Genomic DNA, 87,149 nt, shown 5'->3' with positions numbered 1-87,149 from the left:
AGACGGGCCGAGCACAGTTCAACCAGATTCAGCGCCTACTGGACAAGACAGTGAGGCTGTCGGTGTGATCGACTGAGACTCAGCGGTTGAACAGCCACCCGGTCAAGATGGCGACGCAGATGAATGCGGGGGGCAAATGAAGCACCATCAGTGAGACAGCTTCACTGTTCGTGACATCATCGACAAACAAAGCAAGCCCCAGGTCGGGGAGAAACGAAAGCACGAGCACAGCTACGGCAATCAACGTGAAGCTACGGTTCGGTGTATCTGAGCGCTTCGTCAGGAAGTAATATACTGCAGTTGCCCCGACAACCCCCAACGTCGTCCAGAGCGCGATTGGACCATACTGGAAAAACTCCGTCGAGCCTGGAATGTCGGCTGATAAAAAAGCCAACCGAGCGCGAGATTGACAGACAGTGCAAGCACCAGCGCAATTCCCCCACGCTTGGTGAGAACAGTCCGGTCGGGTGATTCACCAATACTGGCGTCCATCACTGAACCCGTATCCGTCGGGTGAAAACAAAAACCCCTTGTACTTTTGGCAGTCTCACAGCCGAGTTGCGTGATGGAGAGTAGGTCATCGTTTGAGTTTGCTGCCGCGGGCAAGACGCGACTTTTTATTGGGTGGTGGTCGTTTTTCAGTTCTACCGAGCGATCACTAATCCTCTCAGATTTTCTCGGTCCGTGTGACAGGCGCGCCTTCTATTCATCACTCGATTCGTGATGGTTTGCGTAGATGAGTTTAGGGACGGTGACCGATACAAAGCGTCTATCGAACAAATCGTTCGTCGGCTTGTTTTGATTGAATTGTTGACTTTGAGGCGGTGAGCCACCCGGTATCCGTGTCAGATGGAACGTCAAATTTGGGAACGAATGGCTTAATATCCAGCAATGGTGTCTGATCGACGACATCTATTCCGTTGACAGTCACGTTTCTATCTGTGACGGATTCTATCTCGACAACAGAGAGACCGATTGGATTCGGACGCTGAGGCGCTCGCGTCGCAAAGACACCGCGCGGTTCGTCATCGAGAAATGGTTCGACCTCCAGAGGAGCAGCATCGTCAGACGCATGGAAATGATACAACAAAATACAGTGCGTGAATCCATCGAGATCTTTCACTCCATCCGCGTAGGCTTCCTTGAGTTCGACAACCCCTTCCTCAGCAGCATTTCCGTCCGGTTGGATCGGCATTCCGTCTGGTGATTCGAAAGGCGTTCGGATTACCCCAATCGACTCATAGGTAAATTGATTTTCGGACACGACCTTAGTTCAGGCTTCGAGTGAGAAATCAGTTCGTGCAACACTCGCGCGTTATCTTGTACGGTGCTAAGAATCTCTCTCAGATTTGGTAGGACAACTGGCAGTCAGTACGCACATGCAGTGGGTGTGTGTTTCACCACTTTTGGAGTGAAACAAGCGAGGTCGTTGTGCTGCATCCACCCTCTATATTTAGCAGCCGGCTTTTGACACACTTCATATAGATCGATAGTCGCTTCGGTAACTGCTTGCACTCTACTGAGCGAGCGTGGGTTTCGTGTCCCATGCTGAATAAAGAAGCCGTGCTACTAACTACTGATAAGAGCGGGGCGACGCAGCTGCGGGTAAGCCGGAGTACGCGTGGCGAATGCATACCCGAGTGCGGTTCCGACGAACCGTATGGCTCGACTCCAGCGAACGCTCTCGAACGTCGCGGAGGAATCCGGCCGGGAGAACGGTCGGGTCGGCGTCGTCGGGGGAAGCACCGCGTACCCAAATCAGCCCGCGCTCGTCGGACGCGCGGCGTTTCGAACCGGCTCCGATCACGTTCGGGCGCTCGTGGCCGATCCGATCTACGAGATCGTCGCCGGCCAGTCGCCGAATCTGCTGGTAGATCGGTACGCCGGCGAGACGTTCGACAAACGCGCCGTCGCCCGCACCCACGAGATGAGCGAGTGGGCCGACGCCCTCGTGATCGGGCCGGGTCTCGTCGACGCCGAACCCGACGCGATCCGCTCGGTCGTCGACGCCGTCGCGATCGAACCCAGTCTCGAGGCCGACCTCTCGAATGCGGTTCTCACCCCTAGCGGAGCCGAAGACGACCCCATCTACGATGCCTACGGATCGCTCGAGGCGTTCTCGAGGGAGACGGACGCGGTCGTCACGCTGACCGGCGACGTCGACGAGATCGTCGCCGCCGGCGATCGGATCCAGAACGAAACGGGAACGTCGGCGCTGTCGGTCGCCGGGACGGGTGATACGCTCGTGGGTATCGTCGCGTCGTTGCTCGGACAGGGAATGGATCGAGCCGACGCGGCGGAGCTGGGCGCCTGGATTCTCGGCAAGACCGGCGAGCTAGCGACCGCGGAGTTCGGTCCCGGCGTCGTCGCGACGGACGTGATCGAGCGCATTCCGGATACGATCAGGTGAGTCGCTACTCTCCCTTCGCTCTGGCTTACGCCGACCACGATCGAAGCGGTCGCTCGAGTGCGCAAACGATTACCCGTCTGTCCGTTGTATCCATACGTATGTCCGAATCGACCGCCGAGCACGCGGGCGGGTGTGACCACGAAATTTCCCACCCCGTCTTCGCGGCGCTCTACGACCTGCTGCCCGAACCAGCACAGCTCCGGTCTCACCGGGAGTACCTGGTCCAGGATCTCTCCGGTCGCACCCTCGATCTCGGCTGTGGCAACGGCGAGTTGTTTCCCTACGCCGTCGACGCCAGCACGGGTGACCTCGAGTACCACGCGATCGAGCCCGATCCGCACATGCGCACGCGAGCCGAGAACAACGCACGGGAGACCGGCCTGCCGGTCGACCTCAGGGATGCCCGCGCCGAGTCGCTTCCGTACCCAGACGACGCGTTCGACGTCGTCGTCGCCGGCGTCGTCTTCTGTACGATCCAGGACCCCGACGCCGCCCTCGAGGAGGTCGCGCGGGTGCTGAAACCCGGCGGCGAGTTTCGCTTCCTCGAGCACGTCCGTGCCGACGACTGGCGGGCGAGCGGCCAGGACCTGCTGACACCGCTGTGGCGACGAGCCGCGGGAGGCTGTCACCTGAACCGGCACACGATCGACCGGTTCGTCTCCCACGACGCGTTCGGGCTCGAGGAGATCGAACGCACCGGCGTCGGAGTCTTTCCCGCGTCGCCTGTCGTCCGGGGCAGGTTGCGGCGAAACCGGGACGGCCTCTTCGGCGTCGGAACCGAGTAGGATGGACGGTCGGTGGATACCGACCGGCTCCAGCAACTGTACCGTATTCGGGATTTATCCCTCCGGGGGTCTCGAGTTGCTGTATGACCGACGATCGATTACGGATGACGCCCGGTCCAACCGAGGTCCCCGAGGAAGTGCGAAGCCGGATGGCGGAACCGACGGCGAACCCCGACGTCGAGCCCGAGTTCTTCGAGTGGTACCGAGGACTGCTGGACAAACTCGAGGCGATTTTCCGCGCGGATCCGAGCGCGAGCGCCCCCGTTGAGGACGGCGACGAGTCGAACGTGGATATGGTCGTCCTCGGCGGCGAAGGAATCCTTGGCCTCGAGGCTGCCGTCGCCTCGCTGGTCGACGACGGCGACCGCGTGCTCTGTCTCTCGAACGGCCTCTACGGCGACGGCTTCGCCGATTTCGTCGAGAGCTACGGGGGAGAGGCCGTCACGTGCGGCGTTTCAGATCGGGGGACGCTCGATGCCGACGTCGTCGCCGAAGCGATCGAAGACGCACGGGCCGACGGCGACGACTTCGAGGTCGCGACGATGGTCCACTGCGAGACGCCGACCGGGACGTTGAACGACCTCGAGCCGATCCTCGACGTCCTCGACGAACACGGGATCCGCTCGGTCGTCGACGCCGTCTCCTCGCTCGGTGGAACGCCGGTTCCGACCGACCGGATCGACGTCTGCATCGGCGGCAGTCAGAAGTGTTTCAGCTCGCCGCCAGGACTCACTATCTGTTCGGTAAGTGATCGTATCTGGGATCGGATCGAGTCCATCGAGAACCCGACGCTCTACGCGAACCTCGAGCCCTGGCGGACCGCCGTCGACGACGAGTGGTTCCCGTACACCCACCTCGCGTCGAACCTCTCCGGGCTCGACGCCGCCGCCGATCTGTTGCTCGAGGAGGGAATGGAGTCCGTCTTCGATCGCCACGAGTCGGTCGCCACGTACTGTCACGAGCGGGCCGGGGAACTCGGCCTCGAGACCTACCCTGCCGACGAAGGCGACTGTTCGCCGACGGTGACGGCACTCGACGTCGATGGTCGTGCCAGCGAGCTCCAACGACGGATGCTCGAGGACCACGAGATCGTGCTGGCAACAGGACTCGGCGACCACGAGGACGAGATACTTCGAATCGGCCACATGGGGCACAACGCCCGTCGTGACCGGGTTGAGCGAACGATGGACGCACTTGCCGACGTCCTCCAGTGAGACGACCGATTGACCGTCAGTGCCGGCACACTCGCGACCGGGCGGCGGTCGCACTGGAACAGCGGGACAGCAGTCCGTACGAGGATACACGAACGGGTCGGACGAACGGATACGTCCCCAGCCTGGCCGGAAGCTGCAGGTAGAACGGTTTCCCCTCTCGTCCGACTACCCGTCTCTATGTCCGAGCCCGACCGAGAACCGACCGAGACACCCACGACCGACAGGGAGGAGGCCGAACGCGAGGGGAAATGGATGGGGCGAAACTGGCTCGGAATCGCTGCCGTCTCGATATTCGGACTGGTGCTGATCGTAATCGCGCTGATGCAGGCAACCGGCCTGATGGACGTCTTCGCACCGGTCGTGGAAACCGAAATCCAGCAGTGGGCTATCTTCGGTGTTCTCGTTCTGATCTGGCTCGGAGCCGCCGGCTGGAGCTGGAACGCGATTACGGGATGACGACGGTCACCGACAGTACGACCAGTCTCGAGACGCACCCGACCCGTCGGATCGGTCGCTCGGACGAATCGTCGCCTCGTCTGGAAGACAGGGCTCGCTACAGTAGTGGCGTTCGACAGTCGTCTCCCTGGCCGTAACGACCCAGCTGAGCCGATACTCCTGTGGTTCGATCACGACGTCGCACGTCGAACACTGGACTCGTTCCGACGACGATCGCTCTCCCTCGAGACGGGCGACGTGTGACCGTTCGATCGGAATGTCGAGTTCAGGACGCACGTCGTCGGTGGTGACGTCGTCGACTCTCCGTACTCGAGACGTCGCTATCGTATCGGCGTTCGAATCGCCCATAGCGCAACATCAACAAATTATTATAAATAGGTCGGGACGACTGTCACCAACTGATGGATGTCTGCCCAAATAATAATTTATAGTATATATATGTGGAAGTGGTAGCTTTACTACAGCACTTCCGGCGCGGTCGGTCCCGAATCGGGGTTGTGACGTCCTCCGAGAGCCACCGGTGTACGACCCACTCGGGCGTGATACGGATTGGTGTAAGATGTCCCGGCGAACCCGCCCCACGGGTCACGGGTGTGTCAGCACTGACGGGCAGCAGCCCGTATGCCACGCTCTCCCGTAGCAATCCTGAATCGGAAGGAAACCCGTTTAGTCGGGCCGCACGAGGGACAGATAATGAGTACGGATTACCGGATCGGGCTCGTCGGCAAACCCTCCGTCGGCAAGTCCTCCTTTTTCAACGCGGCGACGATGAACGACGTCCCCGAAGGGGCCTATCCATTTACCACGATCGACCCCAGCGTCGGTGAAGCCTACGTACGCGTCGAGTGTGCGGCACCCGAGTTCGACGAAGAGTGTACGCCGTCGGTTGGCTACTGCGATCACGGCACCCGATTCGTCCCCACAAAACTCGTCGACGTCGCCGGGCTGATCCCCGGCGCACACGAGGGCAACGGCCTCGGCAACCAGTTTCTGACCGACCTGAACGAGACCGACGTCCTCGTCCACGTCGTCGACTTCTCCGGGGAGACGGACCTCGAGGGCGAACCGACCGAGGGTCACGATCCGCGCGAGGACATCGCGTTCTTAGAGGAGGAACTTGACCAGTGGTATCTCGACGTCTTAGAGAAGGGGATCGGTCGCTACGAATCGGGCTACACGACCGAGGACGACGCCATCGAGGAGGAACTGGCCGAACAGATGAGCGCGTTCAAGACGAACGAAGACGAGATCAAGCGCCTGATTCGCCGGATCGACGTCGGCTTCGATCCCGACGAGTGGGAGGAAGCGGACAAACTCGAGTTGGCCCGCGAGATCCGCACGGAGACCAAACCGATGGTGATCGCGGCGAACAAGATGGACACCCCCGAGGCCCAGGCGAACTACGCGGAGATCACGAGCGATCCCGACTACGAACACCTGACGATCGTTCCCTGCAGCGCCCACGCCGAGAAGGCGCTCAAGTCGGCTGACAAGGCCGGCGTCGTCGACTACCGACCCGGTGACGCCGACTTCGAGATTACGGGCGATATTTCGGGCGAACAGGAACAGGGTCTCGAGCAGATTCGAGAGTTTCTCTCCGAGTACGGCGCGACCGGGGTCCAGGCGGCCCTCGAGACGGCACTGTTCGACGTGCTGGGCGTGACACCGGTGTTTCCCGGCGGTGCGAACGGGCTCGGGAACGAACGCGGCGAAGTGCTCCCCGACTGTTATCTGATCCCGCCAGGGTCGACGGCCGAGGACTTCGCGTACAGCCTCCACTCGGACATCGGTGACGGCTTCCTCCACGCGATCGACTGTCGGTCGAACCGCCAGCTCGGCAAGGAGTACGAAGTCGAGGCACGTGACGTCCTCGAGGTCATTACGACCAACTGAGAGGGAGTATCGTCGCCACCCGACGGTTTCGGCCTCGTCTGTCGTGGCTGTCTCTCGATCCGTCACAGGAAACCGATGACCCCCGACGATAATCCCCCTGAGACGATCCGCCGTACAGACCGCGCTCGATCGCAGTCCGAACCACCGTGTGATGGTGGCGCACGGTTTAAGTGTGCCTGCCCGAAACCTTCGAGCCGACGAGATCGAATATGACGGGCCGACCAGCGAACGAGACGAACGGCGAACCGGACGGGGAGGGGCCCGAACGCGATGCTCGAGTGCACGGACCCGACGACGCGGAGTCTACCGTCGACGGGGACGAACCGGATGACGAGGGAGATACTCCGGCTGCCGACGGGATCGGATCGGATGTTGATGGGGCTGATTCGGTCGATGGAGACGCCGAACAGGACGAAGAACACAGCCTCCGGGCGGCCGAGGGTGTTCCCGACTGGGAAGACGAGTACGTCGACCGGGTCGCCGACCGACTGTTCGTCAACTACGATCTCGAGAAAGAGAGAGTCGTCGAGACCGAACGGTTCGACCTCTACGGCGAGTTGCGCATCGAGAGTTCGAAACACTTCCTCCACCCGTCGGTCACGTACGCGAACCACGAGGCGTACGAACACCTCTTCGTGACCCGCGAGTCGCGGGTGAGCGAATCGCGACTGGAGTCGCTGGTCGACCTCGGCCACGACCTCGCCGACGAGTGGATCGAGGCGAACGAGGACCACTTCAGTACGACGTTTACGTTCGTCGTCGTCGCTCCGGAGATATCCGACGAGGTCGAGACGTTCGTCGAGGAATTCTCGGAGCGGACGCTGTTGAAGTTCGGCTACAACGGCGAGTACAAGATTCGACTCGCCGTCGCCGCCCCGGAACACGAGGTGTTCGTCTCGAGTCCCGGTGCCGAGATCGAACCGGCGTTCGTCCACTGGGAGTCCCCAGACGATGGGACGTCAGGTGGCCCGTTCCGTCGACTAGTCGGCAAGCTCGGACTCTAATCAGCACCCGAAACGCGCCGGTCTATCCCGCTCGTTCCGTGTGGTGGTTACGCGCCGTAGGCGACTCGCCGGGCGAACGCGTCGAGGCGCGATTTGAGACGACCCAGCACGACGACGTGTGGGCTGACCCGACGCAGTTCCTCTTCCTCGAGTTCGATGCGCTCGCCCTCGAGGGGGTCTCGGCTTCGGTGTCCGTCTTCGGTCGCCATATCGACCACGGTACTCATGCTACAGCGGCCGCAGGCTTCCTTCTCGGACGAATCGGTCATACGTCGACCGACGAGTTCGAGATACCTAACTCTACCGACTGGTCGGGTTCGGTCGACGGAAAGAGGGCGTGGATGGCGGGAACCGGACGACGGGAATCGGTTCCGGAGCTCGGAGGAAACGGTATCGATGCTAGTCGTCGCTCGGTCCCGTTTCGGCGCCGACGATCGAGTCGCTATCGAGCCCGTCTCTGGCCTCTTTGATGCTCGTGTATCCCATCTTGAGTAACCCGAGTGTCAACCCGACGAGGACGAGCGCGATGATGCTCTGTAGCCCGAGTGATATCGACTCGATCGTCCCGGGTTCGCCGGAAAGGATCGTCAACGGGTTTCTGAGGAGTCCGATCCACAGGAGACCGACGAGCGTGACGCCGATCATGAACAGGAGCGGGACGCCGGTGCTGATCAGCTGTTTGGTGTCGCTCCAGTTTGCGAGCCAGATCGTCGCGACGAGCAACGCGAGCGCGGCGAGGGTCTGGTTCGCACCGCCAAAGAGCGGCCAGATATTCTCCCAGGTACCGGAGGCGACCAGGAGGTAGCCACCGATCGCGGCGACGCTCGCGTTCACGTAGCGGTTCATGAACGTCTCCTCGATCTGGGTCTCGGGCGTGCCGATGATCTCCTCTAACATGTATCGACCCAGTCGCATCGCCGTGTCGGTACTGGTGAGCAGGAAGCTCACGAACAGGAGGCCGATGAACGTCGTCGCGGTTGCGACTCCGAGGCCGTAGACGGTGAGCAACGCGCCACCACCGGCCGGGAACGTGACGAGCGCTGCAGCGAGGCTGTCACCGGCACCGGCGACGAGCGAGACGGCGAGGATCGCAGTCACCGCGAGCAGGCCCTCGCCGAGCATGCCGCCATACCCGATCAGTCGCGCGTCGGTTTCCTTGTCGAGCTGTTTGGCCGTCGTCCCCGAGGAAACCAGCGAGTGGAAGCCGCTGATCGTCCCGCAAGCGATCGTGATGAACAGGAACGGGAACAGCGGGCCGAGCGCCGGATGGACGAATCCGGTGAACGCCGGCAGGTTCGCAGTCAGCGCGTCGACGGTGACCGTCTCGACTCCCGGATCCCAGACGGCATCGATCGTGACTGGGCTGAAGCCGATTACGGTGGCGACGATGACGGCGAGCAACATCCCCCCGACACCGACGTACAGGATCGCGGAGGTCAGGAAGTCCCGCGGCTGGAGCAACACCCAGACCGGCAGGACGCTCGCGGCGAACGCATAGAGGACGACGACGATCGTCCACGCCGCGAAGTTTGCACCCATCGCGCCAGCGAGCGGGAGGAAGCTGAGTGCACCCTCACCGAAGATCGTGATCGTTCCCGCGGGCATCGTCTCCGTCGCGACGATCGCGAACGGGAACTCGAGGCCGACCCAGACACCGCCGAAGACGGCGAGGGTGAACGCGATCGCCCCCGGAATAAACGGGAGCCCGAACTGGTAGAGATAGACTCCGAAGAGAACGGCAAGCGCGAGGTAGACGATACTCGCGGTGGCCGCCGCCGGGAACGCGTTGAACACCGCGGCGATGAGGAACGCGAACGCCGCGATCACGAGGATGATCGTCAGGAACGCGAACCACAGTAACATGTTCTTGCCGCGTTTCCCGACGTACTGGCCGATGATGTATCCGATCGATTTCCCCTCGTGGCGAACGCTCGAGGAAAGCGACATGAAGTCGTGCACCGCGCCGAAAATCGGGTTGCCGATACCGACCCACAACAGCGCGGGGAGCCAGCCGAACGCGGCTGCGGCCGTGATCGGTCCAGCGATCGGTGCCCCGCCCGCAATACTCGAGTAGTGGTGCCCGAGCAAGACCGGTTTCTTGGATGGCACGTACTCCTGGCCATCCTGATACTTGTGTGCCGGTGTTGTCCGCTCGTCGTCAAGTTCGACGAACTGCGCAAGATATCTCGAGTAGCCGAGATATCCAACTGTGAACGTTATCAGTACGAACGCGACCATCCAAACTACCTGTACCATTGTTTCATACCCCAGGATACACCATGGATAAATACGACTTAAATCTCCCCCAAACAATCACCATGTTTTAGTATAATAAATTATATTTATCACAGATGATCGAAGTGAATCAACGGCCAGGAAGATCAACGAAGTTCTTTCTCAATAAAACATATGAAATGAATGTTCGGAAAGGCTGTAACAATTGGTGTGGAGTCGGCCGCAGCAATTTCCGTCTCTAGTGCGGTGTAACTGTTTGCCACTGGCTTCCAATCAATCACTATTTTCCACCACGTGGTCCTCTATTGCGTCGACTGCGTATCGCTCGCGTGTACTGGAACCGCCGGGGTCCAATGTTCTCCCACCTAAACATGACATATTTTTCATGGAATTTATTATGTACGAGTCTTCTCTATGAATATTAGAACGTATGACGAACGTGGTGGATTCGGTGCGCCAGACCGTTGAACAGCAGCCGCTCTCGGTAGCGCTCGTAGACGGTAACGACGAGCTGACGTATCGAGACCTCTGGATTCGGGCCAGTGAGTTCGCCGGAGGGCTTCGAGAGTACGACGTCAGAGCCGGCGATGCGGTACCGATTTGCCTCCCGAACAGCACCGCGTTCGTCGTTTCACTGCTCGGGACGCTCCGAAACGGGAGCATCGCTGTGCCGATCAATCCCCGGTTCGAAACCGAAGAGAAAGCCGTGATCACACGGCAGGTCGACGCGAACGTCGTCGTCGCGACGGACGATCAGGTGACGGGTATTCTCTCGAACGTCGACACGCTCGACGCGCTGGTACGGGTCGGCGACGGTGCGAATCTGGGAGTCGACTTCGAGGCGTTTACCGACACCGACGGGCTCTACGACTTCTGGGAAGTCATCGAGCGAGCGGACGAGGATCCCGCATTGCTCTCGTATACAGGTACGGAAACGCCGAGAAAGACGGGTGTGGTTCTCTCACACGAGGCGCTTCGGTCGAACGCCGAAGCCGTCGCAGAGATCGTTCCAGGTGGCCTCGGTCCGGAAGACGAACAACTCAGCGTGCTCCCAGCGACTCACCTCTTCAACATAACCCCCGTTCTCAACGCGACGCTCCTCACAGGTGGTCGGTACAACCTGATCGCGAATCCGTCGGCCGAAGCCACGGTCGATCGGCTCGACGCACACGACATCACCGTCTTCCACCTCTCTCCGTCGATGTACGCCAGGTTGGCCGCGGACGAACTGCTCGAGGGCGTCGACCTCTCGTCGCTGCGGGTCGCCGGTTCGGTAGGTGGTCCGTTTCCTCCCAGTGCTCGAGAGATGCTGTCGGATGCCGGCTGTGAGAAGCGGTACTACTTCTACGGCAGAACCGAGACGGGGCCGGTCGCGCTGGTGAACGTCGACGGCAGCAACCGGTCGCTCGGTCGCCCAGTACCCGGTGGCCAGGCCCGTATCGTCAACCTGGCGTTCGAAGAGTGTCCGGTCGTCGAGGGCGACGGGGCCGTTTCATCCGAGGCCTGTGGTGAACTCGTCGTCGCCGGCCGGAACGTCGCCGACGGCTACTACGACAACGACTCCCTCGAGGACGAACGGTTCACGCTCCGAGGGGGTGACAACTGGTATCACACCGGGTTGTCCGCGTACAAAGACGCCGACGGCTACGTCTATCGCGTCGAGGACTGATCGCGCTCCTCGGCGCGAATCACATCGAGTTCGTCCGCGACGTCGGCGAGCAACGGCCCCCTGATCTCCTCGACGCGGGCCTCGATCTCCGCGACAATCGGCGGCTCGAGGCGATCGTGGGCCGCTTCGATCCGATCTCGTTCTTTCGAACACCGTTCGCGAAGGTACGACGCGCCCCGTCCCTCCTCGTGAGACTCGGGTTCCGGTGTCACTCTGTTGATGACGATTCCGCCGACGTCGAGATCGTACTCATCGAGTGCGTCGATCGCGCGTTCGGTCTCGCGAAGCGAGAGGTCGTCCGGGTTCATCACCAGATAGAACGAGGCGTCCGTCCGAAGCGTCTCGTGGGCGAACTCGAACCGATCTCGTCGTTCCTCGAGTCTGGCGAGGATAGGATCGCCCTCGCGCATTCGCCTGGGCTCGCGCTTCCCGATCGCTGCTCGCTCGTAGAGTTCGACACTTTGCATCCGCTTGGCCCGCAGTTGTTCGACCCAGTCCCGAAGGAGCTCCGGGAGCGAGAGCAATCGAAGCGTTCCGCCGGTCGGCGAGGTGTCGAACACGACTCGATCGTACTCCTCGGCGTTGGCCATCACGTCGATGAACCGATCGAACAGGGCGGCTTCGTAGGCCCCCGGCGTCTGGTGGGCCATCTCGAGTTGGACGTCGACCTCGTTGATCATCGACGCGCTCAGCTGACTGTTGAGTTTCCGTTTGATCCCCTGGAGGTGGTCGGCGATCTCGCGTTCGGGATCGATCTCCATCGCCCAGAGGTTTTCATAGCTCTCGACGCGCTGTGGATCGTCGCCGAAGGACTGCTCGAAGACGTCGCCCGTGCTGTGGGCCGGATCGGTCGAGACGAGCAGGGTCCGATCGCCCGCCCGTGCACTGTCGAGTCCGAACGCACTCGAGACCGTCGTCTTTCCGACGCCACCTTTCCCGCCGAAGAAGACGAATCGTGTTCCACCCATCAGAAGTGAAGCTGCTTTCCTTTTCGCTCGAGGAGGCTCCCGCGGTCCCACATCCGCCGTTGCCACTGTTCGTATTCGTCCTCGAGATACGGCAGTAACTCGGCCGTATAGTATGAGACCGGGCTCGGAATGCCGAACGCGTCGGGAAAGCACGCGACCATGAACGCGTCCTCGATGTCCTCGGCCTCGAGTTCGATGATTTCGTACGCCGGATGTGAGAACAGCCCGTGGTACAGCCCACGCGCCCAGAGACCGGGTAGCGTGTCCTCGAACCGATCGCGCAACCATCCTTCGAGTGCGTTTTTGTATGCGACGATACGACGAACCAGACTCATGCCAGGACGTTTCGAACGTCGGGCCAAAAGCATATCGCCCGAGCCAGCGACCAGTTCTATTATACGAGTTGGGCGTTAATTCGACAGCTATGGATTCGGGGCGAATACCGGTGACGGTCGTCAGCGGGAACCTGGGTGCCGGGAAAACGACGCTACTCAACCACCTTCTCGAGCGCACCGATCGGCGCATCGCCGTCCTCGTCAACGACATGGGCGACGTCAACGTCGACGCGGCGTTGCTCGAGGACGAAACCGATCTCGCGCGAGATGGCATCGCCGAGTTGAGCAACGGCTGTATCTGCTGTGAGCTTCAGGACGACCTCGAGACCGAAGTTCGTCGGTTGGCTCGGGGCTACGACTTCGACCAGTTGGTCGTCGAATCCTCCGGGATCAGTGAACCCGCGCCGGTCGCACGGCTGTTCACGACCGGGTCGGCCGCTGCCGAGCGCTACGAGGTCGACTCGCTCGTCACAGTCGTCGACGCCAGTCTACTCCTCGACGCCGTCGAGGGCCAATCGCTCGAGCGGGAGACACCACCGGACGCCGAGGATCGGCCGCTCTCTGACCTGCTCGTCGAACAACTCGAGTTCAGCAACGTCGTCCTGTTGAACAAGGCGGATCTCCTCGACGCGGACGACCTCGACCGACTCGAGACGATCGTGGAAGCGCTCCAGCCCGACGCGGAGATCCACCGAACGACGTTCAGCGAGATCGATCCCAGCCGGCTTCTCGGTCGGGAACTGTTCGATCCCGACGAACTCGGTGACCTCCCCGGCTGGCAACGCGCGCTCGAGCACGCTCGAGAACACGGACATCTCGACGACCACGGTGATCACAGCCACGACGACCACGACGACCACGGCCATAGCGATCACGGCCACGACGAACACGACGAACACGGCCATAGCGATCACGGCCACGACGAACACGACGAACACGGCCACAACGACCACGAACACGATCACCGAACCCCTGACCAGATTTACGACGTCACGTCGATCACGGTCCGGCGAACCGAGCCGTTTCATCCGACCCGATTCGCCTCGTTTCTCGAGGAGTTGCCCGAGTCGGTCGTCAGAGCGAAAGGGAAGTGTTGGATCGCGGGTCGCCACGATCTCTTGATCCAGCTCAGTCAGGCCGGGCGCTCCGTGGTGGCCGAAGCACGGGGGAACTGGGTCGCGACGCGACCGGCCGCCCAGCAGCGTCTCTACCGCCGAAATCACCCAGACGAACCCTGGGACGACGAGCACGGCGACCGCCGGACCGAACTCGTCTTCATCGGCCAGTTCGACGAAGCCGCGCTTCGTGACTCCCTCCGGGATTGCGTCTGCACTCCCGGTGCCGTCGAGGACGGGTCGATCGAGAACCCGTTCCCCAGCGAGGTCGGCGGGAGGGTCGTCCTGCGCTAACTCGGGTTACTCAAGGTCTCGAGTCACGGCCTCGAGCATTCGGGAGAGTTCGCGACGCCGCTTCCATGTGGCGATCCGGTCACCGAAGGGAATCGGTGCGGCGAGTTCGACCGAGGAGTGGATCGTTACCCGTGTTCCCTCGTTTTCCCTGTCGAACTCGATCCGGGTCTCCATCCGGGCGAACGGGCCGTCCTCGCTCGCCTGCGTGTAGACGATTGCGTCGTCGCGGTTCTCGAACCGAAGTGGGAACTCGAGGCCAGGTCCCGACGCGACGACGATCGTTTCTTCCTCGCGCTCGTCGACGCTCGAGGGTGTGAACGACCCTTCGGCTTCGACCACGGTCGCGGGATCGAGGTGTCGGCGAAGCACGCCCGGCGTTTCCTGTATGAATCCGGAAATCGATACGTCTCGCATACCACACTCGTTTAGACCCCTGCCGGATAACGTTCGGTGATCGATCTTACGCAACGACGAAAACGACTAAGTACGCGACGGACGCCTCTACTGACATGAGCGACGACGAGCGGGAGGGGTTTCGCGACGGACTCGAGTCCTCGGAGGGCGATCCACGAGTGGCAGCGCTGTTCAACGTCGCCCTTTCCGTCCTGTTCGGATGGACGGTCGTCTGGGGGCTCTCGTTTATGGGTGCGACCGAGTTAACGCTCGTCAACGTCGCGTTCGTCGCGCTGGTCATCTTCGCGATCACGCAGTTCGTAATCAAACCGTAAGCAGTCGACGGACGAGCGTCTTCCTGACGGTGGAGTCGGTGTGTCGAAACAACAGGTACACAACCGACCGCGGTTTTGTCGTGGTATGGACCGACGGGCGCTCGCGTCGTACCGGCCCACCAAACCCGAGGTCGCGGTGTTCGTCTCGGGGGTCACCAGCATGGGCCTCGAGATTCTCGCCGTTCGAATCGTCGCGCCTCAGTTCGGGAGTCACATCTACACGGTCGGCGGGATCCTGACCGTCTTTCTGATCGCGTTGAGCCTCGGCTACTGGCAGGGCGGGAAACGGGCGTCACTGGCGACGAACCGGCAGATGAGCTGGATCATGCTCGCGACCGCAGTCTACGTCGGGATCGTGATCTACGCCGGCGATCTGTTGCTCGCGTATACGTCGACGCTGCCGCTGCCGCCTCGGTACGCCTCGTTGCCGGCAGTTATTGCGCTGTTCGGCCCGCCGACGTACTTGCTCGGATTCATCAGCCCGTACGCCGCCGAACTCTCGCAGAAACAGGGGGTCGGCGAGGCGTCGGGTCACGTTTACGCGCTCGGGACGATCGGGAGTATCGTCGGCTCGGCGGCGACGACGTTCGTGCTCATTCCCGCGATGACGATCGAGACGATCGGCCTGCTGTTCGGGTTCGTTCTGGTCGCGACGGCCGTCGGACTCACGCTTCCAGGGCTCCCCCGCAAGCCGACGATGGCGAGCGTCGCGATCGCAGTATTGCTCGTTGTCGCAGCCGGCGTGAGTCCGGTTGCACTCGACCACCGTGGTGACATCGTCTACGAGGAGCACACCGCACACCAGCACCTCGAGATCGTCGACAACGGTGACGAGCGGACGATGTATCTCGATGGCTCGCGCCACAGCGCCACGGATCTCTCCGATCCGGATCGCCACGTCTTCACGTATACGCGGTACTTTCACCTCTCGATGCTCGCGGTTGACGACCACCAGGACGTCGAGCGGGTGTTGTTCGTCGGTGGCGGCGGTTTCACCGGCCCCCAGGACTTCGAACAGCGGTACGACGCGACGGTCGATGTCGTCGAGATCGATCCGGCGGTGACCAACGCCGCAGAGGAGTCCTTCGGACTCGAGGAAAACGAGGATCTGAACGTCTACGCCCAGGACGGACGGCAGTTCCTCGAGAACACCGACGAGACGTACGACGTGATCGTCCTCGACGCCTACAAACAGGACCAGGTGCCGTTTCACCTCACCACGGTCGAGTTCATGGAACTCGCGTCGGATCGACTGAGCGACGACGGCGTTCTCTATGCCAACGTCATCTCCGCACCCAGTGGCTCCGGATCGGAGTTCTACCGAGCCCAGCATCGAACGATGGAGACGGTCTTTCCCGACGTCTACAGCTTCCGAACGTCGCCATCGAGTGCGATTCAGAACATTCAGGTCGTGGCGACGAACGCCGACAGCGATCTCAGCCAGGCCGACCTCGAACGACGAAACGCGGAGCGCGACCTCGGCGTCGACCTGGCGGACGCCGTCGACAACCGAATGGATTATCCGAACACCGACGACGCGCCGGTGTTGCGGGACGACCGCGGCGGCGTCGACGAGTTACTCGATCCGATGCTCGGTCAGCGATACGTCATCGAGGAGACCGACGGTAGCGGATCGAACGGGACACTCGAACCGGACGTCGAACCGGAGAGTCCGACAGAATCTGACGCAGCGACCACTCCGGGGCTTAGCGCGGTTCCGTCCGGCGTTCGATGATCCTTGGACCGTCTGACCCATCGTCGGTAGCCGTACTCGTCTCGGTTGCATCTGTCCTCGACTTCGTCGGCCGCCGGGGTGGTTATTCCGATCCTTGCGGCCGCGGTTGGTGACCTATCAACGTATTACACCGTCACGGATCCGGTCAATCGATTATTACTCGAGAACCGATGACTGGCTCCCAATTACGGTCCGATAATATACTATCTAATACATATATCATAAGGGATGGGTAGGGGACAAATCATAAATTAGTATATTACTTTTGGTGACCGGAAGATCCGTTTCATGCGTCGAAACCGCCACAACCATACACGCTCTATTTCAGGCGGTATACCGAACGATCGCATCGAACTATGTTTTCTGTGAGACTGTGTTTGCTTGTGGGGCTATCGGATCGGAGTCAGAAGCCTGGGAAATAGTCCGTAATGGGATTCATCAGTATTATATTATTTTTCAATACGTAATCGAAAATTGACATAGAGTACGAGCTGGTTACAGGAGAACTGTAGTCGCCTAATCACGAATTGTCCGCCCTGTCGTGGCTCTATTCTCTGGAACGCTGTCGGCGTTCTCTTCGGCGACGAGTCCGATCGACGAACCAGCCGGGGACGGATTCGAAAGCGGCATCCGTCACGGTTTCGAACCGGCCACCGGTAGGCACCGTCACTTTGTCGAGGCTGGCGACGACGTGTCGTCGAGTTCGTCGTCTGCGAGCGGCGAACTCGACCAGTACTCGTGCTCGTCGAGTTCGCGAAAGCAGGCGACTTCGTGATCGGATCCGACGTCGTACGCGCCGGGATCCTCCCGCAGACAGGCGTCTCGTGCCTCCGGACACCGGGTGTGGAACCGACAGCCCGACGGCGGGTTCTTCGGATCGGGGATGTCGATCTTTCGAACCGGCGGATCGCCGGAGTCGACCCCTGCCCGAAGGTCGGGCGTCGCCCACCGGAGAACCTTCGTGTAGGGATGTTTGGGGTTGGTGATGATCTCTTCGGCCGGCCCGATCTCGACGAGTCGGCCGAGGTACATTACGCCGATCCGTCCGTCGCCGTGGGAGGCGAAGTAGCGCGCGTTCGAGAGGTCGTGCGAGACGGCGATGAAGGAGGTATCGAACTGGGCTTGCAGATCGAGCATCAGGTCCATCATCTCGACGCGAAGCGAGACGTCGAGTGCGCTGATCGCCTCGTCGGCGAGGATGAGATCGGGGTCCATCAACAGCGCTCGCACGAGCGCGACGCGTTGTTTCTCCCCGCCCGAAAGCTGGTGGGGGTACCGCCCCGCGTAGTCGCCAGGCGGCGTCATCCCCACCCGCTCGAGCATCGAGAGCACCTCTCGGCGGCGATCGCCCGCGCTCATCTGTCCCTGCCAGCGTTTCAGCGGTGCCTCGAGGATCTTCATCACGCGGCGGTTCGGGTTGAGCGAACTCCCCGGATCCTGGTGGATGATCTGGAGCGAGCGGCGGATCTCGTCGTGAGGGATGTCGACGTCGCCACGATTGTCTTTCGCGTCCCAGATGTCCTGGCCGCGGTAGGAGACGCTCCCGCCGGTCGGCCGCTGGAGGCCGATCGCGGTCTTGCCGAGCGTGGTCTTTCCACAGCCCGACTCGCCGACCAGCGCGACGACGTCGTTCTCTTCGATGTCGAGCGAGACGCCGTCGACGGCCTGGACGACCTCCGGATCGCCGAAATCAAGCAGCCCCTGACTCTCCTCGAAGTGGACTTCCACGTTCTCGAGGGAGACGAGGTGGTCGCTCATCGCTGATTACCTCCGGTGGTCGCCTCGGCGGCGTCGACGTTGAACGGAATCTCCTCGGCGGCGTGTGCCCAGTGGTGGCAGGCAACGCCGTGGCTCTCGGAGACGCCGTGGTAGTCGGGGTCGGTGGCGACGCAGGTGTCGTCGGCGAGCGGACACCGTGGATGGTACGAACAGCCGGCTGGCACGTCGACCGGATCCGGTGCGGAGCCGTCGATCGGGCGCATCTCGGATAGCGGCGCATCGAGGTTCGGGGTCGCGTTCAACAGCGCCCGCGTGTAGGGATGTGCCGCGTGTTCGAGGATCTCCTCGGTCGGGCCGATCTCGACCAGTTGGAAGGCGTACATGACGGCCATCCGGTCTGCGAGTTCGGCCACCAGCGGCAGGTCGTGCGTGATGAACACGAGCGTCAGGTCGTACTTCTCTTTTAACTTCTCGAGCAACGAAAGGATCGATCGCTGCATCAGGAGGTCGAGTGCGGCCGTTGGCTCGTCCATGACGAGGACGTCCGGCTCGAGGACGACCGAGAGCGCGATGAGCGCCCGCTGTTTCATCCCGCCGGAGAGTTCGTGTGGGTAGGCCTCGAGCACCCGCTCGGGCTCGAGGTAGAGATCCGAGAGGAGTTCACGTGCCCTGTTCATGCCGGCCTCGACGTCGTAGTTGTGGGCGTCGAGGGTCTCGGTGAAGTGGCCGCCGACGTTCATCGTCGGGTTGAACGAACTCATCGCGCCCTGGAAGACCATCGAGATGTCCTCCCAGCGGAGTTTCTTGAGTTCGCGGTCGTCGAGTTCGAGGACGTCGACGGACTCCCTCTCGTCGGGATGGTAGGTAATCTGTCCGGAGAGAATTCCGGGTTCGACGACGGCGTCGAGCATGGCGGAGGCGAGCATCGATTTGCCGCTTCCGCTTTCGCCGACGATGCCGAGGATTTCGTTTCGTTCGATGTCGAGGTCGGCGCTCTCGAGCACTCGGGAGACGCCGCGGTCCATCTCGAAGACGACCTCCGCGTCCCGAATCTCGACGATCGGGTCGGCGGTCTGGTACAGGTCTCGGTCGGTCGTGGATTCGTGCATACTCATCGTCACACCCCCGTCATTGGGTCGGGTTCGTCGGTCTCATCGGTGTTCGATTTCCCTTCGTTTCTCGTCCGCACGCGGGGGCTAAATAGCCTGTCGGTTCCCTGTGCGAACAGCATCAATCCGAACGAAAGGACGACGATCGGAAGCATCGGGACGATCAGCATGTACGTCGCCTCCGGGTTCAACAGCGCACTCGCGTTGGCGTACGCGAGGTGCATCATGACGCCCCAGTTCTCGACGCCTCGGAACGAGAGAAAGCCGAGGAAGTAGAGCGCGACGCTGTCGTAGATCACGCGCCGGGAGGCGTAGACGAAGTTGACGAGAACGTACGGCATGAGATTCGGCAGGATGTCCTTCTGGATGATCGTCGGCGTACCGATGCCCATCGTGCGGGAGGCTTCGACGTAGGAGTTTTCGCGCAAGGACAGCACCTGCGAGTGGATCGTCCGGGCGATGCCGGCCCAGACGTTGATCGTGATGATGATGCCGATCAGCCACGGCGACTGCGGTTCGATGAGGACGACGAGGACGATCACGAGCGGCAATCCGGGGATGGTCATTGCGACGTCGCTCGCCGTCATGAGGACGGTTTCGGTCGTGCCGCCCTTGTAGCCCGCGACGGTGCCGACGATCACGGCGACGACGATGGCGAACACCGCGCCGGCGAGGATCATCTGGATCATCGTCGGCGTCGCGTGAACGACGCCCGAGATGAGATCTCGGCCGTTCATGTCCGTGCCGAGGGGATGGCTCATGTCCTCGAGTGGCTGGAGCCGAGGGGAGCCCTGGTTGGCGATCGGTGAATCGACGAGGACGATGCGCTCGAGGACGAACCAGGTCGACGAGGAGATCCAGGCGACCAGCCCCATGAGGAGAAAGCCGGCGATGATCAGGAGGCCGACTTTGGTTCGCCAGTCGCTCCAGGCGATTCGGAACGGTTCGGCGATGGACTCGGCGAACCACTCCTGGTACCGCTGCGTTCGGGTAACCTCCGTTATCTCCGCCTGGGAGAACATCTGCCCGCCGTCCGTGCGGGAGCCGTCTACTGACGACGACCCCCCGTCGGTAGGCTTCACTGCGTCGTCGTCAGTAGGCTTCACTGTCATCACCCGACTTGATCCGCGGATCCAGTTTGCCGTACGTGGCGTCGCCGATCCAGAGTGCGATGACGACGCCGAAGGTGATCACCAGGAACGTCCCCATCATCAGCGGCATATCCCGGTAGATGATCCCTTCGTTCATCTCGAAGCCGATGCCGCGGTACTGGAAGAGGATCTCGAGGATGATCGAGCCGCCGAACATGAAGCCGATGGAGATGAGGAGGCTGGTATAGAGCGGAAGGACGGCGTTTCGGCCGACGTAGCGGAGTGCGATCCGTCGGTCGGGAAGACCGCGGAGTCTGGCGACTCTGACGTAATCCTCACCGAGAACCTGAATGCTGTTGCCGCGCATGGTGAGCGCGAGCAGTCCGTAGCCGGTGACGATAAACGACAGTGCCGGGAGCATCGCGTGGTGGAACGCACCGCCGATGAACTCGACGGTAAAGCCGGGATCGACGCCGGATGGGTAGCGCCCGCGGACGGGAAACAGCGGCGTGCGATAACCCAGAAAGGCGATGAAGACGACGGCGGCGACGTAGTAGGGGATGGAACTGAGGAGGATGCCGACGCCGGTGTTCGCGAGGTCGAACGTCGATCCCTCCTTGTAGGCCATGATCGCGCCGAGCGAGAGGGCGATGGCGAACATGCCGAGCGTCGAAAGCGACATGAGAAACAGGGTCCAGGGAAGGGTATCGGCGATAATGGCGTTCACTTCCTGCCCACCGTACCGGATCGAGTTTCCGAAGTCGCCTTGCACGAGCGCGGACATGTACTGGTAGTAGGCCTCGTGTATCGGCGCGTCGGGGTCGACGTTGAGTTGGGAGGCGACCATCTCCCGGAGTTGCTCGCGCGGAATATTCGATCCCTGTGCTTGCTGTTGTAGCCGTGAGGCCATGATATCGGCCGCGCCACCGGGCATCAGTCGAATGAGCCCGAACGAGAGGGTTGCAACTGCCCAGAGGGTGAATATCGCCTGGCCGGTCCGTTTGATAAACCAGTTCATAGAAGAGTGTCGAAGTTAGTCTTCGGCTGCAGTCGTTGCCTTCAGTTCGTCCTGTTTGGCTAGCCAGTACAGCGGCCAGAACGCCTGGAAATGTTGGGACTCTTCCTGGGCGGGGAACTGCCACCCGTCGCGGCTCAGGAACGACTGCTCGAACTTCTCGTCGATGAGCAACATTGGGAGATCCTCGTTGAACAGCCGGGCGAGCCGTCCGACACTCTCGTGTAGCTCCGCGTCGTCGTTGGTGTTTGCGATCGCGGACAGTTCTTCACGCGGATTGACGCTGATTTCGCCACCATCCCCGTCGGGAACCGTAATCGCCTCGTCTTCGGGGAAGCTAAAGAAGTTCGCCGAGCCGTGATCCCGATTCTCGAGCTTCCAGGTGAACGAGAAGTAGGGATGGTTCATCGAGGCGTTTCCGCCCTCGGTATGTCCGTACGCGGCGACGGAGAAATTACCTGACGAGAGGTTCTCCTGCCAGACACCCTGATCCTGGGAGTTGAGTTCTGCGGCGAAGCCGGCCTGGGAGAGCTGGTCGACGATCGTACTGGTCGGTGTCACCCAGTCGCTCCAGCCGGCGGGAACGATGATATCGACCTCGAGTTCGGATCCGTCGCGTTCCCAGATGTCGTCGTCGTTTCGCTCGAATCCAGCCTCCTGGAGGAGTTCCTCGGTTCGGGAGACGTCTTGATCGTAGCTCTTGTACTCGTCAGTGTCGAGCCACTCGTGGGTCGCCGGAACCGTGAGTCCCCCTTGGACGGGGAACTCCATCTTGGAGTCCGCACCGACCGACAGAATCGCCGTCTCCGAGTCGATGGCGTAGGCAAACGCCTGCCGGACCTCGCGTTCGCCGAAGTGTTCGTGATCGTAGTTGAACACCATTCCCAGCCCGAAACCACCGGGAACCTGGACCTGCTCGAGCGTATCGGGGAACTGCTGGAGGGCACCGGGCCCGGCGAAGAGGCTGTGGACGCCGTCGAGTTCGCCGGTCGCAAACGACTGATGGAACGCTTCGTTGCCCGAGCGGTACCCCACCTGGTAACCGTTCCAGTTGACGTTGTCGGCGACCGGGCTGTCCTCTCTGACGTCGAACGTCGCCTGTTGTTCGCCCAGTTCCGTGAGGTCGACGAATCCCGAGGGGGTTGGCTCCTCGACTTCGTGACCGAACAGGTCGTCCGTGACGTCCTCGCCGTCCAGGTAGGCTTCGTGAAGGTCTCCCCAGTCGGCCGGCGGATGGTCGAGATCGCGGTCGAGGACGACGTGCTCGATGATCTCCTGGTTCGTCCCCTCCGGGTACGTGATTTCGATCGTGTAGTCGTCGACGACCTCGACCTCGTCGACGAAGTCGTACAACGAGTCGTCCATCGCTTCACCGAGCTCGAGTTGCATCATGAAGTCGTCGGCGGTGATGTCGTCACCGTTGCCCCACGTGAACTCGTCGCTGATGTGAAGTGTCATCGTGGTGTCGGTGACCTCCCAGTCCGCTACCGCGTGTGGGTAGTACTCTCCCTGGTCGATGATGTAGTTTGCCCACTCCGCGTAGAGGGCAAACGAAATGTGGGAGTATCCGCCCCACTGATGCGGGTTGAACTGGAAGTCGCTGACCTGGTGTTCGCCGTCGGCCGTCTGGAAGTAGACGTCGGCGTGATCCGGAACGTCCTCTCCTGGGTCCGTCGTACCGTCTCCGCCATTTCCACCGTTCCCTCCGCTTCCGGAAGCGTCGTCCGAACAACCTGCGAGCGCTGCTGCACCTGCTGCCCCCGTGACGGCAAGAATCTCTCGTCGAGACACTATCGTGTCATAATCTGCCATACAGTTCACTATGATTATTCGAATCATATAAACCTTCCTGTTATCACACCATATTTATCAGGAAGGTTCGCATCGCTCTCTGCCGGTGGGTCGTCTTGCACCTAATTAGCTGTTTTCGCCGAGCCAGTCGGCTGTATCCGCTGCCAGGTCCGCGATGTCGTCGTTCGAATCCGTCGACGCGATCTCCCGGAGCGGTTCGATCGCCGGCCCCGCCTCGGCGTACCCGAGTGCACGGATCGTCCGCGCACGAACGAACTCGACGTCGTCGAGCAACGCCAGCAGCGGATCGATCGCGTCCTCGACTGCGTCCGGATCGTCTTCGGCGACGTGTCGAATCATCTCGATTCCCGCGCCGCGGACGGCCGCATCGTCGTCCGAGAGCATCTCGAGGATGCGATCGAGACGCGATTCGATTTCCTCGGGGCCGACCCGGGCGACTTCGACGAGGACGTTCGCGACGACCTCTCGCGCCGCGTTCGAACGGGTCCGCGCCCGTTTCCACTCGTCCGAGCGACCCGCCAGAGTCGAGAGCGTACGCTGTTTTTCCTCGGCCGAGAGTTCGTCCGACATCGCGATCGCTCGTGGATCGTCGTCGAACGTCGGGCCATCGAGCAGCAACTCGAATAGGTGGTCGGTGTGTTCGACGAACGCGTCGGGGTGGTCGGCCGTCAGCGGCGCGAGCGCACCCGCGGCGCGAAACCGAAATAGCGGCGGTTCCTCCCCGAGAATATCGACGAGCGACGGAACGGCGGGGACGACCGTGTCCGGCCGATTTCGAGCGAGCGACGTCAGTGCCAGTGCCGCCGTGCTCCGAACGGAGAGGACGTCGTCGTCGAGGAGTTCGACGACGCGGTCGGTGTACTCGAGCACGCGATCGGGTTCTTCGGTCGCGATCACCGAGATCGCCTGTAGTGCAGTCGCTCGCCCGCTTGCGCCCTCGGCGTCGAGTAGTTCCTCGGCGAGTTCGAGGTCGATTGCCGTCGGATCGTCCTGTACCGCGTCCAGGAGTTCTTTCGTCCTTGCGTTCTGTTCGGCCATAGTTCGTCGTTTCTGCGTCGAACTGATAATACTGCCGGACAAACCGGGTCACAGGTCGTCGACCGAACGGGAGGTCGACAATCGTCACTGACCGTTGTCCGATAGTATAAGGTGTTCGCCCGGCCACGTGCGGCCTCCCGCGTTCGATCGGACTCGCGTCCGACCGGCACCGTCTCGGAACGGCGACCGTCTCAGGACCGGCCGTTCGTCATCGCTCCACATCGCCAGACGCAGTAGCTGATCGGGACGATCGTCGCGACGAGAACTGCGATCGTCACGATCGAGATGACGTAGGCGTCCGTCTGCTGATCGCCCATCGCCATCGCGGTCACCGTCAACACCAAAAGCACCGTCGTAAACAACAAAAGCAAGTGGAGAAACGGCCGGTACTCACAGAGGACGTCCCAGAACCGTTCTTTCGGCGACATACTCATCGAATCGCCGACCTCCGTCCCGTCCACGTCGTCTCGAGCATGTTCGTTCTGGGTCGCTATACTCGGATAAAGGTTTGTGACCAGGGAGATCGATGTCCAACCGAAAGCACTATTTCCGGCGTTAGGAAAGGATATCGAAGACGAATGAGCGAGCATACAGTAGCTATCATCGGTACGGGGCCGGATCCGTCGAGTCCGACGGTCGACGGCTTCGCGATGGGGTATCGCCACGCGGAAGCGTATCGAAATCACGATCGGTGCAGAGTCGTCGCGTGTGCCGACGTCGTTCCCGAGAACGGCGACGCGTTCGCCGACGCGTTCGACGTGCCCGCGGAGAACGTCTTCGAGGACTACGAGCGGATGCTCGAGGCGGTCGGTCCGGATATCGTCAGCATCGCCGTTCCGCCCGCGATCCACGAGGCGATCGTCGTCGGCTGTGCAAAACACGACGCAGTCCGGGCGATCAACTGCGAGAAACCGATGTCCCACACCTGGGCGAGCGCCCAGCGGATGGTCCAGGCCTGCTGGCGGTACGACACCCAACTAACGTTCAACCGACAGCGGCGGTTCGCGAAGCCGTTCACCGAAGCCAACCGTCTCCTGGAGGAAGGCGAGATTGGCGACCTCTCCCGGATCGAGATCGGCTGGGGTGACTTTTACGATACGGGCGCCCACTCGGTCGACCTCGCGGGCATGTTCGCTGGCGACCGCCCCGCCGAGTGGGTTATCGCACAACTCGACTATCGGGAAGAGGACGTGCGATTCGGCGCGCATCAGGAAAACCAGATGTGGGCACAGTGGGCGTACGACAACGGCGTCCACGCCGTCTCGAGTACCGGCAGGCGGACCGAACTGATCGACAGCGCGTTCGTCCTGCGCGGTACCGAAGGCACCGTTCGGATCGACGTCGACGGCGGACCGATGCTCGAACTGGAGCGCGGCGGCCAGCGCGAAGTGATCGACGTCGACGGCGAGAACATCCACAACGCGGGCTCGGAACCGGCCGATCGACTCGGATCGTTCTTCCACGACCGACTCGTCGAACATCTGGTAGACTCGCTCGATTCCGGCGACGAGCCGGCCCTCAGCGGTCGGATCGGATTGAACACGGCCGAAATCCTCTTTGCGGGATACGAGTCGGTCCGCCGGCGCGGCCGGGTCGACCTCCCACTCGAGATCGACGACAACCCCTTCGAGGAGATGATCGAATCGGGTGTGCTCTCACCCGAGCCCGCAGACGACTGATACGGATTGCTGTCCCTGTGTCCCGCCGCTCCCGCAAAGCGGGCCCGGACACGGCGGTACTGATGGACAGCAAACCGTATGACAGCCGTCGCCTCCCTACCGGCGAACCGACCGGCGACCGCGACCCTCGGTCCGCTTCGAACGTCTCTACTCTTCGCTCGCGGCTCGACTCACCTGAAAGAGTCGAGCGTCTCGGCGCCGTGGGCGAGTGACTCCCGGGGTGTGTCGGGCTCGTCGTGCTCGTAGACGTACCACTCGACGTCGGCACGGCGGACCGCCTCGAGTGCGGCCTCGACGTCGAGGTCGCCGTCTCCGAGTTCGACACAGGCCATCGTCTCGGCGTCGGCGTCAGCGAAGTGAGCGTAGGAGATCCGATCGGCGTGTTCGTCGACGACCTCGACGGGGTCGGCCCCGGCCGCACGCGCCCAGCCGAGGTCGATTTCGAAGCCGACAGTCGGCGCTCGCGCGAGTAGTTCGTCCATCGCAGTTCCCTCGCCGAGGCTGACGAACTCCTGGTCGTGGTTGTGATAGTGGAGGTCGAACCCGTCCTCGGCGAGATCGGTGGCGACCCGCTCGAGACGATCGGCCGTGTCCGCGACCGCATCTTCGGAGGCGAACTGTTTGGGATCGAGCCACGGCACGACGAGCGTCTCACAGCCCAGCGTCTCGTACAGTTCCGTCATCGCCTCGTACTCCTCCTCTAGGGCCTCGAGTCCGACGTGGGCCGCCGCCGACTCGAGCCCGTTGCGCTCGAGCGCCTCGAGGACGGCATCGACGTCGACGTCGTCGGATCCGACGCGGTGGGCGAACTCCACACCGTCGAAGCTGGTGTCACCGACGAGGTCGAGAACCTCGGGGAGCGAGGCGTCGATGTCACGAAGCGAGTACAACTGAATCGCGGTCTGAACCATACCTCGAAAACGGGTACCGGTGGTGATAAACCTGGTGAGTGTCGTCGGCCGCTCGGCAAACACCCGGAGGACGCCGTCGACTCTCCGTCTCGTTACAGCTCCCGCCAACTTCGCTCGGGCGTCCAGCCCAGTCGTTCCTCGGCTTTGTCGACGCTGATGAGGGTTTCGTGGCCCTCGAGGGGTGATTCGATCGACGCGTCGGGGAAGTACTCCTCGGCCAGTCGCTCGGAGGAAACGTCGGCCGAGGTGTCTGTGGCGACCGCCCAGAAGGTCTCGTGACCGTCGAACTCGGCCTCGGCGGCGAGTCGAGCGATCGACGCCGCGTCGTCGATGTGGAGATACGAGAAGACGACGTCGCGGGTCGTGTGGTGCCAGGCGTCCTCGAGTCCCGCGAGCGAGCGGTCCGCTTCGGCGAACTCCTCGCGGAGTTCGTCGTCGGTGGCGACCCACGGATACCGAAGCGACGAGATGGTCGGGGCGTCGGGAAGGCGGCCGAAGCCGTCGGCGGTGACCTCCATCGTGTGCTTGCTCGTCGCGTAGGGATCTCGCGGGGTCAGCGGGTGATCCTCGTCGACGGGGAGATACCGGACGTCGGTCGGAGCCCTCTGGTAGGCTGCGCCCATCGCGTTGATACTCGAGGGGAGAACGACCGACTCGAGACCGAGTTCGTGGCCAGCCTCGAGGACGTGGTAGGCCGACATCACGTTGCTCTCGTACGTTCGGAATCCGGGGTGGTTCGTCGGTCCCGGAATCGTTCCCATGTGAACGACTGCGTCGGCATCGCTGCGGGCGATCGAACCGTACGTCTCGCCCGCATCGAGCAGGTCCGTCGAGCGGAACTCGTCGGAGACCTCCTCCCGGCGTTTCCCTCGTGCGATGTTTACCGTCTCGTACCCGTGCTCGGCGAACTCCGCGAGGATCGCTTCGCCGATCTTCCCGTTTCCGCCGGTGACCGCGATGCGTTCGAGTGGCATGGCTCGAGGTTCGGCCGTTCGAAAGGAATAGCTATCGATCCTGCAGACGTGTGTTCAGCTTCGCGACGCAACGAAGAAAAGCATAAGAGACGACGGGGTGATTCTCGAGTCACAACGATGGACATCGCACTCGTACTCCCCCCCGAACCCGACGAACGGTGGAAACTCGCGAAACAGGCCGGCGTCGACCACGCCGTCTTTCACTCCCTCGAGATCGGTGACGGAAGCCGTCCCTCGAGTTACGACGAACTCATGCCGTTGATTTCCCGGTATCGCGACCACGGGATCGAACCCGCCGCGTTCGAAGGGAGCGTCCCGGTGACGGACAAGACGCGACTCGCACTCGAGGGCCGAGACGAGGAGATCGAGGAGTTCTGTACCTTGCTTCGAAATCTCGGCGAACTCGGCGTCGAGGTCGTCTGTTACGACTGGATGGCCGGACTCCGGTGGGCCCGGACGTCGACGACGACGCCCGCCCGCGGCGGCTCACTGACGACGTCCTACGACGACGATCTGATGCGGCGGGGTCCGACGCCGGCTGCGGCCGAGACGACGACCGCCGAGGATCTCTGGGAGAACCTCGAGTACTTCCTCGAACGCGTCGTTCCCGTCGCCGAGGAGGCGGGCGTCAAACTCGGTCTCCACCCGGACGACCCGCCGCGCGAGGAGGTTCGAGGCATGCCCAGGATCATCAACAGCGTGGAGGCGTACGACCGTGTGCTCGACATCGTCGACTCGCCGTACAACGGCCTGACGTTCTGTCAGGGGAACTTCGCGGCGATGGGCGTCGACGTGCCGGAGACGATCCGTCACTTCGGCGATCGGATCACCTTCGTTCACTTCCGCGACGTCGACGGCGACGGCGACGCCTTCGTCGAGACGTGGCACGACGAGGGGCCGACCGACATGCAGGCCGCCATCGACGCCTACCGCGAGATCGGCTTCGACGGCCCCATCCGACCCGACCACGTCCCCACGATGGAAGGCGAGGATAACTCGATCCCCGGCTACCACATCACCGGCAAGATCTTCGTCGTCGGATACATGAAGGGCCTGCTCGAGTAACGACCGGCCGGGACCGCCAACAGAAACGTTCTCCACAGTGGATCCGAGCCAGCGACCACCTCGTTTTGCCCGATCGATCTATAAATTTAGCAGCTCATATAACTGTTCTGCCATTGGTTGATATCTGACTGAGTGGTGTGAAAGGCCGGACAGAGGTCCCACAAAAATGTAGAATCGCTATTATGTACCAGTACAAAAGACACTTTACGTAGGTATTTCGATCCACCGTCGCACGCTTCTCGACCGATCAGTCATGTCACTCGTTTCGGCAGCGACCGCGATAGCCTCTCGAGGATGTCGTCCGAGTTTCTCGTTACCCCAGATCGGTGGCCTCGTCGCCACCGTTCGGTTCAATCGTACTCAGGTCGAGGTCGGTGCGTTCCGTAATCCGTCGTTGCCCACGTCCGAACGGAATCGCCGTTTCTCCGTGGGAGGCGTCGTCGATAGTTACAGGAAACGGTCGGACACGGCGTGGAGATAACCCACGCGATCCGTGCTCGCGCTCAGTACGTCGATTCGAGGCTTCGAACCGACACCGCCTCCTCGAGTTCGCTCTCGCTGGCCGCTCCCTGGGAGGAGAGTCGAACGGGCTCTCCGGGGGTGAGGTGGACGTAGTTATCAGAGAAGTGCCCCGAGAGCGGCGAGGCGTCGACGGCGACGAACAGCGCCGCGTCGGTGGTCTCGAGGACGACGTCGGTACCCTCGACGTCGACGGTGATATCGGGTTCTGGCAGTTCGAGGTGTTTGAACGACTCGACGAAGGCGAAGTCGGGGTAGCTCTCGGCGTCGTCGACCGGGTGGAACTCGGTTCTGACGAACACCCACTCGGGGGGGACGTCGCCGAACGCGTCGTCCGGAACCGCCGTCACGGCGGCGACTCGCCTGGGTATCGATCGAGATTAATTCTTTGCGGGAGAACACCCGTTCACCATCGAACGTGTAGGCGTCGATCGCTTCTTCGAAGAGAGTCGATGGGTGTTCGACGGTTTCCGCGCCGAACTGAGCTTCGAACTCTGTGCGGATAGTTGGGTCCGCGTCGGTACCGACCAGGTCGTGTCCCAGTTGCCTGAGCGCCTGCGTGTGATTCGTCCCGTGGGTCCCTAACCCGACGATCCCGATCGTCAGCTGATGACGATTTGCATTCATACTACTTATGTTTGCACAACGGAATAAACACCCACCCCCGACCGCCCTGAGCGGGAGGATTGGCTGTGGTCGACGATACACCGGTTGATTTACAACAGTACAGATTTAAATCACGCGAGTCTCGTCAAACGTCCTGGGTGGATGAGATGTCGACCGGTAGATTACGGACATACTTTTGTAAATTTGTGCTCGAGGAAACATTCGATGGTTGATTTGATCAATAGAAAATAGTATTTTAGAAGTATGATTGCTGGTGTCGCTTGTCGTGGTTATACTGGCTTATGACGTCTCGTATCTGCACTTTGTATCAATACTACCCTTTTATGGTACTGGTACAAACATATCTTTTTTAGGTTATTTTGGGGACTACATGATGGATAGACAATATTTATGGGTGCCTCGAGTCGGGTTTTTTCACATATTTCGTCCGTATATTATCTCCTATCAGCTTCACTATATAATATCCATTCATCCGGGTTCCGTCGAATACCGGGATTGACGAGCCGATCTCTCCCTTCGGCGTGGTCAAGACGGACGGCTACACCGAACACGAAATCCTGGCAACGGGTTGACCGCGGCCCGCAGAACGAAATCGATCGAACGAGATCGGGTTATTCAGTCAAGCGATGGGGGAGGGTGATGTTCTCGAGGGTGATCACCTTTGCAGCGAGGTCCTCGAACACCGCACCCCACCCGCCAATGGTGTACGTCCCGTCCGTAGTCGTGATGGCCATGGCTGCCTTGCCGCCGAGGCGTTCGTACGTCGGCAACTCGTTGCGGTACCGGCCCGGATAGACGACCTCGGTGATCGTCCCGGAAATCGTTCGGTCCTCGCCCGTCTCGGGGACGATTCCCTCGACGCTGATCTCGAGGCTCGCTCCCTCCAGAAAGAGCGGTCCGATGTCGCGGATGAACCCCTGAATGCTCACGTACGACGTCGGTGGATCGTGACGCGGGAGGATCGGCTCCCAGATCGCCCACTGGCAGATCTGGAAGAACCAGTGAAAGATAAACGAGAGGAGCGGATCGTCGAAGACGAGCCCGAACGGTTCGCTGGGCCGCATATTTGGCGTATAACACGTCTTCGTGTGATCGATAACGGCGACGAACGGCCCGGGGATGTAACACGCCCGCACCTCCGAGGCGTACGGCTCCAGATTCTCTTCGAGCAGCTCGCTGGGATCGTTCGGGCAGTAGACGACGATCTTGATAACAACTCCCCGTTCTTTAGCCGCCTTCAGGTTGGGTTTCAACCGCTCGAACTGTTCGATCTGGCACGCGACTTCGATGCCGATCTCGGCCTCGTCGATCTGTTCTTTGGCACGTCTCACGACCGTATCCTCGCTTTTGAACACGGTCATGTAGTGGTCGCTCATCTCCGGCCGTTGCCAGCGCTCTTCGATCTCGTCGGCCGCCTCGACCAGCAGCGATCCGCGCTCGCGCAGATCCTCCAGGACGTGTTCGGGATCGACCGGGCGTGCGTGGAGCGTATCCTGCTCGAGCGTCTCGATGTACCCCTTGTCCTCGAGGGCACGAAGCACGTCGTAGATCTGTGAGGACGGGATCGAGGAGTTGTTCGCGACTTCCGTCACGGAGGCCATACCACGATCCAACAGGGTCAGATAGGCGTCGGTCTGATAGGAGGTCAACCCCCCTTCCTCGAGCGCCGTGCGAAGCCTGCTTCGATCCATGGGCTACCATCTGTGGTGGCAGTTAGATAATGGTTCGCTTCGCCGGCGGAGTGTTATACGTCCTCGGGGTGTCGGCGGAGGCTTATGCGTCCTCGGGCAACTCGACGGTCTCGGAGTGGTCGTCGATGTCGATTCGGTACGGACCCGGCTCGAGGATAGTGCCGACGTTCGGGACGTGGTACTCGAAGGCGGCCATCGGTAGCTCGACGGTCGCCCTCACGGTCTCATCCGGCTCTACAGTCACGCGGTCGAAGCCGACGAGCGAGCGGTTCGGTCGAACGCGGGACGCCTGGAGCTGGCGCGCGTAGATCTGGACGGTCTCCGTTCCAGTTCGATCCCCGACGTTGGAGACGTCGACCTCGACGGTAACCGCGTCGGCGTCGGTATCGTACGCGACGGCGAGGTCGTCGGTCTCGAACGTCGTGTAGCTAAGGCCGTGGCCGAACGGATACAGCGGATCGTACGAGTCGGGGTGTTCGTGGTCGCCGATCGGAGTCGGGTGGACCAGATGGTCGAACGTCTGGGGGAGCGCATCGGTCGAACTCGGGATCGTGATCGGAAGCCGACCGCTCGGATCGTTCTCGCCGAACAGCGTCTCCGCAATCGCGACGCCGCCTTCGGTCCCCGGGAAGTACGCCATGAGGATCGCGGGGACGTGTTCGGCCATCCAGTCGACGACGAGTGGGCGGCCGGTCACGAGCACGCCGACGACCGGGGTGTCGGTTTCGTGTACTCGCTGAACGAGTTCACGCTGTGGCGCTGAGAGCCGAAGTCCGGTTCGGGTCGGCCACTCGCCGGTTTCGACGCCAGCCTGCTCGGCGGGGCCGAACTCGTGGAGGTACCACCCTTCGCCGAGTGCGAGAACCGCCACGTCGGCCGCGGCTGCCTTCTCGACGGCATCGTCGACGTCCATCGTCTCGTTGAGCGTCGTCCCCTGGGCGTGCGTGACGGTTCCGGACGTCGACGCCGAGATCGCCTCGAGGATCGTCTCCCCGGGAATACCGTCGTCGTCGTCGACGCTCCAGCCGCCGAGTTGGTGGACCATGTCGTCGGCGTTTGGGCCGCCGACGAAGACGTCCTCGTCGCCGGACAGCGGGAGGAGGTCGTCGTTTTTCAGAAGCGTCATGCTGTCACGCGCCGACTGGCGTGCGACCTCGCGGTGATCGTCGTTGCCGAGCGTCTCCGTGACCGCCTCCTCGTCGACGAACGGCTCCTCGAACAGCCCGAGTTCGAACTTCAGGCGGAGCACGCGTCGAACGCTCGTATCGAGTGCATCCTCGGTCAGGTCACCGTCCTCGACCAGTTCGATCACACGATCGGCGTGCTCGATGTGGCCGACGGAGGCGATGTCGAGACCTGCCTGTCGGGCCTGTTTGACGGCGCTCGCGTGATTGTGGGCCGTCCCGTGATCCTCGAAGAGGTGCCGAATGCCGTCCCAGTCGGAGACGACGTGCCCGTCGAATCCGAGTTCGTCGCGGAGCAACGACCGAAGGAGCGAGACCGAGCCGTGGGATGGCTCGCCGTTGATCGAGTTGTACGATGGCATGACAGAGCGGACGTCCTCCGAGAGTGCACGCTCGAAAGGCGCGACGAACGTGTTCCGGAGTTTGTACTCGGAGACGTCGACGGGTGCGGCGTCTTCGCCGCGTTCGGGTTCACTGTACGCCGGGAAGTGTTTCGCAGTCGCGACGACGCCCTCGGGGTCGCCGACTCCCGATCCCTGATAGCCACGAACTTTCGCGGCGACCAGTTCGCCGACGAGGTGTGGGCTCTCGCCGAAGGTTTCGAACGCCCGTCCCCACCGCGGGTCGCGGGCGACGTCCGTCGTCGGGCTGTAGTTCTGGTGTGCGCCCGTCGCCCGAACTTCACTCGCCGTTACCGAGGCGGCCTTCTCGACGCCCTCGGGATCCCAGGTCGCGGCGGCACCGAGTCCGTTTGGAAAGACCGTCGCCCCGGTAATGTAGGCGTGACCGTGGACGGCATCGACGTTGAACAACAGCGGAATACCCAGTCGCGTCTCCTCCATCGCGTGACGCTGGAGTTCGTTGACGATCGCGGCTGCTTCGGCGGGATCCCTCGTGATCCCGGACCCCCAGCCGAACGGAGCAGCCGCCCCGACGTGTGCCTCGGAGATCGCCGTCTTCAGATCGTCGACGTCGTTCTCGTGTCGAAAATTCCCACCCCACGTCCCGGTCACCTGACCGGCCTTCTCGGCGAGCGTCATCCGCTCTACGAGGTCGTCGACGCGAGTCTCGAGGTCGATATCACCATCTCTAAACGCGGGCGTATCCGATTCTGAACGCATTGTCGTCCATTTCGAGGCACAATACTTATATTTTCGTACTCGACACGTCCGCCTGGAACTTGACCCCCAGTTGTACACACGCGCCCGAACGCGCATTCGACCATTCGAACAGGTGGTGCCGAAGCTAGATTAAAACCACAAGTTCGACCGAGAAATTTATACTCGCCTGGTTAGGATATTGATCGTTTTAGAAATGTTTAAGTGGGTTAACCCACACAATCTTTTTCGTATGTCACGTAATGGTATGGCACCAGTGTCGCGACGACAGCTGCTGGGATCGATGGGAGCAGGAACAGTACTGATTGCCGGTTGTATCAGTACCGACGACAACGGCGGTAACGGTGGTAACGGCGGCAACGGTGGTAACGGTGGCAACGGCGGTAACGGCGGCAACGGCGGTAACGGCGAGATGGCCGACGAAATCAACGTCTGGACCCACGGCACGCTTCCTCCCGCGTGGGAGGCCGCTGCCGACGAATATACCGCGGAGAACGACGGCGTCACGATCAACATCGAGGAACTGGGCTTCGACGAGAACATCTCCCAGTACAACACCGCCGTGGCGTCCGGCCAGGGCGCGCCCTCGATCGGTATCCAGGAGGGCCGTGACACGCCAGGGATGATCGCCCGCGGTGGCCTCGCGGATATCTCCGGAATGATGAGCGACGGCGCGGAGGACGTCTTCGTCGACTGGAAGTGGGCGCCGATCGAAGGCTTCGACGGCGACGGTATCTACGGCCTCCCGATGGACACCGCGCCGGTCGTCACCTTCTACAATCGGAGCATGTACGACCAGGCCGGTTTCGCACCTGAGGACATCGAGACCTACTACGACCTCATCGATCTAGGTGAGGAACTCGACGACGACCAGTTCGTTCTCTCGTGGGCACCGGAGATGCTCGGCATCCGCTGGGAGATCTTCTACCGCCAGAAGGGCGAGCAGATCTACACCGAGGACGGTGCGCTCAACATCGACACGGACGCGACGGCCGAGATCGCGGAGGTCATGCTCGATCTCTACGAGGCCGACGTGATGGATAGAACCGACGAGTTCACCGAAAGCTGGTTCGCGGCGCTCAACGACGATCGGTACGCGACCGTCACCTCCGGCGCCTGGATGGCCGGTGCGCTGGAAGATTCCCTCGAAGGGCAGGACGGCAACTGGGGAATGCACCGCTGTCCGGCACTCCACGACGGCGACGCCCGAGCGTCGAACCACGGTGGCTCGAGCGTCGTCTTCGCGAGTCAGCTCGACGACGCCGAGATCGCACGAGCGTACGACTTCGCGGAGTTCTTCCTCACCGACACCGAGCGCTGTATGATGCTGGGAACCGAAGCTGGCGTCTTCCCCGCGAACGAGGAAACGTACAGCGACTCCTTCTGGGAGGAGCCCCAGGAGTACTTCGACGGCCAGAGCTACGAACTGATCCTCGAGGTCGCCGAAGAAGTTCCGGAGCTCCGATACCACGAAGAACACGCCGAGGTCTTAGACGAGATGGAAACGCAGCTCGAAGAGGTCCTCCAGGGTAACGTCGCGCCCAACGAGATCGGTGCACAGGCCCAGGAGGCCGTCGCCGATCGTACCGGCCTCGACACCGCCTGAACAGGTATTCAATGTCAATACGAGAACACAGTAGTATACAGGCGGTTCGAACGGAGGGGCGAATCGCTCGAAATCGCGTTCGAGATTCACTCCCCTCCTTCCCGGGAGTGCCGTATCTGTACATCCTCCCATTCTTCATATTTTTTGCAGTGTTTTTAGCGTTCCCTGTCGTCTACACGCTCTACCTCTCGTTCTTCGAGTATCACGGAGTCGGAGAGGGGTTCCTGTTTGCGATCGACCTGGGTGTGTTCGCGGTCGAAGTTCCGCGCATCTCGAACGTCGAGTTCGTCGGTCTCGAGAACTATACCCGGATGGTCGGTGACGGACTGTTCTGGCTGTCGATGTGGAACACCGTCATCATCACCGTGTTCCAGATGCCGCTGATGGTCCTGGTTTCGCTTGGCGTCGCGCTCGCGCTTAACGCGTCGTTCATCAAGCTCTCGGGACTGCAGCGCACGCTGATCGCGCTTCCCGTCTCCGCGAACTTCGTCGCGTACTCGACGATCTTCCTGATGATCTTCTCCGAGCAGTTCGGGCTCGCAAACTACGTTATCCAACTCGTCGGGTTCGAACCGATCGCCTGGCAGTCAGATCGCTGGTGGGCACGCGTCATGCTGGCGATCACGCTCGACTGGCGCTGGATGGGGTACAACATGTTGATCCTCTTTGCAGGCTTACAGAACATCCCCGGTCGGCTCTACGAGGCGGCCGAAATCGACGGCGCGAGCGCTTGGCAGAAGTTCCGGTACGTGACCGTGCCACAGCTCAAACCGATGTTGCTGTTCGTGATCGTCCTCTCGACGGTCGGCTCAATGCAGCTGTTCTCTGAGCCGTTCATCATTACCGAGGGTGGTCCGAGCAACTCGACGATCACGATCCTCTACTACATCTATGATCAGGCGTTCGTCTACTTCAACCTCGGTTACGCCAGCGCGCTCACGTACGTACTCGTCGGCGTCGTCACGGCACTGTCGATCATCGAGATGAAAATTGGGGGTGAAGACTAATGTCGGTCGCTTCCAAGAAACCGGATCTGCCGGTTCAGTTCGGCGTCTACATCTCGCTTCTGATCGTCATCGTGTTGACGCTCGTCCCGTTTTACTGGATGATCGTCGGCGCGACGTTGCCACAGGATCAGTTCTTCACGTACCCGCCGCGGTTCCTCCCTGGAACCCACTTCTTCGAGAACCTCGCGGATCTCCGCGATCGGTTCCCGTATCTGCTGTCGATCTGGAACAGCATCTTCGTCGCGACGGTGTACACCGTCCTCTCGCTGTTCCTCTGCTCGCTCGCGGGCTTTGCGTTCGCGAAATACGAGTTCGCTTACAAGGAGTACCTCTTCTACTTCATCCTGGCGACGGTCGTGTTGCCGGTCCAGATCATGATTATTCCGCTGTTCCTCCTGATGGCGAACTTCGGTCTGCTCGATACGCACATCGCGCTTATCCTGCCGTTCGCGGCGAACCCGGTCGGTATCTTCCTCATGCGCCAGAGCATGAAGTCGATCCCCGACTCGTGGCTCGACTCTGCGCGGATCGATGGCGCCTCCGAGTTCCAGCTCTACTACCGGATCGCGTTGCCGTCGGTAAAACCCGCACTGGCCGCGCTCGCGGTCATCCTCTTTCTGTTCCAGTGGAACGCGTTCCTCTACCCGCTGGTGGTCCTCACCAGCGAGGAACTGTTCACCATTCCGCTGGCGATCGAGCGCCTCGTCGGTCAACACCGACTCTACTTCGATCAGATCATGGTCGCTACGGCGCTCGCGATCATCCCCATCACGATACTGTTCTTGCTCCTGCAGAAGTACTTCGTGAGGGGATTCGCCGGAACCGCGTACCAGCCGTAACGGACACGCGACTCCGGACGATTTTTTGGACGTCGAACTGACTCGCCCAGGGCGGGGAGTGATACGGGTTCTTGTTCACTAATGCTTCAACCGGCGACCCGTGTGCCGGGAAATCGGGACGGCAATCCGTATGAGGGTCCGATCACCGCATTCGTTCGGTCGATCTCCGGTATATTCATTATCCAGGAGACTGGATGTGTGTATAGATGACGTCGATCGAACTTGACAGTGTGAACAAGATTTACGATTCGGAGGGGGGCGAGATCTGTGCCGTCAACGACATGGACCTCGAGATCCAGGAGGGTGAGTTTCTCGTGTTCGTCGGACCGAGTGGTTGTGGGAAGACGACGACGTTGCGAATGATCGCCGGTCTCGAGGACGTCACCACCGGTACGATCGAGTTCGGAGACGAAGACGTAACTGACCTGCGCGCTCGCGACCGAGATATCGCGATGGTGTTCCAGGACTACGCGCTGTATCCCCACATGAGCGTTCGGGACAACATCGGCTTTGGACTCCGTCTCTCGACGGACATTCCCGAAAGCGAGATCGCATCGATGGTCGAAGAGACGGCCGAAATGCTCGGTATCGAGGATCTCCTTCCAAAGAAGCCGAGTGACCTCTCCGGAGGCCAACAACAACGTGTGGCGCTCGGCCGTGCGATCATTCGGGAGCCATCGGTGTTCTTACTCGACGAACCGCTCTCGAATCTCGACGCCAAACTCCGAGACAGCATGCGAAAGGAGATCATGGAACTCCAGCAACAACTCGGGATCACCTCGGTCTACGTCACCCACGACCAGACCGAGGCGATGGCGATGAGCGATCGGGTCGCCGTCCTCAACGACGGCGAACTCCAGCAGTGTGGTCCGCCGGAGGACGTCTACCGCAATCCGACCAACCAGTTCGTCGCTGGATTCCTCGGCAGTCCGAGCATGAACTTCCTCGAGGCGACGGTCTCGAGCGACGGCGATACAGTGACGTTCAACGGCGACGCGGATTTCGTCTATCATTCGGAGGCGTCGTCGATCGCGGAGGCCCTCGGCGACCGGAACCGGTGTACCGTCGGGATTCGACCGGAGGATCTGGTGGTCGGCGCTGAAAGCGGGTTCAACGTGACGGTAACTGTGGTCGAGGCGATGGGTGACGAAAACGTGGTCTACGCCCAGGTCGGCGACGCAGAGATCAGAGCACGTGTCGACAGTCAGCACCGACTCTCGGCCGGGGACGATATTCTGCTTGGATTCGACGACGACAACGTGTATCTCTTCGACGCGGAGACGGGTGATTCGCTTCGAACGAAAGACCTGGATTCGGCCGAGGAGACCGAAAAACGAATAACGAGTCCCGAACGGTGACCGGTTTCATGCGGTGTGGAGTGTCGGAGAGCCGCTGTTAGCCGTCGGTCGCCCACGTAATCGCGTTGCGCAGAAGCTGTCGAAAGCCGGAACTGCGAAGCGATTCGTCCGTATGTCCGAGTGAGATGTAGCAGACGCGGCCGTCTCCGTCGGTCCGAACCCAGGCGACGGGGTAGTTCTTTAACTCAGAGTGTTCCATACGCGCGAGCACGTCGACGGTGGCGTCGACGTCGACCTGGTACGGTTCGTCGTAGACGTCGAAGGAATCGACGCCGGCTGTAACCGGATGATCGGAGACAGCCTCCACGTGAAACTCGCTCTGGGCCGGATGGTCGAGAAACTCCCCGCCGAGTAACGAGCGATGGCGTGGATCGGGTTCCGGTCGCGTGTCCACGACGTCCTCGGGGTCTGAGGGGACCGTACTCGTTAGATCGGCCGCACAGTGGACGCCGACGTATGCGCCACCGTTCCGGACGAACGAAACCAGTCCATCGATCTGTTCGGTGGTCAACTCGCTGTCGGTCATGTAATCGATCAGGACGTCGTAGTCGTCGAGTGACTCGAGTGCATCTCGGTCCGTCGTGATCTCTACGTCCGCGGCGTCGCCGACTGCATCGACCAGTTCGTCACCCTTCTCGTCGATGGCGTGAAATGGAAAGGTGCGTTCCCCGATCAACAGCGCGTTCGTGGCCATACAGGTACGAATTCGTAATATATACTAAATCTTTGGATCACGATCCTTCTGGCAAACCGTTCGACCGTGAGACGGTCGTCTCGTTGACCACTAGTAATCAGATTCACATACATGTCTGTAGTATTTTGGTTATAAGACGCAATTATTCCGCGAGAGGATAAAATTGGCCGTATAGGCATCTATGCGGCGGTGTATTTAAATACTGGGTCGCTGGTAACAAGTCTGTTATTACCGCCAAGAATCCGTAAATATGGTGTTTTGAGGTTTATAATGGCTGTTTTCTTCTCGCTCCTCCACCGTGCGTCAGAAATGGCATGATTTTAATACTACCGTAGTAATGTTTGATAATCTATCTATTTGAACGTCCGTAGTACATGCACAGCTACTGTTATGTGGAACGAGTTCGAGAGTGAAGATATGACACCGGACGTACTCGAGGACGATCTCTTCGATCGAGCACCCGACGACAGGGTTCGGGTGCTCGACGCCGACGGAAACGTCGTCGCGCCGGAACTCGAGCCCGAACTCGAGCCGGAGACGTTGCGTTCGATGTATCGTGACATGCGCTTTGCCCGCCGTTTCGACGAGCGGGCTATCAGCCTCCAGCGACAGGGCCGGATAGGGACGTACGCCTCGCTTGCGGGTCAGGAAGGGTCCCAGATCGGATCGACGTACGCCCTCGGGGCCGACGATACGATCTCCTACCAGTACCGGGAACACGGAGCCGTCGTCGCTCGCGACCTTCCGTGGGAGTATCTGCTCTACTGGATGGGTCACGAGGACGGAAACGCCGCACTCGCCGACGTAAGTGTCTTCCCACTCAACATTTCGATCGGGAGCCATCTTCCCCATGCCGTCGGCTGGTCGTGGGCCGAAAAACTCGACGATCAGGAGAACGTCACCGTCGTCCACTTCGGCGACGGCGCGACGTCGGAGGGTGATTTCCACGAGGCGATGAACTTTGCCGGCGTCGTCGATACGCCGACGATCTTCTTCTGTAACAACAACCAGTGGGCGATCTCCGTTCCACAGGAGCGCCAGACCGCGAGCGCGACGTTCGCCCAGAAGGCCGACGCGTACGGGTTCGACGGCGTTCAGGTCGACGGGATGGACCCGCTCGCGACGTACGTCGTCACGAACGTGGCCCGGACGAAAGCGATCGATCCGGACACCGATCGGCTCCGGCCGACGCTAATCGAGGCAGTTCAGTACCGATTTGGCGCACACACGACGGCGGACGATCCGTCCGTCTACCGTGACGAAGCCGAAGTCGAAGAGTGGCGCGAGCGCGATCCGATCACCAGATTCGAATCGTATCTGCGGGACCGCTGGATCCTCGATGACGAACTGATCGAGGAGATCGAAGCCGAAATCGAAGAGACGCTGGCGTCCGTGATCGACCGAGCAGAGACCGCCGAAGCCGATCCACGGGAGATGTTCGAGTACACGTACGAGGAACCGACCGCCAGACTCGAGGAACAACGAGCGTATCTCGAAGAACTGCGATCGAGACACGGCGACGATGAACTGCTCGAGTACGAGTGACGGTACGGGATAAAGTCCACACCTGGACAGGTGAACAACTACCGGCGTCCCGTCCCGAGGCCCGAGTGAGAATGCAATTGGAGCAACCCGCCAGGGAGACGGGCTGGAACGGGACGGTCCCGAACGCCTTCGACAGTCGAATTCTCGGCTTCGTCGGGGTCACCGCCGCGCTCGCGGCGTCGTTGAACGTCCCGTACGGTGGAGTCGCGTTCGCCGTCGCGGCGTTCGGCGTCCTCGCGGCGATCGGCGTCGTCGTCCACGTTCTCGGCGAACGAAAGCTCCGCCGGATCACCGATGGCCTCGTCGAACGGTGGGCCAGTTCTGGTGCGGAGATCGAGGACGTAACGCGGTCCTCCGAGGGGATGCGAACCGAGTGGACGGTTCGGACACCGAACGGCACCGTCACGGTCGGCGGGGTCGCGCTCGTTCCGATCGCTCGCCTCTCCGTCGAGTGGCAGGGGGTCGGCGACTCCATGGACGCAAGCGAGGCCGAGGCAGATCTCGATCACCTCGCCGCGAGTCTGTACGAGGAGATATTCGAAATTCAAGCGGCGGCGTGACCTTCGTCACCGAACGACCGGTGCCTCGACCGAACCGATCGTTTCGACCGCCGCTCGTGCGTGGTCGCCGGGTTCGATCGGTTCGGCACCAGGCGTCCCCGTACTGAACACGTCACCGGGTTCGAGCGTGGCGACGCCGGAGTGAAACGCGACCAGTTCACGCGGCGGGAACAGCATGTTCTCGATCCGGTTTTCCGCCACGACCCGTTCGTTGACGACCGTCTTGACCGACAACTCCTCGAGCGCGAGCGGTGTTTCGGGGACGGCGATGGCCGACCCGACGACGAGAAACGAATCGAAGCTCTTCGCGCGCGTCAGAAAGCGCGGGTTTCGCTGGAGGACGTCCTCGGCGGTCATATCGAGGACGGGAAGGTAGCCGGCGATTACGTCGTCGACCGCACCATCATCGAGATCCCGACACGTTCGACCGATTACGACGGCGAGTTCGGCCTCCGCCGTGACACGGTCGGTCCGTTCGACTGGCGGGAGCCGTATCGGGCCACCCGGACCGGTGATGGCGCTCGTCGGCTTGAAGAAACTCGCGGGTGCATCCGGCCGTGCCTCGTCGAGATCCCCGGCGTGTTCGGCGTAGTTGAGGCCGATCCCCCAGAGTTTGCCGAACTCGGCCAGCGGCGGGCCGAACTGGATGGACTCCCGGTCGACCGGCTCCGCCGGGGCGTCGGCGACATCGGGGAGTCCACCGTCGGCCGCGCGCGAAAGTGCCTCTATGGCCGTGGTGAGATCCGGATCCGCAGCAGAAAGCGGGACGAAGCCGTCCTCGCTCCCGAGTAGTGGACGCCCCTCGAGGGTGCGAGCGAGGTACTTCATCGGTCTCTACCGGGCGATACGAACCCACTCATAGGTTCGCCCCCGTCGTTCCGCCGTCGATTACGATGCTCTGTCCGTTGATGAATCCCGATCGGGGCGAGGAGAGGAAAGCGACGGTATCGCCCAGTTCCATCGGATCGCCGACCCGTTCCAGCGGATTGTCCGCGACGTCTTCGATCCCCTGTTCGTAGGAGTCGTGCTCGCCGCGCTCGACACCCTGCTCGACGAGTTCCTCGATCCGTGCGGTTTCGTGCGGCCCAGGGAGGACGGCGTTTGCGCGCACGTCGGGTGCGAACTCCTGAGAGAGCGTCTTCTCGAGGCCGATGACGCTCATCCGAACCGAGTTCGACAACACGAGGCTGTCGATCGCCTCTTTTACACTCCGGGAGGTGATGTTGACGATCGTACCGCCCTCTCCCTCCTGCAGGTGGGGTTCGGCTTCGCGTGCGAGACGAACGACGCTCATCACGAGCAGATCGTATGCTGCATACCAATCCTCGTCGTCGGTCTCGAGAAACGGTCCCGACGGCGGTCCGCCGGCGCTCGTCACGAGGTGGTCGAGTCCGCCGAACTCGCCGACGGTCGTCTCGACGAGCGCCGCGATCTCGTCTTCGTCGGTGAGGTCTCCCTGCTGTGCGATCACTTCGCCCGTCGCGACGTCCGCGATCTCGTCTCTCGCCGCTGCGAGCCGATCCTCGTCCCGTCCGTTGATCACGACGTCTACCCCTTCGCGGGCGAGCGCCGTCGCCGATGCCTTTCCGAGTCCGCTCGAGGATGCCGTTACCAGTGCCGCGTTTCCGTCGATCTGAAGGTCCATTTCGTCTTCGATCTATCCAGCACAACTGAAAAAGTTGCCGTTGCGGTAAGTAAGCGGATAGCCATCGCCCGTCTCTCCAGTGTGCCGGTCTTCGACAAAATACCGGAGATTTTCAAGGCGGCGCGGAGGCGAGTGGCACTTCGCCTTCGACGACCTCCCGGTCCAGGCCGGGGGAGGCGATCAGGAGGTCGTGTGCGGTCTCTCCGTCCGAACCCAACATCGCGAAGGTGAAGACGCCGAAGCCAAACGACATCTGATAGTTTCCGTACGTCGAGTTCGCGGTATACTCCGCTGTCGATGGGTCGTCGTGGCGGAGGACGTGAAAGGAGTAGTCGTCGTCGCCGGCCAGATACCGGCCTTCGGTTCCTTCGTTTGCCTCGAGATAGGCGACCGAGACGTCGTTCGTTTCCTGGAGTGGCCACTCGTCGGTATCCGGCAAGAGATCGATGGTCGCTGTCTCCGGATCCGGCGGCTCGAGGTCGTACTCGTTCGCCGAATCGTCGGCGCTCGTCGAACCGTCGCTGGTCTCTTCGCTCTCGGTATCCACGGTGTCGACCGGTTCGTCGTCGGATGCCGTCTCCGGTACTGTTTCGGCGTTTTCTGGTTCGTCAACACCGGGTTCGTCGTCACGAGCGTCGTTCCCCGTGCCCTCGTCGTCGAGACAGCCGGCCAACGCACCGACGACCGGGAGCACCACGGCCGTTTCTACGAGAAGTGATCGTCTATCCATGATATGTCTCCACAGAGAGACGTGATATACATTTGGGCATACGTTTGGCCCAACAGCAAAACGTTAGACCGGGCTGGCCGTCTCCTGGTACGATCCGTGGTGGTCCTCGAGTACCTGCATGATCTCGCCCATCGTCGCATACGCCTTCACCGCGTCGACGATCGGCGGCATGACGTTCTCTCCCGCCTCGATCGTGTCTGATAACGCTTCGAGGGTATCCTCGACCGCCGCATCGTCGCGTTCGGCTTTGACGCGTTCGAGACGCTCGAGCTGGCGGTCGCGAGTCGTCTCGTCGACTTGGTGGATCTCCGGGGCAGTATCCTCGTCGATCGTGTACTCGTTGACGCCGACGACGACCTCCTCGCCGCGTTCGACCCGCCGCTGGTACTCGTAGCTCGCGTCCTGGATCTCGCGGTGGAAGTAGCCCTGTTCGATACCCACCAGGACGCCGTCGCGAATCGAACCGTCGCCCACCTCCTCGATCTCCTCGAGATAGGCCATAATCTTCGTATCCATCTCCTCGGTGAGCGCCTCGATCGCGTAGCTTCCGCCCATCGGGTCGACGATATCGGCCGCACCGGACTCCTCGGCGATGATCTGCTGAGTCCGTAGCGCGACGCGGACCGCCTTCTCCGTCGGGAGCGCCAGCGCCTCGTCGAAACTGTTCGTATGCAGTGACTGGGTGCCACCGAAGACACCGGCCAGCGCCTGAACGGTGGTTCGGACGATGTTGTTCAAGGGTTGCTGGGCGGTCAGCGACTGGCCGGCGGTTTGTGTGTGGAATTTCAGTCGTCGCGATTGCGGCTTCGATGCGCCGTATCGGTCGGCCATCACGCGGGCGTAGACCCGTCGAGTCGCACGAAACTTCGCGATCTCCTCGAAGATGGAGTTGTGGGCGTTGAAGAAAAAGGAGAGAAGCGGTGCAAAGTCGTCGACGTCCAGCCCGCGCTCGAGGCAGTCCTCGACGTACGCGAAGCCGTCGGCGAGCGTGAACGCGGCCTCCTGGGCGGCGGTCGAGCCGGCTTCCCGGATGTGATAGCCCGAGATCGAGATCGGGTGAAACGTCGGTGTCTCGTCGACGGCGAACTCGATCGTGTCGGTGACGACCTCGAGGGACGGTTCTGGGGGGATCACCCACTCCTTCTGGGCGATGAACTCCTTTAACATGTCGTTCTGGAGGGTGCCGCGGATCTCCTCGCGGGGAACGCCCTGCCGGTCGGCGAGTGCGACGTACATCGCGTAGATCACCGGTGCGGAGGGGTTGATCGTAAACGACGTCGACACTTCGCCGAGGTCGATGCCGTCGAAGAGGATCTCCATATCCCGGAGGGTGTCGACGGCGACGCCCTCCGTGCCGACTTCGCCCTCGCTCATCGCGTGGTCGGAGTCGATCCCCATCAGCGACGGCATGTCGAACGCCGTCGAGAGCCCCGTCTGGCCCTGCTCGATGAGGTAGTGAAACCGCTCGTTCGTCTCCTCGGCGGTGCCAAAGCCGGCGAACTGACGCATCGTCCACGTCCGACCGCGGTACATCGTCGGGTACGGCCCTCGCGTGTACGGCGGTTCGCCGGGGAATCCGAGGTCTTCCTCGTACTCCATGTCCGCGACGTCTTCCGGCGTGTAGAGCCGGTCGACCTCGTGATTCGACACCGTCGCGAACCGGTCGCGGCGTTCGCCGTGGGCCTCGAGAAACGGCTCGAGCGTCTCTTCTTTCCACCGCTTGCGCGCTCCGCGGATTCCCTCGAGGTCGTCCTGGTCGAACATACCGTATCAGTGGACGGGACGAGCCTAAAGTGTTGGTACCACACCGCACGACGTGATAGCACGTGTCTGTGATCGGAGTGTGCCGTCCGATGCAGACGATATCTTCCCTGGGTGACGACCGAAGTCACTCTCGGAGGTGACCGGCGATAATATCTTTTTGAATCTCGCTCGTTCCCTCGTAGATCGTCGTGATCTTGGCGTCGCGGTAGTAGCGTTCGACGTCGAAGTCGGTCGTGTAGCCGTAGCCGCCGTGGATCTGGACCGCCTCGTTGGCCACCTCGACTGCCGTTTCACTCGCGAAGAACTTCGCCATGCTCGCGGCCATCGGATCGACGCCGTTCTCGTTCTTGCGTGCGGCGTCGCGGGTGAGCAATCTGGCCGCCCGGACGTTCGTCCCCATCTCCGCGAGTTTGTGCCCGATCGCCTGGTGGTCCGCGATCGGTCGACCGAACTGCTCGCGTTCCTCCGCGTAGTCGAGGGCGTCCTCGAGCGCCGACCGTGCGACGCCGACGGCCTGACTTGCGATCGCGATCCGGCCGCCGGTCAGCGTCGAAAAGGCCGCCTTCAACCCCTCGCCGACCGGCGTCAGCCGGTTCTCCTCGGGGATTCGGACGTCCTCGAGGATCAGCGCCGTCGTATCGCTCGCTCGCAGACCGAGTTTGTCCTCTTTCTTGCCGACTGTGAGCCCGTCGGCGTCTTTCGGGACGAGAAACTGCGTGATCGTGTCGGAGTCGTCGCGGTCGACTTTCGCGAAGAGGATCACCACGCCCGAGCGCTCGCCGTTCGTGATCCACTGTTTTCGGCCGTCGATGACGTACTCGTCGCCCTCGAGTCGGGCCTCGGTGGTCATCTCCGCGGGGTTCGAGCCAGCCTCGGCCTCCGACAGTGCGAACGCACCGACGGGTCTCCCCTCGGACATCGCCGGGAGCCACTCTTCCCGGTGAGTTTCGGAGCCGAACTCCCGGATGCAGGAAGCCGCCAGACAGTGGACCGAGAGCGCCGTCGCGAGCGAGAGGTGACCCGCACCGAGTTCCTCGTTGACGATACTTTCGGTCACGCGGTCGGCGTCGAACCCACCGTACTCCTCGGGGATTGTGAGCCCGGTGAGACCGATCTCCGCGAGGCCATCCCAGACGTCTTCCGGGAACGTCTGGGTGGTGTCGGCCTCCGCCACCGCGGGTTCGACCTCGCGATCGACGAACGCCGCGACCGTCTCACGGATCAACTCTCGCTCTCCTTCGGAACCCATACCCGGGAGTACAGGAACCGTCGTGGTAAATGTACTGACGACCCGTCTACGGCCCGCGTCCGAGTCTTCGCGACGGTAACAACTGTACCGATGTACACACTGATCGACGATCTGTCTGGCGATCAGGTGTGCATCGACGTGCAGTAGCGACGATAGAGCCACCGATACAGCGTCACGACGATGCTGTCGTACGGACCGCTGTTCGTCGGTTCCGCGCGGTTGTGACTCGGGCTGCAATCGCCCCGAAACGTTGGAACGGTAGTCCGAATCACTCTTTTTCGTCGGTTGAATCGACGGCTGCGTCGTTCCGGTCGTCGGGATGAACCTCGAGGCCCGAGTCGTCGTCGGTCAGTTCCGTCGGGTCTGCCTCGAGGCCGCGGTCGTGTGCCTCCTCTGACTCCGTGCTACTATCGTTCGAGTCCGATTCGCCGCTTCGCCCGTCCGAGTGTTCGGTCTCGTCTTGTCCGCCTGGCTCGCCTGCGGGGTTCGTCCGATCGACGCCCGTCTCGTCGTCGGTTCCAGCGTTCGTGCCGTCAGGTTTCGTATCCTCGAGCGCTCCTTCGAGTCGGACCGCCTCGTCGGATATCGCGGTGACGGAGTCCGCCGTGAGCGGGATCGACTTCTCGGTCCTGCTGTCCCAGCCGATCGTCGACTTGATCGTATCGAGCATCCCCTGTTTCGGTCGGACGTACGCGACCGTTCCCTCGACGGCTGCGATCGTCCCGACGGAGTCACCGCGTGCGTTCTCGACCGTCTTTCCCTGATCGTCTTCCGAGAAGGTGGCGCACATACGGTCTCGTTCCGGCAGTCGGGAAAAGGAACTGCCGCCTGCAACGGCCGGGTCACGGAGAATCGGCGCTCGGTCGGTTCGATTAACACTCTTCTGGCAACGGCCGCCACGTCCGTGGCGAGTGGTTCAGCCGTTCACAGCCGTCCTCGGTGACGACCACCAGGTCCTCGATACGCACGCCGAACTCGTCCTCGAGGTAGACGCCCGGTTCGACGCTGAAGACCATTCCCGGCTCGAGTTGCTGATCGTTGTCGGCCGCGATGTACGGTGACTCGTGGAGGTCGAGCCCGACGCCGTGGCCGGTTCGGTGGACGAAGCGGTCGCCGTATCCTCGCTGCTCGAGAACGGAACGTGCGGCCCGGTCGACCTCGCGGGCAGCCACGCCCGGCTCGACCGCGTCGACGGCGGCCGACTGTGCCGCGAGTACCGCTTCGTGTACCGCCTCGTAGCCGTCGGGTGGGTCCCCGTCGAAGACGACGGTTCGGGTCTGGTCGCCGGCGTAGCCGTCGACCACGGTCCCGAAGTCGAGGACGACCGGATCTCCGGGCTGGATGGTCCGATCGCCGTGACGATGGTGTGGTCGAGCGCCGTTCGGTCCGGAGCCCACGATGGGATCGAACGAGACGCCCGCTCCCCCCTCCGCGACGAGGCGGTTCTCGATCTCCGCTGCGAGTTCGGCCTCCGTCATCCCGACCGCGTCGGGCCCGAGCCGACGGACCGCCTCGCTTACCGCATCCGAGATCGCGGCCGCCTCGCGAAGCGCCTCGAGTTCGGTCTCGTCTTTCCGCATTCGAAGGTCGGCGAGCACCTCGCTCGCCAACCCGAACGCCGCGTCGGGAAACGTCGCGCGGAGGTCCTGCGTGAACAGCGCCCACATCCGATCGTCCACCAGGAGTCTCCCGGTCGAGAGGCCGAGGTCGGTGCCGATCGACTCGAGTGTGGCGGTCGGCTCCTCGCCGTCGCTCCACGTCCGAACGTCGTCGATCGGGGACTCGGCCCGGATCTGTTCGCCGGACAGTTCGGGTGCGAGAAACGCCGCCTGGCCGTCGGTGACGAACAGAAAGAGGTGCCGTTCCATCGGCTCGTCGTCGAACCCCGAGAGATAGCGCATGTTCGCACTCGGAAAACAGACGAGCGCTTCGGCGTCTGCACGCTCGAGAGCCGACCGTACCCGCTCGAGTCGATCGTCGACGATGGATCGGTCCATACGGATTCCAACAGGACCCATTCGGGAGTAGGTATCGGTCATCGGGCGGATCTTCCACGGGACCGTTGGGACGTCCCCGTACGACACACTCGTGTACGGATACAACGCGACTGGTATCCTGAAACTGCCGACCGGAGACGGCCACTCGGGCTCGTGCGATGGTGTACCACGTGAGGAGGCCATCCGAGGATCACGGCGTCGGTCGACGTACTCCTCGAGCGCCAGGTGTGCGAACACCGGTCTCGCGGACGTCGCAGAATTCGCTCCGCTCAGTCACGAAAGAGAGCTTCGTACGACCTCGATGGACGCGGCCTGTTCCGCCTATAGACAGTGTCTCATCTCCTATTCGTTTCGAGAATCTTTCAGATAGGGATAATTGTTTACTGTATGTTAATACTGTCCTCGACCGTCGGACGTAAGGTCGATCCGGGAGACAATTTGCCGGTCGTACGCGATTCCCACAGATTTTTGCCCGTATGCTGAAAACGTGGGGTATGTCACTGGAAGACGACTCACTCGAGTATCACGCTACTGATCCCCCTGGGAAGGTCGAGATCACGACGACGAAACCGACGAACTCCCAGCGAGAGTTGAGTCTCGCGTACTCGCCGGGCGTCGCCGGCCCCTGCCGCGAGATTGCCGACGATCCCGACGCTGCCTACCGGTACACGGGCAAGGGAAATCTCGTCGGCGTCGTCTCCGACGGGAGCGCGGTGCTCGGCCTCGGCGACATCGGCCCGCAGGCGTCGAAACCAGTCATGGAAGGGAAAGGAGTTCTGTTTAAACGGTTCGCTGACATAGACGTCTTCGACGTCGAGCTCGACCACGACGATCTCGATACGTTCGTGGAGTCGGTCGCCGGCATGGAACCGACGTTCGGCGGTATCAACTTAGAGGATATCTCCGCACCGGACTGTTTCGTCATCGAAGAGCGCTTGCGCGAACGGATGGATATCCCCGTCTTCCACGACGACCAACACGGGACCGCGATCATCAGCGGCGCGGCGCTGTTGAACGCCGCCGAACTCGTTGGAACGGATCTCGGCGATCTCGAGGTAACGTTCGCCGGTGCGGGTGCCGCGGCGCTGGCGACGGCTCGATTCTACGTTTCACTCGGCGTACGCCGGGAGAACGTGACGATGGTGGATATCGACGGTATTCTTACCACGGAGCGGGCGGAGGCGGGCGATCTCGATCCGTACAGCCGGGAGTTCGCCAGGGACGTTCCCGAGGGGGATCTCGCCGACGCGATCGCGGGTGCCGACGTCTTCGTCGGCCTCTCTGCCGGCGGGATCGTCTCCCAGGAGATGGTCCGATCGATGAACGAGAATCCGATCGTCTTCGCGATGGCCAACCCCGATCCGGAGATCGGCTACGAGGCGGCGAAGGCGGCACGCGAGGACACCGTGATCATGGCGACGGGGCGGTCGGACTATCCGAACCAGGTCAACAACGTCCTCGGCTTCCCCTTCATCTTCCGTGGCGCACTCGACGTCCGCGCGACGGAGATCAACGAGGCGATGAAAGTTGCTGCGGCGAAGGCACTCGCGGACCTCGCGAAAGAGGACGTTCCCGACGCGGTCCGGAAGGCCTACGGCGACCAACCGCTCCAGTTCGGCCCCGAGTACATCATCCCGAAGCCGATGGATCCACGGGTGCTGTTCGAACTCGCACCCGCGGTCGCACAGGCGGCGATCGACAGCGGTGCCGCACGAACCGGGATCGACCCCGAGAGCTACGAGGAGGAACTCGAGGCTCGCCTCGGCAAGTCCCGTGAGATGATGCGGATCGTGCTCAATAAGGCGAAAAGCGACCCGAAGCGGATCGCCCTCGCGGAGGGCGGCGACGAGAAAATCGTCAGAGCAGCTTCCCAACTCGCCGACCGTGGGATCGCCGAACCGGTGTTGATCGGTAACCAGTCGCGGATCGAACGCCTCGCCGACGACCTCGGGCTCGAGTTCGATCCCGAGGTGGTCGATCCCGGTGCGGGCGAGTACGAGGCCTACGTCGAGGACCTCTACCAACGTCGCCAGCGCAAGGGCATCACGCGAACGGAGGCGGCGGATCTGATTCGGGACAGCAGCTACTTCGCTTCCGTGATGGTCGACCGTGGGGACGCCGACGCGATGTTGACGGGACTAACTCACAACTATCCGTCAGCGTTGCGCCCGATCTTGCAGGTGATCGGCACGGCCGAGGACGTCGACTACGCAGCGGGCGTCTACATGTTGACGTTCAAAAATCGAGTCGTCTTCCTCGCGGATACGACGGTCAACCAGGATCCCGACGAGGAGACACTCGCCGAGGTGACCTGCCACGCCGCCGAAATCGCACGCCGATTCGACGTGGAACCGAGGGCCGCCCTGCTGTCGTACTCCGACTTCGGCAGCGTCAACAACGAGGGGACCCGCAAACCACGACGGGCGGCACGCCGGCTCCGGACGGATCCGGCCGTCGATTTTCCCGTCGACGGCGAGATGCAAGCCGATACGGCGGTCCTAGAGGAGATGCTCGAGGGGACCTACGAGTTCGCAGAGCTCGAGTCGCCGGCGAACGTTCTCGTCTTGCCCAATCTCGAGGCGGGGAACATCGCGTACAAGCTCCTCCAGCGGCTGGGTGGGGCCGAGGCCGTGGGTCCGATGCTCGCCGGGATGGCGGAGCCGGTGCACGTCCTTCAGCGGGACGACGAGGTCAAAGACATCGTCAACCTCGCTGCGATTGCGGTCGTCGAAGCCCAGGGTACGGAGCTGTGACAGACTGAGACGAACTCTTATCCGTCAATTCTAGGGCGACGCGACCGACCACTACCGTACCGACAGGTCGTGAGATCGTCCCGCATGGGGCAGATTTCGGTGCCGATGGGGATCGGATGCGCCGCAGTTGTTGTCGGGATATGAGGGGTTCCTCGTATTCCTGTGACACCGCCAGACGACACCAGTCCGACGGCGGAAAAGCAGTGTCCCGAACGTAATTACGTTCATATGGATGTAAACAACGACGCCCGCTGGTGGACGCTTTCAGGGCTCTCGAGCCAGCGGGCCCCGACGAGGGTCGCTGTTCGGAACGTTTTTAAATGTAAACCGACTAGAGAAAACAGTGAGTAAAACGAGCCCTACTGAGTCGAGTACGGCGTGCTGTAAAGTCGGCCGGATCACCCAACGGTACGATCTCACTGGCCTCGACGACGAGCTCGTCCGCTACTGGACCGATAGAACGGACCAACGGTACAGTACCCGTGACCTCGCCGAACACGTCAACCAGCGCATTCTCGAATCGGCGCTCGACGAAGCCGGCTTGCAGTACAAAGACGGCGAAGTCGAGAACACGTACCGGCTGCTTACTGGCGACGACGTCAGCAGCGGTACACAGGTGCAGACTCGGAAAGAACTCGAGCGTGATTCCATCCCGATCGACGAGGTCGAAAGCGACTTCGTCTCCCACCAGACCGTCTACAACCACCTGACGGACTGTCTCGAGGCATCGCTCGAATCGCCGAGCGACGAGGAGCGTCTCGAACGGAGCCGGGACAAACTCGGTGCGCTTCGCAACCGAACTGCTGCCGTCACCGAGGATACGGTCGCACAACTCGCCAGAAACGACGTCCTCGACGTCGGCGAGTTCGACGTGTTGGTCAACGTAACCGTCTCCTGTAAGGACTGTCGACAGCAGTATACGATCCGGGATCTCCTCGAGCAGGGAGGCTGTGATTGTTAACCGGGTCCGAACCGACGACGGTTGTCAGTTCCAGTCCGCATCAGCGTAAGCGAGTCGGATAACTGGTGGCTATCCATGATACGGGCAGCATGAGTAGTCGGTCATACTTATTCAATCATACATAATTTAACTATATATGTGCACATTTTGATGTGACATTATCTCCAGACGTATTTCGAGTGTCTCTGGATGTATCGACCCTTGACGGCCCTATCGGCGGTTAAACTGCTTTTTCCACAGTCATTGCCGATCTCCGATTCATTTTAGCTGGTGGCAATCGGGTAAAGTGTAAGCGGGGGCTCTCACGACTATTAACGGGTAATAACCGCCGTGTACTAATTGATCGATCATGTTATCACCCGTTGTACTCTATTCATCGACTTACAACTACATCTGGGTTTCAGTAGGGAACCAATACTATTCAGTAAATTGATCTAGCGTCGTGTCCAACCCGTTTCGAACTTCGGTCACCAGCGCACCCTCGATATCCAACTCGAGAACGTCGACGGCCGCTCGACCGACCCGTTCGAGCACCGTCGGCGGCGAGTAGACGCCGAGACGCCACTGTGAGTACTGGGCCGCCCGAAGCGCTTCGACGAGCGGCGACTGTTGTTCGAGGCCTCTGATCTCGCCGTTGACGACGACTCGAGAACTCGATTCAGTCATCGTCGGCCGACTCGGGACGTCGAGGATGACGGCGTCGGGATCGACGTTCGCCTCCGCGGCGATCTCGCGTTCGAATCGACGAATCGTATCGTGGTCGGCTTCGATAACGCCGCCGGGGACGTCGTCGATCTCGGCCCAGACCGCTCGTTTGAACAGGTTTCGGTGGTCCAGCCGTCGGGAGAACGCCGCCGTCTCGTCGGTCGATCGCAACGCGACGAGCAGATCGGCGTCGTCCATCCGCTGGAGCGTCTCGGCGCCGGTGTCGGTCGACTCGAGAAGGGTTTCGGCGGCTCGGCGAAGCATCGCCTTGCTGATTCGGGCGACGCTGTGGCTGTAGACGGTCGGGTTCATCAGCGCCCGGGCGACCAGTAGGCTTTCGGCGGACTGAACGTTACCCTCGGCGAGGACGAGTTCGCCGTCGACGAACGTCAGTTCCCGGACGAGTCGGCCGTGATCGATCGTCCCGTACGGAACGCCGGTGTGGTGGGCGTCACGGACGAGGTAGTCCATCCGATCGACGTCGAGTTCCCCCGAAACCAGCTGTCCGAACCGACCGTCTCCGGCGATCAGGTCGGCGATCGGCCCGGGCGCTAAGTCGTGTTCTCGGAGCACGTTCCCGACGTCCCCCTCGACGAGAAGCTCGTGAACGTCGTCGTGATAGCGTCCGGTTCGACGGTGGGTCAGCGCCTCGAGGTTGTGGCTGAAGGGACCGTGACCGACGTCGTGGAGCAAGGCGGCGGCCTGGACCCGCTTCGCGCGCCGCCCGTCGACACCGAGTTGCTCGAGTGCCTCACACGCCAGGTGGTAGACTCCGAGGCTGTGCTCGAATCGGGTGTGGTTCGCAGAGGGGTAGACGAGTGAGACGGTACCGAGCTGTCTGATCCGCCGGAGTCGCTGGAGTTCGGGCGTATCGATGAGATCGCGCGCCACGCCGTCGACCTGAATGTGGTCGTGGACGCTATCTTTGATGACTTTCATTGTCATCGTTTCGGCCGGTTCGTACAAAAACAGTCGGCTGTCTACCGACTCGAGATCGGTACCGACTTGCACCTCGCACGTCTACGATCCGACAATGAGCGTTCCGCAACTCATGACGATCGCGCTGTTCGTGATCGTGATCCTCTGTCTGATCGCCCTGCTGTACATTTCGACACAGTGGGACGAGTAGCGGCCGGTATTTAAGCGCCCGTCGTCTGACGCGTCGTCGTTTACCGCCGTAGCCGCCGTCGATGCGGGCGATGACCGAGCTCACGATTCCACCCGATGCTGGCGAGCAGAAAGCGACGAGACTCGTCCAGGAGCACGTAACGGTCGGCGACGACGTCGAGGTTCGCAAGGCCGACCGAACCGGGAGCGGTGATCCCCAACTGACTGGTGAGGTGACCGGCATCGAAGCCGGCTACCTCGAGCTCGACGGCAAATCCCTCGGAGAGGGAAGCGTCCGCTACGACGAGATCCACACGATAGCCAGACTCGACTCAGCGTAAGCCACCGGTCTGTCGTGAGTCGACGATTGCCACGGCCTCGTTTTCGCGAATTCCGTGGCTCCGGTAGCACTGGTGACCCGGTCACCCGTGGCTGTGGACGGATCCCGGTGAGCGCTACTATATTAACTAACCAAAAATAATAGTAAGAATTAATAATATGTTTGCCTCAGATACTATCGTGCAGGTAGTGAAATCGAGCGAGATCTGCTCCCGGCAACCGATGTGATGATCGCCGCGGATTCAAAACCTTTACAACTAATATTTCATTAGATAAAGCTTGCTTGATGTTCGATTCGATCCACGTCGTCCCTGGTCGAACCACCGGCCGGGAAGCCGACGGTACGAGGTGGATGTAGGATGATACGGGCGCTCGTAGAGCGACTCGGCTCGCTCACGGCTGTCCTGTTCGGAGTGTCGCTGGTGAGCTACGGGTTCGTCTCACTCACGCCAGGTGACCCGGCATACACCATTCTACGCGCCCAGCGCCAGAGCCCCCCGTCGGACGCCGAAGTCGCCGCGTTCCGAGCCGAACACGGACTCGACGAGCCGTTCGTGGTGCAGTACGTCTCGTGGCTCTCGGAGGCACTCCGCGGTGACCTCGGCACCTCCTACTACACGTCGGAGCCGGTCACGACCCTGTTGCTCGAGTCGCTTCCGAACACGCTCGAACTCGCGGTCGCGGCGATGGCGGTCTCGCTTCTGTTGGCCGTCCCGACGGGTGTCGCGAGTGCGGTCCACCGCGATACCTGGATCGATCGGACGAGCCAGCTCGTCGCCCTCCTTGGTGTCTCGATGCCGAACTTCTGGCTGGGCTATCTGTTGATTCTGGTCTGTTCGCTCTGGCTCGGACTGACGCCGGCGGCCGGATCAGGAACGCTCGGCCACCTGATTTTGCCCGCGATCACGCTCGGAACGGGGCTTGCGGCGGTCGTCACCCGACTCGTTCGAACGTCGATGCTCGAGGTTCTCGAGGCGGAGTACGTCCGGACCGCACGTTCGAAAGGCGTTCGCGAGCGTCTGGTCGTCTACAAACACGCGCTCAGAAACGCGCTCGTTCCGGTGGTGACGATCGTCGGCCTTCAGTTTGGGTTCGTCCTCAACGGAGCGGTCATCGTCGAGGTCGTCTTTCAGCGGCCGGGGCTCGGAACGCTTCTGGTCGACGCCGTGTTCGCGCGGGACTACCCGATCGTACAGGGCGTCGTCCTGGTGACCGCGTTCGTCTTCGTCGTGACGAACCAGCTCGTCGACCTCGCGTACGTCGCGCTCGATCCGCGCGTCGACCGTGGGGGTGATCGTGCGTGAGCGGCGACGAACCCGGGCGATCGTACACAGGATTGGGTCGGACGAATCTTCTCGAGACGAGCCGTCGTCGCGTCCGAACAGCCCTCCCGCCGCGAGTTAGAGCCAACGGGCTGATTCGCCTCGGTGGTGGGATCTGTGGTGTCCTCGTGTTCGCGGCGATCGTCGGACCAGTCGTCTCCCCGTACGATCCGACGACACAGGCGCTCGAGGCCCGACTCCAGTCACCGTCGCTCGCCCATCCGCTCGGGACGGACGCGCTGGGTCGTGACGTGGCGACTCGACTCGTCTACGGGGCCCGAATCTCGCTCGCGCTCGCGGTCGTCGCGACGGGACTTCGTCTCGTCATCGGCACGACGATCGGGCTGGTTGCGGCGACCGGTGGACGGCTCGTCGACGCCGTACTGATGCGACTCGTCGACGTTCAACTCGCGTTTCCGGGGCTCGTCCTCGCGTTGGTCATCGCCGGCGTGCTCGGACCGAGTCTTCGGAACGTCGTCCTCGCGCTCTCGCTCGTGGGCTGGGCCTCCTATGCCCGCATCGTTCGCGGCAGCGTCCTCTCGGTGAAGCGTCGGCCCTACGTCCAGTCGGCGAAACTGTACGGAACCCCCTGGCGGCGTCTCGTCCGCCGTCACCTTCTCCCGACGGTGGTAAGTCCGGTCGCCGTCCTCGCGACGTTGAACCTGGGAACCGTCGTGCTCGCGGCGGCTGGACTCTCGTTTCTGGGACTCGGCGCACAGCCACCGACGGCTGAGTGGGGGGCGATGATCGACGACGGGCGAAACTACCTCCGGTCGGCCCCGTGGCTCATCACCGCGCCCGGAATCGCCATCGCGCTTACAGTCATCGGCTTCAACCTGCTCGGGGACGGTCTGCGGGACGTCTTGGATCCGGACCATCTCGAGGATACCCAACGGAGGCGAACCTGACGATGGGACCGGAACTGGTCGTCGACGACCTCCGCGTTCGGTTTCGAACCCGCTCCGAGACGGTCGACGCGGTCGACGGCGCGTCGTTCACCGTCGAGCCCGGCGCGATCGTCGGCCTCGTCGGCGAGAGCGGGAGCGGAAAGTCCGTCACTGCCCGGTCGATCGTCCGCCTCGAGTCGCCCGGCGAGATCGTCGACGGCTCGATCAAATTCGACGGTAGAGAGCTGACGAGTGCCGACGACCGGACGCTTCGCCGCCTTCGCGGGCGGGAACTCGCGATGGTCTTCCAGGACCCGTCGACGACGCTCAATCCGGTGTACACCGTCGGCGAGCAGATCGCCGAGGCGATCCGCATCCGCGAGAACCCCGGCCGACAGCCGTTCCTCGCGGAGCTCGCCGCTGGTGTCAGCTCCCGGCTTCGAACCCGTCGGCGACGATCCGAGGTGCTCGAGCTGATGGAGACGGTCGGCATCCCGCAGGCCGACGAACGTATCGACGCCTACCCCCACCAGTTCAGCGGCGGGATGTGCCAACGCGTCGCGCTCGCGATGGCACTCGCGCGCCGTCCCTCGCTTCTGATCGCCGACGAGCCGACCACCGCCCTAGATACCACGACTCAGGCCGCGATCCTCGATCGGCTCGCTCGACTCAACGCCGAGCGGGGGATGGGAATTCTCCTGATCAGTCACGATCTCGGTGTCGTCTCGGAGCTGTGCGATCGCGTCGTCGTCATGTACGACGGCACCGTCGTCGAGTACGGCCCTGCCGAGTCGGTCCGCTCCGATCCCGAACATCCGTACACGAAGGCGTTACTCGACTGTCTCCCCCACCGATCCGAACCGCGATCACGGCTCCCGACGGCGGATTGGCCCCCGGCCGACGATCGCCCCTCCCGGTCCGACGAGCCCCCTTTACAGGGTACAGTCCTCGAGACGGACCGGACCGCAGTCGACGGCGGAACGACGGCCACCGGGGAGCGAGGATCGCCGCGGAGGGACGCCGAAACCGCCGCTCCCGGATCCGATCGAAGGGTCGACGGCCCGATCGTCGAACTCGAGGACGTCGCGGCGTCTTTCAGGCAATCCGACGCCCTCGTCGATCGGTTGCTCGGGCGCGACGAGCGGGTCCCGGCCGTCAACGGCGTCTCCCTCTCGCTTCGAGCCGGCGAAACGGTCGGGCTGGTCGGCGAGAGTGGCTGTGGAAAATCGACGCTCGTCCGGCTGACCGCGGGCCTCGAGGAAACGACCGCGGGAGAGATCAGACTTCGCGGTGAGCGGATCGGGGACGCCGACTCGCGGACGGACGACCAGCTCGCCGACGTCGGCGTCGTCTTCCAGAACCCAACGACGAGCCTGAATCCGAAACGAACCGTCGGCCAGACGATCGCCGAGCCGTTGTTCGAAGCCGGATGGGACGAATCTCGCCGCGAGGATCGCATCGAAGAGGTACTCTCGCTGGTCGACCTTCCGGCGGCGTACGCAGGGCGCTATCCCCGCCAGCTTTCGGGCGGTCAGTGTCAGCGGGTCGCGATCGCTCGCGCGCTCGCGCTCGAGCCGTCGGTGGTGCTTCTCGACGAGCCGACCGCCGCACTCGACGTCTCGACGCAAGCGAGGATCCTGAATCTCCTCGCCGACCTCCAGGCCGACCTCGATCTCGCCTACCTGTTCGTCTCCCACGACCTCGCGGTGGTCCGCCACATTGCCGATCGGGTTGCGGTCATGTACCTCGGACAGTTCGTCGAGGTCGGACCGACAAACCGGGTGCTGTCGGCCCCAACCCATCCCTACACACAGACGCTTCTGGATGCGATTCCCGGGAACGAAGCCGAGGAGTGTCGCCAGTGGGACCGCGAGGCACTCGCGGGCGAGCCGCCGAGTCCGACCTCGCCGCCCGACGGCTGTGCGTTTCACCCGCGCTGTCCGGTCGCCTCCGAGGACTGCACGCGAGTGGAGCCGCCACTCGAGGCGGTCGACGGCGGCCGAACGCGGTGTCTCTACGCCGGCGAGTGGCGATCCGACGACAGCCAGCGATCAGCCGGCGACGCGGACGCGACCGAGACCCAACTCATCACGAACAGCGAACGTACCGAACCCGGCGTGGCTCGTACAGGGCGGGACGGCCGGTGAAACGACTTCCACAATATACGAATGACACACGAAATCGACGACATCGACGCTCGAATCGCGACCGACCGACCCACGACGCCGAACAGACGAACCGTCCTGAACACGCTGGCGGGGACGAGCGCCCTCGCACTCGCCGGCTGTCTCTCGAGTGCCGACGACGGCACAGACTTCCGGATCGGCGGCCCGTGGAAACCGAACCGGGATCCGCTCGACGGCGGGAGCTTGCTCCGACGACTCAGCATCACCGAAGCGCTGGTCGGCGTCGATTACGACGCCGATCCGGAACCGGGTCTGGCGACCGACTGGGAGCGGATCGACGACCGCCAGTGGCAATTCGACCTCCGCGAAGACGTCACGTTTCACGACGGCGAGCCCGTCGACGCGGCGGCGGCGGTCGACTCCCTCCGGCGAACGGCCGACTCCGCGGCGTTCGCCGACGTCCCGATCGCCCGTCTCGAGGCCGACGACGCGTCGACGGTGATCGTCGAAACCGAGACGCCGTTCGCGCCACTGCTGGCACACCTCTCGCGAAACGAGGCCGTAATCCTCTCGCCCGAAACGCTCGAGACCGACGGGGCGATCGAGACACCGGTCTCGACCGGGCCGTTCGTCTTCGAGGGCCTCGAGACGGGAGCGGAGCTTCGCGCGAGCCGGAACGACGACTACTACGGCCAGTCGCCGTCGATCGAGTCCGTCCGCTACGAGGTCGTCGAGGACGACCAGACCCGGCGCGTCAAACTCGAGAACGGCGAACTCGAGATGGCTCGCATCCTGCCGATCGAGATGGTCGAGCCCCTCGAATCCGAACCGGGTCTCGAGGTGTACACCCCCGAAATTCCTCGGATCCGATTTCTCACGTTCGACATCCAGTCGCCGCCGTTCGACGACGAACGGGTCCGTCGGGCAGTCTCTCAGGCCGTCGATCGCGAGGCGATCACGGAGTCCATCCTCGGCGGGATCGACGACCCCGCGGTCGGGCCGTTCTCCCCCGAGATCACGGCGTGGGCAAACCCGGATCTCGAGGACCACCGGTACGATCCCGACCAAGCGCGCGAACTGCTTTCCGAGGCCGGCTGGGCGCTCGAGTCGGGGGACGTTCGAACGCGTGACGGCGAGGAGCTCACCATCGAGATCGTTACGTTCGACGCACGAAGCCTGCCCCTGATCGCCGAAGTGCTCCAGGACCAACTCGCCACGGTCGGCGTCGACGTCGATCTGACGACGACCGAGTACAGTTCGATGGTCGACCGGGTCGGCCAGGAGTCGTTCGACGCCTACCTCACCTCCTGGGGAACGCTCTGGTATCCCGATCCCGATCGACTCTCGGATATGTTCCACTCGAGTGGCGCCACGTTACACCACGGCTACGCGAACGATCGGGTCGACGAACTGCTCGAGGAGGCCCGGGAACTCGACGATCGGGAGGAACGAAGAGTGCGATACCACGAGGTCCAGTCGATCGTCGTTCGCGAGGTACCGATCTCGGTTCTCACGAGCTACACCAACGTCGTCGCCGCGTCCGCGGAGGTCAGCAACTACCGACCGCACCCGACCGAGTCACGGTACGGGCTCGAGCAGGTCGAAATCGACGCCGAATAACCCCAATCCCGTTTTCTCGTCCGACCTCGTTCTCTCGACTCCGAGCGCATTCTACCCCGCGATCGACTACTCGAGTCGCTCGAGGTACGAAACCAGCGAGTCGACGGCGGTCTCGAACGCCTGTTCGCCCTGCTCGGCCGTCGCACCGGTCGCGTCGCCGACCGCGCCGTTCTCGCTGAACTCGTCGGTGAAGTGGCGAACGACGCCGCCGTCGACGACGGTGTCCCACTCCGCGGCGTCTCCGTCGACCGGCTCGCCGACGTCCTCCGGACAGAGATACAAGAGGACGGACGTCTCGATTTCGCCGGCGTGGCCGACGTGATCCTCGATCGCGCGCATCCACTCCCACGGGTAGACGTCGAGATCGGTCGAGTCCGAGGCGGTCACCTCTCGCGAGAGGTGTGAGAGCGTGCCTCCATTTCCGCCGTGGCCGTTGACGAGAACGACCGTCTCGACGCTCGTCCCCGAAAACGAGGTGACGACGTCGCGAACGTAGCGTCGAAGCGTCTCCGGCGATACCGAAAGCGTCCCCGGAAAGCGGCCGTGATAGGGAGCGACACCGACCGGAATCGGGGGCACGACGACCGTCTCACGGTCGGTTTCTCCATCCGCCGCGACCGCGATCTCGTTTGCGACGGTGGTATCCGTTCCGACCGGCGCGTGTGGGCCGTGTTGTTCCGTGCTTCCGACCGGCACGAGCGCCGTCGTCGGGGCCGCCTCGTCGATCACCGTCCAGGAACTCCGCTCGAGTTGCATATCGATCGATGGCGGGACGATTCCAAAGACCCGTCGATGTCAGTCGTCCGACCGGCGACCGTAACGGACGGCGGCCCGACCGACAGCCGTCCGAAGGTGGCTTCGTCCGGCTATGGCTCCGCTCGGCGATCGGATGGACGATTCGAGTCGGTGTCAAAATCCTACGGCGGCGACACCCACTCGCCGCGGTCGTCGCTCTCTTCGATCGCCGCCAGCACGCGCTGGGCGGCCAGCCCGTCCTCGAAGCTCGGTTCGAACCCGGTCCCCTCACTGACCGCTCGCAGGAACTCGTAGTTCTCGTGGACGAAGGTGTGCTCCCAGCCGACGACGTGGCCCGGCGGCCACCAGTGGTCGACGTACGGGTCGTCCTCGTCTGTCACGAGAACGGTCTGGTAGCCCCGGTCGCCCTCTCGGAGCACCTCGAGTTCGTTCAGCCGCTCGAGGGAGAACCGGAGACTGCCCTTCGAGCCCTGGATCTCGATCGTGTGGTCGTTCTTGTGGCCGGTCGCGAACCGCGAGGCCTCGAGCGTTCCCATCGCGCCGTTTTCGAACGCGAGTTGCGCGGAGTAGGCGTCGTCGACGGTGACCGGACGGGTTTCGTCGCTTCCCTCGACGGGCCGTTTATCGACGAACGTCCGGAGGTGGCCGCTGACCTCCTCGATCCCGCCGGCGAGGTCGTCGTCGCCAACCAGAAAGCGCACGAGGTCGACGGTGTGTGCGCCGAGGTCGCCGAGCGCGCCCGAGCCGGCGAGTTCCTCGTCGTTTCGCCAGGACCACGGCGCGTCGGGGTCGACCAGCCAGTCCTGGAGATATCGCCCGCGCACGTGGTGGATCTCGCCGAGTTCGCCCCCCTCGAGCAGGTTCTTCGCGTACTGGATCGCGGGGACGAACCGATAGTTAAACGCACAGCCGGCCGGAACGTCGCTCCCGGCCTCTCGAGCCGCCTCGGCCATCTTCTCTGCGCCTTCGAGCGTCGGCGCGAGCGGTTTCTCACAGAACGTCGGCGTGCCGGCCTCGAGTGCCGCGATCGACGGCTCGGCGTGGACGTGATTCGGTCCGAGGTTGTAGAAGACGTCGACGTCGTCGACGACGGATTCCCAGTCGGTCGCGATCGACTCGAAGCCGAGGCGGTCGGCGGCATCCGACAGTGCCTCCTCGTCGCGGCCGACGAGGACACTTCGCTCGATGTCGGGCGCGTCCGGGAAGAACATCGGAAGCCGCGCCATCGCGTTCGCGTGTGCCTTGCCCATGAACCGGTAGCCGAGGACTCCAACTTCCAGCGTCATACCTAAACCTTCACAATAGCTGTAGTTAGAAGTTTCCGTCCGGCGGTTCGGTCGGGTGAACGGATCGCTCGAGGTGATCGATCCGTTACTCGGCCCAGTAAGCTTCGCCGGGTTCGGTCTCGAAGACGGCTCGCTGGAGGAGATCGATCGCCTTCTCGAGTCCCTCGCGAGAACTGGTCAGCGAGTCTTCGTGTTCGATGCTCAAGGTGCCGTCGTAACCGACCATTCGGAGCGTCGAGACGAGTTCCTTCCAGTGGGACTCGTCGTGGCCGTAGCCGACCGAGCGGAACAGCCACGAGCGGTTGAGTTCGTCGTCGTAGGGTGCGGTGTCGAGGACACCTTTCAGGCGCGCCTGTTCTTCGTAGACGCGCGTGTCCTTGGCGTGGAAGTGGTGGATCGCATCGCGCTCGCCGAGAAAACGGATCGCGTCGGTGATCGAGATCCCTTGCCAGTAGAGATGGGAGGGGTCGAAGTTCGCGCCGATGCGGTCGTTCGTCTCTTCGCGCAGGCGGGCCATCCCCTTCGGTTCGTACACCAGCATGTTCGGGTGCATCTCGATGCCGACGTCGACGCCGTGGTCGTCGGCGAACGCCGCCAGATCGGACCAGTAGTCGACGGCGACCTCCCACTGGTACTCGTGGGCCTCGGCGTGTTCGGTCGGCCACGGGGCCGTGATCCAGTTGGGCGTCTCGTCGGTGGGACTCCCCGCCGGCAAGCCGGAGAAGCCGGTGACGGTGTCGACGTCTAGCTGGCCGGCGAGTTCGATCGCTTCGCGCAACTCGGTGTCTGCCTCCGCCGCCCGTTCGTCGTCGGGGTGTAACGGGTTGTTGTGGACTGCGAGTGCGCTAACGTGCATCTCGTACTCCTCGAGCAACTCGGCGAGTTCGGCTTGAGCGTCCTGGTTGCCGAGGTACTCCGAGCGATCGAGGTGATCGTCGCCGGGGAAGCCGCCGACGCCGGGTTCGATCGCGGAGACGCCGAGATCCGAGAGATACTGGAGCGCTCCCTCGAGCGATTCGTCTGCGAGCGGTGGGGTGTGAACACCGATGTCCATACGGTGTGATACCACGGCATCAGCCAAAGTAATTCCTATTCCGGATCCGAGTAACGGTTCTGCGTTCGTCCGAGGTGGTTCGAACGCCGGGCCAGTTCGACTTTGTAGTCGTCGCCTGGTCTATACTGGCCGTCGAACGTCGATGCACCTCTCGTCGTCTAACACTGATGCACTCTCGCTGAGTGCGGACGGGGAGAATCGGTCCGACGAGCACTGTCGCCGCGGGCGAGACGATCAGTCCTATAGTAGCCACTGAAAGTCATTGCACACCTGATCGCCAGACTGATGGGCGATCAGTGTGTGAATCGTTTCAGTTGTTACTATAGCTTTCCTCGAGCGGGACGGATTCGTCCTCGACTCCTTTCAGCGGGACGGATTCGCCGCTTGCCTCGAGGGAGATCGTCCCTCCACGGTCGCTCGAGCGGTAGATGCCGTCGACGACCCGCTGGACGGTCAGGCCGTTTTCGACGGTTCCGGCCCGCGTTCGGCCTTCGGCGTCGCGTCGCGTTCCCGAGCGGTTCGCGAGGATCGCTTCGAGAAACGCCGCCTGCTCGTCGGCGTGGCTGTCGTTCTCCCGGGTCTCGATCGTCTCGTCGATCGTATGATCACCGCCGCTCTTGCTCGCCGAGTAGATCGTGAGTTCGTCGGTGAGCAGGTCGAACCGGGCCGCCGCCTCGGTGCCGCGGACGACGAACTCGTGGGTCGGTGGCCGGTTCGTCGCCCAGGCGACCTCGAGGCTGATCGTCCGGTCGTCGTCACAGCGGACGAACGCACTCGCGGAGTCGTCGACGTCGAACGCGTCCGGGCCTGCGTCGTCACCCCACATCTCGAGATAGGCGTAGTCCTCGCGGTGACCGAACTGCGATCGGGTGACTCCGGAGACCTCGACGGGGTCGGGATAGTCGAGCAGGTACATCCCGAGGTCGATCGCGTGGACGCCGAGGTCGATCAGTGCGCCGCCGCCCGAGACCTCCTTTCGGGTGAACCAGGAGCCACGACCGGGGATCCCCCGCCGGCGCACGTAGTTGGCCTCGACGTGAGTGACCTCGCCGAACTCGCCGCGACCGATCCGATCGCGAAGCACCGCCACGGCGTTCAGAAACCGGTTGTTGAACCCGACCATCGTGAGGCCGGTCGAGTCGGCCGCCGCGGCCGCGATCCGGCGGGCGCTCTCGAGGGTGTGTCCGAGGGGCTTCTCGAGGAGGATGTTAAGGTCGCGCTCGAGGGCGGCGACGGCGTACTCCTCGTGAAAGCGGTTGGGCGTCGTGACGATCACGGCGTCGGCCGCGTCGTAGAGGTCGTGGTGGTCGTCGTAGACCTCGACGCCGTACCGGTCCGCGAAGCGCTCACGGGCCTCCGATGCGACGTCCATCCCTCCCACGAGTTCGACCTCGAGTTCCTGTTCGAGAAGCCGGTCGGCGTGGTGGTGGCCGATGTTCCCGAGTCCGACGAGTCCGACTCGGACGGGTTCCTGGCCCGCACTCATCGGGATCCCTCCGTCGAGACGGGGGCGGTCTCGCTCTCCGTCATGGACTCGAGTCCGTTCTCCGGTCCGGACGGAGACCTGCTTCCGACACGACCGATGGGGCGGTCGCCGTTCGTCGATTCAGTACAACTGCTCTTCTCGTTCCGATCGTTCATTCTGAGTGTCCGTTGATTGCTCGCGTCGCGTTCGCCCGCGACGATACTGTCTGATTGCCGGTACGATCTTGTTCTTTAGGTCGAGACCGAACGAGACGATCCCGTAGATCCAGAAGAAAAACAACACGGAGAGTCCGCCGTAGTAGACGAGCGCGACGAGTTCACTCACTGCGACCACCCGAGTCGATCTCGGCGTGTGCGCGGCGGTCCGTCGCCTCCCCTCGAGCTGCCGTCGTGACGTCCTCGATGCCGTGGACGAGCGCGTCGCCCGATCGGGTCTCGAAGAGGTGGATCTTCGACCGGTCGAGGACGACGCTCACCCGCTCGTCCTCCTCGATCGTCGAGTCGGGATCGACGCTCATCAGCAACTGGTTCGAGGCGCTCGAGGCCTCCTCGGTCGTCATCGTGGCCGTCTGTGAGTCCTCGAGGGAGAGGTAGACGAAAATCTCGTCGCCCATCGGTTCGAGAACGTCCGTCGTCGCGTCGATCACCGCCGACGAACTCGAGAGCGACTCCGCCGTAGCGGCGGGGTAGATGTCCTCCGGTCGGACGCCCATCGTCACCTCGCTCCCGGTCTCGAGATCGAGTCCGTCGACGTCGAACTCGAGGTCGAAGTGGTCGGTCACGAGCCCGGTCTCCGTGAGTTCGCCCTCCACGAAGTTCATCGAGGGCGAGCCGATGAAGCCGGCGACGAACCGGTTTGCGGGCTCGTTGTAGCAGGTAAGCGGCGGGGCGATCTGCTGGAGTTCGCCGGCGTTGATGACGGCGATGCGGTCCGACATCGTCATCGCCTCCGCCTGGTCGTGAGTGACGTAGATGATCGTCGTGTCGAGCTGTTTGTGCAGGCGCTGGAGTTCGGTTCGCATGTGGACGCGAAGCTTCGCATCCAGGTTCGCGAGCGGTTCGTCCATCAGGAAGACGGCGGGTTCGCGGACGATCGCGCGGGCGATCGCGACGCGCTGTTGTTGCCCGCCCGAGAGTTCGGTGGGCTCGCGGTCGAGCATCCCCTCGAGTTGGACGATTTCGGCCGCTTGCTCGACGCGACGATCGATCTCGTCTTTGTCGTACTTGCGCAGGCGAAGGCCGAACGAGACGTTCTCGTAGACGTCCATGTGGGGGAACAACGCGATGTTCTGGAAGACCATCGACACGCCCCTGTCCTTTGGCGGTAGGTTCGTGACGTCGGTTTCGCCGACCGTGATCGTCCCCTCGGTCGGCTTGGTCAGGCCGGCGATCGTCTCCATCGTCGTCGACTTCCCACAGCCCGAGGGGCCGACGAGACAGATGAACTCGCCATCTTCGATCTCGACGTTCATGTCGTCGACCGCGACGACGTCGTCGTAGCGTTTCGTGACGTTATCTAGTGTTACTCGTGCCATGGTTACTCTTTGAGTGCTCCGTCGGTCAGTCCGCTGACGATCTTCTCCTGGGCGACGACGACGAGGATCAACATCGGCAAGACGCCGACGATGCTCGCCGCCGCCATCAGGTTGAAGTCGGTCGTATACTGGGTCTGATAGCTCAGGATCCCGCCGACCAGCGGCGACCACTGGTTCGGTTCGTTCTGTAGCGCCATGATCGAGCTGAAGAAGTACTCGTTGTAGACGGCGATGAACGTCAACACGGCCGCCGTCGCGACGCCGGGTGCCGAAAGCGGCATGATCACGCGAAACAGCGCCCCCAGCCGGGTCGTTCCCTCGACGCGAGCCGCGTCCTCGAGTCCGTCTGGAATCTGGCCGTAGAACGTCGTGAGGATGAAGATAGCCAGCGGCAGGAACAGTGCGCTAAAGGGCATGATCATCGACCCCGGCGTGTTGACGAGCCGCGGCGGCGCGAACAGCTCGATCCCCAGGAACGGAACGACGATCGCGTTCCCGAGGAACGCGTCGAACAGCGGGATGAGAAACGCCGCCGGCGGAAAGTACGAGACCGCCAACACGGCGAGCATCATCAGCCCGCGTCCTGGGAACTCGAGTCGGCCGAAGACGTAGCCCGCGAGGCTCGCGAGGGCGATGACGATAACCGTCGTCACGCTCGCGAGCACGAAGCTGTTGAAGACGTAGAGGTGAAACGGCACCTGCTGGAACACCTCGACGAACGCGTAAACGTTGAATCCCTGTGGCGTCGGGAACGGCACTTCCGCCCCGACGAGCGGAACAGTGACCTCCCAGTCGCCGGCGAGGATCTGCGTGTTCGGCGTCAGCGCGAGGACCAGCAGCCAGTAGAACGGAAACAGGGTCGTGACGAGGAAGAATCCGCACGCGACGTAGAACAGCGCCCGATAGAGCCGGTCTCGCTTCGCCGGATCGGTGAGGACGCCGTGGGTCCAGCGCTCGAGCGGTCCCTTGTTCTCGTCGTCGCTCGATTGCGTCGGGGGTTCGTTTGCAGTCGCCATCTCAGAGACCCTCCTTGTACTGCTGGTAGATGACGCCCATCACGGCGATGGCGATGATTCCGGCGGTGACGAACGCGATCGCGGAGGCGAGCCCCCGGTTCGTGTTGAACGTTTCGACGACCATACACGACAGCGACGGGACCGTCGTACAGCCCGACACCGAGTCGATGAGGCCGTAGACCCGCATCGCGTCGATGGTCCGGAACAGGATCGCAATTCCGAGTGCGGGAAGCACCAGCGGGAACGTGATCAGTTTGAACTGTTGCCACTTGCTGGCCCCGGCGACTTCGGCGACGTCGTAGAGGCTCCGATCGATGCTCTGGAGTCCGGCGAGGATCAAAAGCGCCATGAACGCCGTCGTCTTCCAGATGTCGGCGACGGTGACGATCAGCAACGAACTCGCCGGATCGTTGAGCGTGTTCGTCTCCGCGACGAGACCCCAGCTGGCGAGGTACTCGGTCAGGAAGCCGGTGTCCGGGTGAAACATCAGGTAGAAGATCATCCCCTGGATGACGATCGGGATCGCCCACGGGATGATGATCGCGGCCCGCACCCACCGCCGACCGCGGAACTCCCGGTCGAGGACGAGCGCCTGACCGAAGCCGATGATCGTCTCGAAGAAGACGCTCACGACGGTGAAGATAATCGTCACCGCCAGTGCGCTCCGCAACAAGCCCTCGACGTGGACGTACGGGAAGCTTCCGCTGGTCGTGACCTCCGGCAGGAACGTCGTGGTTCCCGGCATCCGCGCGTCGGCGTTTCCGGTGAACAGCTGGACGTAGTTCTCGAGGCCGACGAACTCCGGATCCGAGAGTACGTTCTGGTACAGCGACAGCTCGAACGTCCGCAACAGCGGGTAGAGAGCGATCGCCCCCAGCAAGACGACCACTGGGGTCAACAGCAGGTAGGCGAACCCCGTCTCCCCGAGGTTCTCCATCCAGCGCGTGATCGCGACGACCGGCCCCGATCGATTCGATCGGCGGGCGGGGCCGGCCGTCCGGTCATCGGTGGCCATGCTAGGCTTCGGTGTCCTCGAGTCCGTCTTGTAAGTCGGTGGCTGCGTCCTCGGGGCTCTTGTCACCGGAGACGGCCGCGTTGACTTCCTCGGCGATGAGTTCGGACTGATCCGGCCACACCGTCGTGACGGGTCGGGGCATAGCGTTCTCACCGGCGACCCGAAGCGTGTCCATGTAGTGGCCCATCGGCTCGACCTGTTCGGCTTCCTCGGTGTCGAACAGGTGTGGCTTCGGCGGGATCCACCCCCAGAGGTCGAACATGCCGAGGTTGAACTCGTCGGTCATCGCCGCACGGAGGACCTCGACCGCGTCGTCAGTTCGTTCGGAGTTGGGGTTGAGCGTCAGGTGCCAGCCGCCGAGTGCGGCCGTCGAGCCGCCGGTTCCGGGCTGGTTCGCGTCCGCCTCGCTGACGGCGTAGGGGATCGGCATCGCGCCGTAGTCCTCGACGTCGAGCGGGTCGTCTGCCTCCTGGACGTTCAGATTGATCGCGTACGGCCAGTTGCGTTGCATGACGGCTTCGCCGTTGAGGATCGCCTCCCGGGCGTTTTCCTCCTGCCAGCCGAGGATCGAGTTGGGCGCGATGCCTGTTGGGTACTCCTCGTCCGTGTACTCGTCGTGTTCGTCGGCGACGAACGTCCGCATCATCCGAAGCGCGTCGACGAACTCCGGTTCGTCGATCGTCACGGGTCGGTCGCCGACCGGTCCGAAGAGGTTGTCGAAGCCGCCGAAGTACGCGCCGCCGAACGATGACATGACCTCGTTCCACGTACAACAGGCGGTCCCCTCGTAGATGTCCCACTGGGTCGCGAGGCCGTAACTCGCGTCCGAGGCCTCGACGATCTCCTCGGTTAGTTCGGCCCACTCCGCCCAGGTCATCGGTTCGGTCGCCCACTCCTCGAAGTCGTCTTCGCCGTAGCCGGCCTCCCGCGCGTAATCCTTCCGGTATTGCATCGTCGGATAGTCCGGGAAGATCGGGACGCCGAACAGGTCGTTCGTCTCGGGTTCCCGCGCCGTGGCGGTGAACGACTCGAAGTACTCGTCCTCGATCTGTGCGAGGTCGTCGTCGCCGAGTGCGTCGCTCAGGTTCGCGATCTGACCACGCTGGATAAAGACGTTCACCCAGCCGTTGTCCATGAGCAGCAGGTCGGGATCCGTCTCCTCGGCCTGGAGCAGGTTCGTATAGGTGTCTCGACGGTCGCCCGTGTCCTCGTCACCGGCCTGTAACCTGATCTCGATCCCATCCGCGCCGCTATCGCCGAACAGTTCGACGACCTCGTCGCCGACCGCGTCGATCATGTTCGGATCAGCGCCGACGACGACCGCTTCGTCGGCCGTCTCGTCGCCGTAGATACAACCGGCCAGGCTTACCGCTGCCCCGCTCGCGCCGGCCGCCTTGACGAACGTCCGCCGCGAGACGCTCGAGTCGGTTCGATCGCCCTTCCGTGAGTGTCTCCCACTCATGCGAAAAAACATGATGGTCTTTAATATTTATAACTACCGGTTAGGTACAACAGGTGTAGTTAATCAGTTGATCAAGTAATATCGCCTGCTGGTACCCGATGTATCGACCGATTGGCCCGAATGGCTCTCCTGGGCGAATCGTCCTCGTGGCCGCCGATAGTCGGCGCTCGGGGAACAGGCGGGGCGACGATCGATCGACTCGAGACTCGAGGATGAATCGTTGTACTCGAAATCGGTCGAGGAATCGCGAGAGACGAAAACGACGATGGCTGGTCTCGGACGACGGGATCGGTTGAATACTGGCTCCGATCCAGGTTCCGGGCGAAAGGTCCTCATACGGTTTATACTGTCGGACAGAAGTCAGTGAGAAGCCGGTCGCGGATTCGCGGCCGTCACCCTCGGGGACGGCCGCAGTAGCGCGACCGATCTTCAAATAGTTCTGTCCGACAGTATTACTGTCGATCAATTCCGGTGAGACCGCAACCCGGACGGCGGTCGCACCGGTACATCGCGACAGTAATCCGTATCAATCGATCGCCTCGACCGTAACCCGCATCGCCTCGAAGTCCTCGATGAACGCGCCCCAGCCGCCGACGGTGTACGTCCCGTCATCGGTCTCGAGCGTAAGCGACGTTTCACCGGCCAGCTGGGAAAGTGGCGCGGACTGGTCGTCGTCCATCGAGACGCCGGCGTAGGTGAGGTCGACGACCGTTCCGCGTTTGGTCACCTCTCTGCCGGTCTCGGTGTCGAAGCCACGGATCGTCGCCTCGATGGTCAGTCCGTCCTCGAGCAGCGGCTCGATGTCACGAATACACTGCCGAAGGTCGGCGTACGTAAACGGCGGCTCGTCCGGTCGGTCCGTATACACCGTCTCCAGAACCTCCCAGAGGCAGGTGATGAAATACCAGTTGAAGACGTACGCGAGAGTCCAGTCGTTGACGATGACGCCGTACTCGTTTGTCGAACCACCGTACGGCGAAAAGCACGTCCACGATCGATCGATGAGGGCGACGAACGGCGAGGGAAGGTCGCGGCGACGTGCCTCCGAGCACGCCCGTTCCAGCGTCTCGATCGGTGGAATCGCCAGGTCGCCTGCGGTCTCCGGAAACAGACAGAGTCTGACGTCTACCCCATTCTTCCGGGCCGTCTCGAGCGCGTCGGAAAGCTCGTCGAACTGTGCGGGCGTCAGTCCGATCTGGACCTGGTATTCGGCCGCCCGGATCAGCTCGTCGGCCCGCGCGAGCACCGTATCGAGGCGCTTGACGATGCTCACCTTGTGTTCCTCGATGTCCGGCTGACTCCACCGGTCTTCGATCTCCTCGGCTGCGGTCTCGAACCGGTTGGCCCGCGAGCGCAGATCCGCGAGCACCTCCGCCGGGTCGTGGGCCCGCGCGTGGAGGCTGTCCTGTTCGTACGTCTCGACGTATCTCTGCTCCTCGAGTCCGCGTAACACGTCGTAGATCCGTGGATCCGGGACGGAGCTCGCGCTGGCGACGTCGGTCGCGGACGCCGATCCAAGCTCGAGCAGCGTCACGAACGCGTCCGCCTGGTACGGCGACAGTCCCGCGTCCTCGAGCGTTTCGATCAGTTCCTCGGCGTCCATTCGGTCTCACCGGGAACGGTCGCAGTTACGTTCATCCGGGTGGAGTATCACACCCGTTGTAAAAAAGGCTGTCTGCGTCGCTACACTCAAGACGATCGAATCGAAACGGGCGTCGCATGATCGACACACTCGAGCGACTCCGGCAGCCGGCGCACACCGGAACCAACCGGTGTTGGCCGTGTACGATCGCGAACGGCCTGCTCGTGGCGACCGTCGTCGTGGCACTCGCGCTCGCCCGTCGGCGGCTGGCCGCGTCCCTCGTGGCGGGCGTCGGCGTCGCCGCGATCGGAGTTCGAGGCTACCTCGTTCCGTACACGCCCCGGTTCGCACCGCAACTCGTCGATCGGCTTCCGATCTCGGCGTTCGACCACGAAGATCGCGAGGGCGGATCGCTGTCGGGGATCACCTCGGCCGACGAGACGGACGCCGATTCCGCCTCGACACCGACCGGCGAGGACGTCGTCACCGCGTTGCTCGAGGCGGGCGTCGTCGTCCCGAACGGCGACGATCTCGCGCTCGCCGAGCCGTTTCGCCAGGAGTGGCACCAGGAGATGGCGACGATCCGTGATCTCGATTTCGCGACTCTCGCCGACGAAATCGACGATCTGACGGGACCGTCGATCGACGCCCGGATCGGACACGACTGGCGCGGCCGTTCCACGACCGTCCTACTCGAGGGGCCAAACGGCGCGGCCTCGCTCACGGAACACAAAGCCGTCGCCGAACTCGCCGCCGCGCGGGCGCTCGAATCTCGGATCGCCGATACCGCGGTTCGACTCGCCGCCGGCCGTCCGCTGCGGTCGCTCCTCGAGCGGTGTCCGGTCTGCGACAGCCAGCTGACGATCACCCACTCGAGTTGCTGTGGCGAGGTGACCCCCGCGGGAGAGACGCCGGCAGAGAAGCTGATCTGTCCGGACTGTGACGCCCGGCTGTTCACCTACGACTGATCTCCCGCACTGCTTCCCGGTTGGGGAGGGCCGTCATCGCACCCGGCGCCGTCGTCGCGGCGGCCCCGACCGCGTTGGCGAACGCGAGCGTCGCCTCGAGATCCTGCCCGTCACGCATCGCCGCGATCGTGCCGGCGACGAACGCATCGCCGGCGCCGGTGGTGTCGACGACGTCCGCCTCGTACCCCGGGTGCTCGGCGACCGCCTCCGACCAGGGGGCGTCGTCGTCCGCAACCGCGATCGAGCCGTCCCCACCCCGCGTCGCGAGCACCGTGTGTGGCCCCGCCGCGAGAGCGTCGCGGGCGACAGCCTCGGTCGATTCGCCTCCGAAGCCCAGCGCCTCGAGTTCCTCGCGAGTCGCTTTCAGGACGTCGACGGACGCGAGTGCGTCCCGGACGACCTCGCGGAACGTCGCCTCGTCCGGCCACAGCTCCGGCCTGGCGTTGGGGTCGAACGAGACCGTACACCCTCGAGCCGCGGCACGCTCGAGCAGATCGAGCGTCGCCTCGCGCGAACGGCCACTCGAGAGCGCGACGCCGCCCGCGTGGACCCACTCGAGACCGGCGAGAACCGAGTCGTCGATCCGTCCCGTCTCCATGCGGGTGTCGGCGGTGTCGTCGCGGTAAAACGAGAAGCTCCGGTCACCCGACTCGTCGTGGGTGACGAACGCGAGCGAGGTCTTCGCGCTGGGATCGGTCTCGAGAAACCGGCCGGGAACGCCGTACTCGGCCAGCGTCTCCAGGAGGTAGTCGCCGAACGGATCGTCGCCGACCCGACTCCAGAACAGCGGCACGCACTCGAGACGGGCGAGCGCGACGGCGACGTTCGCCGGCGCACCGCCGGGTCGACGTTCGAATCCGTCGACACTCGAGATGGGGCCCGGCCGCTCGGGGAGGAAGTCGATCAGCGTCTCCCCGGCGACGAGTATCTCGTGGCTCATACGATCCTCTTTTTCCGGCCGCGAATAATGTGTTGCGGACCCCGCTCGAGGAGATTCCATAGTCACCGCGGCTGCAGTCGTAATACGCGCTGGTGTCAGACGGATTGCTGTCCCGACGGACCGGCCCACTCGCGATCGTCTCGTGCTCGCGCCGGAAATCGGGACAGCAGACCGAAAAGAAGAGCCGCCGGTGGTCGAGGTGCCTACTCGAAGCTACCCCGGTGGACGATTTCGTCGACGGGCTTGCGATCACTCGGCTGTTCGCGCTCGCGAAGCTCGTCGGAGAGCGTCTCCGGCGGTGCCCGTTCGCCGACGGCGAACATGGCCTCGACGGCGTACTCCTCAGGCACGTCGAGTTCCTCGGCGGCTCGTTCGTAGTCGAACCCGGACATCCCGTGGACGACGAGTCCACGTCGCGAACCCTCGAGCGCGATGTTCTGCCAGGCAGCGCCGGTGTCGAAGGAGTGGACCGGTGCCGGTTCGCCGTTGTGGTCGAACGTCGTCTTCGAGACGATCACGGCGAGTAGGCCCGCGTCGGTCGCCCACGCGTTGCCGTCGTTCAACAGATCGACGAACGTCTCCCACTCCTCGTCCTCGGGGGTCGCGTACAGAAAGCGCCAGTGCTGGTTGTTAAACGCCGACGGTGCCCACCGCGCCGCTTCGAACAGCGGGAGATACTCCGCCTCCTCGAGGCTCTCGCCGGTCATCGCCCGCGGTGACCAGCGGTTGACGAACAGCGGGTCGACGTCGTGGTCGGGATCGCGGTGTTCGGCGACTTCGTCGTCCAGTTCGACACGTCGGTTCGCGGTTTCTTGCATCGTCTGCTCGTTCGAACCCGACCCATATGTACGTTCCCGGACATGCCAGTCACCAGGTGACGTCCGTGTCGTCGGTGACTGTCCACGTGTGACACGGCGGCGTGTCGTGGCAGTCTCGTTCTCGAGAGACGAGACGCTCGAGGACGGAGGAACCGAGGGCAGAACGTCGCAGACTGGTGTATGCTGCTTCCGGCCGACCGCCGACTCGTCACGATCACATCGGAAGCGACGTACAGTAACCCGTCTCAGTCGTCGGCGGGGGTCGGTGTACCGCGTTCGACGTCGATCTCGCCGGCGTCGAGTTTGGCCTCGACGTTGCGGGCGGCTTCGACCATCTTCGCCATCTTGCCGTAGGCAACCTCGCGGGGTAGGAGCTTGACGCCGCAGTCGGGCGAGACGACCAGCTGTTCCGGCGGGACGACCTCGAGTCCCTTCTGGATGTTCCGTTCGATCTGTTCGACGGACTCGACCTCGGCGACGTGGACGTCGGTGACGCCGAGTGCGAGATCCGCGGTGAACTCGGGGTCTTTGAAGACGTCGAGCTGGTCGTAGTCGCCGTTTGCGAGCTCTAAGTCGAACTCGTCGACGGGGAAGTCCAGGATTTCGGGATAGATACGGGAGTAGTCGCCGTAACAGACGTGGAGACCGATGCGGACCTCCTCGGGGATGTCGGCGACGATATGCTCTAAGGCTTCGCCGACGATGGCGTGGTCGTCGGGCGTCGTCGCGAGCGCGGGCTCGTCGATCTGGATGTAGCGCGCGCCGGCCTCGACGAGCTTTTCGATCTCCTCGTTGACGAGGTCGGCGACCGCGAGCGTGAGTTCGTCGTCGTCCTCGTAGGCCTCGTTGAACGACCAGTTCGCGAGCGTATACGGGCCGGTGATCGGCACCTTGACCGGGCGGTTCGCCGCCGCGGCGGTGAACTCGTACTCGTCGACGAGCCAGCTGTCGGTGTACTCGACCTCGCTGACGACGGAGGGCTTGTCGAAGTAGTTGTGTCCCCAGACCTTGACCGGGCCGTTGAACTCGTAGCCCTCGATGCGGTGGGCGAAGAACTCGACCATCTCGTTGCGTCGCATCTCGCCGTCGACGACGACGTCGAGACCCGCTCGTTCGTGTTCGGCCGTGATCAGGCGGGCCGCGTCGTCTTTGGCCTCCTGCCAGTCGTCGTCGTCGAAGCTGTGATCGGGATCCTGGTAGAGTTCTTTCGCACGGTTCAGCCACTTCGGCTTGGGGTAACTGCCGACGACCGTCGTCAGCAGGAAGTGGTCGTTCTCGTGATTCTCGGGTCGGAACTGGTCTCTGTTCTCGTTCGTGCTCATGTCGTGGTCACCTCCGCGTTCGCGAGCGCCGCGGCTTCCGCGAGCGCCTCGAGTTTGGCTTCGTACTTGTTGTACGGCAGGTAGAACGTCTCGGTGTTGGTCGTCAGATACACCGTCTCGAACTCGGAGACGGGAAGCTGGTCTTCGACCCAGTCGACGCGGTCCCGAACCGCTTCGGGCTCCTCGACGAGCGTGTTCTGGCCGTCGACGAGACCCAGCGAGATGTCGTCGGTCGTGCCGTACTCCTGGACGTTGTAGAGGTTGTCCTCCTGGTTCGCCACGAAGTCGAAGCCGACCGCGTCGATATCGGCGTCGAGCAGGTGCGCGTAGACCTTCTCGGAGAGCGCGCCCCAGTAGGGGTGGACGACGACGTCGGCGTCGGTCGCGCTCGCGACTCGATCGATCGCCTCGCTGGCGCGCTCGTCCTCGCCGTCGCCGGGAGCGTCTTCGACGAGCGACGGCTCGAGCAGATACAGCGTCTCGTGAGCCGGGAACGCCTCGAGTTCGCCCGCGAGGAAGTCGGCGATCGCCGCGAGGAAGTCGGCGTCGTCGCCGTAGTACTCGTCGGTCGCGAGTTCGGCCAGCGAGTACGGACCGGGGAGGACGGCCTGCAGGTCGTCGGTGAGGTCGGCGGCGGACTCGAGTTCGCCGGCGACGTCGCCCGAGACGTCCAGTTCGTCCTGGACGACCGGCTCGCGGTAGAAGTTGTTGTTGTCGTAGTAGCGGACGATGCCGCGGGTCTCGACGGCGTCGTGAACCGCGAGCGGGTGTGCGAGCATGTCGTCCCAGCGAAGTTGGCCCTCGACGACGCGGTCGAGGCCGGTCTCTCGCTGAACGTCGACCACTTCTTCGCGTGCCTCCTCGTAGGCCGTCGTGATCTCTTCGCCCTCGTCGCCACCGATGAGGTCGTGTTTCTGGTGACCTTTGAGGCTCGAGAGTTCGTCTTTCGCCCAGTCCGGGAGCGGATAGAGCCCCGTCGTGGTGGATACGTACTCAGTCATCGTGGCTCGGGCTAGGCTATACCGAAGCTTAATATTTTCCATCCGCTCTAATACGCCTCGGTAATCTTTGGCGCACGGGATTCGAACCCGAATCGGTCGTGTCGGGCGTGTACAGCCCACACAGTGATCGAACGACGCCGACGAATTCCGACGGGTCGAGCGGCGAGTCGCGATGCGTGAGACGGTTTGCGATGACTGATTGCCGGTCGATCGCTTGCCTATCTACGATCGACCGGGAGGGACCCATCACAGCCCGTATGAGCCATCGAACCACGACGATGGGCGAGAGAGCGTGGTCGATTCGACGTTGATATGTTAACGCGGTCGTTTAGCGTGCTTCGAGCTAACGTATATCGTGAACGGATCATGTCTCAGGACCGGGTTACACCGCCACCGGTGACGGACGAGCGGATTCACAGGATCGACGACGGATCGTTCACCGCCAGGAACGTCTGCCTCGTGACCGGCGGCGGATCGGGAATCGGGCGGGCGACGGCGCTCGTCGCGGCCGGAAACGGTCTCACCGTCGCGGCCACGGACGTCGACGAGGACGGACTACACGAAACGGTCGACCGGAGCGAGGAACTCGACCTCGAGGGGACGGTCGAACCCATCGTCGGAGACCTAGCCGAAGACGAAGACCTCGAGCGGATCGTCGACCGGGCCGCAGAACTCGGCGACGTCAAATACCTCGCGAACGTCGCCGGGATCCAGCACATCGACCCGATCGACGAGTTCCCGATGGAAGCCTACGACCGCATTCATCGAATCATGTTGCGCGCACCGATCTACCTCTCGAAACTCTGCATTCCACACTTCAGGGAGACCGCCGATGGGACCGGCTGCGTAGGCAACATGGCGTCGGTTCACGGCCACTACGTCACGAGCGACAAGGTCGGGTACAACGTCTCGAAGTTCGGCCTTCGAGGACTCACCCAGTCGATCGCCGCCGAGGGCGAGGGAGAGATTCGGTCGTTCTCCGTCAGCACGGGCTACGTGAAGACGCCGCTCGTGACGAACCAACTCGAGGACACCGCACAGCAACGCGGAATCTCGGTCGAGGAGGTGATCGAGGACGTGATGCTCGGCCAGTCGCGTGTCACGGAGATGATGGAGCCGGTCGACGTCGCTAACCTGTTCGCGATCGGCTTCTCTCACCTGGGACGACACCTGGACGGGGGCGACCTGTTGTTTGATGGTGGTATGACGCTTACCTATCAGTAACCATGTCAGGAGATGGCACTCTCGAGGACGTCGACGAGGTCGTCCACGATCCCGACGAGGCGTTCGCCGAGTCGACGAACGTCGCGGCCTTCATGCGCGAGTACGGAATCGACGACTACGACGAACTGATCGAGCGGACGACGACCGATCTCGACAGTGAACCCGAAAGCGGCGTCGACTGGTTCTGGGACGAGGTCGTCGACTATCTCGGAATCGAGTTCGACCAGGCGTACGACCGGGTTCGAAACGACGAGGACGGGCCGCAGTTTACGGACTGGTATCCTGGCGGGCGACTTAACGTCGCCCACAACGTCGTCGATCGACACGCTGCGGCCGACGAGCCCCGGCGCAACACCGTCGCGACGATCTGGGAGGGCGAAGACGGCGAGGTCCGGGAGATGACCTACCACGACCTGCATCGTAACGTGAACAAGGTGGCGAACGCCCTCGAGGAACGCGGAATCGACACCGGTGACACCGTCGGTCTCTACATGCCGATGGTCCCCGAGGTCGTCTCGATTCTGTACGGCTGTTTCAAAGTGGGCGCGATCGCCGTTCCGATCTTCTCCGGGTTCGGCGTCGACGCCGTCGCGACCCGCCTCGAGGACGCCGAGTGTTCGGTGCTGTTTACCGGCGACGGCTTCTACCGCCGTGGCGATCCGGTCTTCCTCAAATCGTCGGCCGACGAGGCGATCGAGCAGGCGGGTTACGTCGAGGACGTGATCGTCTTCGATCGACTCGGCTCGAGTAACACACACAGCGAACGCGAGATTCCCTGGACCGACGGCCGCGACGAGTGGTGGGCCGATGTCGTCGAACCGCAGGACGACGCCTACGGAACGAAATCCCTCGACTCGAGCCAGGAGTCGATGCTGCTGTACTCGTCGGGGACGACGGGGAAACCGAAGGGGATCGTTCACACGCACGCGGGTGTTCAGATTCAGTGTGCCAAGGAACTCTACTTCGGCTTCGACCTGAAGCCCGCGGATCGGTTCTTCTGGGTCTCCGACATCGGCTGGATGATGGGACCGTGGACGTTGATCGGCGTCCACACCTTCGGCGGCACCGTCTTCATGTACGAGGGCGCGCCCGACTATCCGGGTCCCGATCGGTTCTGGGAGATGATCGACCGTCACGAACTCACCCAGTTTGGCATCTCGCCGACCGCGATCCGCGCCCTGCGAAAACACGGAAATGAACCGCTTTCCGGTCACGACCTCTCCTCGCTCCGAATACTCGGATCGACCGGCGAGCCGTGGGATCCCGAATCATGGCGGTGGTTCTACGAGAACGTCGGCGACGGCGAGTGCCCGATAATCAACATCTCGGGGGGCACCGAGATCTGTGGCTGTTTCCTGATGCCGATGCCAAACCAGCCGCTGAAACCTTGTAGCCTCGGTGGGCCGGGGCTCGGGATGGACATCGACATCGTCGATCGGGACGGGAATTCGATCAGCGAGGACAACGAGCGCGGGTTCCTCGTCGCTCGTGACTCCTGTCCGTCGATGACGAAATCGCTCTGGTCGGGCGACGAGCGCTACGTAACGGAGTACTGGTCGACGTTCGAGGATCCGCCGCTGTGGGACCACGGCGACTGGGCTCAGAAAGACGCCGATGGCTTCTGGTTCCTTCACGGCCGCGCCGACGACGCGCTCAACGTCGCCGGGCGCAAGGTCGGTCCGGCGGAAGTCGAGGGTGCGCTCATCGACCACGAGGCGGTCAACCAGGCCGCCGCGGTCGGCGCACCCGACGAGACCACGGGGACGGCGGTCGTCACCTACGTGGTCCTCGAGCCCGATTACGAGGAGACCGACGACCTCCGCGAGGCGTTGTGCGAGCAGGTCGGCGCGGAGTTGGGCAAACCGTTCCGGCCGCGCGAGGTACTGTTCGTCGACGAGTTCCCCAAGACGCAGTCGGGCAAGATCATCCGACGGGCCATCGAGGCGACCTACACCGGCGAGGAGCTCGGAGATATGAGCAGCATCGAGAACCCGGCGGCACTCGAGGCACTCGAGGACGCCCGCTAACCCGCCGCCGACCGGTCGACAGCACGGGAGATATATCGGCCGAATCCGTTACTCCGGGTCTGATAGGGATCTGAAGACGGCGCTCAGTGCTGTCGAGAGCGTGGGTCGAGCAGTTCGACGGGGTGGACGGCGTCGCGGCCGAGCAGGTCGTCGAGTTGGTCCTCACACGATGTTCCGCTCGCGACGATCTGACGGTCGGACGCCTCAGGCGTCGTGAACTGCTCGGCGAGTCGGTCGCCGACGTCCATACTCAGTTCGAAGTACTGTTCTTTGTAGCCGAAGCTGCCGGCCATCCCGCAACACTCTACCTCGCTCTCGAGGACGTCGTACTCGAGGTCCTCGAAGACCGCTCGCGTGTAGACGTCGAGACCGAGGGTGCGTTGCTGGCAGTGAGAGTGATAGGCGACGTCGGGTCCGCCGTTGCCGGATCGGAGTTCCGAGGCATCGGCCCCGTTCTCGAGCAGTCCGTAGACGTACTCGAGGATCTCGTAGCTCCCGTCACGGAGGCGTTCGAACGATCGTTCTGGCATGAGCTTCTCGTACTCGTTGCGAAACATCGCGAGGTCACTCGGCTCGATTACGACGACGTCACGGCCGGCATCGAGGTGTTCGGCGAGGGTCGCGTAGACGCGACTCGCCTTTCGATCCGCCGTCTCGATCATCCCCTGTGAGAGCGGGGCACGGCCGCTGCCGGGAACGTCGGGCAGCCGAACGTGAACGTCCAGCGCCTCGAGGACCCGGACCGCCGCCTTTCCGCGCTCGACGTCGATGTAGTTCGTGTAGGTGTCGGGATAGAGCACGACCTCCCGGTCTGCGTCGGATGCGGGGCGGCGTGGGCCGCGCCGGTCGTACCAGTCCTGGAGTGTCTCGCGCTGGAACGCCGGCAGCGAGCGTCGGCTGTCGACGCCGACGGTTCGTTCCATGAGCGTCCTGACGGGGCCGAGTCCCGCAACCCAGTTCGAGACGGGCGCGGTCGCAGAGCCGAGTTTCGCGAGCGTCTCGTAGTTGCCGAACAGCCGCTTTTGGAGGTCGAGACCGCCGGGTTCCGCGTCGGGAACGAGTTCGTCGTAGAGGAACTCGAACTGGCCGTCGTCACCCGCCCGGTTGAGTCGGTCGCGGACGACGGTGTTGATCCACGGAATGTCGATCTCTACGGGACAGGCCTCGACGCAGCGACTACAGCCGGTACAGAGGTCGTTGAACTCGGCGGCACTTTCGTAGCCGTGGACGCCGGCTTCCCAGCCGGTGGCGATGCCGCCGGAGTACGTCTCACCGCCGAAGGCGTGGCCGCCGACCGACTGGAAGTTTCCACACGTGTTCGCACACGCCGAACACCGGATGCAATAAAGCGTCTCCCGAAGCTGGTCGTCCTCGCGCATCTCGAGGCGGCCGTTGTCGATCAACACGAGGTGAAACTCCCGGTCGTCGTCGCGGTCGGCGAACGCGACGTCGGGCTCGTCGAAATCGACGACGGGTGAGTCGACCGGTGGCGTCAACAGCGAGATGTAGGAGGTGATATCCTGACCCGTCCCCGAGCGCCCGATCAGCTCGATAAACGGCGCCAGATCCTCGACCGACGGGACGATCTTCTCGACGCCGGCGACAGCGACGTGGGTGTCCGGCACGACCGCTACTTTCCGGGCGTTCCCTTCGCTCGTCACCAGCATGATCGAGCCGGAGTCAGCGGTAACGAAGTTCGCGCCGGTCATCCCGATGTCGGCCTCGCGGATCAACTCGCCCAGTTGTTCGCGGGCGAACATCGTCAGCTCCTCGGCGGTCTCGAGTGGTTCCTCTGGATCGAACTCGGCGTTGAACAGGCGGGCGATCTCGTCTTCTGACTTGTGGATCGCCGGCGCGACGATGTGTGATGGTGCCTCGTCGGCGACCTGGAGCACCCACTCACCGAGGTCCGTCTCGACGACGTCGACGCCGTCGCCCTCGAGCGCCTCGTTGACCTCGAGTTCTTCGGTGGTCATCGACTTGGACTTGACGACGCGGTCGGCCTCGTCCTCGATCGCGAGATCGCGGATGTACCGGTTTGCGTCTGCAGCGTCGTCGGCGAGGTAGACCGTCCCACCGTTTGCTTCGACCGTCTCGCGAAGCTCCTCGAGCAACTCGGGCAGTCGCTCGATGGCGTCCTCTTTGATCGCGCGGGCTGTTCGTTTCAGCGCATCGTAGTCCTCGAGGCCGGCGACCGAGTCGTACCGTCCCTGGTTGAATCCGAGGGTGTTCGTCTCGACGGCCTCGCCTTCGGTCTCGAGGAGGTGACGGATGTGGTCGGCTTTCGCCTCGCGGTCGGCGTCGCTACTCATCGTCCTCACCGGCTTCCTCGAGCAAGAGGACGTGGACATCCTTTGGCCCGTGTGCGCCCTTTACGAGAGATCCCATGTCCGCCGTCGCGCTCGGTCCGGTGGCGACGATCGCGCTGTGGCCTTCGCGCAGTTGGGGGCCGAGTCGCTCGATCGCGGTCGGCATGTCCGCAACGAGGTCCGACTCGCGGAGAACCGGAACGTGCAGATCCGGAAAGAGACTCACCTGTTCGGCTCCCGAGGGCGTCGCTGGGAGGACGACGCTCCCGTAGTCGGCGATGCCGATCGAGGCGGCCGTAATCCCGGTGGTCGCTGACTCCAGGTCCCGGGGTGACGGCTCGTCGTCGACCCAGTCGGGAAGTGAAACCGACGGGAACGGGAGGGACGTGCCGATCGCGGGTTCGCCCGCGATACGTTCTACTGTGCGTTCGAACTTCGACGGGTCGGTAGACGTGACCGGGACCTCGAGGTCCGCGAGAGCGGCTTCGAACCGCTGGGTGGTAGACCCTGTATCGACGCTCATGGCACGGACCTTCGACTGTGCCTATTTGATTGTTCTGTTCGTTCACACCGATCCGCCGACACGTCGTAGAACGAGCGCCGGTAGACACGGACAGAAACGAGGATCTACAGCCTGCTATTGCCGACAGCGATCATGGCGAGATCAGCCTCGAGATACCTTTCTTTCCGATAAGTTCGGCGACGACACGTGTGTCTTGTAAGCGCGTGTCAGCCGCCTCGGCCGTCGCATTCAACTGTACTGGCCTATACACACGTGTGTATAGCCTATACACACGAAAATATAGGCTATCGTTGACTTCCGCTCGCCCCGCGAAACAGTGGATCTCGGTGGCACCCCCGAGCGGGTGTACGTGTACACTGTTCCGATAACCAGCAGACTGAACCGGGATACACAACTGCATAGGTTTACCGAGCTGTCGAACCAGCGGTTCTCATCGCACCCGTCGCTCTCGAACCCGGTGCAGTCTGGCGATTCTATTATCATTCACTCAGTGACTAGTGGGAAATATCCGAATTGGCGTCTCCATCACCGTTTCAGAGAGACGTACGACTCGAACGGTCGAAGATTATAAATATTGTTTGGACAGTTCTGCGTCCATGCCAGATGTGATTCCACATGGCATCGGTACTGACCACCCGGCACTGACTGACCGGGAGAACTGTCGAGGTGAGGTCGATGGTTAGCGCGCTCGAGATACTGTTCGCAGCCACGCCACTCGTACTCGTGGGGATCTTGCTCGTCGGGTTGCTGTGGCCCGCAACACGGGCGATGCCGATCGCGTGGGTTGTGGCGGCGCTCATCGCGTGGGGTTTCTGGGGCATGCCAGGCGAGTACGTCGGTGCAGCGTCGATCGTCGGGGTGATGACCGCGATCCAGATCCTCTGGATCGTCTTCGGCGCGCTGTTACTCCTGTACACGCTCATGCAGGCCGGCGCGTTCGATCGGATCAACGAAGGATTCGCGAAGATCAGCGACGATCGCCGCGTACAGGTGATCCTGGTCGGGTTCTTCCTCGCGACGTTCATCGAGGGGGCAGCCGGGTTCGGGACGCCAGCGGCGGTCGTCGCCCCGCTGTTGCTCGCACTCGGCTTCCCGGCACTGGCGGCGGTGATCGCGGCGCTGATCGGGCACATCATCGCCGTCACCTACGGTGCGGTCGGGACGCCGATCATCATCGGGATCGAGGATCCACTTGCGACGACCGAATCGACGAATACGGCGATCACGGACGCCGGGTTTACCGTCCAGGCGTACTCGGTCGAAGTCGCGGTCTGGGCGGCGACCTACCACGCCCTCGTCGGATTCGTCATGCCGCTTTTCGCCGTCGGCATGGTCGTCTACTTCTTTGGCGACCGCGACGAGCGCAGCCTCCAGCCGGCGTGGGACGTCGCGCCGCTGGCGTTGTTCTCCGGGATCGCGTTCGTGGTTCCCTACTGGCTGTCCGCACAGATCAGCGCCGAGTTCCCCGCCTTGATTGGCGCGATGGTCGGCGGTGCGATCGTCGTCGGTGTGCTCAAAGCGGGCTACCTCGTCCCCGAGGAGGAGTGGGAGTTCCCGGACCGGGAGGAGTGGCCCGACCACTGGGTCGGCACGATCGAACCCGGACAGGCCAGCGCTCCGGGCGCCGAGCAGGCGACCGGTGACAACGCGGCGACTACCGACGGCGGCATTGGCTCCCAGATGTCGCTGTTCCGGGCCTGGACGCCGTACATTCTACTGGTCGCCTTGCTCGTGATCACGCGAGTCGTCGACCCGCTCCCAGCGTTCCTGCAGGGAGAACCGGTCGAGATCGCCGGAACCACGATCACGGCCCACCAGATGCTGTTTACGACGACCTGGGAGGGGATTTTCGGAACCGGCCTCTCCGGCGGTATCGAATGGGTCTACGTCCCTGGCTTCTGGTTGATCCTCTGTGCGCTGATCGCGATTCCGCTCTACGGAATGTCCGGCACGCAGGTGAAAGCCGCCTGGGCTGAAGCGGGCGAGAAGCTCGTCGCACCGTTTATCGCACTGGTGTTCGTCATCGCGATGGTGCAGGTCATGCTCCAGTCCGGCGCACACGCCGAGGGCGTCGAGAGCATGATCTTCGTCCTTGCACAGGCGACCGCAGACGCCATCGGTCCTGCCTATCCGTTCGTCGCCGCGCTGATCGGCGCGCTCGGGGCTGCGATGGCCGGCTCGAACACGGTGTCGAACATTACCTTCGGCGGGTTCCAGTTCGAAGCCGCCTCACAACTCGAGTTACCAACCCAGCTCATCGTCGGCGCACAGGCCGTCGGCGGGGCAATCGGGAACCTCGTGGCGATCCACAACATCGTCGCCGCGCTGGCGACCGTCGGCCTCGTCGGACAGGAGGGTCGTGTGATGCGATTGAACCTGATCCCACTCGCCTACTACGCAATCGGAGTGGGGCTCGTCGCAACGGTGTTCAGCTACTTCGTCTTCCCGGGTCTCTTCTAGGACCCGGTTTCGATCGCTTCGTGCGTCGACCAGACAGCTACTGCGAGAAAATCAAGAAACGATGATAATCGAGCGAGAGTACGATCCTGGGACGCCAGCGAGCGTCGCGATCGACGACTATCACGTCACGGTGTCGAACGCCGGCCGAATACGGATCCGAGTGTGCGAGTAGCGAGCCGAGATCGATCGAGAGACGGTCCAGTGTGACGACGTTCAGCCGAGCGTCGGCGTGAACCGATCGTCGCCGAGAAAGTTCCAGATGTGGCCCCGTTCCTCGGGCGGGTCGACCGCGGGCAACTCCTTTAAGGCCGGTTGGATTGCGTTCCACCAGCCTTCCTCGGTCTCGAAATCGGCGGGGTAATCGGGGTAGACGTGCTCGAGGAAGTCAGATTTCGTCGCACTCGGGTTGTCGACGATGTACTCGTAGGCCGCCCGCAACGCGTCGCGTCGCGCCTCGAGCGTCGCGCCGGAGCCGGGAAGATCGGCCGTCCGAATCGCCTCTTCGACGGACGGCGTCGTCTCGTCTCGCTCGGTTCCGTCCGGTTCGTGGTCGGCTTCGAAATCGGCACGAACAGCGTCGGGTGTCGCCTCGATTGGAATCCACCAGACGCGGCCGCGGGCGCCGACCTTTCGTGTCTCGAGTTTACCTCTTTCGACCAGGTCGTTGAGTTTGTTGTGGGCGGTGCGTCTGGAACAACCGAGCGCCTCCATGACGTCGCTCGCGGTGAGCGGTCGGCCGTGATCACCTCGCTTCTCGAAGGGCTCGAGGGCGGCTTCCGGCAGGATTCGATCGGCGTACTGCCCGTGATCGTTTCGTTCTCGGTCGCTCCCCATGTATCTCACCAGTACAGTCGACTGCAAATGCTTTTGCCTTGAGTGTCGGGAGTTTCGGAGAGTCGACCGAATCGATGTCGGGTAGACGAGTGGGGAATCGCCTCCAGATGGCTTCGCGACACCAGCCAGGAAGGGACGAACCAGCTTCGACCACGCAGTTCGAATCGGCTGCCCGTTCGGTCGGCGATAACGTATTTTATGAGGCGGTTCCTTGGTACTCTTCGGCATGGTGGATTTCAATATACGAAGAGGGTGCCACAGAAAACTTGACACGGTCAGTGTTAACAAGCAACTCTACTAACTTCTACAGTAAATCTGAGGTGAG

75 protein-coding genes are annotated in these 87,149 nt (G+C 62.7%); 29 read left to right on the top strand and 46 right to left on the bottom strand.

Annotation, left to right across the window (positions count from 1 at the left end; genetic code table 11):
• Positions 1-79 precede the first annotated feature (79 nt).
• Together FYC77_RS21050 and tsaA are read right to left on the bottom strand one after the other, a co-directional pair.
• Positions 80-472, bottom strand: a complete 393-nt coding sequence (locus FYC77_RS21050; protein ID WP_394349021.1) for a DUF6069 family protein — start codon at positions 470-472, stop codon at positions 80-82.
• A 297-nt stretch (positions 473-769) separates the two neighbouring features.
• Entirely contained in the window at positions 770-1,264 is a 495-nt protein-coding gene (gene tsaA, locus FYC77_RS13505; RefSeq protein WP_149082023.1) for a tRNA (N6-threonylcarbamoyladenosine(37)-N6)-methyltransferase TrmO, read from the bottom strand.
• A 396-nt stretch (positions 1,265-1,660) separates the two neighbouring features.
• Between tsaA and FYC77_RS13500 the strand changes: the two genes are divergently transcribed.
• The 4 genes from FYC77_RS13500 (at position 1,661) to FYC77_RS13485 (ending at position 4,865) form a co-directional block, all read left to right on the top strand.
• Positions 1,661-2,410, top strand: coding sequence for an ADP-dependent NAD(P)H-hydrate dehydratase (locus tag FYC77_RS13500; RefSeq protein WP_149082022.1), 750 nt, complete (start codon positions 1,661-1,663; stop codon positions 2,408-2,410).
• 98 nt (positions 2,411-2,508) lie between these two features.
• The gene (locus FYC77_RS13495; protein WP_149082021.1) at positions 2,509-3,195 is read left to right on the top strand and encodes a class I SAM-dependent methyltransferase; all 687 of its coding nucleotides are present in this window, start codon (positions 2,509-2,511) and stop codon (positions 3,193-3,195) included.
• Positions 3,196-3,278: 83 nt separating this feature from the next.
• Positions 3,279-4,409 (top strand): pyridoxal-phosphate-dependent aminotransferase family protein, encoded by a 1,131-nt coding sequence (locus FYC77_RS13490; protein ID WP_149082020.1) that lies wholly within the window; start codon positions 3,279-3,281, stop codon positions 4,407-4,409.
• A gap of 177 nt (positions 4,410-4,586) precedes the next feature.
• On the top strand, positions 4,587-4,865 hold the full coding sequence (locus FYC77_RS13485; protein ID WP_149082019.1) for a hypothetical protein: 279 nt from the start codon (positions 4,587-4,589) through the stop codon (positions 4,863-4,865).
• 6 nt (positions 4,866-4,871) lie between these two features.
• Here the strand turns inward: FYC77_RS13485 and FYC77_RS13480 are convergent, their stop codons facing one another.
• On the bottom strand, positions 4,872-5,213 hold the full coding sequence (locus FYC77_RS13480; RefSeq protein WP_149082018.1) for a DUF7576 family protein: 342 nt from the start codon (positions 5,211-5,213) through the stop codon (positions 4,872-4,874).
• Positions 5,214-5,558: 345 nt separating this feature from the next.
• Between FYC77_RS13480 and FYC77_RS13475 the strand changes: the two genes are divergently transcribed.
• Together FYC77_RS13475 and FYC77_RS13470 are read left to right on the top strand one after the other, a co-directional pair.
• Positions 5,559-6,758, top strand: coding sequence for a redox-regulated ATPase YchF (locus FYC77_RS13475; protein ID WP_149082017.1), 1,200 nt, complete (start codon positions 5,559-5,561; stop codon positions 6,756-6,758).
• Positions 6,759-6,967: 209 nt separating this feature from the next.
• Entirely contained in the window at positions 6,968-7,762 is a 795-nt protein-coding gene (locus FYC77_RS13470) for a hypothetical protein (protein WP_202911839.1), read from the top strand.
• Between the two features lie 47 nt (positions 7,763-7,809).
• Here FYC77_RS13470 and FYC77_RS13465 read toward each other — a convergent pair whose 3' ends face one another.
• Together FYC77_RS13465 and FYC77_RS13460 are read right to left on the bottom strand one after the other, a co-directional pair.
• Positions 7,810-8,031 carry a hypothetical protein gene (locus tag FYC77_RS13465; RefSeq protein WP_149082016.1) on the bottom strand — a complete coding sequence of 74 codons (222 nt, stop codon included), beginning with the start codon at positions 8,029-8,031 and terminating at the stop codon, positions 7,810-7,812.
• 130 nt (positions 8,032-8,161) lie between these two features.
• Positions 8,162-10,018 (bottom strand): carbon starvation CstA family protein, encoded by a 1,857-nt coding sequence (locus FYC77_RS13460; RefSeq protein WP_149082015.1) that lies wholly within the window; start codon positions 10,016-10,018, stop codon positions 8,162-8,164.
• 430 nt (positions 10,019-10,448) lie between these two features.
• Here FYC77_RS13460 and FYC77_RS13455 point away from each other — a divergent pair, with 430 nt between their 5' ends.
• Positions 10,449-11,666 carry a class I adenylate-forming enzyme family protein gene (locus FYC77_RS13455; protein ID WP_162354532.1) on the top strand — a complete coding sequence of 406 codons (1,218 nt, stop codon included), beginning with the start codon at positions 10,449-10,451 and terminating at the stop codon, positions 11,664-11,666.
• On the opposite strand, the gene FYC77_RS13450 is transcribed toward FYC77_RS13455, so the two are convergent.
• Together FYC77_RS13450 and FYC77_RS13445 are read right to left on the bottom strand one after the other, a co-directional pair.
• The gene (locus FYC77_RS13450) at positions 11,648-12,634 is read right to left on the bottom strand and encodes an ArsA family ATPase (protein WP_149082013.1); all 987 of its coding nucleotides are present in this window, start codon (positions 12,632-12,634) and stop codon (positions 11,648-11,650) included. The genes FYC77_RS13455 and FYC77_RS13450 overlap by 19 nt on opposite strands.
• Positions 12,634-12,969: a hypothetical protein gene (locus FYC77_RS13445; RefSeq protein ID WP_149082012.1), complete on the bottom strand. Its 336-nt coding sequence runs from the start codon at positions 12,967-12,969 to the stop codon at positions 12,634-12,636. The genes FYC77_RS13450 and FYC77_RS13445 overlap by 1 nt, the downstream gene beginning before the upstream one ends.
• Positions 12,970-13,058: 89 nt before the next feature.
• On the opposite strand from FYC77_RS13445, the gene FYC77_RS13440 reads away from it, so the two are divergent.
• Positions 13,059-14,378, top strand: a complete 1,320-nt coding sequence (locus tag FYC77_RS13440) for a CobW family GTP-binding protein (RefSeq protein WP_149082011.1) — start codon at positions 13,059-13,061, stop codon at positions 14,376-14,378.
• A 6-nt stretch (positions 14,379-14,384) separates the two neighbouring features.
• Here FYC77_RS13440 and FYC77_RS13435 read toward each other — a convergent pair whose 3' ends face one another.
• Positions 14,385-14,792: an SRPBCC family protein gene (locus FYC77_RS13435; RefSeq protein WP_149082010.1), complete on the bottom strand. Its 408-nt coding sequence runs from the start codon at positions 14,790-14,792 to the stop codon at positions 14,385-14,387.
• A 95-nt stretch (positions 14,793-14,887) separates the two neighbouring features.
• Here FYC77_RS13435 and FYC77_RS13430 point away from each other — a divergent pair, with 95 nt between their 5' ends.
• Entirely contained in the window at positions 14,888-15,106 is a 219-nt protein-coding gene (locus tag FYC77_RS13430; RefSeq protein WP_149082009.1) for a hypothetical protein, read from the top strand.
• 85 nt (positions 15,107-15,191) lie between these two features.
• Positions 15,192-16,841 carry a spermidine synthase gene (locus tag FYC77_RS13425; protein WP_149082008.1) on the top strand — a complete coding sequence of 550 codons (1,650 nt, stop codon included), beginning with the start codon at positions 15,192-15,194 and terminating at the stop codon, positions 16,839-16,841.
• Positions 16,842-17,507: 666 nt separating this feature from the next.
• Here FYC77_RS13425 and FYC77_RS13420 read toward each other — a convergent pair.
• The 7 genes from FYC77_RS13420 to FYC77_RS13390 all read right to left on the bottom strand — a co-directional run bounded on the left by FYC77_RS13420 (position 17,508) and on the right by FYC77_RS13390 (position 25,059).
• Positions 17,508-18,599 carry an ABC transporter ATP-binding protein gene (locus tag FYC77_RS13420; protein WP_149082007.1) on the bottom strand — a complete coding sequence of 364 codons (1,092 nt, stop codon included), beginning with the start codon at positions 18,597-18,599 and terminating at the stop codon, positions 17,508-17,510.
• A complete protein-coding gene (locus tag FYC77_RS13415) occupies positions 18,596-19,669 on the bottom strand; it encodes an ABC transporter ATP-binding protein (RefSeq protein WP_238386946.1) in 1,074 nt (357 codons plus the stop codon). The genes FYC77_RS13420 and FYC77_RS13415 overlap by 4 nt, the downstream gene beginning before the upstream one ends.
• Before the next feature lie 8 nt (positions 19,670-19,677).
• Positions 19,678-20,781 (bottom strand): ABC transporter permease, encoded by a 1,104-nt coding sequence (locus FYC77_RS13410; RefSeq protein ID WP_238386945.1) that lies wholly within the window; start codon positions 20,779-20,781, stop codon positions 19,678-19,680.
• Positions 20,762-21,778 carry an ABC transporter permease gene (locus tag FYC77_RS13405; protein WP_149082005.1) on the bottom strand — a complete coding sequence of 339 codons (1,017 nt, stop codon included), beginning with the start codon at positions 21,776-21,778 and terminating at the stop codon, positions 20,762-20,764. The genes FYC77_RS13410 and FYC77_RS13405 overlap by 20 nt, the downstream gene beginning before the upstream one ends.
• 15 nt (positions 21,779-21,793) lie before the next feature.
• Positions 21,794-23,587: an ABC transporter substrate-binding protein gene (locus FYC77_RS13400; RefSeq protein WP_162354531.1), complete on the bottom strand. Its 1,794-nt coding sequence runs from the start codon at positions 23,585-23,587 to the stop codon at positions 21,794-21,796.
• A gap of 105 nt (positions 23,588-23,692) precedes the next feature.
• Positions 23,693-24,625, bottom strand: a complete 933-nt coding sequence (locus FYC77_RS13395) for a HEAT repeat domain-containing protein (protein ID WP_149082003.1) — start codon at positions 24,623-24,625, stop codon at positions 23,693-23,695.
• A 191-nt stretch (positions 24,626-24,816) separates the two neighbouring features.
• Positions 24,817-25,059 (bottom strand): hypothetical protein, encoded by a 243-nt coding sequence (locus FYC77_RS13390; RefSeq protein WP_149082002.1) that lies wholly within the window; start codon positions 25,057-25,059, stop codon positions 24,817-24,819.
• Between the two features lie 144 nt (positions 25,060-25,203).
• Here FYC77_RS13390 and FYC77_RS13385 point away from each other — a divergent pair, with 144 nt between their 5' ends.
• Positions 25,204-26,304 carry a Gfo/Idh/MocA family protein gene (locus FYC77_RS13385; protein WP_202911838.1) on the top strand — a complete coding sequence of 367 codons (1,101 nt, stop codon included), beginning with the start codon at positions 25,204-25,206 and terminating at the stop codon, positions 26,302-26,304.
• 170 nt (positions 26,305-26,474) lie between these two features.
• On the opposite strand, the gene FYC77_RS13380 is transcribed toward FYC77_RS13385, so the two are convergent.
• Together FYC77_RS13380 and FYC77_RS13375 are read right to left on the bottom strand one after the other, a co-directional pair.
• On the bottom strand, positions 26,475-27,215 hold the full coding sequence (locus FYC77_RS13380; RefSeq protein WP_149082001.1) for a sugar phosphate isomerase/epimerase family protein: 741 nt from the start codon (positions 27,213-27,215) through the stop codon (positions 26,475-26,477).
• Between the two features lie 92 nt (positions 27,216-27,307).
• Positions 27,308-28,189, bottom strand: coding sequence for an NAD-dependent epimerase/dehydratase family protein (locus FYC77_RS13375; protein WP_149082000.1), 882 nt, complete (start codon positions 28,187-28,189; stop codon positions 27,308-27,310).
• Positions 28,190-28,306: 117 nt separating this feature from the next.
• On the opposite strand from FYC77_RS13375, the gene FYC77_RS13370 reads away from it, so the two are divergent.
• Positions 28,307-29,254, top strand: coding sequence for a mannonate dehydratase (locus tag FYC77_RS13370; RefSeq protein ID WP_149081999.1), 948 nt, complete (start codon positions 28,307-28,309; stop codon positions 29,252-29,254).
• A 503-nt stretch (positions 29,255-29,757) separates the two neighbouring features.
• On the opposite strand, the gene FYC77_RS13365 is transcribed toward FYC77_RS13370, so the two are convergent.
• The 3 genes from FYC77_RS13365 to FYC77_RS13355 all read right to left on the bottom strand — a co-directional run bounded on the left by FYC77_RS13365 (position 29,758) and on the right by FYC77_RS13355 (position 34,396).
• Positions 29,758-30,123: a glycoside hydrolase family 2 protein gene (locus tag FYC77_RS13365; protein WP_149081998.1), complete on the bottom strand. Its 366-nt coding sequence runs from the start codon at positions 30,121-30,123 to the stop codon at positions 29,758-29,760.
• 888 nt (positions 30,124-31,011) lie between these two features.
• Complete coding sequence (locus FYC77_RS13360; protein ID WP_149081997.1) at positions 31,012-32,091, bottom strand: TrmB family transcriptional regulator; 1,080 nt, start codon at positions 32,089-32,091, stop codon at positions 31,012-31,014.
• Between the two features lie 82 nt (positions 32,092-32,173).
• A complete protein-coding gene (locus FYC77_RS13355; RefSeq protein ID WP_149081996.1) occupies positions 32,174-34,396 on the bottom strand; it encodes a glycoside hydrolase family 3 N-terminal domain-containing protein in 2,223 nt (740 codons plus the stop codon).
• A 280-nt stretch (positions 34,397-34,676) separates the two neighbouring features.
• Between FYC77_RS13355 and FYC77_RS13345 the strand changes: the two genes are divergently transcribed.
• The 4 genes from FYC77_RS13345 to FYC77_RS13330 all read left to right on the top strand — a co-directional run bounded on the left by FYC77_RS13345 (position 34,677) and on the right by FYC77_RS13330 (position 39,203).
• Positions 34,677-35,999, top strand: a complete 1,323-nt coding sequence (locus FYC77_RS13345) for an extracellular solute-binding protein (protein ID WP_162354530.1) — start codon at positions 34,677-34,679, stop codon at positions 35,997-35,999.
• A gap of 149 nt (positions 36,000-36,148) precedes the next feature.
• The gene (locus FYC77_RS13340; RefSeq protein WP_200840357.1) at positions 36,149-37,006 is read left to right on the top strand and encodes a carbohydrate ABC transporter permease; all 858 of its coding nucleotides are present in this window, start codon (positions 36,149-36,151) and stop codon (positions 37,004-37,006) included.
• Positions 37,006-37,845 (top strand): carbohydrate ABC transporter permease, encoded by an 840-nt coding sequence (locus FYC77_RS13335; protein WP_149081992.1) that lies wholly within the window; start codon positions 37,006-37,008, stop codon positions 37,843-37,845. The genes FYC77_RS13340 and FYC77_RS13335 overlap by 1 nt, the downstream gene beginning before the upstream one ends.
• Before the next feature lie 206 nt (positions 37,846-38,051).
• Positions 38,052-39,203 carry an ABC transporter ATP-binding protein gene (locus tag FYC77_RS13330; protein WP_149081991.1) on the top strand — a complete coding sequence of 384 codons (1,152 nt, stop codon included), beginning with the start codon at positions 38,052-38,054 and terminating at the stop codon, positions 39,201-39,203.
• A 37-nt stretch (positions 39,204-39,240) separates the two neighbouring features.
• Here the strand turns inward: FYC77_RS13330 and FYC77_RS13325 are convergent, their stop codons facing one another.
• On the bottom strand, positions 39,241-39,897 hold the full coding sequence (locus FYC77_RS13325; RefSeq protein WP_149081990.1) for a ThuA domain-containing protein: 657 nt from the start codon (positions 39,895-39,897) through the stop codon (positions 39,241-39,243).
• 417 nt (positions 39,898-40,314) lie between these two features.
• Here FYC77_RS13325 and pdhA point away from each other — a divergent pair, with 417 nt between their 5' ends.
• Together pdhA and FYC77_RS13315 are read left to right on the top strand one after the other, a co-directional pair.
• Entirely contained in the window at positions 40,315-41,442 is a 1,128-nt protein-coding gene (gene pdhA / locus FYC77_RS13320) for a pyruvate dehydrogenase (acetyl-transferring) E1 component subunit alpha (RefSeq protein ID WP_149081989.1), read from the top strand.
• Positions 41,443-41,513: 71 nt separating this feature from the next.
• Positions 41,514-42,002 (top strand): hypothetical protein, encoded by a 489-nt coding sequence (locus tag FYC77_RS13315; protein ID WP_149081988.1) that lies wholly within the window; start codon positions 41,514-41,516, stop codon positions 42,000-42,002.
• Positions 42,003-42,008: 6 nt separating this feature from the next.
• On the opposite strand, the gene FYC77_RS13310 is transcribed toward FYC77_RS13315, so the two are convergent.
• The 7 genes from FYC77_RS13310 to FYC77_RS13280 all read right to left on the bottom strand — a co-directional run bounded on the left by FYC77_RS13310 (position 42,009) and on the right by FYC77_RS13280 (position 49,387).
• Positions 42,009-42,830: a fumarylacetoacetate hydrolase family protein gene (locus tag FYC77_RS13310; RefSeq protein ID WP_149081987.1), complete on the bottom strand. Its 822-nt coding sequence runs from the start codon at positions 42,828-42,830 to the stop codon at positions 42,009-42,011.
• A 28-nt stretch (positions 42,831-42,858) separates the two neighbouring features.
• On the bottom strand, positions 42,859-43,647 hold the full coding sequence (locus FYC77_RS13305; RefSeq protein ID WP_149081986.1) for an SDR family oxidoreductase: 789 nt from the start codon (positions 43,645-43,647) through the stop codon (positions 42,859-42,861).
• A 112-nt stretch (positions 43,648-43,759) separates the two neighbouring features.
• Positions 43,760-44,377, bottom strand: a complete 618-nt coding sequence (locus tag FYC77_RS13300) for a hypothetical protein (protein WP_149081985.1) — start codon at positions 44,375-44,377, stop codon at positions 43,760-43,762.
• Positions 44,378-44,440: 63 nt separating this feature from the next.
• Entirely contained in the window at positions 44,441-46,141 is a 1,701-nt protein-coding gene (locus FYC77_RS13295) for an acyl-CoA mutase large subunit family protein (protein WP_149081984.1), read from the bottom strand.
• 124 nt (positions 46,142-46,265) lie between these two features.
• Positions 46,266-47,390, bottom strand: coding sequence for an acyl-CoA dehydrogenase family protein (locus FYC77_RS13290; RefSeq protein WP_149081983.1), 1,125 nt, complete (start codon positions 47,388-47,390; stop codon positions 46,266-46,268).
• A 268-nt stretch (positions 47,391-47,658) separates the two neighbouring features.
• On the bottom strand, positions 47,659-48,180 hold the full coding sequence (locus FYC77_RS13285; protein WP_149081982.1) for a hypothetical protein: 522 nt from the start codon (positions 48,178-48,180) through the stop codon (positions 47,659-47,661).
• 82 nt (positions 48,181-48,262) lie between these two features.
• Complete coding sequence (locus FYC77_RS13280; RefSeq protein ID WP_238386944.1) at positions 48,263-49,387, bottom strand: M24 family metallopeptidase; 1,125 nt, start codon at positions 49,385-49,387, stop codon at positions 48,263-48,265.
• Positions 49,388-49,881: 494 nt separating this feature from the next.
• Here FYC77_RS13280 and FYC77_RS13275 point away from each other — a divergent pair, with 494 nt between their 5' ends.
• On the top strand, positions 49,882-52,140 hold the full coding sequence (locus FYC77_RS13275) for an NADP-dependent malic enzyme (RefSeq protein ID WP_149081981.1): 2,259 nt from the start codon (positions 49,882-49,884) through the stop codon (positions 52,138-52,140).
• Positions 52,141-52,483: 343 nt separating this feature from the next.
• Positions 52,484-53,101 (top strand): rod-determining factor RdfA, encoded by a 618-nt coding sequence (gene rdfA, locus FYC77_RS13270; protein WP_149081980.1) that lies wholly within the window; start codon positions 52,484-52,486, stop codon positions 53,099-53,101.
• Positions 53,102-53,518: 417 nt separating this feature from the next.
• Here the strand turns inward: rdfA and FYC77_RS13265 are convergent, their stop codons facing one another.
• Complete coding sequence (locus FYC77_RS13265) at positions 53,519-54,745, bottom strand: HD domain-containing protein (protein WP_149081979.1); 1,227 nt, start codon at positions 54,743-54,745, stop codon at positions 53,519-53,521.
• A 260-nt stretch (positions 54,746-55,005) separates the two neighbouring features.
• On the opposite strand from FYC77_RS13265, the gene FYC77_RS13260 reads away from it, so the two are divergent.
• The 5 genes from FYC77_RS13260 to FYC77_RS13240 all read left to right on the top strand — a co-directional run bounded on the left by FYC77_RS13260 (position 55,006) and on the right by FYC77_RS13240 (position 61,207).
• Complete coding sequence (locus FYC77_RS13260) at positions 55,006-55,254, top strand: hypothetical protein (RefSeq protein WP_149081978.1); 249 nt, start codon at positions 55,006-55,008, stop codon at positions 55,252-55,254.
• Positions 55,255-55,611: 357 nt separating this feature from the next.
• Positions 55,612-56,556 carry a nickel ABC transporter permease gene (gene nikB / locus FYC77_RS13255; protein ID WP_149081977.1) on the top strand — a complete coding sequence of 315 codons (945 nt, stop codon included), beginning with the start codon at positions 55,612-55,614 and terminating at the stop codon, positions 56,554-56,556.
• A complete protein-coding gene (nikC, locus tag FYC77_RS13250; protein WP_394349020.1) occupies positions 56,553-57,482 on the top strand; it encodes a nickel transporter permease in 930 nt (309 codons plus the stop codon). The genes nikB and nikC overlap by 4 nt, the downstream gene beginning before the upstream one ends.
• A gap of 2 nt (positions 57,483-57,484) precedes the next feature.
• A complete protein-coding gene (locus FYC77_RS13245) occupies positions 57,485-59,608 on the top strand; it encodes a dipeptide ABC transporter ATP-binding protein (protein ID WP_149081976.1) in 2,124 nt (707 codons plus the stop codon).
• Between the two features lie 21 nt (positions 59,609-59,629).
• Positions 59,630-61,207 carry an ABC transporter substrate-binding protein gene (locus FYC77_RS13240; RefSeq protein WP_149081975.1) on the top strand — a complete coding sequence of 526 codons (1,578 nt, stop codon included), beginning with the start codon at positions 59,630-59,632 and terminating at the stop codon, positions 61,205-61,207.
• Positions 61,208-61,273: 66 nt separating this feature from the next.
• On the opposite strand, the gene FYC77_RS13235 is transcribed toward FYC77_RS13240, so the two are convergent.
• From FYC77_RS13235 to FYC77_RS13185, 10 genes are all read right to left on the bottom strand, one after another.
• On the bottom strand, positions 61,274-61,963 hold the full coding sequence (locus FYC77_RS13235; RefSeq protein ID WP_149081974.1) for a creatininase family protein: 690 nt from the start codon (positions 61,961-61,963) through the stop codon (positions 61,274-61,276).
• A gap of 161 nt (positions 61,964-62,124) precedes the next feature.
• Positions 62,125-63,249 (bottom strand): Gfo/Idh/MocA family protein, encoded by a 1,125-nt coding sequence (locus FYC77_RS13230; protein WP_149081973.1) that lies wholly within the window; start codon positions 63,247-63,249, stop codon positions 62,125-62,127.
• An 85-nt stretch (positions 63,250-63,334) separates the two neighbouring features.
• Positions 63,335-64,303 carry a sugar phosphate isomerase/epimerase family protein gene (locus FYC77_RS13225; RefSeq protein ID WP_149081972.1) on the bottom strand — a complete coding sequence of 323 codons (969 nt, stop codon included), beginning with the start codon at positions 64,301-64,303 and terminating at the stop codon, positions 63,335-63,337.
• A gap of 310 nt (positions 64,304-64,613) precedes the next feature.
• Entirely contained in the window at positions 64,614-65,789 is a 1,176-nt protein-coding gene (locus FYC77_RS13220; RefSeq protein ID WP_149081971.1) for a Gfo/Idh/MocA family protein, read from the bottom strand.
• Between the two features lie 120 nt (positions 65,790-65,909).
• Complete coding sequence (locus tag FYC77_RS13215; protein WP_149081970.1) at positions 65,910-66,113, bottom strand: hypothetical protein; 204 nt, start codon at positions 66,111-66,113, stop codon at positions 65,910-65,912.
• Complete coding sequence (locus tag FYC77_RS13210; protein ID WP_149081969.1) at positions 66,106-67,323, bottom strand: ABC transporter ATP-binding protein; 1,218 nt, start codon at positions 67,321-67,323, stop codon at positions 66,106-66,108. Before FYC77_RS13210 ends, FYC77_RS13215 begins: the two co-directional genes overlap by 8 nt.
• Before the next feature lie 2 nt (positions 67,324-67,325).
• Positions 67,326-68,339, bottom strand: a complete 1,014-nt coding sequence (locus tag FYC77_RS13205) for a carbohydrate ABC transporter permease (RefSeq protein ID WP_149081968.1) — start codon at positions 68,337-68,339, stop codon at positions 67,326-67,328.
• Position 68,340: 1 nt separating this feature from the next.
• Positions 68,341-69,354 carry a carbohydrate ABC transporter permease gene (locus FYC77_RS13200; protein WP_149081967.1) on the bottom strand — a complete coding sequence of 338 codons (1,014 nt, stop codon included), beginning with the start codon at positions 69,352-69,354 and terminating at the stop codon, positions 68,341-68,343.
• A 1-nt stretch (position 69,355) separates the two neighbouring features.
• The gene (locus FYC77_RS13195; protein ID WP_149081966.1) at positions 69,356-70,816 is read right to left on the bottom strand and encodes an extracellular solute-binding protein; all 1,461 of its coding nucleotides are present in this window, start codon (positions 70,814-70,816) and stop codon (positions 69,356-69,358) included.
• A 526-nt stretch (positions 70,817-71,342) separates the two neighbouring features.
• Complete coding sequence (locus tag FYC77_RS13185) at positions 71,343-72,419, bottom strand: TrmB family transcriptional regulator (RefSeq protein ID WP_149081964.1); 1,077 nt, start codon at positions 72,417-72,419, stop codon at positions 71,343-71,345.
• A gap of 116 nt (positions 72,420-72,535) precedes the next feature.
• Here FYC77_RS13185 and FYC77_RS13180 point away from each other — a divergent pair, with 116 nt between their 5' ends.
• A complete protein-coding gene (locus FYC77_RS13180) occupies positions 72,536-73,366 on the top strand; it encodes a hypothetical protein (RefSeq protein ID WP_149081963.1) in 831 nt (276 codons plus the stop codon).
• Here FYC77_RS13180 and FYC77_RS13175 read toward each other — a convergent pair.
• From FYC77_RS13175 to FYC77_RS13160, 4 genes are all read right to left on the bottom strand, one after another.
• Complete coding sequence (locus tag FYC77_RS13175; RefSeq protein ID WP_149081962.1) at positions 73,353-74,306, bottom strand: carbohydrate kinase family protein; 954 nt, start codon at positions 74,304-74,306, stop codon at positions 73,353-73,355. The two genes, FYC77_RS13180 and FYC77_RS13175, sit on opposite strands and share 14 nt — an antisense overlap.
• Positions 74,307-74,509: 203 nt before the next feature.
• Entirely contained in the window at positions 74,510-75,124 is a 615-nt protein-coding gene (locus FYC77_RS13170; protein WP_149081961.1) for a nitroreductase family protein, read from the bottom strand.
• A gap of 245 nt (positions 75,125-75,369) precedes the next feature.
• On the bottom strand, positions 75,370-76,446 hold the full coding sequence (locus FYC77_RS13165; RefSeq protein WP_149081960.1) for a methionine synthase: 1,077 nt from the start codon (positions 76,444-76,446) through the stop codon (positions 75,370-75,372).
• Positions 76,443-77,447, bottom strand: coding sequence for a 5-methyltetrahydropteroyltriglutamate--homocysteine methyltransferase (locus FYC77_RS13160; RefSeq protein WP_149081959.1), 1,005 nt, complete (start codon positions 77,445-77,447; stop codon positions 76,443-76,445). Before FYC77_RS13160 ends, FYC77_RS13165 begins: the two co-directional genes overlap by 4 nt.
• 366 nt (positions 77,448-77,813) lie before the next feature.
• On the opposite strand from FYC77_RS13160, the gene FYC77_RS13155 reads away from it, so the two are divergent.
• Positions 77,814-78,671 carry an SDR family NAD(P)-dependent oxidoreductase gene (locus FYC77_RS13155; protein WP_149081958.1) on the top strand — a complete coding sequence of 286 codons (858 nt, stop codon included), beginning with the start codon at positions 77,814-77,816 and terminating at the stop codon, positions 78,669-78,671.
• A 2-nt stretch (positions 78,672-78,673) separates the two neighbouring features.
• Positions 78,674-80,698 carry an AMP-binding protein gene (locus FYC77_RS13150; RefSeq protein WP_149081957.1) on the top strand — a complete coding sequence of 675 codons (2,025 nt, stop codon included), beginning with the start codon at positions 78,674-78,676 and terminating at the stop codon, positions 80,696-80,698.
• Positions 80,699-80,781: 83 nt separating this feature from the next.
• Here the strand turns inward: FYC77_RS13150 and FYC77_RS13145 are convergent, their stop codons facing one another.
• Positions 80,782-83,010 carry an LUD domain-containing protein gene (locus tag FYC77_RS13145; RefSeq protein ID WP_149081956.1) on the bottom strand — a complete coding sequence of 743 codons (2,229 nt, stop codon included), beginning with the start codon at positions 83,008-83,010 and terminating at the stop codon, positions 80,782-80,784.
• Positions 83,003-83,530, bottom strand: a complete 528-nt coding sequence (locus FYC77_RS13140; RefSeq protein WP_149081955.1) for a LutC/YkgG family protein — start codon at positions 83,528-83,530, stop codon at positions 83,003-83,005. Before FYC77_RS13140 ends, FYC77_RS13145 begins: the two co-directional genes overlap by 8 nt.
• Positions 83,531-84,205: 675 nt before the next feature.
• Between FYC77_RS13140 and FYC77_RS13135 the strand changes: the two genes are divergently transcribed.
• Complete coding sequence (locus tag FYC77_RS13135) at positions 84,206-85,990, top strand: L-lactate permease (RefSeq protein ID WP_149081954.1); 1,785 nt, start codon at positions 84,206-84,208, stop codon at positions 85,988-85,990.
• A 213-nt stretch (positions 85,991-86,203) separates the two neighbouring features.
• On the opposite strand, the gene FYC77_RS13130 is transcribed toward FYC77_RS13135, so the two are convergent.
• On the bottom strand, positions 86,204-86,824 hold the full coding sequence (locus FYC77_RS13130) for an HTH domain-containing protein (protein ID WP_149081953.1): 621 nt from the start codon (positions 86,822-86,824) through the stop codon (positions 86,204-86,206).
• Positions 86,825-87,149: the final 325 nt, after the last annotated feature.

The sequence above is a fragment of the Natrialba swarupiae genome, from assembly GCF_008245225.1.
GTDB lineage: Archaea > Halobacteriota > Halobacteria > Halobacteriales > Natrialbaceae > Natrarchaeobius > Natrarchaeobius swarupiae.
This window is presented reverse-complemented; position numbering and strand designations above follow the sequence as displayed.

Excerpts from the sequence above, each read along its gene's own strand:
- FYC77_RS13245 (WP_149081976.1), top strand. The coding sequence starts at position 57,485 with ATGGGACCGGAACTGGTCGTCGACGACCTCCGCGTTCGGTTTCGAACC.
- FYC77_RS13330 (WP_149081991.1), top strand. The coding sequence starts at position 38,052 with ATGACGTCGATCGAACTTGACAGTGTGAACAAGATTTACGATTCGGAG.
- FYC77_RS13285 (WP_149081982.1), bottom strand. The coding sequence starts at position 48,180 with ATGTGCGCCACCTTCTCGGAAGACGATCAGGGAAAGACGGTCGAGAAC.
- FYC77_RS13305 (WP_149081986.1), bottom strand. The coding sequence starts at position 43,647 with ATGGACCTTCAGATCGACGGAAACGCGGCACTGGTAACGGCATCCTCG.
- FYC77_RS13425 (WP_149082008.1), top strand. The coding sequence starts at position 15,192 with ATGGACCGACGGGCGCTCGCGTCGTACCGGCCCACCAAACCCGAGGTC.
- FYC77_RS13170 (WP_149081961.1), bottom strand. The coding sequence starts at position 75,124 with ATGCAAGAAACCGCGAACCGACGTGTCGAACTGGACGACGAAGTCGCC.
- FYC77_RS13180 (WP_149081963.1), top strand. The coding sequence starts at position 72,536 with ATGATCGACACACTCGAGCGACTCCGGCAGCCGGCGCACACCGGAACC.
- FYC77_RS13310 (WP_149081987.1), bottom strand. The coding sequence starts at position 42,830 with ATGAAGTACCTCGCTCGCACCCTCGAGGGGCGTCCACTACTCGGGAGC.
- FYC77_RS13240 (WP_149081975.1), top strand. The coding sequence starts at position 59,630 with ATGACACACGAAATCGACGACATCGACGCTCGAATCGCGACCGACCGA.
- FYC77_RS13325 (WP_149081990.1), bottom strand. The coding sequence starts at position 39,897 with ATGGCCACGAACGCGCTGTTGATCGGGGAACGCACCTTTCCATTTCAC.
- FYC77_RS13150 (WP_149081957.1), top strand. The coding sequence starts at position 78,674 with ATGTCAGGAGATGGCACTCTCGAGGACGTCGACGAGGTCGTCCACGAT.
- FYC77_RS13225 (WP_149081972.1), bottom strand. The coding sequence starts at position 64,303 with ATGGACATCGGTGTTCACACCCCACCGCTCGCAGACGAATCGCTCGAG.
- FYC77_RS13185 (WP_149081964.1), bottom strand. The coding sequence starts at position 72,419 with ATGGACGCCGAGGAACTGATCGAAACGCTCGAGGACGCGGGACTGTCG.
- FYC77_RS13140 (WP_149081955.1), bottom strand. The coding sequence starts at position 83,530 with ATGAGCGTCGATACAGGGTCTACCACCCAGCGGTTCGAAGCCGCTCTC.
- FYC77_RS13420 (WP_149082007.1), bottom strand. The coding sequence starts at position 18,599 with ATGAGCGACCACCTCGTCTCCCTCGAGAACGTGGAAGTCCACTTCGAG.
- FYC77_RS13500 (WP_149082022.1), top strand. The coding sequence starts at position 1,661 with ATGGCTCGACTCCAGCGAACGCTCTCGAACGTCGCGGAGGAATCCGGC.
- FYC77_RS13495 (WP_149082021.1), top strand. The coding sequence starts at position 2,509 with ATGTCCGAATCGACCGCCGAGCACGCGGGCGGGTGTGACCACGAAATT.
- FYC77_RS13435 (WP_149082010.1), bottom strand. The coding sequence starts at position 14,792 with ATGCGAGACGTATCGATTTCCGGATTCATACAGGAAACGCCGGGCGTG.
- FYC77_RS13265 (WP_149081979.1), bottom strand. The coding sequence starts at position 54,745 with ATGAAAGTCATCAAAGATAGCGTCCACGACCACATTCAGGTCGACGGC.
- FYC77_RS13390 (WP_149082002.1), bottom strand. The coding sequence starts at position 25,059 with ATGAGTATGTCGCCGAAAGAACGGTTCTGGGACGTCCTCTGTGAGTAC.
- FYC77_RS13440 (WP_149082011.1), top strand. The coding sequence starts at position 13,059 with ATGGATTCGGGGCGAATACCGGTGACGGTCGTCAGCGGGAACCTGGGT.
- FYC77_RS13200 (WP_149081967.1), bottom strand. The coding sequence starts at position 69,354 with ATGGCCACCGATGACCGGACGGCCGGCCCCGCCCGCCGATCGAATCGA.
- FYC77_RS13375 (WP_149082000.1), bottom strand. The coding sequence starts at position 28,189 with ATGCCACTCGAACGCATCGCGGTCACCGGCGGAAACGGGAAGATCGGC.
- FYC77_RS13345 (WP_162354530.1), top strand. The coding sequence starts at position 34,677 with ATGGGAGCAGGAACAGTACTGATTGCCGGTTGTATCAGTACCGACGAC.
- FYC77_RS13490 (WP_149082020.1), top strand. The coding sequence starts at position 3,279 with ATGACCGACGATCGATTACGGATGACGCCCGGTCCAACCGAGGTCCCC.
- FYC77_RS13210 (WP_149081969.1), bottom strand. The coding sequence starts at position 67,323 with ATGGCACGAGTAACACTAGATAACGTCACGAAACGCTACGACGACGTC.
- FYC77_RS13280 (WP_238386944.1), bottom strand. The coding sequence starts at position 49,387 with ATGGACCGATCCATCGTCGACGATCGACTCGAGCGGGTACGGTCGGCT.
- FYC77_RS13205 (WP_149081968.1), bottom strand. The coding sequence starts at position 68,339 with ATGGCGACTGCAAACGAACCCCCGACGCAATCGAGCGACGACGAGAAC.
- FYC77_RS13385 (WP_202911838.1), top strand. The coding sequence starts at position 25,204 with ATGAGCGAGCATACAGTAGCTATCATCGGTACGGGGCCGGATCCGTCG.
- FYC77_RS13290 (WP_149081983.1), bottom strand. The coding sequence starts at position 47,390 with ATGGGTTCCGAAGGAGAGCGAGAGTTGATCCGTGAGACGGTCGCGGCG.
- FYC77_RS13405 (WP_149082005.1), bottom strand. The coding sequence starts at position 21,778 with ATGAACTGGTTTATCAAACGGACCGGCCAGGCGATATTCACCCTCTGG.
- FYC77_RS13135 (WP_149081954.1), top strand. The coding sequence starts at position 84,206 with ATGGTTAGCGCGCTCGAGATACTGTTCGCAGCCACGCCACTCGTACTC.
- FYC77_RS13395 (WP_149082003.1), bottom strand. The coding sequence starts at position 24,625 with ATGGCCGAACAGAACGCAAGGACGAAAGAACTCCTGGACGCGGTACAG.
- FYC77_RS13410 (WP_238386945.1), bottom strand. The coding sequence starts at position 20,781 with ATGACAGTGAAGCCTACTGACGACGACGCAGTGAAGCCTACCGACGGG.
- FYC77_RS13430 (WP_149082009.1), top strand. The coding sequence starts at position 14,888 with ATGAGCGACGACGAGCGGGAGGGGTTTCGCGACGGACTCGAGTCCTCG.
- FYC77_RS13195 (WP_149081966.1), bottom strand. The coding sequence starts at position 70,816 with ATGAGTGGGAGACACTCACGGAAGGGCGATCGAACCGACTCGAGCGTC.
- FYC77_RS13475 (WP_149082017.1), top strand. The coding sequence starts at position 5,559 with ATGAGTACGGATTACCGGATCGGGCTCGTCGGCAAACCCTCCGTCGGC.
- FYC77_RS13130 (WP_149081953.1), bottom strand. The coding sequence starts at position 86,824 with ATGGGGAGCGACCGAGAACGAAACGATCACGGGCAGTACGCCGATCGA.
- FYC77_RS13230 (WP_149081973.1), bottom strand. The coding sequence starts at position 63,249 with ATGACGCTGGAAGTTGGAGTCCTCGGCTACCGGTTCATGGGCAAGGCA.
- FYC77_RS13470 (WP_202911839.1), top strand. The coding sequence starts at position 6,968 with ATGACGGGCCGACCAGCGAACGAGACGAACGGCGAACCGGACGGGGAG.
- FYC77_RS13480 (WP_149082018.1), bottom strand. The coding sequence starts at position 5,213 with ATGGGCGATTCGAACGCCGATACGATAGCGACGTCTCGAGTACGGAGA.
- FYC77_RS13260 (WP_149081978.1), top strand. The coding sequence starts at position 55,006 with ATGACCGAGCTCACGATTCCACCCGATGCTGGCGAGCAGAAAGCGACG.
- FYC77_RS13295 (WP_149081984.1), bottom strand. The coding sequence starts at position 46,141 with ATGTTCGACCAGGACGACCTCGAGGGAATCCGCGGAGCGCGCAAGCGG.
- FYC77_RS13460 (WP_149082015.1), bottom strand. The coding sequence starts at position 10,018 with ATGGTACAGGTAGTTTGGATGGTCGCGTTCGTACTGATAACGTTCACA.
- FYC77_RS13235 (WP_149081974.1), bottom strand. The coding sequence starts at position 61,963 with ATGCAACTCGAGCGGAGTTCCTGGACGGTGATCGACGAGGCGGCCCCG.
- FYC77_RS13355 (WP_149081996.1), bottom strand. The coding sequence starts at position 34,396 with ATGCGTTCAGAATCGGATACGCCCGCGTTTAGAGATGGTGATATCGAC.
- pdhA (WP_149081989.1), top strand. The coding sequence starts at position 40,315 with ATGACACCGGACGTACTCGAGGACGATCTCTTCGATCGAGCACCCGAC.
- FYC77_RS13275 (WP_149081981.1), top strand. The coding sequence starts at position 49,882 with ATGTCACTGGAAGACGACTCACTCGAGTATCACGCTACTGATCCCCCT.
- FYC77_RS13380 (WP_149082001.1), bottom strand. The coding sequence starts at position 27,215 with ATGGTTCAGACCGCGATTCAGTTGTACTCGCTTCGTGACATCGACGCC.
- FYC77_RS13445 (WP_149082012.1), bottom strand. The coding sequence starts at position 12,969 with ATGAGTCTGGTTCGTCGTATCGTCGCATACAAAAACGCACTCGAAGGA.
- FYC77_RS13300 (WP_149081985.1), bottom strand. The coding sequence starts at position 44,377 with ATGGATAGACGATCACTTCTCGTAGAAACGGCCGTGGTGCTCCCGGTC.
- FYC77_RS13145 (WP_149081956.1), bottom strand. The coding sequence starts at position 83,010 with ATGAGTAGCGACGCCGACCGCGAGGCGAAAGCCGACCACATCCGTCAC.
- FYC77_RS13465 (WP_149082016.1), bottom strand. The coding sequence starts at position 8,031 with ATGACCGATTCGTCCGAGAAGGAAGCCTGCGGCCGCTGTAGCATGAGT.
- FYC77_RS13220 (WP_149081971.1), bottom strand. The coding sequence starts at position 65,789 with ATGAGTGCGGGCCAGGAACCCGTCCGAGTCGGACTCGTCGGACTCGGG.
- FYC77_RS13415 (WP_238386946.1), bottom strand. The coding sequence starts at position 19,669 with ATGCACGAATCCACGACCGACCGAGACCTGTACCAGACCGCCGACCCG.
- FYC77_RS13450 (WP_149082013.1), bottom strand. The coding sequence starts at position 12,634 with ATGGGTGGAACACGATTCGTCTTCTTCGGCGGGAAAGGTGGCGTCGGA.
- FYC77_RS13360 (WP_149081997.1), bottom strand. The coding sequence starts at position 32,091 with ATGGATCGAAGCAGGCTTCGCACGGCGCTCGAGGAAGGGGGGTTGACC.
- FYC77_RS13370 (WP_149081999.1), top strand. The coding sequence starts at position 28,307 with ATGGACATCGCACTCGTACTCCCCCCCGAACCCGACGAACGGTGGAAA.
- FYC77_RS13155 (WP_149081958.1), top strand. The coding sequence starts at position 77,814 with ATGTCTCAGGACCGGGTTACACCGCCACCGGTGACGGACGAGCGGATT.
- FYC77_RS13315 (WP_149081988.1), top strand. The coding sequence starts at position 41,514 with ATGCAATTGGAGCAACCCGCCAGGGAGACGGGCTGGAACGGGACGGTC.
- FYC77_RS13175 (WP_149081962.1), bottom strand. The coding sequence starts at position 74,306 with ATGAGCCACGAGATACTCGTCGCCGGGGAGACGCTGATCGACTTCCTC.
- FYC77_RS13160 (WP_149081959.1), bottom strand. The coding sequence starts at position 77,447 with ATGACTGAGTACGTATCCACCACGACGGGGCTCTATCCGCTCCCGGAC.
- nikB (WP_149081977.1), top strand. The coding sequence starts at position 55,612 with ATGATACGGGCGCTCGTAGAGCGACTCGGCTCGCTCACGGCTGTCCTG.
- FYC77_RS13335 (WP_149081992.1), top strand. The coding sequence starts at position 37,006 with ATGTCGGTCGCTTCCAAGAAACCGGATCTGCCGGTTCAGTTCGGCGTC.
- FYC77_RS13165 (WP_149081960.1), bottom strand. The coding sequence starts at position 76,446 with ATGAGCACGAACGAGAACAGAGACCAGTTCCGACCCGAGAATCACGAG.
- FYC77_RS13485 (WP_149082019.1), top strand. The coding sequence starts at position 4,587 with ATGTCCGAGCCCGACCGAGAACCGACCGAGACACCCACGACCGACAGG.
- FYC77_RS13400 (WP_162354531.1), bottom strand. The coding sequence starts at position 23,587 with ATGGCAGATTATGACACGATAGTGTCTCGACGAGAGATTCTTGCCGTC.